Source organism: Pseudoalteromonas sp. AS71 (genome assembly GCF_038900275.1).
In the GTDB taxonomy this organism is placed as follows: Bacteria; Pseudomonadota; Gammaproteobacteria; order Enterobacterales; family Alteromonadaceae; genus Pseudoalteromonas.
Genome location: NZ_JBBMQZ010000003.1, coordinates 115,343 through 216,449 on the forward strand (window position 1 = coordinate 115,343; position 101,107 = coordinate 216,449).

Here is a 101,107-nt window from a genome sequence, read left to right on the forward strand (position 1 = left end):
TTAGATGAAACAGGCATGCCAGTACACATATTAAAACGTGTACGCAGCATTATAAAACGTCCTCATGGCATGGTTTTAGTTACTGGGCCAACAGGCTCGGGTAAAACAACCACACTATACGGTGCATTAAGTGAGTTAAACCAACAAGAAAGTAAAATTATTACAGTAGAGGATCCCGTTGAGTATCGTATTGGCCGTATTAACCAGGTACAAATAAATAATAAAATAGGGCTGAGCTTTGCAAGTATTTTACGGACCGCTCTAAGGCAAGATCCTGACATTATAATGGTTGGCGAAATGCGCGACCAAGAAACGGTAGATATTGGATTAAGAGCCGCTTTAACAGGCCACCTCGTACTATCAACGTTACATACCAATGATGCAATTACCAGTGCTATGCGTTTAATCGACATGGGCGCACCAGCCTATTTAGTTGCAAGTTCACTGCGCGCGATTATTGCTCAGCGATTAGTAAGACGAGTATGTAATGACTGCAGAGTACCGTACTTGCCAGATCGCCAAGAATTAAGTTGGTTAAAATATTTAGGCGAAGAGATTACAGATGCTCAATTTTCTAAAGGGCAAGGTTGCACCGCATGTAATCACAGTGGCTATAAAGGGCGTGTAGGTATTTTTGAGTTACTCGAAATGGATGATGCGATGATGGATGCATTACGGGTTAACGACACACAAGGTTTTGCAAAGGCAGCTAAAAATAGTGCTAACTTTTCACCACTTTCAACAATGGCACTAAATTACGCTAAGCAAGGTATTACCTCTTTAGATGAAGTATTTAAAGTGGCTGAATATATCCCAGAAATAGTAGGGGATATTGATGCAACTATATAACTATAAAGCGAAAGACAGCAAAGGTGTATTGGTCAAAGGCCAATTAGAAGCGAGTAACCAAGCTGGCGTAGCCGATAGTTTAATGAAGCGTCAATTTATACCAATATCAATTTCTTTAGTTGAAACAAAAAATAATATTAAAATTTTTGATAACTTATTTGTCGAAAAAATAACGTTAGACGACATGATTATGTTTTCTAGGCAAATGTATTCGCTATTAAAAGCAGGTATTCCAATTATACGAGCAATGATTGGGCTGGCAGATACAACACAAAATAAAGAATTTAAAAATGTATTGATGGAAGTTACCAGGCAACTTGAGCAAGGCCGTGACTTATCCAGTGCAATGGCGATACATAACGAAGTATTTAGCCGTTTAACCGTGTCAATGGTTATGGTTGGTGAAGGTTCTGGTCGATTAGAGGATGCATTTTACCAACTCGCTATTTATTTTGAAAAAGAGCAAGAAACCCGCAAACGAATAAAAGCAGCAATGCGCTACCCCACTTTTGTTATTTTGGCTCTTGTAGCAGCTATGGTTATTTTAAATATTTTTGTAATACCTACCTTTGCGAGCATGTTTGCCAAGTTTGATGCCGAATTGCCGTTAATGACACAAATACTAATTGGTACTAGTAGTTTTTTTGTTAATTTCTGGTGGTTGTTGTTGATCATGGGTATTAGCGCGGTATTCGCTTGGAAGCGTTATTTAAATACAGATACTGGGCGCTTTAAGTGGGATCAATATAAATTAAAAATTCCCTTTATTGGCGATATTCTAAAACGTACTTTGCTTGCTCGCTACAGCCAAAGTTTAGCTATGGTATTGCGATCTGGTGTTCCCATGACCACTGGATTATCGCTTACTGCGCATGCAGTAGATAATAGTTATATGGAAAAAGCGATTGTTACTATGCGCCAAGATATAGAAAAGGGCGATAGTTTACTTAGAGCGTCAAAAAGCTCTGAACTGTTTTCTCAGCTTGTATTACAGATGGTTGCGGTGGGCGAGGAAACCGGTCGGGTTGATGAGCTATTACAAGAGGCTGCTGATTATTATGAGCGTGAAGTTGATTACGATCTACGTAGTTTAACTGCAAAAATCGAACCTATTTTAACTGTGTTTGTTGCCATTATGGTGCTGATTTTAGCGTTGGGTATTTTTATGCCTATGTGGAACATGATGTCAGCGATTAAAGGTAATTAACCAAGTGATTGCGCCAAAGGCTTACTCAAAAGGTTTCTCATTATTTGAGTTAGTTATTGTTGTTATTTTACTGGCAGTAATTTTGAGCTTTGCTATACCTCAATATATAGGAATTAAAAATCAAGCGCATAATGCGAGCGTAGACGCTATTGCAGGTGCTTTCTCATCGGCCGTTGGCATGGTTAGGGGTCAATGGGAATTAGAAGGAAGACCAAGCAGTAGGTCAAACAAAACATTTGTTAATTATGGAGGTGTAATAGTTGGTATTGATGGAGTGTTAGGTACACCAACAAGCGATGAAACAGAAAAAAAAGATACTCGTGCAGAAGCTATAAATGCTAATAAATGTCGCCAAGTTTTAAATGTAATTTTACAAGACGCACCCAGTAGTACGTTAAGTAATGAAATATCAAGAATAAAAAGTGTAAGTTTTTTAGTTAGGTACAATGCAGAAAGTACGCAATGCGACTACTATTTAACTCATACCATTGATATTAAAAGTATACCTACTAATACGAGTGAAATATCAGGTTTAACAGGTTTTTCATACTTTGCTAAAACAGGCAAAGTAAAAATATTTAAAAATTAAGTAATTAAAAAGAGGCTTACTTATGAAAACGCAATCGTTAAAAAGTTTACCAATGAATAAACAAGCAGGTTTTACACTTGTTGAATTGATCATCGTAATTGTTATTTTAGGCATTTTAGCAGTTACCGCCGCACCTCGTTTTTTAAACTTGCAAGGTGATGCAAATGCTTCAACACTAGAAGGCTTACAGGGCTCTATTCGCAGTGGCATGAATATTGTGAATGGCAAATCTATTATTGCTAGTGATCACAAGAAAGATGAAGCGGAAGTTACTGTAGATACTGGTGCCCCTGTTCCAACTGTATATGGTTATCCAGCAGCTTCACTCATTGCATTCAATGCATTTTTGGATGTAGATTTTGCGGACGGAACTGCTACTGGAGCAACAGTGGATGGTGGTGATTTTAACCTTGTAGAAACTACCGTGACTGATGGTGAACAGGTAATTATCTTTCCTAATAGTTATGTACAAACAGACGATTGTCGAATTGAGTATACAGAAGCTAGTGACGGTGGTTCTGGATCTGTTGTAGTAACTCCACCTACTATTACACTTGTTACTACGGGCTGTTAATTACATAAATGATAAGCAGTAGTAAGCAACGATTGCGTGGCTTCACACTCATTGAGTTAATTATTACTCTAGTGATATTGGGAATACTGTCGGTAACGGCAGTTCCCAAATTTCTGGGCAGTTCAACAGAAGATGCATATTCATATCGAGATCGTACTTTAAATGCATTGAGAACAGTGCAGCTACGTGCAATGCAAAATACAGCGACAACAAGTTGCCATACTCTTTATATTACCCCCACACTTATTGCTCCCCCCACACCCGATACATGTACCGGTGGAGCCGATGCTAATAACACCGATCATTTAGTGGTACAAATAAACACGCAAAGAAGTGATATAGCATTTAGTGCTTTAGATAGTAACGCGAATATATTTACCCAAATTAGTTTTGATCCTTTAGGTAAATCAAATCAAACCTGCACTTCGCAGTGTCGAATAGATGTTGGATTAGCTGGCGTATGCATAAGTGGTGAAGGGCTTATCTATGCGTGCCCTTAAAGTAAAAGGCTTTACTTTAATTGAGCTTATTATTGGCATCGTCATGTTTGCGATTGCATTGAGCATTATTACCGCGCTCATTGCCCCGCAAGCAAAGAAAAGTGCAGAGCCAATTATTGCTTTAAGAGCCTCTGAATTTGGTCAATCATTAATGAACGAAATCCAAAGTAAGTCGTTTGATGAGCACAGTGATAGAAGCGCACCTTTTAGACGTTGCGGCGAAACAACCTTAGGTGCAGAGCCTTGTACCGCAATAGATGATTTAGGCGCGGATGACTTAAGTACAGGCCTAGAAACCCGAACCAGTTATAACGATGTAGATGACTATATTGCACTCTCTAATCAGCCTATCACTAATAGCTTAGGTGAGGTGTTAAGCGAGTACAGTGACTTTAACTTAGTTATTAAAGTTGAATACGATAGCGACTTTAACGAATTGACCATTAACGATGGCACAACCTTTAAGCGTATTACTATTGAAGTAACATCACCCTTAGGGGAAGTTTACGGATTTAGTGCATATAAAGGGAATTACTAATGCAAAGAGCTAAATACCAAAATGCATTTACCCTTATAGAACTATTACTTGTCATGGTTATTATTGGTATTTTAGCCGTAAGTGCATTTTCATTTATTGGTGCTGGGGTCAGTATTTATTCGCAAGGTGTTGAACGCCAAGAAGCAGTAGCCCAGGCCCGATTTTTAATAACGCGACTTAGTAAAGAACTTCGCCATGCTACACCAAATTCGTTAAGGCTTTCTTGCGATAACAGCACTAGCGGAGCGTGCAGTGCTCAGCAGTGCTTAGAATTTACGCCGTTTTTATCAGCGACTCACTATACAAATTACCTACCTACCGTAGCGCCTTTTAATGTTAGCGCTGTTGATTTTGAACTTAATAATTTAACGCAGCCACAAGCTGGAGATTGGGCAACTATTTACCCATTAAGCAGTGCTGATATATACGATGAGAATAATAGTAAGCGCTTGCAAGTATCAGCATTTAATAGTTCAGCGAGCGAAATTGATGAGTGGCAATTTAGCAAAGCATTTGCCCAAGAGTCGCCGAGTAAACGCCTTTATTTACTTTCAGAACCTGTAAGTTTTTGCGTTGAAGGGCAGTATTTATATAGATATACCAATTACGGTTTTACTGTTAATCAACTAGATGCCGTGAGCTTACAAATAAGCAGTGGTGTTAAACGTGATTTATTAGGTATTTACATTGCCAATAATTTAGCTAGCGATTTGTTTTTTACTCTTGATTCACTCTCCCTAAAAAGAAACGCTGTGCTTAATGTGAATGCGCAAATGCAATTTAACGATACTGAAGTAATGAATTTTAACCATGAGGTGCATATTCCTAATGTACCTTAAAAAAAATAATCACGGAAAAGCCTTACCCAGTAAACAAAAAGGGAACTTAATAATTGTTTCTTTGGTAATTATTGTTGCTTTATTAGCACTAGGATTAGCATTAGTTAAAGTGCTTTCTGGTGCATCTCAACAAAATACGATTGAGTACTACGGGGCTCGCGCTTTTATGGCAGCACAAAGTGGTCTAGAAAGTGGTTTAACGCAACTATTTCCAATAAATAGCTCAGTGCAAAGCTGTGCATCAGTTACAACTAATTTAACGTTTCAAACTGCATATTTAGCTAATTGTAACGTGCTGGTGAGTTGCGATGAATATATAGACCTACCCGACAGCAGCACAACAAACGGGCTTGTTAATATTTATTACTTACAAAGTAGTGCAACGTGCGCCGCAATTAATTGCCCTGTAGGAAATGATTGCAGAAAGGATTATTGGGAAACACAAAGAACACTCAGTGTGGAGGCTAAAACTTTACCATGATAAAAAGTGCATTAGTCATTATATTTTTTAGCTGCGTGTTACTTTGTAATCACGCAAATGCAGTGCCTCCAAAAATCGAGGGCCGTTATATAGAGCTGCAAGATACATACACATCGCCTGTTTGGACAAAAGTAAATTTTCAACAGCAATATATAACGCCTCCTGCTGTCTTTATGCTTTCAACAAACCAAGGTGGAAACCCTGCCATAATAAGAATACGTAATATAACCACAACTAGCTTTGAGGCCTTACCGCTTGAACCTTCAGGAGAAGATGGTGGACATATTAGTATGGGGGCGCACTATTTAGCTGTTGAGTATGGTGTGCATCAATTTCCAGACGGCACAATTATGGAAGTGGGCAGTACAGACTTATTGCTCGAATTACAGTATGGCTCTAAGTCTGGCTTTGCTCCACTGACACCTAAAGGCTATAAGTCTTTAACATTTGCTGAACCGTTTACTCAAAGGCCAAACTTTTTCCATTCGTTACAAACACTCAATAGCATAGACAGCAATCCACCTTCTGAGGCATTAATTCCGTTTTTAACAGTTGCAGTAGAAAGTAATTCGCTATCTGCCAGCGGCGTTAATATTGCTTTAGAGGCATCTGAAACAGCACTTGGGCTCATAAAAAACGAAACTGTTGCTTACATGGCAGTGGAGCCAGGAAGTAACCGCACATTTACTGACGATAATGGCGTTGAGGTATCGTGGGAAACTTTTTTCACAGGCTTTGAAATTGACGGTTGGAGCGATGGCTGTAATTACTTTAGTTTTACTAATAACTTTAGTGTGGCCCCTTTGGTGGTTGCAAGTAAAAACTCACGCCAAGAAGATGATGGTGGGTGGCTACGCAGCTGTAACCTAAGAACTGACAGGCTAGGGCTTGTTGTTGACGAAGACCGTGATGGCGATAACGAGCGCCGTCACGTAAACGAGGAAGCATCAATACTCGCCATGACCAGTACCTTTGTATTTAATGGTGATATTTTAGATTGTGATACGTTATTCCCGGGCGCTATTTCTACTTATAACAACGGTGAAGTGCAGCTGGTGCAGGGGGTAGAAATAACCGATGGTAATGCGCAGTTTGTCACCACCACAAATTTAATTTCTACAGCGCTGACGAGCCCTCCTTTATGTAATGGTCAGGCGTGTGTTGCTGGTGGTTATAACTCTTTAGAGCCTAATCAAGCGGCGCAGGTGCCAACGGTTACAAACGATGGTAGTTCAACAGGTCCCGTACCTACATCTTTAGCTGGCGATTATTATTACGATGAGTTGCAGTTAAGTATGCTGGAAACAGAGTACAGAGTAACAGCGCCAACACGTATTTTTTTAAAAGACACAACATCACTTTTATCAACTTCATTTTTGAACATAGGTAAAACAAATATAGTAGTAGAAACTGGCGCGTACTTGGCTATTTATGTGGATGGTGCGGTTGCTATTGCTGCCGATGCAAATATTGCGGGCTATATTGTTGCCACTGGTGAGGTAAGAATAGCGCAAAATGTAACGTACCAGGGCTCAATTACATCGGGTACTCAAATTATTACCGAAGGGAGCTCAAGGTTTGACGCTCTGCCAGTACCAGAAAGCATCCCTGGTTTTTGTGGAATTTATACACCAGAAACCCTAGATCATTATCGTTTAACAATCAGCGATAACAAAGGTCTAACGTGTGAAGCTAAAGAAATGACACTCACAGCGTGTGCAAATGACGCCTGCGATTTATTATTTGCAGAGCCCTCTAGTTTGAATCTTTCTCCAGATAATAGTGGGCAACAAAGCTGGGTTACAGGGGAGAATATTAATTTTACAGGCTCAGCAGTTGTCGAATTTGCTAAACGCACCACAGGCAGTGTTACATTTGGATATAACACTGCGGATCCTTCTGCACCGCTTCGTTGTTATATTGCAGGTAATAATGTTGGATTAAGCGGCTGTAAAGTTACGTTTTCTGATGCAGGGTTTATTTTTAATAACGAAACCGATGGTAATACTACAATTCCTACTCAGTTATCAGCAAAGCCTTCAAATACTGGATTTAATGCAAAAGCGCTATCTATTCAAGCGGTAAAAACAAGTACTACAACAGGTGTATGCGAAGCCGCATTTCCCGCCGGTGGCGATGTAAGCTTAGATTTATCGTACACATGCAGTGCTGGTGCAAGTTGCTCCGATACGGTTTCACTTAGTAATAACAATAATACCTTTGCGGTAGAGCAAGCCTCTAAATCATTCATACTTAACTTTGATAGTGAGTCTAAAGCCCCGATTGTTATAAATTATCCCGATGCAGGAAGGTTGAGTTTAAATGTAAAAACCAACTTAATTTTAGACCCACTAACTAATTTATCAGTAAATCTAACAGGTAGTTCAAATGAATATGTTGTAAAACCATTTGGATTAGCGATGGAAGTTGCAAGTGATGGTTATGCAGCAGATGCCAATGGGAGCTTATTTAGACTAACGGGCGAAGCATTTGATTTAAAAATGAATGCGGTGCAGTGGCAAACAGGGCAAGACACTAACAACGATGGTTTCCCAGACAACTACAGCAATATTACAAATAACACCATTGCTAAGCATTTTATTACAGAGCAACCGCTTGTAGAGCCATTACTTAAAGCGCCTACGCCAGGCACTCAAGGTACGCTTGAAGCGATGATTACATCACCTTTTAGTGACACAGGTAGTTTGAGTGAATCTATATCGCAATATAGTTACGACCAAGTTGGCATAATTGATTTAACCGCAGGCCTTCAAGATGCCGATTATTTTGGTGCCGGAGACGTAAAAGGTGAGCTGTACAACGTTGGTCGTTTTGCACCTTCGCAGTTTCAGGTAGTGGGGGTTCAAGCTGCCGCAAAATGCACGCAATACGGGAGTAATTTAACTTATCTTGATCAACCTTTTGAACTTGGCTTTACAGTACAAGCACAAAATCAAAATGGTGTGCTAATGGCTAATTATAAAGAGGGCTTTGATAAATCGAGTGTAGACGTTAATGCCGAAAATAATGAAGTAGGTAACTATGTACCTTCAACTAATTTTGCTAGCCGCTTAGTAAACCTAGGAAATAACAACTGGGGAGATACAAACGACGGGCAATGGCAAATGAGCCAACTCAACACGACACTTAAAAGATTAGGTGTAGGGCAACCAGATGGACCGTTTGCTATGGTGAGCTTAATGGCAACGCTTTCTGACATAGAAGGGGCAACACTTATTGATGCAAACGATAAACCTAATACACAAACAGCATGCTCGGGTGGTTGTAATAGCGTACGGCTAAATGCATTACCAATAGAGTTTAGATTTGGACGCTTAGTACTTGGTAATAACGTAGGCTCCGATCTCGACCCTTTACTTATTCCTATGCAGGCTCAGTATTACAACGGCAGTGGATTTGTAAATAACGCTGAAGATAATTGTAGTGTATTTGATCATACCCAAATCACTCAAATAGCACCTAGCAGCCCACAATTAACCTATAAATACGGAAATGATGCATCCGGCCAGCTAGAGGCGGGAGTGTATCCGGCAGATAACGGTATTTATGCACAGCCAAATGGTTTGGGTGAATTTACCTTAGAATATAATACTTATGATTGGTTAAAGTGGGATTGGCAGGGCGATGGAACACAGCTTGATCCTCGTACTATTTTACAATTTGGACGCTTTAGAGGAAATGATCGGGTTATTTACTGGCGTGAAACACGCGAATAGTTGTAAACTAATATAATAATTGAACAAAGCTTGTGTTTTGTGCTGCAAGTACATAGCATAAGGCTTTAATTATAAAAAATAATAACGACCAAATAATTGCCGCTTTTTGGGACTGGAATATATGCGAATTACTCCTTTATCTCTGTTAATTTCAGCTAGTTTGTTAGCTAGTAGTGCATTTGCACAAGACACAGCTACAGTGACTGGAATTGACTCAGAGATTAGTGTTAAACAGACAGAATACGATAACTCGACAAGAATACTTGAAAAACATCTTAAAGAAGAAAGTCAGTTACAAAATCAATTAGAGCTACTTCGTTCTCGTTCTACAGAGCTAGATAAAGAAAAAAACCAAGCGCTCGATGCGATGAACGAAATGTACCGTCGTTTAATTGATGATCCCACTATTAATATTAGTGCGGCTCAATCACGCTATCAAAAAGCGGTGATTGATCATAAGCAAAATAAAGATGATATTTCTATGCAGTTGGCGGCAATTGCATCCCACCGTAAAGACATAGAACAGATTCGTGTTGCTAAGCATACGCTTTTAAATACATTAGAAAGTTTAAAAGAGCAGTTAACTACAGCCCGCGTAGAGCGTTTACGTAACGAGTTTACACGTGAAGGTACGCTTGAGGTTAACCACACTATTAACTGTAAGCGAACAGAAACGCTAGCAGCGTGTGAGCAACGCGGTCAGCAAATGGGTCTACAAAAAGCAACTAAACGCTTTGTTGATCAAATTTTTGCAAACTTAACAGAAGAGCGCATTGTTGAGCCAAAACGTAATTTGGCGGGCGCTCAAGTACAAATATTAAGTAGCCATGTAGTTAACAGTGCATTTAGCGGCCAAGGTAATTACAACGTTAACTTAAGCGTAACTATGCGTGGCGAAGTTAATAGCAGCCGTTTATGTAGCTTATTAAGCATAGATAACCGCTATTGTTCTGAGTATGGCACGCCGCTTACGGCTGCTTATCAACCAGCGTATAACAATACATTTACTGATAGTCAGTTAACATTCAGTAATAGCGCGGATAATAGCAACACGGTGTCGGTTTCTCGTTTAAATGAGCAGCCAATACGTGATTATTCAGTTAAACCTGCATCGGTGAAAAAAGATTACCCTTCTATCCTTAATAAGAAGAAGGATCAATCTGTAGAGCTGACTTTACGATCAAACGTATACGACGATGAAGTGTTTATCGATGGTGTAAGCTTTGGCTCAACACGCTTGATTACACGTTTACCGCAGGGCATTCATAACATTGAAATACGTAAACTTGGTTATAAACCTTATCAAGCACGTGTTGATTTGAATAAAGCGCAAACAATTAATGCAAATTTAGTAAAAAAGCCTAAGTCGATTGCTGCACCGACCTATACTCGAGAGCAACCAGAAGTAACAACACGCCAGGTTAGTGAAAACGTTAATGTATTAAATGCAAACGTTGAAACGCCGGTTGTCGTTATTCCTGCAGGCAAATTTAAAATGGGCGATATCAACGGCAATGGTTTAGCTAATGAACGTCCAGTAATTGAAAAAGTAATAGCGAATTCTTTCGCTATGCAAAGTAAAGAAGTAACCGTGGGTGCCTACGAAAAGTTTGTAGCAAATACAGGTTATAAAACTCAAGCGGAAAAAAATAAAGGGTGTGCGTATTATTTAAATGGCGAACCAGTATGGGAAGCAAATTTAAATTGGCGTAATCCTGGTTTTGAGCAAGGTAGTGACTTTCCTGCTGTATGTTTAACTTATAACGATGCAAAAGCTTACGCTGAGTGGTTATCGGGTCAAACAGGACAGCAATTTCGTTTACCTAACGAAGTTGAGTGGGAATACGCAGCACGCGCAGGAACCGAAACAGAATACCCTTGGGGTAACGAAATTGGTAAAAACCTAGCTAACTGTGGTTGGTGTGGTAGTGAATGGTCAAACAGACGTGCATCACCAGTAGGTTCTTTTTCTCCAAATGCATTTGGATTATACGATACCGTAGGCAATGTATGGGAATGGACCGATAAAGAATCAGGTGAGTCTGATGTAGCAGTAAGAGGCGGAGCGTGGAACTTTGCACCAAGCCTTGCTCGTGCATCTACGCGTTTAATTTTAGCGCCTGATTTTAGATCTAACTACATTGGTTTTCGCTTAGTTCGCGAACGATAAAATTCAATTAAGGAAGCTTTGCTTCCTTTTTTCATAAATTCACAAAGGCGCTGCGCTTTATATTGCTCATACAGTTGAGCATGTTAAAGTGAGGCAGCTAATATAAGAACGTATTTCAAAGGTCATCCAGCCTCATGTTTAAAAAACTCCGTGGTATTTTTTCTAACGATCTATCGATCGACTTGGGTACAGCCAATACCCTAATTTATGTAAAAGACGAAGGCATTGTATTAAATGAACCTTCAGTAGTTGCTATCCGCCAAGAACGTGCTGGTGGGCCTAAAAGCGTTGCATCTGTAGGTACAGAAGCAAAGCTTATGTTAGGTCGTACACCGGGTAATATAAAAGCGATTCGTCCAATGAAAGACGGTGTTATAGCCGACTTTTTTGTAACAGAAAAAATGTTACAACACTTTATTAAACAGGTGCACAACAATAACTTTATGCGCCCAAGTCCGCGTGTACTAATTTGTGTACCATGTGGGGCTACTCAAGTAGAAAAACGTGCAATACGTGAATCTGCAATGGGTGCAGGCGCTCGTGAAGTTTACTTAATTGAAGAACCAATGGCAGCGGCTATTGGTGCAGGCTTACCAGTATCAGAAGCAACAGGCTCTATGGTTGTTGATATTGGTGGTGGTACAACTGAAGTTGCTATTATTTCACTTAATGGTGTTGTTTACTCATCATCTGTTCGTATTGGTGGTGATAAATTTGACGAAGCTATTATTAATTATGTACGCCGTAACTTTGGTAGCTTAATTGGTGAAGCGACAGCAGAAAATATTAAGCATCAAATTGGCTCTGCGTTTAAAACTGATGAGCCAATCGAAATTGAAGTACGCGGTCGTAACCTTGCAGAAGGTGTTCCGCGTTCATTTACACTCAACTCACACGAAATCTTAGAAGCTCTACAAGAGCCGTTAATGGGTATTGTGAGTGCAGTAATGGTTGCGCTTGAGCAATCACCACCAGAGCTGGCATCAGATATTTCTGCGCACGGTATGGTACTTACTGGCGGTGGCGCATTGTTAAAAGATTTAGACCGTTTATTAATGGAAGAAACGGGTATTCCGGTTGTTGTTGCCGATGATCCACTTACATGTGTTGCACGTGGTGGTGGTAAGGCACTTGAAATGATCGATGTTCATGGTGGTGACGTTTTTAGTTACGACTAATGAAATTAATGTTTGGACGCACAGTCTCTTTGCAACTGCGACTTTTTGTCGCAGTGCTTTTGAGTATCGTACTCATAGTTGGAGACAGATATACGCAAGGTGGTACCGTTGTTCGTACCAGCCTAAATACTTTAGTTAGCCCACTCATTTATGTTGCTAATTTACCCTACGAACTATTTAGCTTAAGTGCTAAAAGTCTACATACGCGGGATCAACTTCTTACCGAAAACGAAGCGCTGAAAAAAAAGCAAATGCTACAAAGCGAGCAACTTCAGCAGTATCAATTTCTAGCCAGAGAAAACCAAAAACTACGCGCCTTATTAGGCTCATCAGCAAAGCAACCAAATCGTAAAATTATTGCTCAAGTACTTTCTGTACATTCAAATCCATATAGTCATCAGGTTGTTATTAATCGAGGTACTACTGATGGGCTCAGTGAAGGCCAAGCTGTAATTGATGAAATGGGTGTAGTAGGGCAACTTACAAAAGTTGGCTCAACTACTTCACGCGTACTACTAATGACCGACACCACACACGCAACACCTGTACGTATACTTCGAAACGATGTACGAACAGTAGTTGAAGGCATAGGTAAAATTAATGTAGTTAAGCTCTCGCACGTTCCACACAGTTTAGATGTGCGAATTGGCGATGTACTTGTTACATCAGGTTTAGGTGGCACATTTCCTGAAGGATACCCTGTGGCTGTAGTAACCGAAATAAATCGTGATGAAGGCCGCCCGTTTGCACAAGTTTTTGCAGAGCCAATTGCACAGTTAGATCGCATTCGTTTGCTGGTTATTTTATGGCGTAATCAACAGGAGCAAATCAGCGATGATTAACCGTTATTCATTGTTAATTGCGCTAAGCATCTTTTTTGCGTTAATAATGGCACTAATGCCACTGCCATTTTCATTTGAACCATTTAGGCCTGATTGGGTTTTACTTGTACTTATGTATTGGTCATTGGCAGTACCGCATCGTTTAAATATTGGTACTGCATGGGTTGTTGGTTTATTAATAGATTTAGCATCTGGCTCACCACTAGGTGTGAACTCGCTTACATTCTCAGTATGTATATTTATAACCGCAAGTAACTTTCAAAAAATTCGTAACTTTTCGCTTTGGCAACAAAGCTTATTAGTTGGTTTATTTTTAACGCTGTACCATTTAATGCAATTTTGGCTAAATCATTTTTTGTTAGATGTTTACTTTAATCCACAGTATTTATGGCCAGTAGCAACCGGAATGGTTAGCTGGTTTTGGGTTTTTTTACTGCTTCGTAAATATCGCAGACATTTTAGGATCAGGTAATGACTACCTCAATATATTTGGCATCAGCCTCTCCCCGCCGTAAAGAGTTATTAAGCCAATTAGGTGTCGAATTTACACAGTTTAGTGTTGATGCAGATGAAAGCCCAATTCCAAACGAGCAACCTAGAGCTCTTGTTGAGCGTTTAGCGCGCTTAAAAGCACAAAGCGGTGTTGAGCTTGGATATACTGATCGTCCTGTGCTTGGTAGTGATACCGTGGTTGTTATCGACAACGAATCACTGGGTAAACCTCGTGATAAAAACGATTTTACAAACACATTAAAACGCCTGTCAGGTAATACACATCAAGTTCTCACCGCTGTTGCACTTGCGACGCAAAATGATGTAATTAGCTGTGTTGTAAGCACTGATGTTACTTTTAAAGCCTTAACAGATGAAGAAATTAATGCCTACTGGGAGACAGGAGAGCCACAAGATAAAGCCGGTGGCTATGGCATTCAAGGCTTAGGCGGGCGTTTTGTTACCCACATTGCAGGTAGCTATTTTTCCGTTGTAGGCTTACCTTTATATGAGACCGAACAATTATTAAAAACATTCTTAAGAAGGTAACATGAGTACAGAATTACTGATCAATGTCACACCGAGCGAAAGCCGTGTTGCCCTAATAGAAAACGGTGTACTGCAAGAAATACAGCTAGAGCGAATTGGTAATCTAGGTATTGTAGGCAATATTTACCTAGGAAAAATAAGTCGTGTACTTCCGGGTATGCAGGCTGCTTTTGTTGATATCGGCCTTGAAAAAGCGGCGTTTTTGCATGCATCCGATATTGTAAATAGTGCCTCCATTGTTGAAGGTGTAGACGACGTACCAATAAAAAAAGTACAAGATATTAGAGAGTTAGTTCGTCAAGGCCAGTACATTATGGTGCAAGTGGTAAAAGATCCGCTAGGCACTAAAGGCGCAAGACTTACCACTGATATTACCATTCCTTCTCGTTATTTAGTGTTTATGCCAGATGCGACCCACGTAGGGGTTAGTCAGCGTATTGAAACTGAAGAAGAGCGCTCACGCCTTAAAAAAATAGTCGCAGAATATGGCGATGAAAATGGCAGTTTTATTGTTCGCACAGCAGCCGAGGGCGCTAGCGAAGCAGAATTACGACACGATGCCGGTTTTTTAAGAAAACTATGGGAAAAAATTACAGCTCGTCGCAAAAAAACCAGTAAAGCCAGTATTCTACATGAAGACTTAACGCTTGCCTTTAGAACCCTACGTGACTACGTAGGCGAAGATATGGAGCGCATTCGCGTTGACTCTAAACTTACTCATGAAGAGCTAAAGTTATTTACTGAAGAGTTTGTTCCACAACTGTCTCAAGTACTCGAATACTACCCAGGTGAGCGACCTATATTTGATTTGTTTGACGTTGAAAACGAAATTCAAAAAGCACTACATCGTAAAGTTACGCTAAAATCCGGTGGTTATATAATTATTGATCAAACAGAAGCAATGACGACTGTTGATGTTAATACTGGTGCATTTGTAGGACATCGTAACCTAGAAGAAACGATTTTTAATACCAACGTAGAAGCAACCTCTGCAATTGCGCGCCAGCTTAGGCTGCGTAATTTAGGCGGTATTATCATTATCGACTTTATCGATATGGTAAGTGAGGATCATAAGCGCCGAGTATTACATTCACTTGAATCGGCACTCGCAAAAGATCGCACTAAAACGAATATTAATGGGCTTTCAGCGCTTGGGCTTGTTGAAATGACTCGTAAACGTACACGCGAAAGCTTAGAGCATATTTTATGTGATGTATGTCCTGCGTGTTCTGGTCGTGGTTCGCAAAAAACAGTTGAAACGGTTTGCTACGAAATACTACGTGAAATAGTGCGTGTTAACCGAGCATACGCTGCCGATAAGTTTATGGTGTATGCAGCGCCTGCTGTGAGCGAAGCCCTACTAAACGATGAGTATCATAACCTTGCCGAGCTTGAACTATTTATTGGTAAGCAAGTCAATATTCAAACAGAGAGCTTATACAGCCAAGAACAGTTTGATGTGGTAATGATGTAATGAAAGCAAAAGCGGTCTGTTTTTTTTGTTTTAGAAAGTTATGGCAGACCTGCGCCATAATTTTGGTATTACTGGCCGTTATTGTTTCAATTTTAAAATATACCCTCCCGTATGCAAACGAATACAAAGGTAATATAGAAAGCTATTTACACGAAAAGTTTGAAATAAGCTTATCTATCGGTGAGATATCAGCTAGTTGGCAGGGCAGTGGTCCTGCATTAGTATTAGAGAATTTATCGTTTAAAGATAACGAAACCGCGCCAATATCACTCACCATTGCTAAAACCAGCTTAGAGCTAAACTTATGGGAAAGCTTAAAAGCACTGCAACTTAGATCTAATTATTTTGTTATTAATGGGTTTCATACCAGTGTAAATATCACCAACTTATTTAAAACCGCTGACAACGACGAAGTCTCTTTTGAGCAAAAAGAGCTAATAGAAGAACTGTTTTTGGGTAAAACGGGTCATTTTGCAATAGAAAATTCCAGTATTAACTTTGTTCTAGAAGATGGTAAAGAACGTAAGTTACTCCTCAAAAATATTGTTTGGCAAAATGAAGATGAGCAACATCTTGGCAGTGGGAGCTTAGCACTGCCGGGTATTTCGGTTGGTGACTTTGATGCGCGCATTGCACTTACTGGCGATACCCTAGAGCAAGTTGCGGGCGACATTTATGTGCAGGCTAATAAGGTCGATGTATCTAACTGGTTAGCACAATATATAAATACGCAAAAGCAACAACTGCATAGTGATATTAATTTACAAGCCTGGCTAAAACTAGATAAAGGCCTTGTAAGCGATATAAAAATGCAGTGGCTACCAAGCTTTGTGCGTTGGCAGCGAGAAGAGCAAAGCCAACAAGTCAGCCTGAGTGAAGGTGGATTCCATTTATATCCAGAACAAAATAGCTGGCATTTAAAAAGCACCGGTTTAACATTTAATAGTAACGATAAAGCATGGCCAAGTTTAGAGTTTGAAGCTCAACTAGGGTCGCAAAATAAAGTGTGGCTCCATCAAGTTGATTTTGAATTACTGAGTAACCTAGCAGGGCTAAGTAATTTTAATGCACTTGAACCATTTTTAGAGCGCCAACCTAGCGGGCAAATAGATCAAGCTTATTTAAATTTTTCTAATGCACAGCAATGGCAATTATGGTTTGAGGCTGACAATATTGGTTGGCAAGAATTAAGGTCGGTACCTGCAGCACAAGAACTTAGAGTAAATGGTTTACTTACTCAAAGTAATGGTCGAATAAATTTATTTGGTGAAAATGGCACATTAGTTACAGGCGAAAGCTTTAGTAACGACATAAATTATAATCAGTTAAATGTAGAGCTAGATTTAGCTAAGCGAGATGATGGCTGGCATATAAGTAGTGACAATATATGGTTTGATAATGATGAAGTCACTCTTGCTGCAGAATTACAAATTAGTCTAACAGATGATCCTCGATTAGATCTTTACGCTGAAGCGTTCGCCCCAGATGCCAACATTGCAGGTCATTACTTCCCATTAAAAGCAATGAGCCCTGAGCTCGTTAGCTATTTAAATGGTGCAATTAAAGGCGGAGAAGTATCTAAAGCACAAGTCTTATTTGCAGGACCTTTATCTGGTTTTCCATTCACCGATGGCAGCGGTCAGTTTAATGTATTAGCGCAAATAGACAACGCAACCTATGAGTTTGATCCTGATTGGCCTTTGGTCACTAATGCCAATGTACAGCTACGTTTTGAAAATGAGCGTATGGATATATATAGCCAGCAAGGTAAGTTGGTTAATTTAGATATTGGTAATAGTGTACAGGTAAGCATTGCAGATTTAATGAATGCAGATGAACTTATTGTGCAAATTGATAAAAAAGCACAAATGAAAAAGTTACATGACTTTTTCGCAGCGACACCTATTGCCAAACCTCTCGCTGAAATTTTTAAAGTTGTGCAGGGCAAAGGGGAAGCCGATGCCAGTATTGAGCTTTTAGTAGGTTCAAAATTTAAAGGCGGAGCCAGTGTTAGCGGCAAGGTTAATTTAAATGACTTGCCAGTATTTATAGCAACGCCAGGAATTGAGCTTAAAAACTTAACTGGCGAGCTTAATTTTAAAAACGACAATATCACACTTAAAAATGCGACTGCGAAGTGGTTGGGTATGCCTCTCACTATTAATTACAGCAGTAAAAGTGATGTAAAAAATTACCAAGCAAATATAGATATAAACGCCAAAATTGACGCCGATACACTAATAGATAGTGGACAAGGTATATTAAAAAATTATTTAAGCGGGCAAAGTGATGTTGATATTGGCTTAGTACTTAATTTTACCGAGCAAGGCTTTAATTACCGCGCACAGGTAAACTCAGAACTACTTGGCTTAACGAGCAACTTACCCGCACCTTATAGTAAAAATAGCGAACAAGTGTGGGCGCTTGATGCAGTTGTACAAGGTGATGACATTTCTAATCTCATTACAGCAAACGCTAATCAACAGTTTTACTTTAATGCTATTTTAGAAAATGGCAAATCACAGTTTAGCAATGTCCATTTTGTGCTCGGAAAACAAGATTTAGGATTAAACCAAAAAGACTTAAGCGTAAATATAAATCTTGAACAGAGTGAATTAGTACCTTGGTTTGATCTGATTGATCAAATAATTAAAGCGGGTAAAGCAAACCCAGATAAAAAATCAAAAGGGATTATGCCACCGCTCAATGAGGTGGTCGCAAATATAGGTATGCTTGATGCGAGTAACATCATTTTTAATGACTTTGAAATGCGTTTAGCACCATCAAAAGACGATTTATATCTAAAGCTAAATGCTAAAGAACTTAGAGCTGGGGTGTTTATTCCTACATCACAGCCTAGCCAGCCAATACGAATTAATGCCGATTACTTAAGGCTTAATTTTGCACCGCACAATGAACAAGCACTTGAAATAACAGATGTACTTCCCGAGGAAGACTTGAGCTGGCTTACTAAAATACCTGCCATTGAGTTTGAATGTAGTGATTGCAAAATTGACCGCTACCAACTTGATAAAGTGAGTGCGTCATTATTAGGTGATGGCGAGCGCTTATCAATATCAGAGCTTGTGGTCGATAAAGGCGATCATGTGCTGCGCACTAATGGGCAGTGGCAAAATGGCTTAACAACGCTAAGTGGCGAGCTTAAAAGTGATGACATAGGCGCATTGTTTGGTGAGTTTGATATTACCTCTGCAATTAAGGACTCAAAAGCCGATTTAAATTATGATCTTACTTGGCAAGCTGCTCCTTATGATTTTGATGTGAAAACGTTAAGTGGTGAGGTTATTTGGGATTTAGGCGAAGGTCATTTAACTGAAATAAGCGATGGTGGTGCACGCGTATTTTCGTTACTGAGTCTTGATTCATTAGTACGTAAGCTAAAACTTGATTTTAGAGATGTCTTTTCAAAGGGCTTTTTTTATAACAGCATGCAAGGCTCTATGCAGCTAGAAGAAGGTATCGCTTACACTAAAGATACCAAAATGGACGGTGTGCCCGCCGATTTAACTATTAAAGGCTACGCAAATTTAAATACGCTAGATATAGACTATGACCTTGCTGTAGCGCCACAAGTAACCTCGAGCATTCCGGTTATAGTTGCATGGATGGTAAATCCAGTAACAGGGCTTGCTGCCTTAGCAATTGATAAAGTTATTCATTCTGCACGCGTTATCTCAGAGATAAATTTTAAAGTAACGGGTAAAATGAACGATCCTATAGTTCAAGAACTCGACAGAAAAAGTCGTGAAGTTACGTTACCGCAAGCTGCGCAAAATCAGCCACAAGCATCAGTCGATTTAAAGCTTAAAGATGCACAAGTAACAGCAACGCAATGAACAAAACAGCAAACATAAGCACACCCACAATAGTTGCCCTACAAATGTGTTCAGGGCTAAGCCCTGATGACAACTTAGCAAGCTTAAAGCGTGCCCTTAAAACCCTCCCAACAACAAGGCCATTACTTGTTTGTTTGCCTGAGGCTTTTTTAGTGTTTAGTAAAAGTGGTAACGATACGTTACGTGTTGCTAAGCAAGTTGAGCGATACAAACTACAACTTAGTGAATTGTGCCAACACCATAATATTTGGTTAAATGCAGGAACAATGCCTGAGCCATTTAACGAACATAAATATTATGCAGCATCGCACTTATATAATAATCAGGGCGAGCTGGTTGCAACGTATAACAAAATACATTTATTTGATGTAAACGTGGATGATCAAACAGGTAGCTATCGAGAGTCAGATTTTACCCAAGCAGGTAGCGATGTGGTTGTTGTTGATTCTCCCTTTGGTAAAATAGGCTTAACAGTATGTTATGATCTGCGCTTTAGTGGCTTATTTAACGAACTAGTACGCCAAGGCGCCGATATTATTTTAGTACCAAGTGCATTTACAGTCCCTACAGGGCAAGCACACTGGCAGCCGTTATTAACAGCGCGCGCAATAGAAATACAATGTTATGTGGTTGCAGCGGCTCAACACGGTACACATGAAAATGGCCGACAAACATATGGCCACAGTATTATTATTTCACCTTGGGGAAATATCCTGAGTGAACTGCCAACAGGCACCGGTTTTATAAGTTGTAACGCAGACTTAGACCAGTTACAAAAAATTAGACGAGATATGCCCGTGCAGTCTCATCAACGATTTAGAGAGCATTTATTATGAATTCGGTTGAACAGCATTTACTACACGACAGCCAGCTAAATAGAGAAGAGCTCGAAAAAACGCTCGCTTATATACATCAGCATAAAGTGGATTACGCCGATTTATATTTTCAATCTAGCCACCACGAATCATGGGTGCTTGAAGACGGCTTAGTTAAAGAAGGCTCTTATAACGTTGAGCGCGGCGTTGGTGTACGTGCTGTAAGCGGCGAAAAAACAGGTTTTTCTTACTCTGATGCAATAAATCTTGAAGCGCTTAATAAAGCGGCTACAGCGGCTCGTAGCATTGCAGATGCTGGTGAAGATAGAGCGATTAAAGTATTTAGTGATGTTAAAGCTAAAGAGCAGTTTGCACCGCATCAGCCAATCTCGAGTATGAGCGATACCGACAAGGTGAGTTTATTACGCGAACTTGAAAACTATATTCGTGAACTAGCACCCGATGCAGAGCAAGTAATTAGTTCAATGTCAGCGGTATACGAAGAAGTATTAATCGCAGCAAGTGATGGTACGTTTGCCACCGATATTCGCCCGCTTATTCGTTTAAACTGCTCAGTACTGCTTGAAAAAAATGGTCGCCGTGAACGCGGTGGTGCAGGCGGTGGTGCACGTTTAGATTATGGTTACTTTAAAGAACTTGTTGACGGTAAACCGCGTTGGATGGAATTTGCAGAAGAAGCGGTACGCCAAGCTAAAGTAAATCTTGAGGCTATTGATGCACCTGCAGGCACGATGGAAGTTGTACTTGGTAATGGTTGGCCTGGCGTGCTTTTACACGAAGCGGTAGGGCATGGCCTTGAAGGCGACTTTAATCGTAAAGGCGCGTCTGCGTTTAGTGGTAAAGTGGGCCAAAAAGTAGCATCTGAGCTGTGTACTGTGGTTGATGATGGCACAATGGCTGATCGCCGTGGCTCACTTAATGTGGATGATGAAGGCACACCAGCCGCTTACAACGTACTCATCGAAAACGGTATTTTAAAAGGCTATATGCAAGATAAGCTAAACGCGCGTTTAATGGGTGTAAATCCTACCGGTAACGCACGTCGTGAGTCATATGCACATTTACCAATGCCTCGCATGACTAATACTTACATGTTAGGTGGTGAGCACAGCCAAGCTGATATTATCAGTAGCGTTAAAAAAGGTGTATTTGCGCCTAATTTTGGCGGCGGACAAGTTGATATCACGTCAGGTAAGTTCGTATTTAGCGCATCAGAAGCGTATTTAATCGAAAATGGTAAAATTACCCAACCAATTAAAGGCGCAACGCTTATTGGTAATGGCCCAGAAGTAATGCAGCAAATATCGATGGTTGGTAACGACTTAGCACTTGATAAAGGTGTGGGTGTTTGTGGTAAAGATGGTCAAAGCGTACCGGTAGGCGTAGGCCAACCAAGCCTTAAAATTGATCAGTTAACGGTCGGTGGTACAGCTTAAATATTACTCAAGCGCGAAGTAAATTCGCGCTTTTTGTTTTAATGAAGGCGGGGTTTATACTTCTCCTTCATCCTCTTTATTTTTTTCAGCTTCTTTATACCATAACGCAAAAAAGCACTCTGTTAATTTATGCTCTATCTCAAGCGCTTTTTCTGTCGGACAAAACAAGGTGAAGCTTGCTTTAAATTCACCTAAATCGGTTGTACCAAAGTGAATTACCGGCTCTGGACCAGATATTTTTGCATCGAGTTTACGCTCAATCATTGAATTATAACGACTTGCTACTTCTTGAAATTCTTCACAGTACAGTTTAGCTTGTTCAGTGAGTGTGTCGTGAATAGGGTACGGGTTAAAGCTCTCTCGACGAACAATAATAAAATGATGTGTAACAAAGCGTTTTACAAAGTTTAAGTTTTTAATAGAGCTGGTAATCAGCTTATTATTAGGTATGTATATGGTTTTTCTTGAAAATTGATAAGTATGTATATCAATTTCATGCATGGTTGTTTTTATCCAATCAGTTTCAGCTACTTCACCAAAGTAATCACCTACTTGTATCCAATCACCGACTCTAAACGGGCGAGTTGTTACGAGGTAAAAAAAGCCTATTACACACTGAATAAACTCGCGCGTTGCAAGCACAATCGCCACAGCAAAAGCAGCAATAGAAAGTGCAAAGTTTTGAATTTCAGTAGACCACACAAATAGCAGCGATATCATCATTACAAAATTAATAAAGTGCTTAATATTGTGTGCGATGTAGCGAATATCTTTTTCTTTTTTTTCTGCGCGATTTTTAGCGAGCTTATCAACAAGCACTTTTAGTACAAATGCAATTGTGATCATTACAATTGAAAGAAGAAACGGATGTAGCAATATATCTTTAGTCATAATATCCAATTAAACGCGAGTTGATAAAAACAGGCTAAGTATATTGATTTATTAAACCAATTAGCAAATTTAGTGCAAAAAGAGTAACCAATAAAAATCGAGCGACGCTATTGAGTTACTTCATCAGTGCGATGTTTGTGATTTTTAGCCATTCTTTTTCGGCATATGAGTACAAGCTCAATGGCTGAAATAAAGATTAAAGTATAGCCAAGCGTTTCTATACCCTCTTCAACAATGTTTTTTACCGCACGTACGTAGTCATCGCCCATTACTGAATGCCAAAATGCACCTTTGCCCATCATTCGCGAAAATGCGAGTAAAGTAACCATGCCTGATAAGCAAATTCCATAACTAGGAGTGAGGCTATAGGCTTTTAAAGAGTCAAAAATACTTCCTCTCTTTGTTATTAAATAAACAAACACGCCAGCTAAAATTGAATAGACGATACTTTGCCAAGCGCCATCAAAAAAGTATAAGTCGAGGTAGGTATCAAACTCTCTTACAAACATCATTGCCGATAACGCAGCAAGTAATACTGCCGGTATTTTGAGTTGAAAGTTAATTCGCGAAGCGTATAAAAACAAGATACAGCTTAAAAAAGTTAAAACATCTTGCATATGTTCAGTAAGAGTTTCTTCACTGTAAAGTGCATACTGTTTTAATTCAAAGCCTTCTAGTTGAATTAAATAAGCAACACCGGCTAGGCATAATAAATAAATAAAAGATCGCAGTAAAAACATAAATAACCAAGAGAAACTATAAATGCGCGAGATTCTAATTGTAAAAATGCCTTAAAGCCAAAACAAAATTTAAACTTTTAATATTTTTATTGGTCTAAAATTTTTGCTGTTAAAATAATGGCTTAGATATTTATTTAATGTTGAATGGATGTTTTTAATGTGACGTTTTAAGTGGTTTGTTGTGCAAAATATAACAAGCATTAAAAAGCCCTTACTAATTACTTAGCAAGGGCTTTTTATAATTAATAACTTAGAGTTTTGCGTCTAACGCATCGTTACAAATTCTTCCGAGCCAGTCGGGTGAATTGCAACAACTGCATCAAAATCAGCTTTAGTTGCGCCCATTTTCATGGCAACTGCAAAACCTTGAATCATTTCATCAACCGCAAAACCAATCCCATGTAGACCAACTACTTTTTCGTCTGGGCCGGCACATACAAGTTTCATTTTACAAGGCTGGCGATGTTTAGTTACCGCTGTGTACATAGCCGTAAAACCAGATTGATAAATTTTAACGTTTTCTTCGCCATACTGAGAAATAGCTTCTTGCTCAGTTAAACCAATAGTACCAATCGGTGGATGACTAAATACAACCGTAGGAACTAAGCTGTAATCCATTTTTAAATCATCTGGGAGTTCTTTATTAAATAAACGCTCAGATAAAGTACGCCCTGCTTTAACTGCTACCGGTGTAAGTTCAATACCGTTTTCGATTATATCGCCTACCGCGTATACATTTTTAGCTGTGGTATTTTGATACTCATCAACTTTTACAAAACCACTGCTGTTTACTTCTACGCCAGCTGCAGCAACGTTAATAGCATTGGTTGTTGGCTCGCGGCCAATAGCCCAAATAACCTGATCTACGTTATGGCTTTTGCCGTTATCTAAATGAAGCGTTACTGAGCCATCGTCTTCTTTAACTAATTTATGGGGTACAGACTCTGTATGAAGAGTAGGGCCTTCAGCAGCCATAACATCAACAAGCGTATCTACAATGTACGGGTCAAAGTTACGAAGCGGAGAATGCTTACGAACAAATAAATGCGTCTCAGTACCTAAACCATGTAATACACCAGCAAGTTCTACAGCTATATAACCTGCGCCTATTACTGCAACGCGTTTAGGTTGCTCTTTTAATTCAAAAAAGCCATTTGAATCGATACCGTGCTCAGCACCTTCAATATGCGGAATGCTTGGGCGCCCACCTACTGCAATTAATATATGGTCGGCTGTATAGTGCTCGCCGTTTACTTCAACTGTTTTATTATCTACAAATTTAGCAAAGCCTTTAATTACAGTAACGCCATTGCTAGCAAGACCACTGTCATAACCTTTATGAATTCGGCCTATATAGGCTTCGCGGCTTTCTACTAACTTGCTCCAATCAAAGCCTTTAACTTCAACATTAAAGCCGTAATCTGGGGCATATAAATTAATTGCTTCAGCAACCTGAGCACCGTGCCACATTACTTTTTTAGGTACGCAGCCCACGTTTACACACGTGCCGCCCATGTGTTTTGCTTCAATAAGTGCTACTTTAGCGCCACGCATTGCCGCTCTATTTGCAGAGGCAATACCACCACTGCCACCACCGATTGCAATATAATCAAAGTGTTGTGTCATTTTATGTCCTTAGGCGTTGAGTTTTATGCGCATTAGCATAACATTAAGTTTTAAAAATAAAGAGTGTTTAGGTGACCTATGTTTAGTAAAAAAACATTCGAATTTCTTGCTCAGCTTGATCAAAACAATAATAGAGACTGGTTTAACGACCATAAATCACAGTATGAGGAATACGTAAGAGAGCCTGCTTTAGATTTCATTAGGCAAATGCAAGCGCCACTTACTGAGGTTTCGAGCCATTTTGTCGCATCAGATAAAAAAGTGGGCGGTAGTTTAATGAGAATCCATAAGGATGCGCGTTTTAGTAAAGATAAAACCCCATATAAAATTAATGTAGGGATTCAATTTCGCCATTTTATGGGAAAAAACGTACACGCCCCGGGTTTTTATTTTCACTTAGCAAATGACGAATGTTTTATAGGTGCTGGTATTTGGCGACCAGAATCAAAGGCGCTTAACGCAATTAGAACCTGCATAGATGAAAACCCAAATAGCTATAAAAAAGCAATTTATAATGAGCAATTTAAATCTATTTTTGAAATGTCAGGAGAGTCGCTAAAACGCCCACCAAGAGGTTTTGAAAAAGAGCACCCATTAATAAATGAGCTCAAGCGAAAAGACTTTATAGCCATTAGCCCGCTGACTCAAAAGCAAGTATGTAGCAATAATTTAGTTGATACGGTACTAGAGCGTTATAAAGTGGCTGACTCATTAATGGGTTATTTGTGTTTTGCTCTGGAGCAACCCTATTAAAATTACACAACTTAAAAGCAGTTGAGTTGTTTTTTTACTTTTAGACCCAATTTAAAACCTAATGCATTAACGCAAAGAGAGTATTTATGAGCAACCCACTAATTGGCCTTGAAGGCTTACCACCATTTTCAAAAATAAAGCCTGAGTATGTAGTACCCGCACTAAAAGACGGTATTGAGCTTTGTCGTAAAGCCATTGATGACGTGTTAGCTAAAGGTTCGTACACGTGGGATGACTTAGTATTACCCCTTGAAGAAGCTGACGATAAATTATCGCGCATGTTTTCCCCTGTATCGCATTTAAATTCAGTAATGAATAACGACGAATTACGCGAAGCTTACGAGCAATGCTTACCGTTAATATCTGAATATTCAACATTTGTAGGTCAGCATCAAGGTTTATACAACGCGTATAATACGCTTTATAACAGCGACGAATTTAAAACGCTGACTACAGCACAGCAAAAAACAATTACTAATGCGCTGCGTGATTTTAAATTATCGGGTATTGCTTTAGCGCCAGAACAACAAAAACGCTACGGCGAAATAAGCGCACGTTTATCAGAACTTGCCTCAAAATTTGGCAACAATGTAATGGATGCGACTTTAGCGTGGCACAGGCATATTACTGATGAGAGCGACTTAGCTGGCTTGCCAGAATCAGCTCTTGCACTTGCAGCCGATACCGCAAAAAGTAAAGAATTAGATGGCTGGTTATTTACACTCGATTTTCCATCATATTTACCAATAATGGCTTACGCAGATAACCGCGAACTACGCAGGGAAACCTACACTGCGTTTTCTACGCGCGCATCAGATCAAGGCCCTAACGCCGGTGAGTTTGATAACTCAGATATTATGAGAGAGGAGCTTGCGCTTCGTCATGAACTTGCACAGTTACTAGGATTCAACAGCTACGCTGAAAAGTCACTCGCGACTAAAATGGCAGAGTCACCAGAACAAGTATTCTCATTTTTAGAAGACCTAGCAGCTAAATCAAAACCACAAGCAGAGCAAGAAGTGGCCGAGCTAAAGGCGTATGCTGAGCAAAAACACGGTATTTCTGAATTAGAAGCATGGGATTTTGGTTACTATAGCGAAAAGCTTAAGCAAGAAAAGTATGCAATTTCAGACGAAGTACTACGTCCTTACTTCCCTGCAAATAAAGTATTAAGTGGATTATTCGAAACCGTTAATCGCTTATTTGGTATTAGCGTAAAAGAAGTTACTGATTTTGATACTTATCATAAAGATGTACGCTTTTTTGAAATTGTAGATAGTAGCAATACGCTTCGTGGACGCTTTTATCTAGATTTATATGCACGCGACCACAAACGTGGTGGTGCGTGGATGGATGACTGTATGGGTCGTAAAGTACGTGCTAACGGCGAACTACAAACTCCAGTGGCTTATTTAGTGTGTAACTTTAATAAGGCGGTTGGCGATAAACCGGCGCTGTTTACTCATGACGAAGTAACTACTTTATTTCATGAGTTTGGTCATGGTATTCACCACATGCTGACACAAGTTGATGCTGCTCCTGTTGCGGGTATTAATGGTGTTGCATGGGACGCGGTAGAGCTTCCTAGTCAGTTTTTAGAGAACTGGTGTTATGACGAAGAAGCCTTGAGCTTTATTTCAGGTCATTATGAAACGGGTGAGCCGTTACCTAAAGAGTTACTTGATAAGTTACTTGCTGCTAAAAACTATAACTCAGGCGTACAAATGCTACGTCAAATTGAGTTTTCGTTATTCGACTTTAAAATCCATAACGATTACAAAGTGGGTGAGCAATGCCAAATTCAAGCAGTACTAAACGATGTACGTAGCCGCACATCAATCGTTAAACCGCCTGAGTTTAACCGTTTTCAAAATGGTTTTAGTCATATTTTTGCCGGCGGTTATAGTGCAGGTTATTACTCGTATAAATGGGCTGAAGTACTTTCTGCTGATGCGTTTTCTAAATTTGAAGAAGAAGGTATTTTTAGCGCCGAAACAGGGCAAGCCTTTATGCAAAACATTTTAGAAAAAGGCGGTAGCGAAGAGCCAATGGAATTATTTAAAAAGTTTCGTGGTCGTGAGCCAAATGTCGACGCGTTACTACGTCATAGCGGTATTGCTGTTTAAAAATTAATATTTAGCACAAACCAAATTAAAGCGCCTTAATGGCGCTTTTTTATTATTTTAAAATTATTATCTAATAATTTTTAGTAATTTCATCCTACCGTACTATGCTTTTAGCACACCTAATAAAATGGACTAAGGCATGGCAAAGTTGGTATTGGCAATTGATGACGACAAGTATGTTCATCATATAATTGAAGAGTCTTTAGCAGGGTTTTGTAAAATAATTCATGCAAAAGATGGCGATGAAGGATTAAGGCTAACCAATAAATACAACCCAGATATTATTTTACTCGATATTGAAATGCCAGGTATGTCAGGTTATGACGTATGTAAAACAATAAAGCAAAGTCAAAATACTCAAGATATTCCCGTTATGTTTCTCTCATCTAAAATAGAGCTAAGCGATCGGGTAAAAGGTTACAGCGTCGGCGCATCCGATTACATTACAAAACCTTTTAACGCAGAAGAGTTAATAGCGCGAATAAAGGTACTTTACGAATATAGGCAAAAATGCGCAAAACTTAAATTGGATATAGCAAAAGCGAATAAAACAGCTGAAATAGCAATGACAGAGTCGGGCGATATGGGGCGTATAATGCGCTACGTTGGACAAAGTTATCACGCTAATAACTTTCAATCGTTGAGTGAATACTTTTTTACTTTTTTTGCACCTTTAAATTTAGATGTTGTGGTTGTGTTTTGGTATCAAAGCAAAGGTATTTTTTACAGCCAGCAAAGTGGTGTTTGTCCGCTAGAGCAAGAGCTGCTAGAGCAGCATCGACATGCTCAACGATTTGTTGATATTGGTAGCAGTACTATTATTAATTATCCCAAAGTATCCCTTTTGATAAAAAATATGCCTGTTGATAACGATGCTTTGTACGGGCGCTACAAAGATCTTTTCCCGCATATATTAGAAGTGACCAACGAGAAGGTTGTTACCATGGAAAGAAGCGAAAGCAGTTATGAGCAGGCAGCTCAAATAAGTACAGCCCTTCAGGACATTGTTAAGCAGTTAACTACTCAAAATGTAGAGCAAAACAAAAGTACTAAAATATTTATAGAACAGCTACATGAACTTGACTGCGCCATTAAGCTACAACAAACACAAGCAAATCCCGCGGATCTCACCTTATATATATCCCAACTGGATCAAACAATGCAGTTATTTGTATCGGCTAATAGCGATTTAGCCTTTATCAAATATCAGCTTAAACAAGTTGCCGAAAGCCGCAATGAACTTATATCTAATTTACGCACTAAAGCGGAAGCCGCAAAGGTCAATACGAATCATCACAGTGATATAGAGCTATTTTAGTGCTTTAAAGTAAAGCGGTTGATATACTACAGGCGTATTTTATCGTCGGAGTTTATTGTGGTTATTCAGTGTGCTTTTAAAGAGTTACGTCCTTATTTAAATGAATTAGAAACACGCTTTGGTTTAGCCCAATGGGCGCAAAATTGCTGTGGCTTTAGCTTACATTACGACGATAAAGGGTTAAGCCTATTTAAAACCGATGAGCCTAAACTAGGTGCAATTAATGTTGATTTTGTAACCGGTGCTGCTGCCCATCGGCGCAAGTTTGGCGGTGGTAAAGGGCAAGCTATTGCCAAAGCGGTTGGTTTAAATAAAGGTGCAACGCCTGTTGTACTTGATGCTACCGCAGGCCTTGGGCGAGACGGCTTTGTACTTGCCTCGCTAGGGTGCAAAGTTATATTACATGAACGTCATCCGGTTGTTGCAGCCCTTTTATACGATGGGTTAAAGCGAGCCTATAGCGATATTGAAATTGGTGTGTGGATGAAAGAAAACATGAGCCTAATATTTGGCTCAAGCCATACCTTGCTCTCTCAGTGCGAAAGCATGCCCGATGTTGTTTATTTAGATCCCATGTTTCCGCATCGCGAAAAATCAGCATTAGTTAAAAAAGAAATGCGCGTATTTCAAGAGCTAGTTGGTGCAGACAACGACGCAGACGACCTACTTGATTTTGCCTATCCACTTGCCAGTAAGCGTGTCGTTGTAAAACGCCCCGATTATGCGCCATTCTTAAACGAAAAAACCCCAAGTATGCAAATTAAAACCAAAAAGAACCGTTTTGATGTTTATGTAAAGGCGGCAATGGTTTAAACATCAAAACAAATTGGTGGTATATCCCTAGAATTTACCCATGTAAGAATCGTTATATTGGCTTGGATCTTAGGATCTAGCCTTTTGAATCTAGGATCTTATTACATTTTCATGTTAGAATTTGCGCAATTTTTTGGCATAGCAAAGTAGCACAGTAATGATCTTAGACGATATTCGCATTGTTTTAGTTAACACGTCACATTCGGGCAATATTGGTTCGGCGGCTCGCGCCATGAAAACCATGGGTTTATCAAAACTTTATTTAGTTGATCCTGCTTGTGAAATAGACAGCCAAGCAAGTGCTTTAGCTGCAGGCGCAACTGATGTTTTAGGCAATGCAGTTATTGTAGGTACTGTTGAAGAAGCTATCGCTGACTGTACATTAACGATTGGCACAAGTGCGCGCTCTCGTACGCTTTCGTGGCCAATGGTTGAACCACGTGAATGTGGTGAAAAACTCGTTACTGAAGCGGTAAATGGCCCTGTAGCGCTAGTATTTGGTCGTGAAAACAGCGGCTTAACTAACGAAGAATTACAGCTTTGTAATTACCATGTATGTATTCCTGCTAATCCAGAATACAGCTCGCTTAATTTAGCAATGGCCGTACAAACACTTAGCTACGAAACGCGTATGGCATTTTTAAATCAACAACCTAAAAAGGTTGAAGAAGACGATGCTGTTTACCCAAGCTCAAAGCAAACAGAGCTGTTTTATGATCACCTTGAAGATACACTTTTCAAAACAGGTTTTATCATCAAACAACACCCTGGTTTAGTTATGACTAAATTACGCCGTTTGTTTAACCGAGCTCACCCTGAAGATGCCGAAATGAATATTTTACGCGGTATTCTCACCTCAATTAATAAGGCTATCCCTAAGTAACTTAGGTATAGCTATTAGTTATAAAAACCAATAGGTAAATAACTAGCTAATACTTGACTAAAATACTCAGGTAATTACAATAGCTGCAATACTTGACCAAAGAGGTCAAGTATTGAAAATTTGTTTACTCTACAATTTAAAAGTATGAGTTTCTAAATCAAATTTTTATCAAGTGATAATACTTGACTAATTTACTCTGGTAATTAAAATTTGCACTCTTTTGTGCAGGGGGCGTTATGAAGTTAACATCAAAAGGCAGATATGCCGTTACAGCTATGCTGGATGTTGCACTACACACAGGTGTAGGTCCTGTAGCCCTTGCTGATATTTCACAAAGACAAGAAATTTCTTTGTCTTACCTTGAACAATTATTTGCTCGTTTACGTAAAAATGGCCTAGTAAGTTCTGTTCGTGGACCTGGTGGTGGTTATTTACTAGGACGTGAAGCGAGCGTTATCTCTGTTGGCGATATTATTAGCGCCGTAGACGAATCGGTCGATGCAACACGTTGCCAAGGTGCCGATACCGGCTGTCAGAGTGGTATGCGCTGTTTAACACATAATTTGTGGTCAGACTTAAGCGCACGCATAGAAGAATTTTTGAATAATATTACCCTTGCTGAATTGGTGGAAAAATCAGATGTGAAAGAAATAGCATCGCGCCAAGATAACAGTATCAATAATGCAATTAAGCAGTTGGAAAACATTCAAGTAAGCTGTCAACTTTAAGGTTGACCTGCAGCGGAGAGAGAAATGAAGTTACCGATTTATTTAGATTACGCAGCGACCACGCCTGTTGACGAACGTGTTGCTAAAGAAATGATGCAATGCCTGACAATGGACGGTAAGTTTGGTAATCCTGCGTCACGCTCACACCGTTTTGGTTGGCAAGCAGAAGAAGCTGTTGACCAAGCGCGTACAGATATTGCAGATTTAATTAATGCAGACCCACGTGAAATTGTTTTCACATCGGGTGCAACAGAATCAAATAACCTTGCTATTAAAGGTGCAGCACAGTTTTACAAGAAAAAAGGTAAGCACGTTATTACCGCTAAAACTGAGCATAAAGCTGTAATCGACACATGTCGTGAGCTTGAGCGCCAAGGTTTTGAAGTAACTTACATGGACGTTGAAGAAAACGGCCTACTTGATTTACAAAAACTTGCCGACACAATGCGTGACGACACAGTACTTGTAAGCATCATGCACGTTAATAACGAGCTAGGTGTAATTCAAGATATCGCGACTATTGGCGAAATGTGTCGCGAACGTAAAATTATGTTCCACGTAGATGCAGCGCAAAGCGCGGGTAAAGTATTAATTGACGTGCAACAGCTTAAAGTTGATTTTATGTCGTTCTCTGCACATAAAGTGTATGGCCCTAAAGGTGTTGGCGCACTTTACGTTCGTCGTAAACCACGTGCTCGCCTTGAAGCGCAAATGCACGGTGGCGGACATGAACGTGGTATGCGTTCAGGTACACTAGCTACTCACCAATTAGTGGGTATGGGTACTGCGTTTAAAATCGCTAAGCAAGATTTCGAAAAAGATCACGCACACATCAGCGCACTACGTAATCGTTTAATCGACGGCATTATGGCTGATATGGACGAAGTATACTTTAACGGCACACAAGACCAATCAGTACCTGGCATTGTAAACATCAGCTTTAACTTTGTTGAAGGTGAGTCGTTACTTATGGCAGTAAAAGACATTGCAGTATCGTCAGGTTCAGCCTGTACATCTGCAAGCTTAGAGCCTTCTTATGTATTACGTGCACTTGGCCGTAACGACGAATTAGCACATAGCTCAATTCGTTTTAGTATTGGTCGCTTTACTACCGAAGAAGAGATTGATTACACCGTCGAATTAATGAAAAACTCTATCGGTCGCCTACGTGAGATGTCTCCACTTTGGGAGATGCATCAAGAAGGTATTGATTTAGATTCAGTTGAATGGGCTCACCACTAATAGTGTGAGCACATACCCTAGCAGGTAATGAGGATAGAATAATGGCTTATAGTGATAAAGTAATCGACCACGTAGAAAACCCACGTAACGTAGGTACTCTAGATAAGAACGATCCGTCAGTGGCAACGGGTATGGTAGGCGCACCAGCATGTGGTGACGTAATGAAATTGCAAATTAAAGTATCTGCCACTGGCGTTATTGAAGATGCAAAATTCAAAACCTACGGTTGTGGTAGCGCAATTGCTTCATCTTCACTTGTAACAGAGTGGGTTAAAGGCAAAACGCTAGACGAAGCAGCGACAATTAAAAACACTGATATCAGTGCAGAGCTAGAATTACCACCAGTGAAAATTCACTGTTCAATTTTAGCCGAAGATGCAATTCAAGCAGCAATTGCAGACTACAAAAGCAAACAAGCGAAGTAAGAAGAGAAACTCATGGCAGTGACATTGACAGATGCGGCAGCAAACCGCGTACAATCATTTTTAGCAAACCGCGGTAAAGGTTTAGGCCTGCGCGTTGGCATTAAAACGACGGGCTGTTCAGGTCTTGCTTATGTACTTGAGTTTGTTGACGATTTAAACGAAGACGATGAAACTTTTGCGGCTAAAGGTGTCACATTAATTGTTGACGCTAAAAGCTTAGTTTACATCGACGGCACAGAGCTCGACTACACTAAAGAAGGCTTAAATGAAGGGTTTAAATTTAGAAACCCTAACCAAGCAGATGAGTGTGGTTGTGGCGAAAGCTTTACCGTTTAAGATTTAAATATCTTTGTAGTATAAATAAGCCCTGCCAGTTAATGTAGGGCTTTGTTATTTTTGAAATTAATTTCTGAATTTTATTGGTTGAAGTTATGCGCTATTTTGAGTTATTTGCAATACCAGTTGACTACAATATTGATTTAGTAACAGTTAACAAGCACTACTTGGAATTACAACGTACTGTACATCCAGATCGCCACGCGAATGCGAGCAGCCGCGATAAGTTAATGGCTGTGCAAAGCGCCGCCGAAATTAACGATGCGCTACAAATATTAAAGCACCCAGTAAAGCGTGCTGAATATATGTTGAGCGAGCTAGGCGTTGATATTCGTGCAGAGCAGCAAACCTTGCAAGATCCAATGTTTTTAATGCAGCAAATGGAACTTCGCGAAGAGCTTGAAGAGCTAACATCATCAAGCGATCCTGATACTGCGATTGCAAATTTTGAAAAACAAATTAAGCAACTAAACGCGCAGTACAGTGCACAACTTGCCGAGCAACTAGCAAGTAACGATGAGCAGCAATATCAACTTGCCGCAGATAATATTCGTAAACTGAAGTTTGTTTATAAGTTGCGTGACGAACTAGAGCGCATTGAAGACAGTTTATTTGACGATTAATTACTTGCTGCAAAGCGAGCAACACGAGTTTAAAGAGCATTATGGCATTATTGCAAATTGCTGAGCCGGGGCAGAGCGCGGCACCACACGAACATAAACTAGCTATTGGTATTGACCTTGGTACAACCAATTCATTAGTTGCAACAGTACAAAGTGGCGAAGCCCGCACGTTAACTGATGATCTTGGCGCGGCTATGTTACCGTCGGTTGTTCGTTATCAAGCAGGCGGTATTACTGTTGGCGCAGAGGCTGCACAAGCAGCAACGCAAGATCCTGCTAATACACTTATTTCGGTTAAGCGTTTTTTAGGCAAAACTCAGGCTGAAATAGAGCAAAGTTATGGCCAATTACCGTATGAGTTTTGTGAAGACAATGGTGCGCTAGCAATAGAAACTGCGGCTGGCAAAATCAGCCCAATTAAAGCATCAAGCCATATTTTAGCTGCATTAAGATCACGTGCTGAGCAAAGCTTTGGTAATCAAGAAATTTTAGGGGCTGTAATTACAGTGCCTGCGTACTTTGATGACGCGCAGCGCCAAAGTACTAAAGATGCCGCAGAACTTGCTGGTATTAACGTACTACGTTTATTAAATGAGCCAACAGCAGCAGCTGTTGCTTATGGTTTAGATTCTGGCCAAGAGGGTATTATTGCTGTTTACGATTTAGGCGGTGGTACATTTGATATATCAGTACTTAGATTACACCAAGGTGTGTTTGAAGTAATGGCCACTGGTGGCGACTCAAGCTTAGGTGGTGATGACTTTGACTCATTACTAGTTGATTACTTTAAGCAGCAAACGGGTGTGTCAGCGTTGTCACCTTCAGTTTTACGTTTATTCATCAATAAAGCAAAAGCATGTAAAGAGGCACTAAGCCAATACGCCAAAGTAAATGTGGGTCTTGAGTTTGACGATCAAAAATACACAGTAGAAGTAACGCGCGAAACGTTTGACGAAATGGCTATGCCTCTCGTTAAAAAAACGCTGCGTTCGTGTCGTCGTGCTGTAAAAGATGCTGGCATAGAAAACGACGAAGTACTGCAAGTTATTATGGTAGGCGGTTCAACTCGTATGCCACTGGTACGTAGCCAAGTACAAAGCTTTTTTGATAAAGAGCCACTGACTTCAATCGACCCCGATCGTGTTGTTGCATTAGGTGCTGCGCTTCAGGCTGATGTGTTAATTGGCAATAAGCCTGATTCTGATATGTTGTTACTTGATGTATTGCCGTTGTCGCTAGGCCTTGAAACTATGGGCGGTTTGGTTGAAAAAATCATTCCACGCAATACGACGATTCCGGTAGCACGCGCGCAAGAATTTACAACGTTCAAAGACGGCCAAACAGCCATGTCATTACATGTGCTGCAAGGTGAACGTGAGCTTGTTGATGATTGTCGATCGCTTGCTAAGTTTAGCTTAAAAGGTATTCCACCAATGGCGGCAGGCGCTGCGCATATTCGTGTGACCTTTAAGGTAGATGCAGATGGTTTATTAAGTGTATCTGCAATGGAAAAATCTACGGGCGTACAAGCTGAAATTCAAGTTAAGCCTTCGTTTGGTTTATCTGACGACCAAGTAGCTAACATGCTAAAAGAGTCAATGAGTAACGCGAAAGGCGATATGCAAGCGCGTATGCTCAAAGAGCAACAAGTAGAAGCACTGCGTGTAATAGAAGCGCTTAATGCATCACTTGCAGCTGATGGTGCATTGCTTGATGATATGCAACTAGCTAACTTACGCACTGAAATTGCAGAACTGGTAAAAGTGCGCGAAAATGCACAAGAGCCTGGCGAAATTAAAGCAGCTATCGAAAAAGTCGATAATGCGAGTAGCGACTTTGCATCGCGCAGAATGGATGCATCAATTAAAAAAGCCCTTACAGGGCAGTCAGTAGACAACATTTAAGAGAGATTAGAATGCCACAAATTGTTTTTCTTCCACATCCTGAATTATGTCCTGACGGCGCTGCAATCGAAGCACCTACAGGCCAAACAGTACTCGACGCTGCGCTTAAAAATGGTATCAGCATTGCGCATGCTTGTGAAAAGTCTTGTGCATGTACTACGTGTCACTTAGTGATTCGTGAAGGATTTGATTCACTTGAAGAAAGTGATGAGCTAGAAGACGACATGCTAGATAAAGCATGGGGCTTAGAGCCTGAGTCACGCCTTGGTTGCCAAGCAATTATAAGAGATGAAGACCTAGTGGTTGAAATACCTAAGTACAATCTCAATATCGTTAATGAAGAGCACTAGTTTTTAACGATGTATATATTAAAAGCCGCTGTTTGATACAGCGGCTTTTTTGTTTGTATGCGTTCATTTTTGTAAGTGAGGTTTTATATCTCGCTTTATTTTGCATTAAAGCTGCATTAAAACCAAATTACATGAGCGCGAAGTAAATTCGCACCTACAAGTTTGGTGTATGTATTGATGTAGGTGAGGTTTTATACCTCGCTATGTTGCATAAGCGCGAAATAAATTCGCACCTACAAGTTTGGCGTATGTGTTGATGTAGGTGAGGTTTTACACCTCGCTTGTTACTAAATTAACACGTACCTGTAATTTTTATACGTAGCCTTTAGGAGATCTATTTTGAATAATTTAACTTTCTCAGACTCATTTATTAACGGCGAGTTTTATAAAACTGATACGCGCTTTAGCGTTAACGATCCCGCGACCGAAGAAAGTATTGTTGATGTAAGCGATATTGACGAGCAGGGTGTAAATAGCGCAATAACTGCAGCTCAAGGGGCTTTTGTTAAGTTAAAAACTACGAATGCGACCGAGCGAAGCGAAACGTTAATGCGCTGGTATGAGCTAGTTATAAAGCACAAACAAACACTTGCAGAGCTAATGACCAAAGAGCAAGGCAAGCCGCTCAAAGAATCGCTTGGCGAAATTGATTACGGTGCTGGTTTTATCAAATGGTTTGCAGAAGAAGCCAAGCGCAGTTACGGTGATGTAATTCCGCCAACAGATAACTCGCATCGTTTAACTAGTTTTAAGCAGCCTGTAGGTGTTGTAGCGGGTATAACGCCGTGGAACTTCCCTGTTGCTATGGTTACTCGTAAAGTAGCTCCAGCTTACGCTGCGGGCTGTAGTTTTATACTTAAACCTTCTGAACACACGCCACTATGTGCTATTGCACTTGCTTATCTGGCCGATCAAGCTGGTTTTGTTAAAGGTGCATTTAACGTACTCGTATCACAAGATGCTAAAACAGTCGGTAAAATGCTGACTGATTCAGAAGTCGTGCGTAAGTTTACATTTACTGGATCTACCGGTGTAGGTAAGCAGTTACTATCGCAATGCGCCGATACAATTAAACGTACATCAATGGAGCTCGGTGGTAATGCTCCTTTTATTATTTTTGATAATGCAGATTTAGATGAAGCAGTCGAAGGATTAATGGCGGCTAAATTTAGAAATAGTGGGCAGGCATGTGTTGCAGCAAACCGTATTTTTATACAGCGTAATATTCTCGATAAAGTACTTTCAAAAATCACCCCTAAGGTTGCAGCGTTAAAAGTGGCAAATGGTTTTGAAGACGATGTCGATATTGGTCCACTCATTTATCCTAAAGCCAAAGAGAAAGTACAACAGTTAGTACAAGACGCACTCGATAAAGGCGCTACGTTGATTGGCGATAATAGTGACTTAGGTGGCAGCTTTCAAAACCCATTAATAGTAAATAACGTAACTACCGAGATGGATATTTACCACGAAGAAGTATTTGGTCCAGTATTAACGGTTATTCCTTTTGATGAAGAAAGTGAAGTGCTTGCACTTGCTAACGATGTACCATTTGGCCTAGCAGCCTACTTTTACAGTCAAAACATTAAGCAAGTCTACCGAATTAGTGAAGGGCTTGAATTTGGTATGGTAGGTGTAAACGAAGGTGTTATATCAAACCCAGTAGCGCCATTTGGTGGTGTTAAGCAATCAGGTTTAGGCCGCGAAGGCGGGCATCAAGGGCTTGATGAATACCTAGAAGAAAAATACGTGTGTATAAAGATATAGCTGTTTTTTAGAAGCGAATTTAATTGCGTTTTGGTTTATTTCAGAAATATGGCAGAAAGATGAACTTTTTCTTTTACGGTTGCTACATAAAGCGCTTAATGCTACCTTTATGACCATATTTTTTGTTAATAAAACAACACTAAAAAACAAATAAAAAGTAAAAGGATTTCTATAAGTAGAAATAACCCCGTGTGTAAATGCCACCGTAAGGTGGCATTTTTTTGTTTGAATAGTTTTGTTTGCAATAAAGCTTTTTAGATGGAAATGCGCTTTTATAGCTATTAACTTATAGGTGTGTAGCCTGGTAAATTATCAAAATCTATCTCATCTAACTGCTCAGGATTTGCATACTCATTGATGTAATTTTTATAAACTTGTGACTCAATAAAAATAGCAAAAATGTCAGCATCAAGATGGTTTTTAGCAACCATTGACCCCAAAATAAATAAACATTCACTGACCGGTTTTGCTTTTTTGTAAGGCCTGTCTACCGCAGACAGCGCTTCAAAAATATCCGTAATAGCCATTAACCTCGCAGGCACCGACATTTGCTCTTTGGTTAAACCTCTAGGGTAACCAGTACCGTCAAGTTTTTCATGATGACCTAAAGCATATTCAGTAACATTGCTTAAGTGTTTAGGGAACGGCAGGGCATCTAAAATATTTTTAGTTACATCCATATGACGCTTCATTACTTCACGTTCGGCTTCGGTTAACGTGCCTCTTCGTATTGTTAAGTTTTCAACTTCATCAGCTGAGAGCAATGGTGTATTAATATCATTAATAACGAGTTGGTATTTGTTTGCAATGCGTTCAATGTGCTCAAGTTCTGCATCACCTAAAAACTCGCCCCCTACATTAACACGCTGTAATAATGCACGGTCTAATGCCAACTGTTTAAGTTCGGTATCAAGTAGTCGTTCAAATTGTTGAACTTCGATAGGTTTTTGCAGCTTCATCGCACAGATGATTTTTTGCTGATACGCTATTTTTAAATCTCGGCTAATTATTTCAAATTTAGCATCTACATATTTTATTCGATCAAAAATAGTTTCTAGTTTTGTCGACTTTTCCATAATGTGATCGGGAGTCGCGATTTTCCCACAGTCATGTAACCAGCCTGCTATATCAAGTTCATGGCGGTCAGCTTCACTCATCGAAAATGAAGCCAATGGGCCTTTATCTATATCATGGACTGCATCAGCTAACATTAATGTGAGCGCTGGCACTCTTTTACAATGGCCGCCGGTATGAGGTGATTTTTCATCTATTGCCATTGCAATTGTTTCAGCAAAGGTTGAAAAAAGATCTTCCATTCCCTTAATCAGTGTTGAGTTAGTTAATGAAATAGCGCCTAGAGAGGCAAAAGATCGAATTAAAGTGGCGAGTTCTTCACTAAAAGGAATATTTTTATTTTGCTCGTCTTTAACATTTATAAGCTGAATGACACCAATAATATCATCTTCATGATCTTTCAAGGGAATTGTTAGCATGGACTCAGAGCGATAACCCGTGCGTGCATCCATTTTGCGAGCTGCGCTCATATCAAAGGGCAGGGCATCATACACGTCAGGAATATTAATCACTTCGCCAGAGTTCGCGGAGTGAGCAACAATAGCTGTTTCATTTGGTTTGCCATCAATAAAAAGATCTATATTAGGAAAATCAACAGGACCACCTAATGTGCCGCCTAAATAAAGATTCAATGATTTGTTTATTACTGTTTCAAACTTTAGTTGTTTGTTTGAGGTAATAGAGTAAATGCTGCCAGCATCAGAATTTGCTATCGACATTACAACTTGCAGTATTTCATCAAGTAACTTAGACGAGTTTTTTTCGGTTGTTAGTCTAATGCTAATATCGATAAAATGCTGAAGATTTGTTTTATCTATAATGTGCTGTCGCATATGTTTATTACTTTTTAGTATGTTTGAAGGCACCATTCCAATCCTTAGCGAGTGTTTGCAAATCAGTGCCCTTAATACGTTCGATAAAAATACTATAAACGTCAGAGCTAAATACGGTCGTGCTTTGTAGTTCTTTAAATAAGCTAAGTGCTTGTGGCCATTTTTTATTATAAAAAAGAGTTATGGCTTGCTGTGATTTTTCAACTTCATTTAACTGCTCTTCATCGAGCTTATCTATAAAGTTTATAGGCTCAAACAACTGTACCGCCGTTGTTTTTCCGACAACTTGCACTTTATCTATTAAACGAAATGAAATATGAGGGCATTCTTTCATAGTCTCTTCTGTAACAAGAATAGCTACGCCGTAAAATTTGGTCAAGCTTTCTACTCTAGCACCTAAATTAACAGTATCACCAAGAACTGTATAGGCTTTACGGTAAACCGATCCCATATCACCTACATTCATGTCGCCAGTACTTAAGCCTATACCAATTTTTATTGCAGGCTGGCTGCTTTCTGCAAATAACTGATTTATTTGCGTTAACCCGTTTATCATAGCCATTGCGGCTTCAACAGCATGGCGAGCGTGGTTTTCATCTTTTAGTGGGGCGTTCCAAAATGCCATCACCATATCGCCTACGTACTTATCAATAGTTCCGTTATGATCAAATATGATTTTGGTAATAGCTGTAAGGTATTCGTTTAAGTAGTCGCTTAATTGATGAGGTGACATACTTTCGGATAAAGAGGTGAAGCTACGGATGTCGGCAAATAGTACCGTCATATTTTTTCGCTCACTTTTTTGAGATAAACTTTTACCTTGTAATATCATCTGGTCTATACGCTCAGGAGGTACATATTGGTCAAACATCGATTTTATTTTTCGGCTGTGCTTCATCTCAGCGATAGATCCAACAATGATGTAGTAACCCGCTAATATAATGATGAGTAAAAGAGGCATTAATAAAGGTAAACTAATTTTTTGTACTGACCATAAATAAACGTTTGAAAATATAACGACACTTGTGACTATAAGAGACAAAATAATAATAAAACGTGCGCTCTTACCGTGGCTAAAAAACGACAATACGCCACCAGTTAATGCAATGATGAGTAAGCTTGCCCCCAGTGACCAATTAGGTTTAGATGGAAGTAGTTCTGGGTGCATTAATCCTTCAAATATGTTGGCATGTACCTCAACACCAGGGTACTGCAAACCAACCGGTGTTGATCTTAAATCAGCGAGCCCAATTGCCGATGTGCCAATAAACGCTACAGTGCCTTCTAATTCCTCTGAGCCAATTCGCTGGGTCAAAATATCGGTAGCCGAATAATAAGGAAAGCTATGCGCACGGCCTTTGTAAGGAATTAATACTTGCCCATACTCATCAGTTTGAATCCACTTATCTTGAAACTTTATACCTTCGAATAAGGTTATACCATCTAACATATTGGAACTGGTTTCTATGTTTTCAGCAAGGGTATACAGCCGAGCAACTTCAAGTGCTAAAGAAGGGTAGAGCTTATCGCTAACTCGATTTACAAGAGCTGCTTTACGTATAAAACCATCTTCATCGCTATGTGCATTGATAAAACCAGTACCCGTTGTCGCATTTTGCAGCTTAGGAATATTTACAATAGCACCAGGAAACTGGTTTATTTGTGAATTAGTATGATCTGCATTTGCCCATACAACACTGCTTTTAGCTGGCAAGTTTTGATTTGTGAGTTGTTCATCAATTAATAAAAAACCAAGAACAGTATCATTTTTAGATAATGCGCTTGCTAGCTTTGAGTCTGCATCGACTTGTTTAGTAATTTCAGCAAAGGGTATAGTGTACTTTTTTGATAAATTGGGTATTTCGGACATGATTTTTGTAACAGGATTTTCTTCCGGCTCAGAAAAAAATATATCGAATGCAATAACAATAACACCTGCATCGGTAAGCTTTGTAACAAGGTCAGCTACTTTTGAGCGACTCCAAGGAAAGCGTCCTTGTTCTTGCATGCTCTTTTCATCGATATCAATTATTACAACGGTTTCATCAATACGCCTAGGCGCCTCTGAAAGTGTTAGTAAAAGCCGAGAGTCGTATATTATACCTTCTACGCGGTTAACTAACTTTGCGAGCGACCCAGTTGAAAATAGCTCTATTGATGCGATTAATAATGTAATAACAGCGCCAATGAAAAAGTGCTTTGAAGTAATTGGTTTTAAGGAACTAATGAGTAACGCTCCTTGATAGGCTAAAAATCAAAAACTCGTCCTTCTCGACCACATTCAATCGTTACTTGTTTTCCGTAATTTATTTGTAGGTATTTTTCTATAGCTGATAACTGCTCATCGGTTCTTGATGGGTCGTGGCTAATAATAACCACATTTTTAATACTCGCTTTTATAGCCAGCTCAGCAACCTGATCTATAGTGCTATGCCCCCAACCATGTTTAAGAGGCAAGTCTGCATCTATAAATTGAGCATCATGAATCAGTAAATCAGCGCCTTCAATAAAGTTGACCCATTCGCTAATGCTTGTTTTTGCTTTTTCTGGCGGGTTTAGCTCATTGTCGGTAACGTAAGCCACCTTTTTTTCATCCGCTTTAATACAATAAGCAGTACCACCACCTGGGTGATTTAGTGGAGCAGTCGAAACCAAAAAACCATTAAGTGTAAACTGCTTTTGAGACGATAAATCAGTATTAAGCGTAATGTTGGCAGGTAAATCTTGATAACACACCGGAAAGTACGAACCACTCATTTGCTTTAATATGGCATCTTGGCTTTTTTTATCATCAACGTTACCCACAGCAATAGTTATATCGCGATTGGGTTGGTATATAGGTTTAAAAAAAGGAAACCCTTGAATATGATCCCAATGATTATGTGTTAGCAAAATATTGATAGGGCTTTGTGTTTCTAATAAACGTGTACCGAGTTCTACAATACCGGTACCAGAGTCTAAAATAAGATCTTTGCCATTATTTTGTTCAATGTACACACATGAGGTATTTCCCCCAAAAATGTGGGTATTACTTCCAGCTGAAGCCATTGAGCCTCTAACACCGAAAAATTTAACTTTCATAATTTAAGGCTAAGCTCCATCTTCTTCAAAATTGAATTTAGAAATACTAATATTGTTAGAGTTAGTATCATTACAGGTGCTGCTTAGGACAACTTGAGTATCATTTTGCAAGATAATTGAAGTAAATACATGTGTGCTGGCACATTGGCTTGCTTCATAAAATCCGGCACCACTGGCTCCAAACGTATTATCTAAAGTACCGTTAGTTAAAATACGCGCTAACATTCCTTTATCGTTAGCCTTGCCGGCTAAAATAAGTTGATTGCTGCTATTGAGCGCTGCACCATTTAGCTCAGTGTCACCACTGGATGCCAAGGTATATTCACCGACACCATTTACAGCATAGCTAGTATCAAGCGCACCCGTAACAAGCAACCTAATAACATTGGCTTTATTTGGCGAATCAATAAGGTTTGCTATTAAATATAACTTCCCGGTTGTGTCAGTTAAAATCCGCACTATTTTATTGTCGGTATCTGTGGTTTCTTCACCTATATATTTAAAGACCTCAGTACCGTTTGAGCTTAGCTTCAATGCAATTAGCTTTGAAGTGCCACTTAATACTGATTTACCACCAATGAAAATATCTGCATTGTCGGTATGTACGCGGTTATAGTACTCAAAGGCTGAGCCTATGATACTTCCGCCAGTGCCAAAGTTAGGCTCGAGGGTGCCTTCTGGCGTTAACATTATAACGATTGGGCTAGGAGTACCACTTGTTACGATTGATCCAACAGTAATAATGTTACCGCTGTTATCAAGTGCAATATCTGTCAGATTTACCAATTCTGCGCCACTGACAGAGGTTGTGTATACACCGTCTGTTGCAAATGATGTGTCTAAATTACCAGACTGATCAACTTTAGCTACAAAACTCGCTTCACCATTTTCACTATTTTTAGAGCCTGCAATAACTAATTTACCGTCGCTTTGCTCGGTTAAAGCGATGCGTGAGTTACTCAAACCTATGGCAATTTCTTTATGGCCACTTTCGCTAAAGCCAGTATCGATATCACCCGCACTCGTAAAGCGTGTTAATACTAACTTAGTAGTTGAGCCCGATTTAGCAGTTGATGCAAGAATATATTTCCCAGCATCAGGGCCATTACTAAGCTGTAAAACGTGCATTGATTCATCGTTAGTTGCATCTACTGAATTAGTAAAGGTAAAGTAACCATTGGTTTCAAAGTTACTAAATAATGTGGCTTGGTCGTCAATTGCTGCAATAAACGGTTTTGTATTTGAGTCATCGTTAACACCTGCTACCCAAATAGTGTCATTAGAGTCGATAGCTAAAGTATTGGCAAATTGCTTACCACTTATACCATCAATTATATTAATGCCGGAGGTGCCATAGGCGCCATCTAGAGTACCTTCATCATTAATCCGTGCTGAAAATAATTTTTCTGAGGCTGATACGCCTGTAGTCCCCGAAAAACTAATACCATTGTTAATAGGTTCGTGTTTAATACCGGAAATTTTAGCGCCGCCATTACCATTTCCGCCATTACCATCAACATCGTAAATTGCTATACCAGCACTGCCAAAAGTGGTAATTAGTTCCCCATCTTCATTAATAGCTAATACTACGGCTTCTTTTTCACCGCTGGTTCTTGTTACATACCCACCGGCAAAGGCAGTAAATTCAGAATCAACAACTCCGTCTACCGCAAAAAGTTCATCGTCTGTATCATTATCAGATATATCAATTGTTAGTGCAGCGCCACCATTAAAGTTATTGTCATTATCGCCATCAGATTTTAAATAACGAAGTAGAGAGTCTTTTGTTCCCTCTGCATTGGTAACACTCCCTACAACTAAGTAATCAGACTTATCAAAGTTCTTAACGGCAAAGCCTTCATCATCTCGATTAGCGCCGCTAACATCTACAATAGCTGGAGTAGAGTTCTCAAAATCTAGATCTGATTTTTTGTAGTGTATCCATAAACTATCGTTTTGAGTGCCGTCAAAGTGTTTGCCCACAGCCAGTAATTTATCGCCATCAATTTCAAGGTCATTAATAACGGTAGTACTATTAAGCGTTGTACATTGAATATCTGCGCCACTTTCATCGTCGTCGTCATCATCATCGTCATCATCCGAACCAGTACTTAACGTTCCAGCGAGATCCATTTTAAGTATACAAGCTTCATTATGGGTGCCATCAAAACTAGAATAGGCAATGAAAAGATCTGTACCGTCAGAAATAATAGCGGTGGCTTCTTCGTCTTGATCTAAATCGAGTATTTTAGTGCCGGTGTTATTAAAGGCAGTATTCATATCACCATTGTTTGAGTAAGAGACAATAAGAAGGTCTTTATCAGCATTGTTGGTAAAACCAACAAAATAAAGGTTGCCATTAAGCTCTATACTGTCTTTAAATTCGCCAGCAGAAAAAATGTCCGAAAGATCAAGCTCTCCTGTAATTGGGCGGCCAAATGTCAAATCTTCAGTTGGGATAAAAAGCTCAACTTCATCAGTAATATTAACGGTTATGTTAACGTTTGAACTTTCATTAGGGGTGCCATCATCAGTTATAGTGATATTTAAGATATATTGATTAGTTGTTTCAAAATCAAATGGGCTTTCACCTACGGTTGATAAAACACCAGAGCTACTATTAATTTCAAATAAAGCAATGTTACCGCCAGTTAAACTATAAGTTAAAGTCTGGTTCTCAATATCTGACGCGCTAACAGTCCCTATAATGTCACCATCTGTAGCATTTTCATTAATACTAAAAATTTGAACTGACGCTACGGGGGCATCGTTAACGGCTGTTACGGTAATGGCTACTGTGGCTGTATTGGTTCCACCATTATTATCACTAACAGTATAAGTTACTGTGGCAAGTCCATTGATATTGACTTCAGGCGTATATTGAATTTGAACGCCAATTATCGAGACCGAGCCAATATCAGCTGAGGCTGAAGCAATCACCAAGCTATCGCCATCAGAGTCAGTATCATTTGCTAATACGTTTATCAGTATTGGTGCCGCATCTTCAGCCATGGTCGCGGTATCGTCATTGGCAACAGGCGCATCGTTTACTGCAGTTATCGTAATAGTGAGTGTGGCAGTATTGGTCCCACCATTATTATCACTAACAGTATAAGTTATAGTGGCGAGTCCATTTTCATTCGGTGCAGGGGTGTATTGAATTTGATTGCCAACTACTGAGACTGAGCCAATATCAGCTGATGCTGAAGTGATTGCCAGGCTGTCGCCGTCTTCATCTGAGTCATTTGCTAATACGTTTATTAATATTGGCGCTGCATCTTCAGCCATGGTCGCGGTATCACTATTAGCAACAGGTGCGTCGTTCACTGCAGTTATCGTAATAGTAACCGTAGCGGTATTCGTTCCACCATTATTATCACTAACAGTATATGTAACTGTTGCTAAGCCGTTGCTATCGGCTGCAGGTGCGTATTGAATTTGATTGCCAACCACTGAGACTGAGCCAATATCTGCCGAGGCTGCGCTGATTGTGAGGCTATCACCATCCACGTCTGAATCATTTGCTAATACGTTTATTAGTATTGGCGCAGCATCTTCAGCCATGGTAGCCAAGTCTGCGTTTGCAACTGGGGCATCGTTTACGGGAGTAATAGTGATAGTTAATGTTGTTGTACTTGTACCACCGCTACTATCACTTACAGTATAAGTAACTGTTGCTAAACCGTTGCTGTTAGTCTCAGGAGTGTATTGAATTTGATTGCTTATCACTGAGACCGAGCCAGTATCTGCCGAGACAGCGCTGATAGTGAGGCTATCGCCATCCACGTCAGAGTCATTTGCTAATACGTTTATTAGTATTGGGGCAGCATCTTCATCAATTATAGCTGAGTCAGCGTTTGCAATTGGAGTATCATTTATTGGTAGTATAGTAATTGTTAAGTTAGTAGTTGCAGTACCGCCGCTTCCATCACTTATTGTGTAGCTAATAATTGCTGTTCCATTTGTATTAGCAACAGGCGTGTATTGGATTTTATTATCAACAACAGATGCAGAGCCTATATCTGCAGTAGCAGCTGTTATTGCAAGAGTATCGCCATCAATATCGGAGTCGTTAGCTAGTACGTTAACTAATAACGCAGGAGCATCTTCGTTCATCGTTGCTGAATCAGCATTTGCAGTAGGGGCATCATTTACGGGTGTAACTGTAATAGTCACACTTGCTGTTCTATCGTTTATACCTTCATTACCAACACTATAGCCATCAGTAATAGTGTAAGTTAGTACTATCTCACCTGAAAAGTTTGCTGGTGGAGTAAACTGTATTTTTCCGGCAACAATAGTCGCTTCTCCAACAATATTTTGTATGTTAGAAATAGTAATTGTATCGCCATCTGCATCAGTGTCGTTAGCTAGCACATCTAATAGAGATGCAGAGCTGTCTTCATCTAACGTATATTGATCGTCATTGGCTTCTGGAAAAGTATTAACACCGCTTTCACTTAACGTTACTTGAGCTGTTGCGGTTAAGCCTTGCTCATTTGAAATTGAATAAGTAAAGCTATCTACACCAATAAAACCTAAGTCTGGCTGATAGGTGAACGAGCCATCAACTTTTAATGTAAGCTCGCCATTTTGAGTTGTATTAATTGCAGTGGTATTAACTGATAAATCGCCAGCCTCAATATTAAAATCGTTAACTAGTAGGCCATTTTGCGTAGTTACTTCAAATAGTTTATTTTTACTAAATTGATAGGCATCATTTTGTGCGACAGGGTTATCAGGTTCACTGTTTATTATTAAAGTTACTGTCGCTGTAGAAGTCGCTCCTAAAGCGTCAATAGCTTGATATTGAAATTGATCAACACCATTAAAATTTGCATCTGGTACATAACTAAAACTGCCATCAATTGCTAATAATAGTTGGCCATGTGTTGGTGCTACAATAAATGTTTCATCAACTGAAAAACTGTCATTATTTGGGTCAGTATCGTTACTAAGCACACCATTGGCTGCTGTAACCACAAGTGTTTCATCTTCGCTTAAACTATAGCTATCATTTTTTGTTACGGGGGCTACGTTAGTGTTTGAACTTACAATGGTTACATTTGCAATAGCCTGAGCACCTTGTGCATCAACAACTCTATACTGAAAGCTGTCTTCACCTTGCATGTTTTGCTCGCCTTGGTATTCAAAGCTACCATTATCAAAAAGAGTTAATTGTCCTCTTGTCGGTTCGCTAACAGGCGTTGTATCAACAGTTAAGTTATCTAAGTCTATATCGCTATCGTTAATAAGTAAGCCAGGCGATAGGACAACTAAGGCTCCATTGTTTGTAATGTTATAAGTATTATCAAGCGCAATAGGGGCGTCATTAACAGCTAAAATAGTTATCTCTACAACTGCGGTGTCTGTCATACCTAGCTCGTTAGCAACTTGATAGCTAAAGGCATCTTCACCATTAAAGTTTGCAATAGGGATATAAGTAAAATCCCCATTTTCATTTATATTAAGCGTGCCATGCTGCGGTAGAATTAAGGCATCAGCATTTACACGTAAAACGCCACTGTATTGATTCGTATCATTTGTTAATACGTTGCCTTGTAGAGTTTGATCTTCATTTATCTGAAACTGATCGGCATTAGCTTCTGGCGCAAATGCAAGCTCTCCACCCACTGGTGCTATGTTTATTGTATTAGCAAAGCCACTTTCACCACTGCCATCAACACCGGTAATAAGGACTTGATAACTTTTATCTGTCAATGACTCGGTAATGCTTAATGCAGTATCTTGAATACTTAAAAATTGTTGCCCGTTTTCTAACTCATTAATATTAGTAGATGAGACACCCGCTTGAGTTGCAATATAAACATTATAACGATTAAGTTCGGGGTTAGCTTGCCACGAAAGATTAATATTATCTTCGTCTCGCTGAGCTGCAACCCCTTCAATTTGATATGGTTGCCAGTTAAAAGTAATTGCATCAGCAAGGACTTGGTTATCTAAAGTGTCAGTTATCCATATTTCTAGGCGTATCTCTCCTGGAGTTACCCCATAAAGCACAGGACTGAGGCCTATAATTGATTTTTCGTAGTCAAAACCACAATCAGAAGAACACAGTGATATGCTTTTATTTACGCTAGGGAGCACCAAATTAACTTCAACAATGCCATCCGCATCCGAAGCTTCAAGTAAAAAAGAAACATTGCCTTGCACGGTTTCGTTTATTTGTGAAAAAACAATATTAGCGCGCGTATTGGCTATGCTTGATCCAACAACTCCTCTACTTGAAGTGACAGCACCTAAAACTTTTGTATTCTTGGTTTGATTACTTGCTATAACGCCAGCTAAATTTATATAGCTAGTCACCGTTGGCGTTAATACTTCAGCTGTAGGCGATTGTATAGTCTCTTGAGCAGGGCTTTCTTCTGAACCTCCACAAGCACTTAACAAAAACACCATAGAACCAAGCAAAAATATATTCTTTGCTGTCATTTTAAATACTCCATAATAAAAGCTTTGTATCCAATGTGTTTATGGTTTTAATTTAAAAGAACCGCTAGCATTTACATCCGGATTATTTATTTCGTTAAGATTAAAGTTGCCAGTAATGTTGTCTAAGTCATTCAAAAATATTGCCTCAACATCACCTTCGGCTTTATTGTTACCATGGGATGCAAATGTAACGGCTAGGTCAAGTTCGCTTAAATTTATTAAACCGCTGTAAGCCGCATACCAATTTCCGCCGGCGTCATTAAAACTAATTTCGCCATCAGGCACTGTGCCATTATCAAAATCAACAGCCATAGTCATAGCAAAGTCAGTAACAGCACCCACACTCGAATTTACATTAAAGCTTGATGCTTCATAGTTAAATACACCTTGGCGCTGAGCTATTTGATCTACTAAAGACGCGCTGCTAACTGTTTGAAATTGTTGTTCAGAATATACATCCATAGCATCTGTATCTGTTTCAAAGGCATTTACTTCAACTTCAGTTGCAGCTACTTGCTCAGTTTCTTCTTCGTTGTCATCTTTAGGATCGATCGTTACAATATTTTGATCAAACACACGTGCCGCACGCGTCGTTTTTAATACTTCACCAGTGGCTGTAATTTGCGCAAACGAAAATGCTTCGTTATCACCCAAAGAAACTACGCTATTATTTTCTAAAGTTAGATCTATTGCGCCATCCCATACAGCTAAAAATACATTGCCTTCAACGAGCTGAACTTCAAAATGTGTTCCACGTATACCAATAGAGCCCACGGGAGTTTTTACACTATAAGAGCCGCCATTTTTTTTAATTACACCTGAAATAGAGCGTAAACCACCTTTAAGTAACTCAATGGACGCAGAGCCTTGTTGGGTATTAGCATCAAATTCGTAGTTAGCAATATTTAGTTCTGAATTTTCTTTTAAAGCGATTAAACCACCATCCGACATCGAAAACTGCGCTTTACTTTTCTCTCCAGTCGTAATGCGATCTACACCAAAAACGGTATCTCTGCGCTGCAACTGTCGTTGTTGTTCAGAGCTTCCATCAACCGCAAGTACTGAGCCTCGCGCTAAAATAGTTTTACCAGCAGGATCATTTGCTTGCGTATAAAAACTTACACACAGTAAAGTGGTAATTACAGGGAGTAAATATTTCATAAATACCTTAAATTAAAATGAGTAAGAAGCGCTTAAATTGATATCTAAACGGTCATATTCGAATAAAGAAATATTACTGGATTTATCTTGATAGTTTGCAGCCAACTGTATTGCTAAATCACGATTAACTAAATAGCGAACAGTAGTCGAAAGCATAAAGAGGTTATCGGCACGTTCTTGTAAAAATAAAGGGTGATCTTCTTTATAATTAATCCATTGGTATCCAGCAAGAGACAACAACTGCCAATGTTGAGCCAGCTGAGTGTTTGCTTGGTAGTACAAGCTAGTAATATTTCGGCTATTAAATTCGCCTTCAGTAATATCGGCTTTTTCGTTTTTGGCGTTAACGCTTAAACTTTGAAACCATTGATTAGTTGCATAGCTAGCACCTGCATTTAATGTATAAAACGAATTATCGAGCTTTTCATCAAACCTATTATTCAAAACACCAGCAGTCGCAGAGCTAAATAAATTAACTTGTTTATTCAGCTTATAATTAGCACCTGCTGTTAAAGCTGATTCAGTACGATAAAGATCGCCATCAAGCAGTAATGGAGTCGTCGATACTTGTGCAAACCAACTTATGTCATTTTGTTTATATTGATAGGCAGCATTAATGTGCGCGTTTATACGATCGTATTGGCTGAGTTCTGCAAATTTGTACCACCCAGTATTAACACTCAAAGTGATTAAACTTTTTTGATCTATAGGGTGGGAGTACTTTCCTCTATAATTTAGTCGCGCATAGTTGTCTTGCGTACTTTTACTTTCTGGCGATAATAAAAATTCACCAATGTTAGGAATTATAATTGTATCTTCTGCCGTACCCGCATTTACGTTGCCATCAACGCCAAGGGCAAGCTCAATATTTTGCTTATAAGAACGCCTAGCTTCTTGTTTTTTAAGTGTGGTTGTATCAAGTAACGACTGTGCTGAAGATTTTATGTTATTAGGTGTATTAGGTGAGTTAATCAGTATTAAAGCTTGTGTGTCAGCAGCAGGTAAATTATTAACTGTTAAATAAGCGCGCACTAAATACAAACGAGCTTGATACCACCTTGGGTTGTTTTCAACCACACGTTCAAAGGCAAATACAGCTGGTGCCGCATTTCCTGTTTTAAGGGCAGAGATCCCTAGTAAAAAATCGTATACGGGTTCGCCCAGGTACTGGTATTCATTATTACTTTTTTGATAAGCCTGAGTATATTTTTTTTCAGAAACTAATTTTTGAAGTTCAATCAGTAGCTTATTATATTCATCATTGCTTTGAGCCAATGAGTTAAAGCTCATTACAGCTAAACAACTACACAGTAAATCTCTTAAAACCTGTTTAATCATGCTTAATTTTATATCCCAGTAGAAGTTTGATGTTTTGTATAAAAAGAGGTGTATGTACTAGAAATTTAGCACTTTTTGTACTTAAGTACAGCCAATGTAATCACATTGGTTAAATAAATGTTATTTAATTTAGGCTAAATACTTGTTTAATAAATCTTCAAATTAAACTTATTAAAATAGGAGAGGTTGCTGATAAACTGCTTTAGCTTAAAATAGTAATTAATTTTGATAACGAAGATTAGGTATGTTGTATAGGATATAAAAAGATAATTTAGGGGGATTATTGAAATATATATAAAGGTATTACTAGGAGAAAAAGTGGGGCGATTGACGGGGCTTGAACCCGCGACAACCGGAATCACAATCCGGGGCTCTACCAACTGAGCTACAACCGCCACTACACACACCTTGTTTGGTGTGGCGCGCATAATACATAAAATAATAAATGTTGTGAAGCCCAAAAGTGAAATAAATTAAAATAATTTAAACCATGCGAATGTAATCAGCGTTGGGCAATTAATATTTACCCATACCCGGGGGGATATTTGGCACATAATTGCCTGTAAAAAATCGAATACAGTTGCATTTAATAGTATCAATTCATTATTTCATGAGAATAAATTGTAAATTAATGTATAATAATGCCCGAAAACGCTTAATAAAAAACATTTGGAGTAAATATGGATTCAGTACTTAATTGGCTTAACGAAAACTCAGGCCTAATCTTACATTATGGTATTCAAGCTGTTGTTGCGCTTGTTATCTTTTTAATTGGTAGTCGTGTTGCTAAGTTTTGTTCTAACTTAACTGAAAAAGGTTTTGCTAAGAAGAAAGTAGATAAGGCAGTTGGATCTTTTGTTGCTAGCATCGTGTTCACTCTTGTGTTCGCAGTAACCATTTTAATGGCGCTTTCGCAAATTGGCATTGAAACAACTTCGTTCATTGCTATTTTAGGTGCTGCAGGCTTAGCTGTAGGCTTAGCATTACAAGGTTCATTATCTAACTTCGCATCAGGCGTACTTATTATTTTACTTCGCCCGTTTAAATCTGGTGACTTTGTTGAAGCTGGTAATAAAATGGGTACTGTTAAGAAAATCGAGATATTTTCAACTGAGCTTCGTACTCCAGACAATAAAGTAATCATCGTACCAAACTCTCAAATAATGTCTGGTGCTATTACTAACTTCTCGCGAGAGTCTACTCGTCGTATCGATTTAGTTATTGGCGTTGGTTACGATGCTGATTTACGTCATGCAAAAGAAGTATTAAAATCTGTATTAGATGCAGAAACGCGCATACTTAAAGATCCAGCTTACAATGTATCTGTAAATGAGTTAGGTGATTCAAGTGTTAACTTTATTGTTCGCCCTTGGGTTAACGCTGCTGATTATTGGCCTACTTACTGGTCATTAATGGAAAATATTAAAATCGCATTAGATGATGCAGATATTACTATCCCATTTCCACAAATGGATGTTCACTTTCACAAGCAAGACTAATTTTAAATAGTTATTTAATTAAAGTTATCTTTAATTGTTGTAGTGATAAAATAGCTATTAGTTATAAAATTTCATGCAGTATTTACTGCATGAAATTTTTTACATTATTACTTAGCTGTTTAGCTTGCTCTAACAAGTAATGCTTTAATAAAATAGATATACATTTATACAAAGGTTGTTTTTTAATGAAATTAAAGTTTTTATCAGTTTTAGTTGCAGTCTCTGCTGCAACAAATGCATTCGCGGCAGACGTAGATCAAAAAACGTGGGAAGTTACTAGTGAGCTTGGTGCTATTGTCACAAGTGGTAATACAGAAACGACCACACTCAAAGGTGGTATCAAGGTACAGCACAATCTTGAACACTGGAACAACGAATACAAGCTAGATGGTATCTACAAAGAAGATGAAGTTGAAGATGCTAATGGCGACAAAAATAAGCAGCGCACAAATGAAAAGTACTCAATTTCTGCGCAAGGCAATTACAAATTAAATGAAGATCATTCTCATTTATTCATTTATGGTTCACACGTTTCAGATTATTTTGGAGCATATAGAAGTGAGTCGGTAATTTCTGCCGGTTACGGTCTACGTTTATTAAACGAAAAGACAATGTGGTTAAGCGCTGAAGTTGGTCCTGGTTATAAATATTTTGAATACCCAGATGACAGCACTGAAATTGATGATAATGGTAACTCTCTTGCAGGCGAGTTTGAAGGCGAAGTAATTGCCTTAGGTAAGTTAGATTACAACTGGCAAATTTCTGAAAGTGCCCGTTTTACCCAATTAGTTGCTGTGGAGTACGGTGATACAAACACTAAAACTCGTTCAGAAACTGCATTGCTTGCAAAAATAAACGGCTCGCTACAAATGAAAGTAGCTTTTAATGTTACCAACAACTCAGACGTTGCTGATGATAAAGAAAGTACAGATACTGAAACGTCATTCACGTTGGTTTACAGTTTTTAACCAATGTAACTAAGTTAATGACACTAAAGTGACAAAAGGGGCGAAAGTCCCTTTTTTATTTGCTCAAAATTAATGTATTATAGCCACCAATTTTGGTTGTAGACCTAGGGATATACCTACTCGTGAAAGTTTTTACACAATTTATTAGTGCTTTTATTCTACTTTGTAGTTTTAGTACTTTGGCTTTTACGCCAACAGCTTCTCAAATTGAGCAATTTAAAAAGCTGCCAAAAGCTCAGCAAGAAGCCCTAGCAAAACAATACGGTGTTGATGTTTCAACAATCACCGGTACAAACCAATCCAATAATCAAAATAATACAGAGCAACAAAACAGTATTGGCGAGCGCACAGAGCCAGAGAAAGAGCAGCTAACAGATGAAGAACGGTTCAAACCAAAAGCAGACGAATTAAAGCCATATGGTTACGAGCTGTTTGCAGGTGAACCAACTACTTTCATGCCGAGTGAAAATGCTGCAGTACCAGATACCTATATTGTAGGCCCTGGCGATCAGTTAAAAATCAACTTTTATGGCAAAGAAAGTGACAGCTTTGAAGTCATAGTTGACCGTGAAGGGCGTATTAGTATCCCTGATTTGAGCCCTGTAGAAGTTGCAGGTTTAACCTTTGCAGAAATTAAAGAACTAGTTAAAGTAAAAGTAGAGCAAGAGGTTATAGGTGTAAAAGCTTTTGTATCGCTTGGTCAACTTCGTAGCATGCGTATTTTAGTACTAGGTGAGGCCTACAAGCCAGGTAGCTACAGTGTTTCTTCATTAACAACTGTGTCGCATGCATTATTTGTAAGCGGTGGTGTATCAGATATTGCTTCTCTTCGTAACATTCAAGTTAAACGAGCTGGTAACGTAGTTGCAAATTTTGACCTTTACGACTTACTTATTAATGGCGATAGCAGTAATGATATTGTATTGAAATCGGGTGATGCAGTATTTATTCCATCGGTTGGTGCTCAAGTAAGAGTTGAAGGGGCAGTAAAACGCCCAGCTATATTTGAACTTAAAAAAGGCGAGTCGGCCAAGCAGTTATTAGCAATGGCCGGAGGTCTTAAACCAAATGCCTATGCCAAAAGTGCAATTGTAGAGCGCTTTAACTTCGATCGTAAAGAAGTACTCTCGGTAGATTTTTCAAAATCACAAATTAACTATATTCCACAAGATGGCGACCGTATTCGCTTTAATTCAGTTAGCTCTCAATATCAAAATTCGGTTAGTCTAATTGGTGCAGTAGCACGCCCAGGCAATTATCAATGGCACCAAGGTAAGCGTATTTCTGATGTACTTAAATCAGTACGTGGTGACTTACTACCGCAAGCTGATTTAAGCTACGGCCTCGTAATCCGCGAAATAAATATAAACGGCGATATAGAAGCGCATCAGTTCGATGTTGCTCAAGCGATTATTAATAACCCTGAAAACAACTTACAACTTAAAGCTAATGACAAAATAGTTGTATTTAGTCGTTTTGAAGAAAAAGAAGCAGAGCAATCAGCTCTAGCAAATATGGCCCTTAGCCAAGAGCAACAAGAGCAGCAACAAAAAGCAGAGCAATGGCATAAGTTTGAGCAAAAAGAATTCGAAAAATATATTGGGGTTAATCAAGAAGATGAAGAGCTTGTTCTAGAAGACAATAAAATACTAACAATTGCTGAAATTTCTAAACGTAAAGCAAAAGAAGAAGAAGACCAAGAACTCAAACCTGAAGATTACGCATTATTTAGCCGCCATAACTTACTAGCGCCAATTATTGCTAAATTTAAGCAGCAAGCATCAGTGCAGCAAGCTATGCAATTAGTTGAGATTAGCGGAAACGTTACTTTTCCTGGTATTTATCCACTAATGATTGGTGGTGAAGTAAGTGATTTAATAACAGCAGCCGGTGGCCTTTTAGAGTCTGCCTACGTAAAACAAGCTGAAATTACACGTATTGTAGCCAGCGATGGTTCTAAAATAGAACACTTAAGATTTGACCTTGAAAGCGCCATGAAGGGCGATCTTCAAAGTAATATTACGTTACAAAGCAAAGACAGCATAAACGTATTCGCTATTCCAAATTGGCAAGAAAACGTAAAAGTAGAATTAAAAGGCGAGCTTAAATTTCCTGGTACGTACACTATACGCCGAGGTGAAACGCTAACTGAATTACTTGAGCGTGCAGGTGGCTTCTCACAATTTGCAGAGCAAAAAGCAGCTGTATTTACTCGTACGTCAATTAAAGAGCAAGAGGAAAAACAGTTAGCTCGCTTATCTACAGAACTTCGCCGCGACATCGCCTCTAAAAGCTTCCAAAACTCAGTAAGTAGTAACACACTTTCTTATGAAGAAATGAACAAGCTGTTAAACGACCTAGCTAGTGTTGAAGCCGTAGGACGTTTAGTAATTGATTTACCTTTAATTGTAAATAATCAGCAAAACTTGGTACTACAAGATGGCGATACACTTTATGTGCCAAGCAAGCGCGATTCAATCAGCGTAATTGGTGAAGTTAACTACTCAACATCACATCTTTATAAATCAGGTGTTAGTGTTGACGATTACATAGCGCTAAGTGGTGGCCTCAAAGAGCGTGCCGCTGAAGATCGAATTTACATTATTAAAGCCAATGGTTCAGTGAAAATACCAAATACAGGTGGCTGGTTCGCGGCAAATAATGCAGAACAGTTAGAACCAGGGGATACTATTGTAATTCCTATGAATGCAGATCACATGGATAAATTGACACTTTGGAGTACTGCAACACAAATTCTTTATCAACTTGGTGTTGCTGTTGCTGCGATTAGTAGTATTTAATAAAGAAGTAAATATTACTTTGTATTATGCTATTGCGCGAAAATTAAGCCTGGGTTTGGTTTTTGTGTAATAGCTGCTGAATAGAGATATATATGAATAGTAAAGACGCACATACTAAAAACCTATCTGTACCAACTATTGCTGATGATGAAGTAAATTTAAGTGAGCTATTCTTTGTCATTTGGGAAGGTAAATGGGTAGTAATTTTAATAACTGTCTTATTCACAATTGCATCAGTGTTTTATGCTCTAAAGCAACCAAATGTTTATAAATCAGAAGCATTACTTGCTGCTGCAGAGCAAGAGCAAAGTGGTGGCTTAGGTGCTTTAGCAGGTCAATTCGGTGGTTTAGCTAGCTTAGCTGGAGTTAATTTAGGCGGTGGTGGCACTGCTAACAAGACCCAATTAGCGCTTGAGGTTTTAAAGTCTCGCCAATTCACTTTTAACTTTATTAAAAAGCACAATATCTTACCAGACTTAATGGCTGTTAAGTCATGGAATCAAGTAGATAATAGTATTGAATACAACGAAGAGATATATAACGAACAAGAAAAAAAATGGTTAAGGGAAGTAAACGCTCCTTTTAAACCAGAGCCATCAATGCAAGAAGCCTTCAAAAAGTTTAGCCAAATTATTACTGCTGATATGAGCAAAGAAAGCGGAATGATAACTATATCAATTGAGCATGTTTCGCCAGTAATTGCGCAGCGGTGGGTTAATTGGTTAATTCAAGATATAAATACTGTAATGAAGTCTAGAGATGTTGAAGAGGCTAATAAAAGCACTGAATTTTTAACAGAGCAATTACAACAAACAAAAGTTGCAGATATTCGAACTGTTTTATATAAATTAATTGAAGAGCAAACAAAAACTATTATGTTTGCAAATGTACGAGACGAATATGTATTTAAAACAATTGATCCAGCATTAGTACCGGAACAAAAGTTTAAGCCGAAGCGTGCATTAATTTGTATATTAGGTTTTCTTTTTGGAGGGATTTTAAGCGTATTAATAGTGCTCGCTAGATACTTTTTAAAGAAAGCGAATGACTGAAAAGCTCTAACTTAATTTATGAATATGCTGCTCTAAGCATTTTGGTATATCAAAGAATAAAGATACATTTTGTATTCGATACATAAAGTATAAAAATATTTAAGGAATTAATATGTTAAACAAAAAAACAGTGTTAATTACTGGTGGCACTGGGTCATTTGGTAAAAAATTTATAGAAACTATTTTAGCGCGCTACCCAGATGTAAAAAAAATAATCATCTATTCGCGTGACGAATTAAAGCAGTCTGTAATAAAACAAAAATACCCTACATACGATTACCCGCAATTACGTTTTTTTATTGGTGACGTTCGTGATAAAGAGCGTTTAACACAAGCGTGTGAAGGTGTTGATGTAATTATTCACGCAGCAGCTATTAAGCAGGTTGATACCGCTGAATACAATCCAACAGAATGTATTCGTACAAACATAGATGGTGCTGAAAATGTTATTCATGCTGCATTAGCATGTGGTGTCAAAGATGTTGTTGCACTATCGACAGACAAAGCATGTGCACCAATTAACTTATACGGTGCTACTAAACTCGCATCAGATAAATTATTTGCTGCTGCTAACAATATTCGCGGCTCTAAAGATATTAAATTTAGCGTTGTTCGTTATGGTAATGTGATGGGCTCTCGTGGCTCTGTTATTCCTTTCTTTTTAGAAAAACGAAAAGAAGGTATTTTACCAATCACACACAATGAAATGACGCGTTTTAATATATCGCTTCAAGATGGCGTTAATCTAGTTATGTTTGCCTTGGGCAACCACCTAGGTGGTGAGATATTCATCCCTAAAATCCCGTCATACAAAATTTTAGACATCGCAGAAGCCGTAGCACCTGAATGCGAAACGCGTGATGTAGGTATTCGCCCAGGTGAAAAACTACATGAGGAAATGATTACAGATACTGACTCGTTAAATACGATTGATTTGGGTCCTTACTACGCAATTTTACCATCTGTATCGTATACATATACCGAAGAAGAATACCTTGCTCATCACAAAGCTGAAAAAGTACCGTTCGGTTTTAAATACAACTCAGGAACGAATACTGAATGGGAAACAGTAGAGGGTTTGCGTAAACTTATTATTGACCATGTAGATTCATCATTTGAAGTGCAAGGCTAACAAAATGATACCGTATGGAAAGCAAGATATAACTCAAGCAGATATTGATGCAGTGGTTAATGTTCTAAAGTCGGATTTTTTGACGCAAGGGCCACAAGTCCCCGCTTTTGAAAATGCACTTATGAAAGCGACAGGTGCGGATCACGCACTTGCCGTTAATAGTGCAACGTCAGCTTTGCATATTGCTTGTTTGGCGCTTGGGCTAGGGGCAGGTGATACATTATGGACAACACCAGTCACTTTTGTAGCCTCAGCTAATTGTGGTTTGTATTGCGGAGCCTCAGTAGATTTTGTTGATATAGACCCCGCTACTTACAACCTTTGCCCAAAAGCATTGGAGCAAAAATTAGTACATGCTAAAAAAGAAGGTGTTTTGCCTAAAGTTTTAGTTGCAGTGCATTTGTGTGGTCAGCCATGTGACATGAAAGCAATCCATGCGTTATCAATAGAGTATGGCTTTAAAGTCATTGAAGATGCTTCACATGCAATAGGTGGCCGTTATTTAGAACAACCAATTGGCTCATGTGAGTACAGTGATATTACCGTGTTTAGCTTTCACCCTGTTAAAATTGTTACCACTGCAGAAGGTGGTGCGGCATTGACGAATAGCAAAGCACTTGCAGACAAAATGGCACTTTACCGAAGCCATGGAATAACACGTGACGAAGCATTAATGGAAAATGCATCTCATGGTGGTTGGTACTATGAGCAAGTGGATTTAGGTTTCAACTACCGTATGACAGAGCTGCAAGCTGCACTCGGTGTGTCGCAAATGAGCCGCTTAGGTGAGTTTGTTTCTGCACGCCATGAATTAGCAGTGCGTTATTACGATAAGCTAGCTAGTTTACCGATTGTACTGCCTTATCAGTTACCTAATACTTATTCTGGCTTACATTTATATGTTATTCGTTTAAACCTAAATGAAATTAGCAAAACGCACAAAGAAGTGTTTGACGAGCTAAGAGAAAACGGTATTGGTGTAAATCTGCATTATATTCCTGTGCACCTACAGCCTTATTACCAAAAAATGGGCTTTAAACAAGGTGACTTTCCAAATGCAGAGAGTTATTACAGCAATGCTATTTCATTACCGATGTTTCATGGTATGACCCATGAGCAGCAAGACGAAGTTATCAGTACGCTCACACAAATATTAGAAGCCTAATCATGAATATAGCAATCATCCCTGCACGTGGTGGCAGTAAACGCATACAGAGGAAAAATATCAAAGAGTTTCATGGTAAGCCAATGATTGCTTATTCAATTGAAGCGGCTTTAGACAGCAAGTGTTTTGATAAAGTAATTGTCTCTACCGATGATGCTGAAATAGCCGAAGTTGCAATACAATATGGGGCAGAAGTACCTTTTATGCGTCCTGCTAATATTGCGGATGATTATGCAACCACGCTTGATGTAATAAAGCATGCTGTTGAGTATACCGAGTTACAGGAATGGGGCGTTGAAAATGTATGTTGTATATATGCAACCGCTCCTTTTTTAATACCTGAGTTTATTCAGCGCGGATTTATAGAGCTGACATCGAGTAATGTAGATTACGCCTTCAGTGCAACAAGTTTTCCTTTTCCAATTCAAAGAGCTTTAAAGCTTAATGATGCACGCTGTGTCGAAATGTTTCAGCCAGAACATTTAAATACTCGTTCTCAAGATTTAGAAGAGGCCTACCATGATGCAGGGCAGTTTTACTGGGGTACTGCCAAGGCATTTATAGCAAAAAAAGCTATTTTCGGAACAAGGTCGAAGGCTGTTTTGTTACCACGCAAACGAGTACAAGACATAGATACACCTGAAGATTGGGAATTAGCAGAAGCTTTGTTCCGAGCGATTGAATGCTAAAGGTCGTAATTAGGGCTGATGCGTCTTCTTACATAGGCAGCGGACATATCATGCGTTGCTTAGTATTGGCTGATAGTCTAAAACTAGATGGTCACGACGTTTTATTTGCCACCCGCCCGCAAAACGGTGATTTAGTCACATTTATAAAGCAGCGTGGTTTCTCTATTTATGAATTGCAGCAACCTTCAGATTGGTTAGTACCAACTTCGACTGCGGATTATGCCTCGTGGTTGCAAGTCACTGAGTATGATGATGCCCAAGAATGCGCTACCGCATTTGATAGCCCTGATTTAGTCATTACAGACCACTATGGTATTGGTGTACAGTGGCATAAGGTAGTAAAAAAAGCGTATAACTGTAAAGTTATTGTAATTGACGATTTAGTAAGAGAGCACGCTGCAGACTTAATTATAGATCAAACATTGCTTAGAGAGCCAAGCGAATATCATTTATTAAACCCTAAGACCACCGCCTTAACAGGTACGCAATACGCGATTATAAACACTCATTTTTCATCTCGTCATTTGTCGCAGTTGGCAGTAGTAAATACATTAAAAAATAGACCTCGTGTATTACTGTCAATGGGAGGCATAGACGCCCCCAATGCAAGCTTACAAGTACTTAAAGTTTTAAAAGATAGTGTTAACCCGCCTATAACGACTGTATTGCTTAGCACAAGAGCACCTCATTACAAAAGTGTTACAAAGTTTGCTATAGAGCAAAGTGCGTGGTTGACTCACATCGATTTTGTAGATGACATGGCTACTCTCATGTGTGAGCATGATATTGCCATTGGCGCGCCAGGCTCAACGTCATGGGAACGTGCTTGTGTCGGGTTACCGAGTATTGTTATTGCACTTGCTGATAACCAGCAGACTATTTGTAAAAATTTAGAAGTCGTTGGTGCTGCAATTAGCGTTGAGTTAGAGGCGATTAGTAAAAACTTAATCAAGGCGTATGAGCAGTTAATTACTGACTATTCAAAAATGCGAACAATAAACCTGCAGTTATGTGATGGGCAAGGTGTTAAGCGAATAATGAAGCACATTACCCAATTACTTAATGGCTCACTAAGCCTAAGATTAGCGACACAACTTGATGTTGAACAGGTGTACGCTTGGCAATGTGAACCTGAAACACGACGTTATGCACTTAATAAAGACGTTCCGAGTTTAGCTGAGCATCAGGCTTGGATGACTAAAAAGCTAGCAAGTAAAAGTGACTACTTTTATGTGATTGAATTAACCAAAAGCAAAGATGAAAAAGCGGTTTCTGTAGGCGTAGTCAGGTTAGATAAGACAGCCGAAAACACGTATACCATTTCCATCTTTATAGCGCCAGAGCACTTTGGTAAAGGGGTTGCGAAACTCGCTTTAAAACAAGTAGATATATTACATCCTACAAAAATTATACATGCTGTTGTACTAAAAGAAAATACAGCATCACAAGCTTTGTTTAGCCGAGCTGGCTACCAACGAATTAATGAAGAGCAATTTACTCGACAACCTGTGGAGTGAGGGATTTATGAATAAATTTATTACTATCGATAACAGAAAAATTGGCCCTGACTATGCGCCGTATATCATTGCTGAAATGTCAGCGAATCATAACGGTGATATCGAAAATGCCTACAAAATAATGGAAATGGCAAAAGAGTGTGGTGCAGATGCAATGAAGCTGCAGACTTATCGTCCTGATACCATAACAATGAAAAGTGATAATCCTGAATTCTTAATTAAAGGTGGGTTGTGGGACGGTAAAACACTGTATGACTTATATGAAGAAGCACACATGCCGTGGGAATGGCACAAACCTTTATTTGAAAAAGCCAAAGAGTTAGGTATCACTATTTTTAGCTCGCCGTTTGACTTTACTGCCGTTGATTTACTCGAAGAACTTGGTGCGCCTGCTTATAAAATAGCATCGTTTGAAGCTATTGACTTACCATTAATAGAGTACGTTGCTAAAACAGGTAAGCCAATGATTATATCAACCGGCATGGCTAACGAAGAAGAAATTCGTGAAGCAGTAGAAACTGCCAGAAATGCAGGTTGTGAAGAGCTTGTTGTACTGCATTGTGTGAGTGGTTACCCAGCGCCCTCAGGAGATTACAATCTGGCGACTGTTGCAGATATGGCCACACGCTTTGATGTATTAACGGGTCTATCAGATCATACTATCGATAATACGACGGCTATTACATCAGTGGCTTTAGGTGCATGTTTAATAGAAAAGCATGTCACGCTTGATCGAAATGGCGGTGGACCAGATGATAGCTTCTCATTAGAAAAGCCAGAGTTACTACAGTTGTGTAGAGACTCTAAAATAGCATGGGAAGCGGTTGGTAAAGTAAATTACGAGCGAAAAGAGAGTGAAATAGGCAATGCAATATTTAGGCGTTCACTCTATGTGGTAAAGGATATCGCTAAAGGTGAATTATTTACGCATGAAAATGTAAAGAGTATTAGGCCTGGTTATGGACTAGCTCCTAAGCATTTATATGGCGTGATAGGTAAAATATCTAGTTCAAGTATTCCTTCAGGAACTGCTCTTTCGCATGAGCTTGTAAAGTGAAGTATTATTTCTCAGTGTTGTTGAAGTAAAATGAGCATAATAAAAACTTTTAAATTGATGCACACTTGTTTATCTAAGGAAGATGAGTGTGTTTTGGCGTATTTTTTTGGAACCAAACTCGAAAGTTTAGATAGTTATAAAAGGTTGAAGTCCAAACATCCGGGAATAATTCCACAAATATGTTTATATTTTTATACATTATTAAAATTAGTTCGTTTTAGGAAAGAGAACTTAGATAGTGCTCATGAGATATTAGTATTTGCGGGGACTAATAATCAATATAATAGCCTTGACTCAACCTTAAATGGATTAGACAGGTTGAATATTGCATATAATTTAATTACGTCAAAAGTTATTAAAGGGAAAAGTAATGATTTCTCAATTAATATATTTGATTTTTTAATCAGTGTATGTACTTTTGTTATTAAATCCCCAAGACTTTATTTTAAATTAAAAAAAGCAAATAAAAATTTTGAAATAAATTACTTTTTTTCTGCACTTTGTCAGAGTTATACCTTTTTACCTTACTTTATCAGGACGCTAACTAAGCTATCGAGTAAAGGAAATCTAAAGTTAGTCATACTATCTAACGATCATAATAGCGCGAATAGGTGCTTACGCCTTGTATGTGAAATGTTAAATATAAAAACCTTTTATATGCAACACGCGTCTGTTTCGAAGTTATTCCCGCCCCTACAGTACGATTATGCATTGCTTGATGGTGAAATAGCTTATGAAACATATAAAATGTGCGTTGATAATCTACCAGGTGTATCAGTATTTCCTGCTAACGTGTTTTTAAGTGGTCAAAAAAAGTTAATAAACACAAATAAGGATGTAACTGGTGCTTTTGATGTAGGAATAGCTGTCAACATGTTGGATGATTTCGATTACTTAAAAGTATTGATTGAAAGATTAGTTGAGTGCGGAAATAAAATATTAGTAAGAACACACCCATCTCAACCGAGTTCTTTTTTAAAAAAGTTATCGGTTATTATTACTAACACCCAAATTCAGTGGTGCGATCCAACTACAAATAGTTTGAGCTCTTTTTTTAATTCAATAAATTGCTTAGTGTCAGCTAATTCTAGTATTCACCTAGAAGCTGCATTAGCAGGAAAGGCAACCTTATATTATGAATTTTCTTCTGATGCAGATATGTCTGATTATTATGAGTATAAAAAAAACGGCTTAGTATACCCTTTAAATTTAGATAATATTGAACAGTCTATTAAAGAAGGGGTTATTTATTGCTCTTCTAAAAAGCGTAGTCAAGCGGTAAAAAAATATAGCGCAACATATATGACAAAGTGGGAGCATCAAGAGGGAGAGCTTTCTGCTGAGTTAATAAAAAAAATCTTAACCAATGAAAGTTTTAATGATTTGTTCAAACTATCTAAATCAAATTTTTATACACTTTATGACATAAGACAATTATGAGTGGTTTCTTCAAAAGTAGTTCAATCTATGTATTAAGCTCTATAGCAAGTGCCTTAATACCTTTTATATTACTGCCTATTCTAACTCGTTACCTTACACCTGAAGAATACGGCCAAATTGCTATGTTTATCATTTTCACTAGTGCCTTAGCTGCTTTAATAGGTTTAAGTGTAAATGGCGCCGCCAATCGCCGTTTTTTTGATGAAAATATTCTTCCAGCTGAACTTGCGAGGTTCAATGGAAATTGCTTTTTTATATTATTAGCTAGTACGAGTTTATCATTAATCATTTTAGCATTTATCGATAATTTTTTAGCTGCATATTTAGGTATTCCAACGACTTGGGTTTACTTAGGTATATTGAGTGTTTTTTTTAGCTTTATATTAAATATACGCTTAGGACAATGGCAAATTAGAGGCAGAGCAAAGTCGTATGGTGTACTTCAAATCACGAATGCACTCGTTGTTTTATTATTTAGTTTATTGTTTGTTATTTTATTTAAATTAGGTTCAGATGGACGTATTTTCGCAATTGTTATAACAAGTACAATGATTGGCTTTGTATCTTACATAATTCTTCGTAAAGATAAGCTAGTTACATTTGAATATAATATAAATGATATTAAATATGCTTTATCATTTGGTGTGCCACTTATACCGCATGTGCTAGGCGGTTTTTTATTACTCTCTATTGACCGATTAATAATAAATAAAGAGCTAGGTTTGGAGATGACGGGAATTTACATGGTAGCTCTTAGCTTAGGTAATGCTTTAAATATTATTTTCACTAGTATTAACAAAGCTTACTCTCCTTGGTTGTTTAGTCAGCTAAAAGAAAATGATCTTAATAAAAAAATATCGATTGTTAAAAAAACATATATATATTTTGTTTTTTTAATTCTAATGGCGTTACTATCTTTTTTTATTGCTCCGACGATATTGAAACTTATAGTAGGTGAAAAGTTCTACCAAGCTGCTGAAGTATTACCCTTTATCATCGCAGGGCAAATCTTTCTAGGCATGTACTTTATGGTAACGAATTATATCTTTTATATAAAGAAAACCAAATACTTATCATATGTAACTATTTCTTCAGGTGTGATTAATATTGCTTTGTTATTAATTCTAATTCCACACTACGGTATAATTGGTGCGGGATTTGCCTTTTTGATTGCAAATGTCTGGCAGTTTATCTGCACATGGATTGTCAGTGCAAAACTATTTGATATGCCATGGGGGCTAAGAGAGTTAAAATGAAAAGTATATTAAACTTAATGCGCAAATTAAAATGTCGTTTCAGAAAAAAATATTACACCAAAAAAGCGCTTAAACAAATTTCTTATTGTAAAGAACTGCCTAATATCAACTATAAAAGCAGCTTCAATGGAAATACATATTTGGGAAGCAATTGTCATTTTAATGGAATGCAAATTTCGGGTGGGGGCAGGGTTACAATAGGTGATAACTTCCACTCGGGGTCGTCGTGCATGATGATAGCTCAAAACCATAATATTAATGGCGGAGCCCTACCTTATGACAATACTTATATTTTAAAGGATATTGAAATAGGCGATAACGTTTGGCTAGGAAACCGAGTTATTATTTTAGGTGGGGTTAAAATTGGTGAAGGGGCTGTAATACAGGCTGGTAGTGTGGTTGTATCTGATATTCCTGCACTCGCTATTGCAGGCGGACACCCTGCTGTTGTTTTTAGTCATAGAGATTCTGAGCATTACTTTAGGCTTAAAAACGAAGAGAAGTTTAATTAGAGCATTATTTGGCTGAATTATTTAACCATTGCTAATGAGTATTAAGATATTAAGTAGTTTAATAAGCAATACCTTATTATCAAAGGTATATTTAAATTACTAGTCGATTATTCATTATCGTTTTGTAATAAAGCCACGAAATTAATAAAAAGGTATAGATATAGTGTTGGCAGAAATAAGATCATTATGGATCGGTGGATCTTTATCTAGATTAGAGAGAGTGTGTTTAACGTCTTTTTTGCGCGCAGGGCATAAAGTGTACTTGTATACTTATGATGAAGTGCTAAACATACCTGAAGGTGTGGAAGTACTAGACGCTAATTCAATACTCCCTAGAGATAAAATATTCACTTATGGAGCAGTCACTGGCAAGGGAAAGGGAAGTTACGCAGGTTTTGCAAATCACTTTAGATATGAAATGCTTTTAAAGTGTAGCAATACCTATTGGGTTGATATGGACGTTATCTGTTTATCTCCATTTTACATTGAGAACGAGCTCGATTTTGGCTTTGAAAATGATACTTATATAAACAATGCCGTAATTGGAACTCAGGAATCGGGTAACAAGTTATTTTCTAATTTAAGTAACTACTGCAATAATCCATTTCAATTTACAAAATGGGATACTTTTAAGTTCTTAATCAGAAAACTTATAGGAAGGACATGGGGAAGAGGGGATTTCTCATATCTACCGTGGGGAATTACCGGCCCAAAAGCACTTACAGGCTTTGTGAAAAAAGGAAGTTTACTTAATTTTGCTGCACCAATCCAAAAATATTATCCAATTCCATCCGCTGATTGGAAGCATATATTTTTTGCTAGTGACGAGCATATTAACCTGGATGGGGCTCAAGCCGTACATTTATGGAATGAACAATTGAGAAGAGATGGTTTAGATAAAAATTCAGTTTTTGATAAAGACTCTTTATATGAAAGATTGATCTTAGATTTAAAACTCGATGAATAGTGACTTCTTGTAAATGATTTATCTAGTTCTTATTGCTGTTGTTGTTTTGTTTTCATATTCATCTATAGCAAAAAAAGATTATAGTTTTCTAGGGTACTTTTTAGTTCTTGTACTAGCTCTGTTTGCTGGTTTAAGGCATGAGGTTGGTGCGAAGCCTGATTGGGAAGTGTACCATCAGGTGTTTTATGATGCGCCTGAATATCTATCTAACTTATTTAATTACTTTTCAGATAATAGCCGCTTAGAAAAGGGATACTTAACTTATAATTTTATTATTCATTATTTCGTTGAAGACTTTAATTTTTTTCTAGTGGTCACTGCATTATTTACAATTGGATTAACGTACAAAAGTGTATCTATTTATACACCAATGACCATTTTTGCATTACTACTATACATGCGATATGGTTATTTTCAGTTTAATATGATGTTTTTGAGGCAAGGTATTGCTGTAGCAATATTTTTATATTCCATACGGTACATTAAAAGTAGAAATATTTATGGTTACTTTTTATTAAATATAATAGGAATTACATTTCATGTTAGTTTAATTGCTGTATTACCTTTGTACTTTTTTGTACACAAAAAATTTAGTCCCCGCGTATTTTTGTTGATCTTAGCGAGTTCTATATTTTTACAGGCTATCAATATAATTAAATTACTAGCTGACGCCTTGCCAAGTTCGAATATTATTCTTTATGCTTTTAAATCATATGTTTCCTCTGGAGAACCAAAGCCATTTTCTTTCTCATTCATAGAAAAGCCCTTAATGTTCTTTATTTTATTATATTATTACAAAAGGTTAGAAAAAAGGTTTGAATATTACAACTTATTTTTCAACCTGAGTTTTATTGGTCTTATCTTAAGTATTTTGTTTTTACAGTTTGAGGATTTAAGTGATCGATTTGTTATTATTTTCAACATAACGAATATAGTTCTTTTGACTTACTTGATGCGTATATTTAAGGGAGGAGGCAAGCTCGTTTATTTGTTTATAGTATCGTTGATTGTTGTTTTTTTTGTTTACAAAATAACAAATGCAGAACAATACATACCTTATAATATATTGGGTAAAATTTATTTTTAATTACAAGGCTTCCATGTTAACAATAGGCATATCAACTGTCGCTTCTTCTTTGAGTGAGTTGATTATATATATACAGGATAACATTAAAAAAATTGATCCTAGTATTGATTTTTTAATTTGCTCTCAAAGAGAACCAGAGAATGTGGCTATAGTTATCTCTGAAAGAATAAAAGTATTAAAAACAAATGAGTCAGGACTAAGCCGCAGTCGAAACACACTACTTAAAGAAAATAAAAATAAATGGTTATGGATTCAAGATGATGACATAAAAATAGAATTTGAAGCTCTACAGAAACTTTTAGAAACTCTTTCAGAATCAAGAGACGATCTTGTTTTTATTAAAGTAAAATCATTAGAAAATAAAAATGAATTTTATAAAAATTATACTTTTCATGAAACTCATCGATTAACCAATTCGTTAAAAATATCTTCAATTGAAATAGTCGTACGGCGAGAATTTGTAAACGATAAAAATATTAAATTTGATACAAATTTGGGCTTGGGTACAGATCTTCCTTGCGGTGAAGAAAATAAGTTTGTATTAAATTTATTTCAGTCCAATGCAAAGGTAAAATATCTAGATTTAGCTACATGTTTTCATACCACAGAACTTGAAGGTAGAGAGATTGACCATAAAGGACGCTTTTCTGCACGCGGTTATTTATTACGTTTTTACCCGTTTTATATTAGCTTCCCTCTAATGATTAGATGGGCAATATACATTCCTGCTGAGTTGTCTTTTTATAGAAAGATAATACTAATGTTAAGAACTTATTTTAAAAGGTAATTTTAAGCATTATATAGCCATAATAATTTTAACTAAAGATTATTCCCATGTGTAATTAATCACTTATATAATTAAATTTTTGATACCATTAAGTTCTGGCTTTTATCAAATTAATGTCAAACCTATCAGTACAAATCTATAAACAGGATAACTAATGAAAATCCTATATTTACATCAATACTTTGCTACGCCCGAGTCAAATGCTGGAACGCGATCTTATGAGATGGCCAAGCGACTAGTTAAAAGCGGTCATGATGTTACATTTATTACTAGCTCGGCTTATTTTTCAGATAACTACAATCTAAACTATGGTTGGAACCTTATAGATATTGAGGGTATAAAACTACACGTTCTACATTTAGCATATTCAAATAAAGATAGTTTTTTTAAGCGAATTTTAAAATTTATTAGGTTTTCAGTAAGCTCAACAGTTAAATCTTTTTCTATCAAAGCCGATGTGGTTTTTGCCACAAGTACACCCTTAACTATTGCGATACCAGGGGTGATTTACTCTAAGTGCAAAAAAAGGCCTCTAGTATTTGAGGTACGCGATCTTTGGCCTGAATTGCCAGTTGCTGCAGGCGTCATAAAAAATAAATTCATAATTAAATTTGCAACATGGTTAGAAAAATATACCTATAAAAATTCAACTAGATTGATTGGTCTTTCACCAGGCATGTGTGATGGAATAATAAAGCATGGTATTTCGCCTGACAAAGTAACCCTTGCTACAAATAGTTGTGATACGAGTTTGTTTGATGTTAGTAAAGATGTCGGCATTGATTATTTAAAATCTAAGTTAGGTTTTGTTAATGGTAGAAAACTTATTGTATATACGGGTACGTTCGGTCTAATTAATAATGTGAGCTATATTGTGAGCTTGGCAAAAGCTGCGCAGAACTCTAATCCAAATTTATGTTTTGTTGCAATTGGTGACGGGATGGAGAAAGAGAAGATAATAAGCGAAGCAAGGGCGCTAGGTGTTTACAATAAAAACCTATACTTTCTTGACCCAGTACCAAAAACAGAAATAGTTCGTTTATTATCTGCTGCAGACTTATCTTTATCATTATTCGGTCCAGTAAAAGAGATGTGGCATAATTCTGCAAATAAGCTGTTTGATGCATTAGCTTCAAAAACGCCTATCGCTATTAATTACGGTGGTTGGCAAAAAGACTTCATTAAAGAACACAAATGTGGCTTAGTTTTAGAGGCGGATGATTACAAGGCATCTAGTATGCTTATTAGTGACTTCCTTGACAGTAAATCTGATTACGAAACAGCCGTGAATAGCTGTAAAACACTAGCTTATGAACATTTTTCTAGAGACATGATGGCTACAAGAGTCGAAAAAACGCTACAGGATGCTATTAATGATTAAGTATCTTTTTGACTTAACGGTTTCAATAATTGTATTTTTGATTTTACTTCCAGTTATATTACTGGTTGCTGTGCTAATCAGAATAAAATTAGGTTCACCTATTTTATTTACGCAAAACCGCCCTGGTTTACACGGTAAAGTATTTAAAATGATGAAGTTTAGAAGCATGCTCGATGCCAAAGATAAGCACGGTAACTTGCTTCCAGATAACGAAAGAATGACTAAGTTTGGCGCTTTTTTACGCTCAACTAGTTTAGACGAGCTACCTGGTTTGTTTAATGTTATTAAAGGCGATATGAGCTTAGTTGGGCCTCGGCCACTATTAGTGCAATATTTACCGCTGTATAACTCAGAGCAAGCTAAACGCCACAATGTAAGACCTGGTATAACAGGTTGGGCACAAGTTAACGGGCGTAATGCAATTGGCTGGGATGAAAAGTTTAAGTTTGATGTATGGTATGTAGAAAATCAAAGCTTTCTACTCGATATGAAAATATTACTGTTAACTGTAAAAAAAGTTTTTGTAAGAGAAGGCATCAGTGCTGATGGGCACGTAACTATTGAACCTTTTAAAGGCTCTAACAATGACTAAGCCATCTGTAAAAACGTTGGCTATTTTAGGGGCTAGTGGCCACGGTAAAGTAATAGCTGATATTGCAGAGCAACTAGGTTTTAGTATTAGCTTTTATGATGATGCATATCCTGATAAAAAAAGTATAGAGCATTGGCCTGTTATAGGTACATTTTCAGATTTACTCAATGTACCTAGCACCAACATAAATGTTGCTGTTGCTATAGGTCACAATAATACTCGAGAAGAAAAAATAACAACGTTAGCCAAAAATGGCTACACACTACCAGCCCTAATACACCCAAGGGCAATTATAAGTAAATATGCTCAAATAGATTTAGGGTCTGTCATAGCTGCTAATACTGTTATTAACGCTTTTGCAGTAATAGGCCGTGGCTGTATAATTAATACTTCAGCTATAATTGAGCATGATTGTAAAATAGGTGACTTTACCCATATTTGTCCAGGTACAGCATTAGCTGGCGGAGTTTGCGTCGGGCGAAGTAGTTGGGTAGGTATTGGAAGTAAAGTAAAACAACTTATTAATATTGGCGACAATACATTAATTGGTGCAGGTAGTTTAATTGTCAAAGATATACCATCTGGTGTAATTGCTTATGGCTCTCCTTGCACTAAAGTTTCAGATAATAGTTAAGCCTTTTTAAATTTTATAGGAATTGCATGTTAAATACCCCATTTTCCCCATGGCCTAGCTTTACACAAGAAGAAGCTGATGCAGTTAGCCGTGTTATTTTATCTAACAAAGTAAATTATTGGACTGGCACTGAAGGCCGTGAATTTGAAAAAGAATTTGCAACATGGGCTGATAGTGAATATGCCATAGCGTTAGGTAATGGCACATTAGCACTTGATCTTGCTTTAAAAGCATTAAATATAAGCGCTGGTGATGAAGTAATAACTACTCCGCGTACTTTTTTAGCATCTGCTTCAAGTATTGTTACATCTGGTGCGGCCCCTGTATTTGCGGATGTTGATCTAAATAGCCAAGCTATAACCGCCGAATCTATAAAAGCAGTATTAACGCCAAAAACTAAAGCAGTTATTGTTGTTCATTTAGCGGGTATGCCAGCTGAAATGGATGAAATAATGGCGCTCAGTAAAGAACATGGATTTTATGTAATTGAAGACTGTGCACAAGCCCATGGTGCTAAATATAAAGGTCGTTCTGTTGGAAGTATTGGTCACATAGGTGCATGGAGTTTTTGCCAAGATAAAGTAATGACTACTGGTGGCGAAGGCGGAATGGTAACAACTAACTCAAAAGAGCTATGGTCAGCCATGTGGAGCTATAAAGATCATGGTAAAAGCTTTGATGCTATTTATAATAGAGAGCACCCACCAGGTTTTAGATGGCTGCATGAAAGTTTTGGCACAAATTGGCGTATGACCGAAATGCAAGCTGCTATAGGGCGTATTCAGCTAAAGCGTATGGCTAAATGGACCGCAAAACGTCAAGCTTATGGTGCATTACTCGATAATGCCGCAGATAGCTTTGATTGTGTAAGATTAGTTAATGTACCAAAACACATCGAACATGCTCAATATAAACATTACATGTTTATAAAACCCGAATATTTGGCTAATGATTGGAACCGAGATCGTATAGTAAACGAAATTGTGGAACGTGGTGTACCGTGTTTTCAAGGCAGTTGTTCAGAGGTTTATCTTGAAAAAGCATTTGATGATACCCCATGGAGACCTAAAAAACGTTTACCTAATGCCGTACAGTTAGGAGAAACGTCAATTATGTTTTTAGTGCATCCAACTTTGACTGAAAGCGAAATAGGTAAAACAGCTCAAATAATCAACGAAGTGCTTGTTTTAGCTTCTTTAAAATAAAAACATATACCTAACGATAACGTTTACTTACAAAAAATAATCAAATACATAAAGACTATATAAATATTTACATATAGTCTTTAACTATTAAGTGCAATGGTTGTTCATCTTGTAGTAAAATTGTAATCAATAGAATAGTAGTATCACTACTAGCTTCAGGGAAATGTATTGTGCCTTTAAAATTTTTAGTTAATTTGCCTCGTCCTCAAAAAAGAATTATTTCTCTCTTCATCGATAGCGTATTTATAATAGTCGCTTTTTGGCTGGCTTTTTTACTCAGGCTAGACAGTACAGCCGTTTTAAAAAATACACACACGTGGGTACTATTGGCAGCAGTATTACCCTTGAGTTTATTAAGCTTCGTAAAACTTGGGCTTTATAGAGCTGTATTGCGCTATATGAATACTCAGGCTATGTGGGCAATTATTGCGGGTGTTGTTCTTTCGACTGTTTATTTAACTGTATTATCTTTTTTTCTTAGTGCGCCAGTACCAAGAACAGTACCATTTATTTATGCCAGCTTTTGTATTTTATTTGTTGGTGGTGCAAGGCTAACCGTGCGAGCTGTAGTTGGCCAAATAACTATGCGCCGTAAAGAAGGTGTAATTATATATGGAGCAGGTTCTGCTGGTCGTCAATTAGCCACGGCCTTAGCAAATGGCCCAGAATATTCACCAGTCGCCTTTATTGACGACGACCCTAAAAAGCATTTATCGTTAATTCAAGGTATTTGTGTGCACGCACCTTCTCAAATTGCTGAAATAGCAAAGCAAAAGTGCGCAAATAAAATATTATTAGCGCTGCCAAGTACATCTCGAAGCCGTCGAAAAGAAGTACTTAACGCGATAGAGAAATTTAAACTACAAGTAATGACTGTTCCCGGCATGGCCGATATTGTTGCTGGTACAACTAATCTTGATGAAGTCAAAGATGTTGAAATTGATGACCTGTTAGGTCGTGATTCAGTTCAACCTCGACAAGATTTGATGTCGGCAAATATAACTAATAAAGTTGTAATGGTTACAGGTGCTGGCGGTTCTATAGGTTCTGAGCTTTGTAGGCAAATAGTAAAAAATAGTCCGACTAAATTAGTACTATTTGAGCTTTCTGAGTTCGCGCTTTATGCAATTGAAAAGGAGCTGTCAGAATTTTGCGCCAAAAATGACTCAAGGATCGAAATATTACCAATACTCGGCTCTATTCAAAATAAAAAATTAGTTGAGTCAACATTTTCTACTTTTAGCGTTCAAACTGTTTATCACGCAGCTGCCTATAAGCATGTACCATTAGTTGAGCATAATGTAGTTGAAGGCGTACGTAACAATGTTTATGGCACCTACAATGTAGCTACAGCGGCAATTAATACCAAAGTAGAAACATTTGTATTAATTTCTACAGATAAAGCAGTGCGCCCAACAAATATAATGGGTACTACTAAGCGCATGGCTGAGTTAGTACTGCAAGGGCTATCTGAAATCCAAGATACAACACGCTTTACTATGGTTCGATTTGGTAATGTTTTAGGGTCGTCAGGCTCAGTTGTACCCCTGTTTAGAAAACAAATTAAAGCAGGCGGCCCAATAACACTTACCCATCAAGATATAACCCGTTACTTTATGACAATACCAGAAGCTGCTCAGTTGGTTATTCAAGCAGGCGCAATGGGCTTAGGTAGTGACGTGTTTGTACTTGATATGGGAGAGCCTGTTAAAATTAAAGATTTAGCTGTTAAAATGGTTCATTTATCGGGGCTTGAAGTTAAACATGCAAAACGCCCAAATGGCGATATAGAAATAAAGTGCACAGGATTACGCCCGGGTGAAAAACTCTTTGAAGAGCTCCTTATAGGAGACAACGTAATTGGAACAGACCACCCAAGAATCCTAAGTGCACAAGAAGTTAAAATGCCTTGGTCTGAGCTCGATCCATTTTTAGATAAACTTAAAATTGCATGTGACGAGTCTGATCATCAAGAAATACGTAGGTTATTTTTAACAGCACCTACTGCCTTTTCACCCACTGATGGCATTTGTGATTTGAATTGGAAGCAAAAATATAACAATCAAACTAACGTTACAATTTTACCAAACGTAAGTGGCTCTTAAAGCGAATAGATTGCAATAGTTTGATCTCTGTAGGGAATGACGTACCTACGTGGATTTTTATCCTGGTGTATGCGTCCATGTGGGCGCCTTGCTTGCTGGCGCACTAAAAGCGCAGCTTTTACGTATTTATTAAATTGCACGAGCAAGCTTCTCGCCTACGTAGATTTTTACCCTCGGTGTTTGTGACCATGTAGGCGCCTTGCTTGCTGGCGCACTAAAAGCGCAGCTTTACGTGTTAATTAAATTGCGTGAGCAAGCTTCACGCCTACGAGGATTTTTATCCTGGTGTATGCGTCCATGTAGGCGCCTTGCTTGCTGGCGCATTAGAAGCGCAGCTTTTACGTATTTATTAAATTGCACGAGCAAGCTTCACGCCTACGTGTATTTTTATCCTTTGTGTATGTGCCCATGTAGGCGCCTTGCTTGCTGGCGCATTTAAAACCACCGCTTTTACAAGTAAGCACAATTCCAATATGGGTATTTCCTTATGTCGTCCACTAAGCCAGCACGTAAAGGGTTTGCCACTATATACCTCGCTTGACCTATTAAATCTTCATCATTTCTTATTTTGTGGTCATAGTAATTTGATTGCCATATCTTTCCGTGTGTACCGCTATGTTTATTAAGTCTATAAGTGGTAATGTTTTTAAAATTCCTAGCTAGGTTTGAAAGGTCAAGGCTACTATTTAACTGTAAAAGCCAATGTATATGATCAGGCATAATTACGTAGCAGATAATATTCAGTGAATTTTTTCTTGAAAATTTAATGAGTTCACTTGCAATTAACCGCGGCCATAAAAAGTTAGCAAATAATGGCTTACGAAAATCACAACAAATTGTAATAGAGTAATAAGCGTTTACCGAAGTGCAGCGTCCTTTTAAACGTTTATGTGTGTTAGCCATATAATTAATTTCCATTTGAATAAATTAATTTTCGCGAGCAAGCTTCACGCCTACGTGTATTTTTACCCTCGGTGTTTGTGACCATGTAGGCGCCTTGCTTGCTGGGGCACAAAAAGCGCAGCTTTTACGTATTTATCAAATTGCGATAACAAGCTTCTCGCCTACAATTTACCAATCTCAACTTCAACATCATTACTTAACACTTCTTTATACTTTGCTGCTAACGCACCTTTTGCATCTTCATCTCCATGTACAATTTTTATATGGCTTGGCTTTTTATGCATACCCGTTACAAACTTAATTAATCCGTTTTGATCGGCATGGGCGCTGTACCCGCTAATTGTATGTACTTTTGCGTTTATAGTAATGCGAGCATCATTTATAAAAACATACCCATTACGCGGGCCATATTTTTGAATTTCGCGGCCTAAGGTTTTGTTTCCTTGGTAACCTACAAACAATACATCGGTGGTTTTGTCACTTAAAAACCGCTCAAGATAATTAACTATTCGGCCACCAGTGCACATACCGCTTGCTGCTAATATTATGGCTGGTGTTTGCCGCGAACTTAAATAGTTAATAATAGCCATGTGCTCTTTGTGTGAATCAACCGTAGTTAGGTTTTTAAAATCGAGCGGGTGCCTACCGTTTGCAACTTTGCGTTTGGCCTCGCTATCCCATAGGTACTTAAACTTTTTGTATTGCTCAGTAAAATTGGCTGCCATAGGGGAGTCGAGTATTACGTGAATGTCTCGCCACTTAGACTTTTTAGATGAGCTATGTATGAGTTGCTCAAGCTCATATAGCAGCTCTTGTGTGCGGCCAATACTAAAAGCTGGCACTAACACCACGCCATTATCGCTAACAGCGCGTTCAATAATGTTTTTTAGCGTTTGAGTGCGCTCTTTACGGCCTTGATGATTTTTATCCCCGTAGGTTGATTCAATAACGAGGGTATCGGCTTTATAGGGCGCTTTAGGCGAAGGGAGTAGCGGGGTATGCGGTGCGCCTAAATCTCCTGAAAACACAACGCGATGTTTGTTGTTATTGTTATTTGTAATATCAATTTCAACGTAGGCAGAACCTAATATATGGCCTGCACGCTGAAACCGCGCTTTAGCTTTATTGAGCCCTTTGCAAGGTAGTTCAAACCACGTTTTATAATCTACAGCAACTATGCGTTTATTTAATAAGCTTAAGCAGGCAGCTATAATTTTAGGGTCGCGGGTTACACCCACTTTTAAAGCATCTTCAATTACTAACGGTAATAAGCTGGCTGATGCAAGACTTGTAAAAATAGGGCCTTTAAAACCGGCTGCTAATAAATAAGGAATTCGGCCAACATGGTCAATATGGCAATGGGTAGCAATAAGGGCAGTAACATGGGTAATATTAAACTCAATTGAAAGATCGACTTTAGAGTCTTCGCCTTGAAATAACCCGCAATCAATAAGCACACTTGTTTGCTCGTTAACTACCAGCTCGTGGCACGAACCAGTAACGCCGTTAACCGCTCCGTGGTGAAGTATTTGCATTGTGCTTCCTTGTCATCAATTTGTTACATTGAATTTTAAGGTAGAAGTAAAGCCATAATTATTCAAGGTTCTAACGCTTGAGCTAAATTAATAACCTTATCTAGAAGCATGTACCCACCTGTAGGCGCGAATTTACTTCGCGCTCATGTTTTAACACCTAAAAAAACGAGGTATAAAACATCACCTACAAATATGTGCCAACAGGTAGGTGCGAATTTATTTCGCGCTCATGTTTTAACACCTAAAAAAGCGAGGTATAAAACCTCACCTACAAATATGTGCCAACAGGTAGGTGCGAATTTATTTCGCGCTCGTGTTTTAACTCCTAACAACAAGTGAGGTATAAAACCTCACCTACAAATATGCACCAACCTGTAGGTGCGAATTTACTTCGCACTCGTATTTTAACTCCAAAAAAAGTGAGGTATAAACCTCACCTACAAATATGCACCAACTTGTAGGTGCGAATTTACTTCGCGCTCTTATTTATATATTTATTAAAAAAATATTAATTAAAGTTTTTAATAAATTTTCGCGGCTAAACTTTTGTTTAGCCCAATCTAAACATGGCTTTATAGGTACTAAACTAGCGTCAAGGCCTTTACTCCCTTTAAACTCAATAACAATATTTGTTAAAGTGAGTGGCTATTAACCGCTAAGGCTTATTTACATAGGTACTCTATGTTGGCTATAATGCCGCCGTTGTTTAGTTTGGAATTGTATTTTTTGCAATTTAGTTATGTATTAAGGGCTACTATGGAATGTTGGTATTTAGTCGTATGCAAACCTAAGCAAGAAGAGCGAGCTAAAACTAACTTGCAAAATCAAGGGATTGAAGCGTTTTACCCCCAATTAACTACCGAAAGGTTGGTTAAAGGTCGTCGGACCGTCAAACACACCGCTTTATTCCCTAATTATTTATTTGTATGCCTTGAATCAAAAAATGGTAACTTTTCTGCTGTAAAAAACACCCGTGGAATAGGTGGTTTTGTTTCTTATGGGGCAAGTTATCAGTTGGTTTCTAAGCACATAATTGACCATTTAAAAAATGAACGTGCACACACTACTGAATCACAAATACCAAAAACAGGTGATGTAGTAAATGTTAACAACGATTCATTCAGTAATATACAAGCAATATACAAAGAGCCCGATGGCGACTTGCGCAGTATTTTACTAATTAACTTACTTAATCAAAAAATTGAAGTAAGTGTAGATAATAAAGATATTAAGCAATAATAACTAAAAACGTAGCAGCGGCTTTATGCCGCGTGAATTAAAACGTAGCAGCAGCTTCATGCCACGAAAAAATAGTGTTATATCAGTAACTAGGAACTGTAACCTAAGGGCGGAAGCGTGCTCAAAGCCCTTAAAACACCGTGGTTAAATTAACTTGTAGACGCGCAGCTTGCTGGCGTGACGAGCAAAGCTCGTAATAGAACTTCTTCACAAAGAGGTCAAGGGCACTTCGCTTTAGAGAAGTAAACAGCCACAAGTACTTGTTTAAATGGCTTCTCATTTACTCCTCATTCGCTTCTCTTTGTGCAATCATATTTTAAGTGATTTATTCACAAAGAGGTTAAGAGGGCGCTGCGCTTTAGAGAAGTAAACAGCCATTAAGTACTTATTTAAATGTCTTCTCATTTACTCCTCATTCGCTTCTCTTTGTGCAATCATAATTTGAGTGATTTATTCACAAAGAGGTTAAGAGGGCGCTGCGCTTTAGAGAAGTAAACAGCCACAAGTACTTATTTAAATGGCTTCTCATTTACTCCTCATTTGCTTCTCTTTGTGCAATTATCAATAAATGTATTTCAAAAAGAAGTTATGAGCACGCTGCGCTTTTAACGTTGAAGCCCCGTGGCAAAGTTTAACACCGTGGTTACGGTCACTCGTAGACGAGTAGCTTGCTGCCGTGACGAGCAAAGCTCGTAATAGGGTTTATTCATGAAAGGGTTAATAGCGCACTGCGCTTTAGAGAAGTAAGCAGCCTAAAGTACTTGTTTAAATGGCTTCTCATTTACTCATCATTCGCTTCTCTTTGTGCAATTGGTGATGAATGCGTTAAGTGCTTTACTAAAAACGGCTATCAATTAAATTTATTCATAAAGACCTTATGAAAATACTGATATAATTTCAGTGCTAATTAAAAACTTAGTAACAAAGCTTTTACAAAGCAAAGACTATTGCTTCACAATAGTGCACATGCTTTAATTAGTCGGCTAAAATACAAGTGCTCACCAAGGTTGGTGAGTAAGTGCAATATTAAAATAATTTTGGGATTCTACAATGGCGTTAAGCTGTAAATCACTCGCATCAATACTCGCAATACTAAGCATGACCGGCTGTACAATAGTACCAGGCAGTCACTTTGAAGGTATAGACTCAGGCGAGCAAACACAAAACCTCGAACAAGATCTCGAAAAAGTAAACATTCAAATAATTGACTCGCAACTAATAAATAAACAAAATCAAGCGCGTATAGCTGCTAAACCAATTTCAAGCACTGCTGGTTTAAATGTAAGTAACTACGAATACAAACTAGGTGTTGGCGACGTGCTAACAATAGGCGTATGGGATCACCCAGAGCTAACAATACCTGCAGCAGTACAACGTACCGCAGAGTTTGACGGCTTTAGAGTACAGCGAGACGGCACCATTACTTACGCCTACGCACCAAATATACCCGCAGCGGGTAAAACAATAAGCCAAGTACGTAATGAGCTTGTTAAACGCCTAAGTCGAGTAATAGAAGACCCACAAGTAGATGTAAAAGTAGTTGGCTTTAGAAGCCAAAAAACCTACGTTACCGGCGAAGTAAACAAGCCAGGTGTATACCCAGTAACCGAAATACCACTTACCTTAATTGATGCCCTAAACCAAGCCGGCGGTTTAACAGATGCAGCCGATTGGCGCACAGTAACATTTACCCGTGGCGACAAGACAGAAGTTATTAAACTTGATGACTTTTATGCCCATGGCGACATTTCGCAAAACCGTTTGTTACAACATGGCGACATAGTGCATGTAAACCGTAACGATGCACAAAAAATATTTGTATTAGGTGATGTTAAAAAAGCAGGTTCAGTAACGCTTAACCGTTATGGTTTAAACTTGGCCGAAGCGCTAAGCGACTCGGGCGGCTTAAACGAAGCAACAGCCGACGCTAACGGCGTATTTGTACTGCGTAAAAGCAACGTAGAGCAAACCGGTGTTATTGCAAACGTATACCAATTATACGCTAAAAATATAGCGGCAATGGTATTAGCTGAGCAGTTTGAACTACAACCGCGCGATATTGTATATGTAACATCGGCACCGCTTGCCCGTTGGAACCGTGTAATAAGCTTACTGTTACCGTCAATCGCGACTGTAGATAGTGTTGACGATATAACTGCAAACTAAGGGTTTTTTAAAGATGTTTGATTCAGTTTTAGTAGTGTGTGCAGGCAACATTTGCCGCAGCCCAACAGGTGAGTATGTTTTAAAGCAAAAGCTTGAAGGCAAAAATATTAAAGTATCGTCAGCAGGTTTAACCGCGCTTGAAGGCAAACCAGCAGATGCAAAAGCAAAGCAAATAGCACTTGCACATGGTATCAATATGGATACTCACCAAGGGCAACAGCTTACATCAAGCTTAGTTGCGCAAAACAGCGTAATACTCGTAATGGAAGAACGCCATTTAAACGACGTACATGCTCGCTACCCAGAGGCGCGCGGTAAAACGTTTTTACTAGGTAAGTGGATTAATAACGCTGAAATACCAGATCCTTACCGCCAAAGCCAAGAGGCTTTTGAACACGTTTATACATTAATCGACAGCGCGTGTAGCGCTTGGCAAAAGTATTTATAAGGAATGGCTAATTTAATGAATACCCAGCCGAATAACAGCGCTAGTAGCGCGAATAGTAAAAGCACTAATAACACGCAAGAAATTGATTTAATGGCGCTACTAGGCGCATTGCTCGATCGCAAATATTTTATAGTAGCCGTAACTGCGCTGTTTATGTTTGTAGGTGTTATTTATGCTGTATTAAGTACCCCTGTTTACCAAGCAACAGCCATGATACAAGTTGAAGACGGCGGCGCATCAGTCCCTGGTTTTGACGATATGGCAGGTATGTTTGAAAGTACATCAGCTGCAGTAACCGAAATAGAGCTACTAAAGTCGCGCAGTATAATAGGTGAGGCCGTAGACACTTTAAAGCTTGATGTTATAGCAGAGCCTAAACTATTCCCGTTTATTGGTAGTCGCGCTTATCGTAAATTCACCCCAATGGAAGATGGCGATTTAGCTGAGCCTAGCTTTGGTGCTAATAGCTACGCATGGGGCGGTGAGAGCATAAATGTATTTAGATTTGACGTACCACGCTTTGCAATCAATAAAGAATTTACAGTTGTAGCACAAGCTAACAATAGTCTTGCACTTTTAAATGCTGACGGTGAGCAAATATTATCGGGTAAAGTAGGCGAGGAACTTACAAACGGTAAGTTTAACTTAACCATTCGCTCTTTAAATGCACGCGCTGGTACAGAGTTTATAATTACCCGTAAAAATCGCTTAAATACTATTTTAGACCTTCAAACTGCAATTGGAGCAAGCGAAAAAGGTAAAGATTCAGGTATAATTAACTTAAGCTTACAAAGCACTAAACCAAGCTATGCTGAAAAAGTACTGGATAAAGTTGCTGCTATTTATGTACGCCGGAATGTCGAGCGTAATAGTGCTGAGGCGCAAAAGTCGCTGGAATTTTTAGAAGTACAATTACCTGAAATTAAAAAACAGCTTGAATACGCAGAGCAACGCTTTAACGACTATCAAATAAAACGCCAGTCAATAGACATAACGCTTGAGACTCAAGGCGTGCTTGAGCAAGTAGTAAAGCTTGAAACCAAGTTACAAGAGCTAAACCTAAAACGTTTAGAGCTTGGCCGTAAATTTAAAAAAGACCACCCAGCATACCAAGGTATAATTGAGCAAATTCAAGCAGTAGAAAGCCAAAAAAATGAGCTAATTGGCGAGGTAGGTAACCTACCCGAAACCCAACAAGAGTTATTGCGCTTAAAGCGCGATGTTGAAGTAAGCAACCAAATTTATACGTTGCTACTAAGCAAAACCCAAGAGCTTGATATAGTTCGTGCAGGTACTGTAGGTAACGTGCGTATTATTGACTACGCTGAGGTAAATACCAGCAAGCCAGTTAAACCTAAAAAAGCATTAATAGTGGTAATGGCTACTATGCTTGGTGGTATGTTAGCCGTGGCTATTGTGCTTATACAAAAAGCAATCCACAAAGGCGTTGAAGACCCAAGCGAGATTGAAGCACTAGGCCTACCTGTATATGCAAGTGTACCGCACTCAGATTATCAAGATAAACTAAGTGGCTTTGCTGAACGAGCCCGTAAAAATAAAACGAACAAGCCTAAAAGTATACTCGCGCTTGATAATCCAGCCGACCTAGCAATTGAGGCACTACGTAGCTTACGTACGAGCCTGCACTTTGCGATGATGGAAGCTAAAAACAACATTATTGCTATATCGGGCCCAAGCCCGAGTGTAGGTAAATCGTTTATATCGGTAAATTTAGCCTCAGTACTGGCGCAAAGTGGTAAAAAAGTACTTATTATTGACGCTGATATGCGTAAAGGCTACTTACAAACTCAGTTTGCTTTAAAGTGGGACGATGGATTAAGTGATTACCTATCTGGCCGTTTAAACCTAGAGCAAGTTACTAAACCAACCAAAGTTGATGGCTTAAGTGTTATTACGCGCGGACAAATACCGCCAAACCCTTCTGAGCTATTAATGCATAGTAACTTTAGTAAGTTGGTTGAAGAAGTAAGTGCAGCTTACGATATTATAATTATCGACACCCCTCCAATACTTGCAGTAACCGACCCCGCAATTGTAAGTGCACATACAGGTACTACATTACTTGTTGCACGTTTTGGCCAAAATCATGTACGTGAGATAGAGCTAACACGTAATCGTTTTGAACAAAATGGTATAGATGTAAAAGGCGTAGTATTTAACGGTGTTGTTAAAAAAGCGAGTAATGCTTATGGGTATTACGGTTATTATAATTATGAGTATAAGTCTGATAAATAAAACGAATATTTTTCTTTGTAACTGATGATGTCAAATATGACATTAACTGTGTTTTATCTTGCTGTTGTGTATTGATGTCTTGTAGGGCTATTAAAGCTCTCTAAAGTAGAAGATTACTTTTAAAAAATTAGGTGTGATTTGATAAGTGGTATAAAAACATTACTAAAGGGGAATTTTATTTCTAAGGCTATAGTTGTCTTAATGATCCCTATTATAGCAAGGCTATATACTCCTAATGAAATTGGAGTTGCAGCTTTATTTACCTCGTGCTTATTAATAATAAGCCCTCTGTTAAATCTAAGGTATTGCCTTGCTATCCCATTACCAAGAAGAAGAGAAGTTGTAGAACTATTAATCTTGGTGTGCTTGATTTTTACTTTTATAACCTCATTTCTTCTCGCCGTTACTTTTCTTTTATCTAGTAAATCAGTTTTTACTTTATTTGGGGTGGGAGAAATTTATGATTTTAGGTTCCTTCTTGTTATTTCATGTCTAATAGTCTCTGTTTATGAAGTTTTCAATATGTGGATTGTTCGACGTAAAAAGTTTAAAAACTTTTCAAATGTTATTATTAAACAGTCGTTATTTGGCTCTGTAGTGAAAATATGTGGTGGTATAGGGAACGGTCCATTAGGTCTTATTTTCGGGACTATAGTGCAAAATTCATTCGGTTTATATAGCTTTTTAAGCACTTATATAGAAGAAAAGAAAGGTAGTTATAAGCTGAATATTCAGCTTTTATTATTAATAGTAAAATACTACGCCAATTATTTTTATTTTAAATTACCCGCCCATCTTTTATATGCAGTTTCTGCACAAATGCCAATTATATACGCAAGTAAATACTTCGGTATGTCAGACGTAGGTTATTTATCTTTAGCTATATCAATGGTCGCTTTGCCTATCGGTGCTATTAGCCGGTCTATAAATAAAGTTTACTACTCAGAAGTTTCTAGTATAGGGAAAAATAAGTCAGAAGAAATATATAATGTAACAATAAAGTTGGTAAAAAAACTTTTTTTACTAGGTGTTTTGGTGTCTTTTATTACATTTATTTTGTCACCTTGGGTATTTAGTTTTATATTAGGTGAAAGCTGGAATGATTCAGGTGATTATGCAAGAGCCTTATCTATAGGACTCATTTTTCAAATATCTGCTACGACAGTAATAATGGTTTTAAATGTAATTAATTTAAATGCATTTTCTTTTTTTATACATTTAGTTAGATTTTTAGTCATTTCGCTCTCTTTTTATATCTCTTATATTCAATCTTATAGCCTACTTGACTCTATTTACGCCTATTCTGTATCAATTTCATTGTTTTATCTTTTTGTTATCATAAGTATAATTTTAATTTTAAAGAAAAATGTTTTAAAAAATGGGGAAGTTAAATGAAATTTATTAAGTTATTCTTAAACGTTTTTATATTTTTACTAGTTAAGGTAACAGTTAAATTTCAAAGCCATTACTCGAAGGCAATGGCTAAAGAGAAGTTTAAGAAAGTGTCTGTAAAAGACATGGAAAAGCTAAAACTAGAGGGAGATGGCACTATTCATGAACCTGTCAACTTGACTATAGGTACAGATGTATTTTTAGGGAGTAATTTTTTTATCAGAGCCGCAGGAGGTGTAACAATTGGAGATTATACTCATATCTCTAGAAATGTCGTTATACACACCGTAAATCACAACATAAAAGGCGCTCTTCTTCCCTATGACAGAGCAGATATTTTAAACTCCGTGGTAATTGGTAAATATGTATGGATAGGTATGAATGTTTCAATATTACCGGGAGTTACAATTGGTGATGGAGCCGTTATTGGGATGGGAACTGTTGTTTCAAAAGATGTAAATTCAGGTGATGTAGTTGTTGGTTCATCTCATCGTGTTATTGGGAAAAGAGATGAAGCTGAAACTCTTGATAAAGTAGTTAAAGAGCAGTATTTAAAGTTATAATATGAAAGGTTTTGTGATGTCAAAAAATGGTTTAGTAGTGGTCCATGGTTCATATTTTATGAATAATTTTGGAGACACGCTTTTAATAAAGTTGCTCTGTGAGAAAATAGCTCAATACGTGGGAAAGGAGAACGTTAGGCTCGCCTGCTCCGGAAATAAAGAAGAGCAATCAAGCATAGGTTACTCGGTTATAAAAGATAGTGAGATTAGTGAAGTAACAAATGTTTTTTATAGCGGAGGAGGTTACTTTGGTGAGCCGAACGTAGGTTTCATAAGGCGCTGGCGTTGGGCTTTCAGAAACTATAATCGACATTTTGCTTGGAGTAAACCATTTAAAAATGCAAAGTTTCATATAATCGGTGTAGGAATTGGTCCAATTAAGAATCGATTTTACAGATCTTCAGTCAGAAACTTCCTCAGGAAATGTGATGATGTTTTAGTAAGAGATATTGAATCAAAGAGTTATTGTTCGGAATATTTTCCGGAGATTACGAACATTGATTTATGTGTGGATCTTGCGTTGGGAACAAAGAATCTTAATTTTAATAAAAGTAAGATATCTATTCATTTAGATACATCTGATAGTGAAATTATATCTGATGTTCTAGCTTTTTTAAAAAGTCGTAAAGGCTCTGAGAAGTTAAGTTTAATATTTGATAATAATGTCAGCTTCAACGAACGAACTATTGGGAAGTACAAAACTGTTCTCGCCAATTTAGGTTACGAAGATATGGATTATGAGTTCGTACAATATAAAGACTTTGATGAACTAATAGCTCATTTATCTTCGAGTGAATTAGTTATTACGAGTAAGTTACATGTTGGTATTATAACTATCTCTCAACTTGGCAAAGTGATAGCTATTCCAAATCACTCGAAAACAAAAAGGTTATACTCACAACTATCTATTAGCGATTATTGTATAGAAAAAAATGATTTCAATATCGATAAGCTTGAAGAAGCCTACAATAAATTAAATCAATTTAATCCTAATTATAACCTAAGAGATGAGGGGATTTCATTAATCGACAATCGTATTAAAAGTATATTTACAGAGAAGAAGTACAAATAATGAAAGTGGCGCTTATTGTAGATGATTACCCTGCTGTATCTCAGTCTTTCATAAATAGACTAATAAGTGAATTAGCGAAACATGACGATTTACAAGTTGATATATTAACAGTGAATTACTTTGATATAAAAAAGCTAAAAATTCTGTCAATTAATAATTATGAACTACTGAGCAATGGAAGAATAAGAGTTCAATCTTATTCTTCTAGGAATAAGTTTAGCCTAAGTTTTATAATGACTTTTTTTCGTTATGTTAAAGGTTTAATTATCAACAATGAACGCAGTCTTTCAATTTTAGGTTTATTTAATATAAACTTAAAATATCATGTAAAAGCAGCGATGTTACGTGAGTTATTGAAAACTAATCAATACGATATAATACATGCTCAATTTATGACAATTGCTATATATTCAGTTTTAGCAAAGTCGTCGATACCTTGCGGGCAAATTCTAGCTTACGGGCGAGGCTCTGACGTGAGTATTAAATCAGCTTTAAAGCCTTGTGAGGTAAAACTTTTAGAGAACAAATGCTCTGGCGTTAGCAAGTATTTGTTCGTATCTGAAAGCTTAAAGGTTATGGCTATAGGTAAAGGGATATCTTCATCTAAATGTTCAGTAGTACATTCTGGTATAAGTATTGATGAGTTTGAGTTTAATATTCCTAGGGTTATAGATGACAGTTGCACGATTAAAATTTTGCAAGTGGGCAGGTTAGTTGATAAGAAAGGTATTCTTTTATCCATTAAGATTCTTGAAAGGTTTTTAGGAAAAGTAAAATTTATATTTACGGTTGTAGGTGATGGACCTTTAAGAGCTGAAGCTTACAGATTATGTGAGGATAAGAAATTGCTTGAGCATGTTATATTCGTGGGCTCTAAAAGCTCATCAGAATGTATTGAGATTATGAAAGAGCATGACGTTTTACTTGTTCCAAGCTTAACTGGTGTTAATGGCGATTCCGAAGGTATACCTAATGTTGCAAAAGAAGCAATGGCACTTGGTTGTATAGTTGTAGCAAGTGATCACTCCGGTCTAAAAGAACTTGTTCAGCATGAGGTAAGTGGCTATGTATTTAAAGAAAACAATTTAGAAGATTTTTACTTTGCGCTTAATTATGCATTTTCTACAAGTTCTAATTGGGAACGTATAGCCATTAATGCGAGAGAAGTAATAGAAAATAAGTTTTGTGCTGAAAAAATAGGTGAATACCTTCTTGGTAACTACTTAAATGCAAAAAAAAACTCAAAAAGTTAATATGAAGACAATGTTTTTAAGTCAATGTCTTTTATTTTAGCGTACGGCTATACATTCAATATCATTTACTCCAATCATATGGAAGTAATTACCCATCATAAAAATACGGTTCATTATGCAAGTATTAGTTGTCTTTTATGTCTTTCTCGGTGTTTTTGCGGGTTTTAGCTATCTAAAAAAGAATGAAGCATTTTTTGTATCTCCGCTACAAAGAAGTTTTTTATCTTTTTTTTACTTTTTATTTTTTATTATTTTTGTTTCAACTAGGCCAGCAGATCATCCCGGTGATACAGAAGTTTATCTAAGGTTATTTAGAAATCTTACTGATCTAAATTTCCTTGAAATACCTAATGAATATAGGATAGAAAAGGGGTTTATCCTATTAACACATCTCATTGGGAAAATTTCAAATAATGAAACTTTTTTTATGGCTACTATAGCAGCCATACAAGTTTCATTATGGTATATATGCTTCAAAGTTTGGATACATAAAAATTATATACTCATTTCTGTTGTAGTTTTTTGTTCATTATTTACCAGCTATAATTTAGGTGCTAACGTTCTTAGACAGGGTATTGCATTACCTATCTCCTTTATTGCCCTGAAGCTATTATTTGACCGCAAGTTGGTTACTGGAATCATACTAATCTTATTAGCTAGCTTGTTCCATAAAACAGTATTTCTAGTATTGGCTTGTTGGGCATTAAGTTTTGAAAAAGTCCACATTAAGTATTATTTTACCGTATGGGGTTGTATAAGCTTTTTGTCAGTAGTTGGCTTTTTTGAACAAGTTATATCATTCACTTCTGTAGAGTTTTCATCTTATTCCCACCTTGTTAGAGATGGTGCGGTGGAAAGGTATAAAACAGGATTTAGGTTGGACTTCTGGTGTTTAAGCGCCTTGCCTCTTGGTTTATACTTTTTTTTAGAAGAAGAAAAAAAGAAATCCTTTAGCTACCTATTAAAAACATATTTGGCTATTTTTTCAGTTTTTATTATTTTATTCGAAATTCCATATTCTGACAGAGTCGGCCTCTATAGTTGGTCAATGTTACCTATAATAATAGCCCTGTTTATTGGCTCTTATAGACTACAAGCTCTTAACTCAGGCATCTTTACTACGTTTATAATGGTTTTATTTGGTGGAATATTTTTTCAGTTTTACTCAGTTATGGATATAAGCTTTTATTTTAAAGATGTTATCTAAATTTATTTTTTTTGGTGCTTAATCTAATGAAAGAATCTCGTAAGCCGCTAGTGAGCGTAGTTATAACTACATACAATAGGTTAGAACTTTTGGAGAGAGCTATAAATTCAGTTCTTTTGCAAGACTACCCTAGCATAGAGCTAATAATTAGTGATGACTGTTCAGATGTTGATATACCTACTTTAATTAGAAGAAAAAGAAAATCTACATCGATACCAATTTTTTACCGAAGAAATAATTGTAATTCGGGGGCATGTTTCACGCGTAATGAAGGTATTAAAATGGCTTCAGGCTTCTTTATCACTGGTTTAGATGATGATGATGAGTTTGCTTTAGATCGAGTATCTTATTTGGTGAAAAATTATAATAAAGCATATTCTTTCGTTGCTACCAATACAGAAGTGATTACTAAGAAGGGAAATAAAACACACTATTCTGAGAAAAAAGACAAAGTAATAAATCTTTATGATTGTTTATGGGAAAATGTAGTAGGGACTCAAGTATTAACTGAAAAAAGTCGGTTTATCAATAGTGGTGGATTTGATACAGATTTAACTTCAGCACAAGACTGTGATATGTGGGTTAGATTGATAAAGGATTACGGTCCAGCATTACGCCTTAAAAAGGCAAAGTATATTTTACATACTGAGCACGAAGAAGGCAGAATTTCATCATCAACAAATAAGCTAAAAGGATTATCGGATTTTCATAAAAAACATGAAAATCTTATGTCTTTATCTCAGATAAAGTATTCCCGCTTCAAGCTCCTATTATGGTCTAAAAGCATTACTTTTAGTGAAATACTGAAGCTCGATCTTAGTTGTATTTTATTCATCTTAAGAAAAAAGCTTAAGCTTATATAATTAAGTGAGAGTTGTCATTTTGGAGTAATTATGAAGTTTGTAGTAAAAGTTAGCGGTGACGAAATTTCTTTTAGTAGCTTAGAAGATGTTATGAAGTCAGAGTATGGGCGTCTTTTTTCTTTAGTTAATGATAAGTTAATATTAAAAACGCGGTCCTTATCAGAACGCTTTTTTATACATAAGTCGGATGCTATATTGACTATAAGCGACAATCTTAAGAAGGTTGTTGAAGACGTTGAAGCTCGTATTTATCAACCTAGTATAGAGTTTTATAAAAAATATGGTTTTATCATCCCTCCTTTTACACAATATCAAAATGTATTTCTAACAGTCCCTAATTTCGAGTACAAAATCGGAAATACAATAACTTATAATCAAATAACACCAAGCTTTTCACATTCCGGAACAGATTCTTGCAGTATTCTTACAGACTCTTTAACGGCTTTCTTTAAGAGTTTTTTGTCAAATAAATTGACCTTGCTAGTGAGTGGTGGAATCGACTCTTCAGCACTTTTAGGCTTTTTAAGTAAGAGTGGCAAAGTTAAATCTTCTGTGATGTGTAAAATGTCAAGCCTGCCTGATGAAGAAAAGCTCGCGCAAAGTCTTTGTAAAAAGGTAGATGTTCCTTTTAAATTAATAGATCTTGACTTGGATTTAACCGAAAGGGCTGTTGAACTGATTTCAGAAACCGGGGAATTGATATCAGATCCTATTTCAGTAATCTTTCCAGAGGTATTTGATCATCTTGGAGGCGGGGATAAAGTGCTTTATTTAGTTGATGGGCAAGGAGCTGACTCATTACTTAATGGCCTCCCCCTAAACAAAGTATATAACTTATGGAGTAAATTAAAATATATTCGATATTTATTGTTACCTTTAACTATGCTCCCCGTCTACAAAGACAAGTCGACTCCTTTAAAGCGAAAAATTTATCGTATCACTAAGGCTATCAAAAGCATTTCTCAGACCGATTTTAGAAAGTCTATATTAACAGTGATGACAGAATCAGAAGGAGAAGGGGGGGAGCTAGAAGCTTATTTTCTAGAAGATATCAAAGATCTTCACTGTTACTTTGATGATTGGCATACTGTAATTAGGTATATTTATTTATACCGTGTATTACCAGCTCGTGAAATGCAAAAATATCTCCTTGCAGATAAATATAATATTAAGATTGTAGCTCCATTTTTAGATGAACAAGTTATTAAAATACTTTTTCCAATAACCAATGATCAAACGATTCATAAAGGCCTATATAAATTTCCAATTACTAAGATGGCTCAGACTTATTGGCCTGGCTATTTTGAAACATCTAAAACTTCACCTTTTCAAGTTAATTTTAAAATTGGAACTAGTAACTTAAAGCAATATTCAATTGATTTTATAAATAAGAACGTAACCTAATGAAATCCATAGCAATCAGCGCAAATACTAGTTGGTATTTATATAACTTTAGAAGAAATACAATTTTAGAAATAATTGCAGCAGGAAATAAGGTTTTCGCTATTGCGCCGCAGGATGAGTATTCAAAAAAACTTGAAGAGCTAGGCTGTGAATTTATTAATATAAATATTGATAGTGGTGGCACAAACCCTATTAATGATTTGGGCACTTTTTATAATTTTTATAAAATATATAAAAATTATAAAATAGATATTGTTTTAAACTTTACCCCTAAGAATAATATTTACAGTACATTGGCAGCTAGACTCGCTGGCGTTAAATCAATTAATAATATTGCGGGTTTAGGTACTTTATTTATAAGTGAAAGTTTTGCATCAAAAATAGCGAGAGTTTTGTATAAATATAGTCAAAGCAAAGCTGACTTTATTTTTTTTCAAAATGAAGATGACAGAGCATTATTTAAGTCCCATAAAATAGCCCAGAATGTTAAGTCGGATAGACTACCTGGTTCTGGCGCTGATTTATCCCGTTTTATTGTATCTCCAGCTCCCGATGATGGTATTACTCGCTTTTTACTTATTGCCCGCATGCTTTTCGATAAAGGTATAGGGCAATACGTAGAAGCTGCTCGAGCACTTAAAAGAAAATATGGTAATAGTGCTGAGTTTAGGTTATTAGGCTTTTTAGATGTTGATAATCCTTCGGCGGTTTCAAAAGCACAAATGAATGCTTGGGTAGATGAAGGTGTAGTTAATTATTTAGGCACTTCTGACAATGTTGAAGCTGAGATAGCGCAGGTTGATTGCATGGTTTTGCCATCGTATTACCGCGAAGGCGTTCCAAAATCTCTTCTTGAAGCTGGCGCTATGGGTAAACCCATAGTGACAACCGATAATGTAGGTTGCCGTGAAACCGTTGATAATGGCTTTAATGGTTTTATTTGCGAACCAAAAAGCACTAAAAGCTTAACTGATGCTCTAGATAAAATAATAAACATGTCACATTCTGAACGCCTTAAACTTGGTATTAACAGTCGCCATAAAATTGAAAATGAATTTGACGAAAAAATAGTGATAAAAAAATACCTACTTGCTTTAAATAGCCTTTAAAACTTAGCTATTAACTTTAGTAAGTAATTGCCTACCTCTATATCGGAATTCAATATGTTTTTAGATCTCTCGTTTACCTTTTTTATTGCTTTTGCCAGTTTGTTTTTAATGAGAAAAGCAGCTCGAAAAATAGGTTTAGTCGACAAGCCATCTGGCCGTAAAATGCACACAGGCAATATACCTCTTGTTGGGGGGGTGGCTATATGTATTACCATAGTACAATACATATACTCACACCCAGGGATGATTAACCACGCTAATTTGTATATGTGCTGTATTGTGGGTTTAACGGCTGTTGGTGCATTAGACGATAGGTATGACTTAAGTGTAAAAATACGCATGTTGGTACAAACTCTTATATCTATAGCAATGATTTATTTTGCCAAAGCAGAGTTGGTTACACTTGGAGATATATTAGGGTTTGGTGATATTAGCTTGAGCTATGGTTACGTAGGTGGCTTAATTACTATATTAGCTGTTATTGGCTGTATAAATGCCTTTAATATGGTTGATGGTATTGATGGACTATTAGGTGGCCTTTCGGTAGTTACATTTGGTGCAATTGGTATTTTGCTAAGTATAAGTAACGAGCAAAGTTTAAGTTATTTATGCCTCTTACTCGTTGTATGTATGATCCCTTATATAGTTATGAACCTAGGCCTAATAGGTCGTGAGCGTAAAGTATTTATGGGTGATGCCGGCAGTATGATGATTGGATTTACTGTTATTTGGCTATTAATTGGTGCAAGCCAAACCGCAGGGAACCCTATGATACGCCCAGTAACCGCATTGTGGCTTATTGCATTACCTTTAATGGATATGGTTGCAATAATGGTACGCCGTGTTAAACAGGGTAAATCTCCATTTAAGCCCGATCGAGAGCATTTACACCATATATGCCAACGCTTAGGCTGCTCGCCTACACAAACACTTATTTTAATATGTTCAATTGCATCTGTATTTGCTGTTATTGGTATAATTGGCGAGATTTTTGTTATACCAGAATTTTTAATGTTTTATAGTTTTATATTTGTATTTACAGCTTACCTGCTTGTACTAATTAATTACTGTAAAATTATAAACTTTTTTAGGCGTAAGTTAGACCTACCAGAAAAACAATACTCTGCGAGTAAGTAAAACTATTAGAGCGCGAAGTAAATTCGCACCTACAGGTGACATATATCGTAGGTGAGGTTTTATACCTCGCTTTTTATAATGTTAAATTACATAACCGCGCAGTAAATTAGAGAGTATTGATTGGTGTATATTCCAATATTTTCATCTCTTTCTAATTTTTATTATTCTGTAAAAACCTTTAGTAATATCATTTGATATTACATTTTGGCTAAAGTCTTTTAGCTAGAGCCTAATTTATAACTCTGGTAGAATCATTACATTAATTATTAACTAATCTTAAAGGATTAATATGAAAATTGCCGTAGTAGGTACAGGCTATGTAGGCCTTTCTAACGCTATGTTGCTAGCACAACACAATGAAGTGGTCGCATTAGATATAGACGAACACAAAATAGCACTTTTAAATAATAAAAAGTCACCAATTGTTGATACCGAAATTAGTGAATTTTTAACACGTAGTGATTTAAATTTTACAGCCACGACTGATAAAGTAGCCGCATACAAAAATGCCGATTTTGTAATTATTGCTACACCCACTGATTACGATGTAGAAAACAATTACTTTAATACAAGCTCTGTAGAGGCTGTAATTAAAGATGCGATAGCGCATAACCCAAATGCAGTTATGGTTATTAAGTCGACTATACCCGTTGGTTTTACGCAAGGTATTAAAGAGACGTTAGGTGTTAGTAATTTAATATTTTCACCGGAGTTTTTACGTGAAGGTAAAGCGCTACACGATAACCTTTACCCATCGCGTATTGTTGTTGGTGAGCAAAGTGAGCGCGCGAGTGTATTTGCAAGCTTACTTAAGCAAGGCGCTATCAAAGAAGATATTGAAGTACTTTTTACTGACTCAACAGAAGCCGAAGCTATTAAGTTGTTCTCAAACACTTATTTAGCAATGCGTGTAGCTTACTTTAATGAGCTTGATAGCTACGCTGAAGCGCATGGCTTAAACTCTAAGCAAATTATACAGGGCGTTAGCTTAGACCCGCGTATTGGTGATCATTACAATAATCCATCGTTTGGATATGGCGGCTATTGCTTACCAAAAGATACTAAGCAACTACGTGCAAATTATGCAAATGTACCAAACAACATTATTGGTGCGATTGTTGATGCTAACACGACGCGTAAAGACTTTATTGCCGACTCAATAATTAAGCGTAGCCCAAAAGTGGTTGGTGTATATCGTTTAGTAATGAAAACAGGGTCTGATAACTTCAGAGCTTCTGCTATTCAAGGCATTATGAAGCGTATTAAAGCTAAAGGTATTGAGGTAGTAGTTTACGAACCAGTACTAGAAGAAAGCGAATTTTACCACTCTCGCGTAATTAAAGACCTAAATGAATTTAAGCAAATATCTGACGTTGTTGTATCTAACCGTATGGTTGAAGAGCTTAGTGATATTGCAGACAAAGTTTATACACGCGATTTATTTGGTAGTGATTAATAAACAAAGTTTAAAGGCTAAAGGCAAAGGTTAAAGGCTTATAGTTGAAATTAGTGTTTTTTGTGCGTGAGCAAGCTTCACGCCTACGACTCAGCCGTATAATTGCGATGTTATTGTTGTAGGCGCCTTGCTTGCTGGCTCGTTTAGGCTTTTTTCGTGCGTGCGCAAACTTTACGCCTACGACTCAGTCGTATAATTACGATGTTATTGTTGCTGGCGCGTTAGCAAATAAGCATAGCTTTAAAAAGTTAAAGGCATTGAGGTAAAAGTACGGACCTGAATAGAAGAGTCTAGGCAGTTATCAAAAATGATATCTGCCTTAATGAAAACTATTGAAACTTGGGATTAGGCTTTTAGTCTTCAACTTTCAACTTTCAACTTTCAACTTTCAACTTTATCAGCTTAAAGATTAGGAAATTATGAAATATTTAGTAACGGGTGCTGCTGGTTTTATTGGCGCGGCAACATGTCAAAAATTGTTAGCGGCTGGCCATGTAGTAGTCGGTATTGATAACCTTAATGATTATTACGATGTAAATTTAAAACTAGCTCGTTTAGCGCAGTTTGAAAGCCATGAAGCGTTTACATTTATTAAGCTTGATATAAGTGAACGCCCAGCAATGAGCGAGTTATTTAAAACACAGCAGTTTGATAAAGTAATACATTTAGCGGCGCAAGCCGGTGTTAGGTATTCAATAGAAAACCCTGATGCTTATGCAGACTCTAATTTAGTAGGGCACTTAAATGTGCTTGAAGGATGTCGTAATACTAAAGTTAAGCACTTGGTTTATGCTTCATCTAGCTCTGTATATGGCTTAAACGAAAAAACACCGTTTGAAACAACCGACAGTGTTGATCACCCAGTGTCGTTTTATGCTGCAACTAAAAAAGCGAATGAACTAATGGCGCATAGCTATTCTCATTTATATAGCCTACCTACAACAGGCTTACGCTTTTTTACCGTTTATGGCCCATGGGGTCGCCCAGATATGGCACCGTATATTTTTACTAAAAAAATACTTGCCGGCGACACTATTGATATAAATAACAACGGCGATATGTGGCGTGACTTTACTTACATTGATGACATTGTCGAAGGTGTTGTTCGTGCTGCTGATGTTATACCAGTTGCAAATCCAGGTTGGAGAGTTGAAAACGGTTCACCAGCTTCTAGCTCTGCTCCGTATGCGGTTTATAATATTGGCCACGGTAGCCCAATAAACCTAATGAAGTTTATTGAAGCCATTGAGGCTGAGTTAGGTACTGAAGCTAAAAAGAACTTCCGTGAAATGCAAGCCGGCGATGTTTATAAAACTTATGCTGATACTACGGATTTATTTAATGCAACAGGCTATAAAGCGCAAGTTGGTGTTAAGCAAGGCGTTAGTGAGCTTATTAAGTGGTATAAAAGCTTTTATAAATAAAGGTTATAATTTGTAAGTCATTTAAAAACACTGTTTTCATTTGAGACAGTGTTTTTTATTGGCTTTTAATAAAGTTAGGTTAGCTGAGCGCGAAGTAAATTCGCACCTACAAGGTGTTAAAAATTGGCAAATACACCTAACCTAGCAAACGTTTCCCCGTATACATCCTTTCCTTGATACAGCTCAGCTCCCCAACTTTTAGCGCCCATTATTGGTTTGCTTAATTTCCGCGTATAGGCTGTTTGTAACTCATAACTTGTTTTATAACCATCACGTTTATTTTCAAGCATACGAATAGTGGTATTTAAGCTTTCTATTTTACTTAATTGCCAATGCCAATTTACGCTCATAGATTTAGCTGGTGTGTAATCGGTGTAGTCATGCTCATCACCTAGCCAATGGCCAATAACATTACCTGAATTACGGTTGCCATCAAGGTAAAGACGGTTGTTATACCAACCTTTTTGTAAGTTACTATGCTCAAAACGTAGGCTGTGGTTATTAGCAATAAAAGGTAAGTAGAGTCCAAAACTGTAGGCATTATTACGAGATCCACCTAACGTGTCTTCAAGCGCAACCTCGCCATAAAACTCATAAGGAAGTGCGTAAATACTATTGTTGTAGGCAAATGTTATGGATCCTAGTTGATCTCCAAGCTCAAAGTTTTCTCCAAACTCATCGGCATCATCACGACCAACATTGTCTTTGCTGCCAGGGCTAAAAAATCCCTCAGTAAAATCTTTTAAAGTAACGCTTCGCGGACCGCCACCAAACTGCATCAAACGGCTTAAGCCTATTGTTAAATTATCGGTTGCTGCAAAGCTAGTGTGTAAGCCAAATAAATAAGGCTTGCCTGGCTCATACACATTAGCGACTCCTGTTTGTCTTCCTTCTTTTAAAATTCCGCTTTGCTCTGTCATTTTACTAATAAACATATCGTAACGAATTTTAAAGCTGGTTATTGGCTCTACATTACTTAGGGTTATTGAAGGGGTTGTTTTAGCTTGTGTACTTAATAGCATCGCGCTGTCGTTAAAAGGTGAATACCAATGTTCTCGGTAGCCTACATCTAACTGCGCATATTTATTACCAAGGTAAAAAAAGCTTTGTGTAGGTAATATTTCGTCTTCGTTGGCTATGCCTGCAACACTTACACCAAAGTAACGCCCGAAGTTAGCATAAGCACCACCTTCAACAATTAAGTTGGTTTTAGTGGTTTGGCCGCGTTGGTTTGGCAGTGTTTTATCTTTTGTGCCAGCAGCAAGTGTTACTTTGGCAAATGTACCTGCATCGCTTTGAATATAGGGGCTAAGTTGGTACGAAAGTGTTTGATATAACTCTGGATAAGTATGCCTTACTGTTTGCAGCACTCTATAAATATCGTGCGCTTTATAAGGCTTACTCATAATATGTGTATTTTTACTTACGGCTAAAAGTCGTTGTACTTGGTGCTCAAGTTCTGGGGCTTGATTTAAAGGTAAATAAGGTGATACGCCACCTTTAGCAACAGCATTTGCACTGATTGCCATCCCGATAAACAGTGATATTTTTTTGAGCATAATTATTCCGTTAGCAAAATTTGTTTAAGTAAAAACGTTAACGCGAGGTTAGCAATAAACGCCTAAGTAAGGAAGAAAAAAGCGATATATTAGTGGGGATATATAGGAGTAAGCTATCATTCGCAGGTGATAGACTATTCGTTAAATTCGAGCGCATTCTTGCATGTAGTGTTTTGCTATAAAGCAGGCGGTGAACGCATTTAATAAGTTATACCTACAAAAAATAGATTTATAAGTTATTTATTCACAAAGAGGTTAAGAGGGCGCTGCGCTTTAGAGAAGTAAAAATACATAATTACTATTGTTTTAATTGTGTGATTCATAGACATCATTTCACTTTTCGTAGTTGAAGATCACGCTGATAATTCGATAACTGAATGCGTTCATTTTCAGTTTCGTAGTTAGCGTGAACGTCTTCCCAAAGCGGTGTTTTTTCAAGCCGTTCACATACAACATCCATTGGAGTCTTACCTTTGAATGAGCCGTGAGCGCGTTGCCAATTGTAGTAATGCTGCCACTCAGGTAACGTTTCATTTTTGAGTTCGTCCAAATCCAAATTAACGGTCGAATAAAACTCTTCCTTATCAGTTCTTTGTGACCTTTCAACTTTGCCATTTAAGTGAGGAGAGCCTGGCTTATTGGGGCGAAATTTAATGCCATGCTCCATCAATTTGAGCTGTACTTTTTCAGCAAAAAACTCCGTTCCGCGATCAGTTTGAACTCGCTGTATCGGGAATGGCATTTCTTCTATTACCTTATCGATGAAGGTAAGAGTATTGGCTGCCGTTCTACGCTTAAAAACGTCCAACACGCGATATCTAGAGCAATCATCAACAGCAGTATATTGATAAATCCCTGGTGCAATTTTACATGTATCCATCTGAACTCGGTCACCAGGAATAGGTCTTTGGTATCGAATGAAGTCTTTTTTCTTCCGCTGAAAAACTATTGGTTTTACCTCATGTTTGGTCAGCACTTTGTGAATTGAAGCAAGCGATAGCTGAAAATTATGCTCGCGAAGAAGCTCATTTTGAATTCTTCTGGCACCAAGTTTTCTATTTTTTCTGAGTTTAAGAATCCACTCTTCAATTCGATTATTAATTTTAGTGTTTGGGGAGCTGTGCGGGCGTCTAGAAACGTCCTGTAGGCCGTCTAGTCCCTTCTCTTTGTATCGCTTATACCACTTTCGAAGAGTGGGCCTAGAAATTCCACACCGACGACAAACTAGGCCCGCATTATTAGTTTTTTCGTAAAGCTCAATCCACTTTAAACGTTGTTTAATTTCTTTGTTCATAGCGTCATAGTATATTGAAACGATCTCTATGAATCACACAATTACTATTATTTTAATGTCTTCTCATTTACTCCTCTTTTGCTTCTCTTTGTGCAATAAGGTTTTAAGTAATTTATTCACAAAGAGGCTAAGAGGGCGCTGCGCTTTAGAGAAGTAAAAATACATAATTACTATTGTTTTAATGTCTTCTCATTTACTCCTCTTTTACTTCTCTTTGTGCAATAAGGTTTTAAGTAATTTATTCACAAAGAGGTTAAGAAGGCGCTTCGCTTTAGAGAAGTAAAAATACATAATTACTATTATTTTAATGTCTTCTCATTTACTCCTCTTTTGCTTCTCTTTGTGCAATAAGGTTTTAAGTAATTTAT

At 37.8% G+C, this 101,107-nt stretch carries 79 protein-coding genes and 1 tRNA gene (1 of these 80 only partly in view); 66 read left to right on the plus strand and 14 right to left on the minus strand.

Features of this window, described 5'->3' with window-relative positions:
• The 18 genes from WNY98_RS03470 to tldD form a co-directional block, all read left to right on the plus strand.
• Nucleotides 1-849, plus strand: partial view of a GspE/PulE family protein gene (locus WNY98_RS03470; protein ID WP_076925387.1) — the 3' portion only. It extends 879 nt beyond the left edge of the window; only the last 849 of its 1,728 coding nucleotides appear in the window; its start codon lies off the left edge, out of view; the stop codon is at nucleotides 847-849.
• Nucleotides 836-2,056: a type II secretion system F family protein gene (locus WNY98_RS03475; protein ID WP_170072583.1), complete on the plus strand. Its 1,221-nt coding sequence runs from the start codon at nucleotides 836-838 to the stop codon at nucleotides 2,054-2,056. Before WNY98_RS03470 ends, WNY98_RS03475 begins: the two co-directional genes overlap by 14 nt.
• A gap of 4 nt (nucleotides 2,057-2,060) precedes the next feature.
• The gene (locus WNY98_RS03480) at nucleotides 2,061-2,645 is read left to right on the plus strand and encodes a prepilin-type N-terminal cleavage/methylation domain-containing protein (RefSeq protein ID WP_342877129.1); all 585 of its coding nucleotides are present in this window, start codon (nucleotides 2,061-2,063) and stop codon (nucleotides 2,643-2,645) included.
• Nucleotides 2,646-2,667: 22 nt separating this feature from the next.
• A complete protein-coding gene (locus tag WNY98_RS03485; RefSeq protein ID WP_076925390.1) occupies nucleotides 2,668-3,219 on the plus strand; it encodes a prepilin-type N-terminal cleavage/methylation domain-containing protein in 552 nt (183 codons plus the stop codon).
• An 8-nt stretch (nucleotides 3,220-3,227) separates the two neighbouring features.
• Nucleotides 3,228-3,719, plus strand: a complete 492-nt coding sequence (locus WNY98_RS03490; RefSeq protein ID WP_342877130.1) for a type II secretion system protein — start codon at nucleotides 3,228-3,230, stop codon at nucleotides 3,717-3,719.
• A complete protein-coding gene (locus tag WNY98_RS03495) occupies nucleotides 3,706-4,257 on the plus strand; it encodes a type II secretion system protein (RefSeq protein WP_342877131.1) in 552 nt (183 codons plus the stop codon). Before WNY98_RS03490 ends, WNY98_RS03495 begins: the two co-directional genes overlap by 14 nt.
• Nucleotides 4,257-5,096, plus strand: a complete 840-nt coding sequence (locus WNY98_RS03500; RefSeq protein ID WP_170072590.1) for a type II secretion system protein — start codon at nucleotides 4,257-4,259, stop codon at nucleotides 5,094-5,096. Before WNY98_RS03495 ends, WNY98_RS03500 begins: the two co-directional genes overlap by 1 nt.
• A complete protein-coding gene (locus WNY98_RS03505; protein WP_342877132.1) occupies nucleotides 5,086-5,577 on the plus strand; it encodes an agglutinin biogenesis protein MshP in 492 nt (163 codons plus the stop codon). Before WNY98_RS03500 ends, WNY98_RS03505 begins: the two co-directional genes overlap by 11 nt.
• Entirely contained in the window at nucleotides 5,574-9,314 is a 3,741-nt protein-coding gene (locus tag WNY98_RS03510) for an H-type lectin domain-containing protein (protein ID WP_342877133.1), read from the plus strand. Before WNY98_RS03505 ends, WNY98_RS03510 begins: the two co-directional genes overlap by 4 nt.
• 121 nt (nucleotides 9,315-9,435) lie before the next feature.
• Nucleotides 9,436-11,484, plus strand: a complete 2,049-nt coding sequence (locus WNY98_RS03515; RefSeq protein ID WP_342877134.1) for an SUMF1/EgtB/PvdO family nonheme iron enzyme — start codon at nucleotides 9,436-9,438, stop codon at nucleotides 11,482-11,484.
• 134 nt (nucleotides 11,485-11,618) lie between these two features.
• On the plus strand, nucleotides 11,619-12,662 hold the full coding sequence (locus WNY98_RS03520; protein ID WP_007586338.1) for a rod shape-determining protein: 1,044 nt from the start codon (nucleotides 11,619-11,621) through the stop codon (nucleotides 12,660-12,662).
• A complete protein-coding gene (gene mreC / locus WNY98_RS03525; protein WP_171972332.1) occupies nucleotides 12,662-13,504 on the plus strand; it encodes a rod shape-determining protein MreC in 843 nt (280 codons plus the stop codon). Before WNY98_RS03520 ends, mreC begins: the two co-directional genes overlap by 1 nt.
• The gene (gene mreD, locus WNY98_RS03530; protein WP_024598042.1) at nucleotides 13,497-13,976 is read left to right on the plus strand and encodes a rod shape-determining protein MreD; all 480 of its coding nucleotides are present in this window, start codon (nucleotides 13,497-13,499) and stop codon (nucleotides 13,974-13,976) included. The genes mreC and mreD overlap by 8 nt, the downstream gene beginning before the upstream one ends.
• Nucleotides 13,976-14,545, plus strand: coding sequence for a Maf family protein (locus tag WNY98_RS03535; RefSeq protein WP_342877135.1), 570 nt, complete (start codon nucleotides 13,976-13,978; stop codon nucleotides 14,543-14,545). Before mreD ends, WNY98_RS03535 begins: the two co-directional genes overlap by 1 nt.
• Nucleotide 14,546: 1 nt before the next feature.
• Nucleotides 14,547-16,019 carry a ribonuclease G gene (gene rng / locus WNY98_RS03540; protein WP_007586345.1) on the plus strand — a complete coding sequence of 491 codons (1,473 nt, stop codon included), beginning with the start codon at nucleotides 14,547-14,549 and terminating at the stop codon, nucleotides 16,017-16,019.
• Nucleotides 16,019-19,876 carry a YhdP family protein gene (locus tag WNY98_RS03545; protein ID WP_342877136.1) on the plus strand — a complete coding sequence of 1,286 codons (3,858 nt, stop codon included), beginning with the start codon at nucleotides 16,019-16,021 and terminating at the stop codon, nucleotides 19,874-19,876. The genes rng and WNY98_RS03545 overlap by 1 nt, the downstream gene beginning before the upstream one ends.
• A complete protein-coding gene (locus tag WNY98_RS03550; protein ID WP_342877137.1) occupies nucleotides 19,873-20,712 on the plus strand; it encodes a carbon-nitrogen hydrolase family protein in 840 nt (279 codons plus the stop codon). Before WNY98_RS03545 ends, WNY98_RS03550 begins: the two co-directional genes overlap by 4 nt.
• Nucleotides 20,709-22,148 (plus strand): metalloprotease TldD, encoded by a 1,440-nt coding sequence (gene tldD, locus WNY98_RS03555; protein ID WP_024589854.1) that lies wholly within the window; start codon nucleotides 20,709-20,711, stop codon nucleotides 22,146-22,148. Before WNY98_RS03550 ends, tldD begins: the two co-directional genes overlap by 4 nt.
• 54 nt (nucleotides 22,149-22,202) lie before the next feature.
• On the opposite strand, the gene WNY98_RS03560 is transcribed toward tldD, so the two are convergent.
• The 3 genes from WNY98_RS03560 to gorA form a co-directional block, all read right to left on the minus strand.
• A complete protein-coding gene (locus WNY98_RS03560; RefSeq protein ID WP_010553762.1) occupies nucleotides 22,203-23,039 on the minus strand; it encodes a mechanosensitive ion channel family protein in 837 nt (278 codons plus the stop codon).
• A gap of 107 nt (nucleotides 23,040-23,146) precedes the next feature.
• Nucleotides 23,147-23,779 (minus strand): hypothetical protein, encoded by a 633-nt coding sequence (locus tag WNY98_RS03565; RefSeq protein ID WP_342877138.1) that lies wholly within the window; start codon nucleotides 23,777-23,779, stop codon nucleotides 23,147-23,149.
• 264 nt (nucleotides 23,780-24,043) lie between these two features.
• Nucleotides 24,044-25,405, minus strand: coding sequence for a glutathione-disulfide reductase (gene gorA / locus WNY98_RS03570; RefSeq protein WP_342877139.1), 1,362 nt, complete (start codon nucleotides 25,403-25,405; stop codon nucleotides 24,044-24,046).
• Between the two features lie 78 nt (nucleotides 25,406-25,483).
• Between gorA and WNY98_RS03575 the strand changes: the two genes are divergently transcribed.
• The 13 genes from WNY98_RS03575 to WNY98_RS03635 all read left to right on the plus strand — a co-directional run bounded on the left by WNY98_RS03575 (nucleotide 25,484) and on the right by WNY98_RS03635 (nucleotide 38,673).
• Nucleotides 25,484-26,158 (plus strand): DUF2461 domain-containing protein, encoded by a 675-nt coding sequence (locus WNY98_RS03575; RefSeq protein WP_024598036.1) that lies wholly within the window; start codon nucleotides 25,484-25,486, stop codon nucleotides 26,156-26,158.
• Between the two features lie 86 nt (nucleotides 26,159-26,244).
• A complete protein-coding gene (gene prlC, locus WNY98_RS03580) occupies nucleotides 26,245-28,284 on the plus strand; it encodes an oligopeptidase A (RefSeq protein WP_342877140.1) in 2,040 nt (679 codons plus the stop codon).
• 139 nt (nucleotides 28,285-28,423) lie between these two features.
• A complete protein-coding gene (locus tag WNY98_RS03585; protein ID WP_342877141.1) occupies nucleotides 28,424-29,602 on the plus strand; it encodes a response regulator in 1,179 nt (392 codons plus the stop codon).
• 57 nt (nucleotides 29,603-29,659) lie between these two features.
• On the plus strand, nucleotides 29,660-30,415 hold the full coding sequence (locus tag WNY98_RS03590) for a class I SAM-dependent methyltransferase (RefSeq protein ID WP_182694804.1): 756 nt from the start codon (nucleotides 29,660-29,662) through the stop codon (nucleotides 30,413-30,415).
• 157 nt (nucleotides 30,416-30,572) lie between these two features.
• Nucleotides 30,573-31,298, plus strand: a complete 726-nt coding sequence (trmJ, locus tag WNY98_RS03595) for a tRNA (cytosine(32)/uridine(32)-2'-O)-methyltransferase TrmJ (protein ID WP_342877142.1) — start codon at nucleotides 30,573-30,575, stop codon at nucleotides 31,296-31,298.
• A 236-nt stretch (nucleotides 31,299-31,534) separates the two neighbouring features.
• A complete protein-coding gene (gene iscR, locus WNY98_RS03600) occupies nucleotides 31,535-32,026 on the plus strand; it encodes a Fe-S cluster assembly transcriptional regulator IscR (RefSeq protein WP_007586371.1) in 492 nt (163 codons plus the stop codon).
• A 24-nt stretch (nucleotides 32,027-32,050) separates the two neighbouring features.
• Nucleotides 32,051-33,268, plus strand: coding sequence for an IscS subfamily cysteine desulfurase (locus tag WNY98_RS03605; protein WP_002958425.1), 1,218 nt, complete (start codon nucleotides 32,051-32,053; stop codon nucleotides 33,266-33,268).
• A gap of 41 nt (nucleotides 33,269-33,309) precedes the next feature.
• Nucleotides 33,310-33,693: a Fe-S cluster assembly scaffold IscU gene (gene iscU / locus WNY98_RS03610; RefSeq protein ID WP_002958426.1), complete on the plus strand. Its 384-nt coding sequence runs from the start codon at nucleotides 33,310-33,312 to the stop codon at nucleotides 33,691-33,693.
• A 12-nt stretch (nucleotides 33,694-33,705) separates the two neighbouring features.
• Nucleotides 33,706-34,029, plus strand: coding sequence for an iron-sulfur cluster assembly protein IscA (gene iscA / locus WNY98_RS03615; protein WP_007377674.1), 324 nt, complete (start codon nucleotides 33,706-33,708; stop codon nucleotides 34,027-34,029).
• A 95-nt stretch (nucleotides 34,030-34,124) separates the two neighbouring features.
• On the plus strand, nucleotides 34,125-34,652 hold the full coding sequence (gene hscB, locus WNY98_RS03620; protein WP_024598032.1) for a co-chaperone HscB: 528 nt from the start codon (nucleotides 34,125-34,127) through the stop codon (nucleotides 34,650-34,652).
• Between the two features lie 41 nt (nucleotides 34,653-34,693).
• Entirely contained in the window at nucleotides 34,694-36,556 is a 1,863-nt protein-coding gene (gene hscA, locus WNY98_RS03625) for a Fe-S protein assembly chaperone HscA (RefSeq protein WP_197102573.1), read from the plus strand.
• 11 nt (nucleotides 36,557-36,567) lie between these two features.
• Complete coding sequence (gene fdx / locus WNY98_RS03630) at nucleotides 36,568-36,906, plus strand: ISC system 2Fe-2S type ferredoxin (protein ID WP_002958430.1); 339 nt, start codon at nucleotides 36,568-36,570, stop codon at nucleotides 36,904-36,906.
• 339 nt (nucleotides 36,907-37,245) lie between these two features.
• Nucleotides 37,246-38,673, plus strand: a complete 1,428-nt coding sequence (locus tag WNY98_RS03635; protein WP_342877143.1) for an NAD-dependent succinate-semialdehyde dehydrogenase — start codon at nucleotides 37,246-37,248, stop codon at nucleotides 38,671-38,673.
• A gap of 281 nt (nucleotides 38,674-38,954) precedes the next feature.
• Here the strand turns inward: WNY98_RS03635 and WNY98_RS03640 are convergent, their stop codons facing one another.
• The 7 genes from WNY98_RS03640 to WNY98_RS03670 form a co-directional block, all read right to left on the minus strand.
• Nucleotides 38,955-40,616 carry an HD domain-containing phosphohydrolase gene (locus WNY98_RS03640; protein WP_342877144.1) on the minus strand — a complete coding sequence of 554 codons (1,662 nt, stop codon included), beginning with the start codon at nucleotides 40,614-40,616 and terminating at the stop codon, nucleotides 38,955-38,957.
• Nucleotides 40,588-42,807, minus strand: a complete 2,220-nt coding sequence (locus WNY98_RS03645) for an adenylate/guanylate cyclase domain-containing protein (protein WP_342877176.1) — start codon at nucleotides 42,805-42,807, stop codon at nucleotides 40,588-40,590. The genes WNY98_RS03640 and WNY98_RS03645 overlap by 29 nt, the downstream gene beginning before the upstream one ends.
• Nucleotides 42,808-42,827: 20 nt before the next feature.
• Nucleotides 42,828-43,661 (minus strand): MBL fold metallo-hydrolase, encoded by an 834-nt coding sequence (locus WNY98_RS03650; RefSeq protein ID WP_342877145.1) that lies wholly within the window; start codon nucleotides 43,659-43,661, stop codon nucleotides 42,828-42,830.
• Between the two features lie 9 nt (nucleotides 43,662-43,670).
• Nucleotides 43,671-50,114, minus strand: a complete 6,444-nt coding sequence (locus WNY98_RS03655; RefSeq protein WP_342877146.1) for an Ig-like domain-containing protein — start codon at nucleotides 50,112-50,114, stop codon at nucleotides 43,671-43,673.
• A 39-nt stretch (nucleotides 50,115-50,153) separates the two neighbouring features.
• Nucleotides 50,154-51,275: a FecR family protein gene (locus WNY98_RS03660; RefSeq protein ID WP_342877147.1), complete on the minus strand. Its 1,122-nt coding sequence runs from the start codon at nucleotides 51,273-51,275 to the stop codon at nucleotides 50,154-50,156.
• Between the two features lie 12 nt (nucleotides 51,276-51,287).
• Nucleotides 51,288-52,613, minus strand: coding sequence for a hypothetical protein (locus tag WNY98_RS03665; RefSeq protein ID WP_342877148.1), 1,326 nt, complete (start codon nucleotides 52,611-52,613; stop codon nucleotides 51,288-51,290).
• Nucleotides 52,614-52,932: 319 nt separating this feature from the next.
• A tRNA-His gene (locus tag WNY98_RS03670) sits at nucleotides 52,933-53,008 on the minus strand.
• Between the two features lie 285 nt (nucleotides 53,009-53,293).
• Here WNY98_RS03670 and WNY98_RS03675 point away from each other — a divergent pair.
• The 20 genes from WNY98_RS03675 (at nucleotide 53,294) to WNY98_RS03770 (ending at nucleotide 76,459) form a co-directional block, all read left to right on the plus strand.
• On the plus strand, nucleotides 53,294-54,112 hold the full coding sequence (locus WNY98_RS03675) for a mechanosensitive ion channel domain-containing protein (protein ID WP_076923769.1): 819 nt from the start codon (nucleotides 53,294-53,296) through the stop codon (nucleotides 54,110-54,112).
• A 185-nt stretch (nucleotides 54,113-54,297) separates the two neighbouring features.
• On the plus strand, nucleotides 54,298-55,080 hold the full coding sequence (locus WNY98_RS03680; protein WP_342877149.1) for a DUF481 domain-containing protein: 783 nt from the start codon (nucleotides 54,298-54,300) through the stop codon (nucleotides 55,078-55,080).
• A 122-nt stretch (nucleotides 55,081-55,202) separates the two neighbouring features.
• Entirely contained in the window at nucleotides 55,203-57,881 is a 2,679-nt protein-coding gene (locus tag WNY98_RS03685) for an SLBB domain-containing protein (protein WP_342877150.1), read from the plus strand.
• A gap of 92 nt (nucleotides 57,882-57,973) precedes the next feature.
• Nucleotides 57,974-58,933 carry a Wzz/FepE/Etk N-terminal domain-containing protein gene (locus WNY98_RS03690; protein WP_342877151.1) on the plus strand — a complete coding sequence of 320 codons (960 nt, stop codon included), beginning with the start codon at nucleotides 57,974-57,976 and terminating at the stop codon, nucleotides 58,931-58,933.
• Nucleotides 58,934-59,045: 112 nt separating this feature from the next.
• Entirely contained in the window at nucleotides 59,046-60,065 is a 1,020-nt protein-coding gene (pseB, locus tag WNY98_RS03695; RefSeq protein ID WP_342877152.1) for a UDP-N-acetylglucosamine 4,6-dehydratase (inverting), read from the plus strand.
• 4 nt (nucleotides 60,066-60,069) lie between these two features.
• Complete coding sequence (gene pseC, locus WNY98_RS03700) at nucleotides 60,070-61,230, plus strand: UDP-4-amino-4,6-dideoxy-N-acetyl-beta-L-altrosamine transaminase (RefSeq protein WP_342877153.1); 1,161 nt, start codon at nucleotides 60,070-60,072, stop codon at nucleotides 61,228-61,230.
• 2 nt (nucleotides 61,231-61,232) lie between these two features.
• On the plus strand, nucleotides 61,233-61,919 hold the full coding sequence (gene pseF, locus WNY98_RS03705) for a pseudaminic acid cytidylyltransferase (protein WP_342877154.1): 687 nt from the start codon (nucleotides 61,233-61,235) through the stop codon (nucleotides 61,917-61,919).
• Complete coding sequence (gene pseG / locus WNY98_RS03710) at nucleotides 61,913-63,436, plus strand: UDP-2,4-diacetamido-2,4,6-trideoxy-beta-L-altropyranose hydrolase (RefSeq protein WP_342877155.1); 1,524 nt, start codon at nucleotides 61,913-61,915, stop codon at nucleotides 63,434-63,436. Before pseF ends, pseG begins: the two co-directional genes overlap by 7 nt.
• Before the next feature lie 7 nt (nucleotides 63,437-63,443).
• Nucleotides 63,444-64,493, plus strand: coding sequence for a pseudaminic acid synthase (gene pseI, locus WNY98_RS03715; RefSeq protein ID WP_342877156.1), 1,050 nt, complete (start codon nucleotides 63,444-63,446; stop codon nucleotides 64,491-64,493).
• 30 nt (nucleotides 64,494-64,523) lie between these two features.
• A complete protein-coding gene (locus tag WNY98_RS03720; RefSeq protein WP_197183289.1) occupies nucleotides 64,524-65,933 on the plus strand; it encodes a hypothetical protein in 1,410 nt (469 codons plus the stop codon).
• Nucleotides 65,930-67,189, plus strand: a complete 1,260-nt coding sequence (locus tag WNY98_RS03725) for an oligosaccharide flippase family protein (RefSeq protein WP_197183288.1) — start codon at nucleotides 65,930-65,932, stop codon at nucleotides 67,187-67,189. The genes WNY98_RS03720 and WNY98_RS03725 overlap by 4 nt, the downstream gene beginning before the upstream one ends.
• 230 nt (nucleotides 67,190-67,419) lie before the next feature.
• Nucleotides 67,420-67,701: an acyltransferase gene (locus WNY98_RS03730; protein WP_342877157.1), complete on the plus strand. Its 282-nt coding sequence runs from the start codon at nucleotides 67,420-67,422 to the stop codon at nucleotides 67,699-67,701.
• A gap of 163 nt (nucleotides 67,702-67,864) precedes the next feature.
• Nucleotides 67,865-68,668: a hypothetical protein gene (locus tag WNY98_RS03735; protein WP_197183286.1), complete on the plus strand. Its 804-nt coding sequence runs from the start codon at nucleotides 67,865-67,867 to the stop codon at nucleotides 68,666-68,668.
• Between the two features lie 13 nt (nucleotides 68,669-68,681).
• Nucleotides 68,682-69,755, plus strand: a complete 1,074-nt coding sequence (locus WNY98_RS03740; RefSeq protein ID WP_197183285.1) for an EpsG family protein — start codon at nucleotides 68,682-68,684, stop codon at nucleotides 69,753-69,755.
• A gap of 13 nt (nucleotides 69,756-69,768) precedes the next feature.
• Nucleotides 69,769-70,542 carry a glycosyltransferase gene (locus tag WNY98_RS03745; protein WP_197183284.1) on the plus strand — a complete coding sequence of 258 codons (774 nt, stop codon included), beginning with the start codon at nucleotides 69,769-69,771 and terminating at the stop codon, nucleotides 70,540-70,542.
• Between the two features lie 154 nt (nucleotides 70,543-70,696).
• The gene (locus WNY98_RS03750; protein WP_197183283.1) at nucleotides 70,697-71,923 is read left to right on the plus strand and encodes a glycosyltransferase family 4 protein; all 1,227 of its coding nucleotides are present in this window, start codon (nucleotides 70,697-70,699) and stop codon (nucleotides 71,921-71,923) included.
• The gene (locus WNY98_RS03755; protein WP_269435538.1) at nucleotides 71,916-72,515 is read left to right on the plus strand and encodes a sugar transferase; all 600 of its coding nucleotides are present in this window, start codon (nucleotides 71,916-71,918) and stop codon (nucleotides 72,513-72,515) included. Before WNY98_RS03750 ends, WNY98_RS03755 begins: the two co-directional genes overlap by 8 nt.
• Nucleotides 72,508-73,149, plus strand: a complete 642-nt coding sequence (locus WNY98_RS03760; protein ID WP_342877158.1) for an acetyltransferase — start codon at nucleotides 72,508-72,510, stop codon at nucleotides 73,147-73,149. The genes WNY98_RS03755 and WNY98_RS03760 overlap by 8 nt, the downstream gene beginning before the upstream one ends.
• 26 nt (nucleotides 73,150-73,175) lie before the next feature.
• Nucleotides 73,176-74,354 (plus strand): DegT/DnrJ/EryC1/StrS aminotransferase family protein, encoded by a 1,179-nt coding sequence (locus tag WNY98_RS03765; RefSeq protein WP_342877159.1) that lies wholly within the window; start codon nucleotides 73,176-73,178, stop codon nucleotides 74,352-74,354.
• Between the two features lie 170 nt (nucleotides 74,355-74,524).
• Nucleotides 74,525-76,459: a nucleoside-diphosphate sugar epimerase/dehydratase gene (locus WNY98_RS03770; RefSeq protein ID WP_342877160.1), complete on the plus strand. Its 1,935-nt coding sequence runs from the start codon at nucleotides 74,525-74,527 to the stop codon at nucleotides 76,457-76,459.
• A gap of 450 nt (nucleotides 76,460-76,909) precedes the next feature.
• On the opposite strand, the gene WNY98_RS03775 is transcribed toward WNY98_RS03770, so the two are convergent.
• Both WNY98_RS03775 and WNY98_RS03780 read right to left on the minus strand, forming a co-directional pair.
• Nucleotides 76,910-77,377: a transposase gene (locus WNY98_RS03775; RefSeq protein WP_342877161.1), complete on the minus strand. Its 468-nt coding sequence runs from the start codon at nucleotides 77,375-77,377 to the stop codon at nucleotides 76,910-76,912.
• Nucleotides 77,378-77,523: 146 nt separating this feature from the next.
• Complete coding sequence (locus tag WNY98_RS03780) at nucleotides 77,524-78,897, minus strand: MBL fold metallo-hydrolase (RefSeq protein WP_342877162.1); 1,374 nt, start codon at nucleotides 78,895-78,897, stop codon at nucleotides 77,524-77,526.
• Between the two features lie 756 nt (nucleotides 78,898-79,653).
• Between WNY98_RS03780 and rfaH the strand changes: the two genes are divergently transcribed.
• From rfaH to WNY98_RS03855, 15 genes are all read left to right on the plus strand, one after another.
• Nucleotides 79,654-80,136: a transcription/translation regulatory transformer protein RfaH gene (gene rfaH, locus WNY98_RS03785; protein ID WP_182748059.1), complete on the plus strand. Its 483-nt coding sequence runs from the start codon at nucleotides 79,654-79,656 to the stop codon at nucleotides 80,134-80,136.
• A gap of 1,050 nt (nucleotides 80,137-81,186) precedes the next feature.
• On the plus strand, nucleotides 81,187-82,302 hold the full coding sequence (locus WNY98_RS03790) for a polysaccharide export protein (protein ID WP_342877163.1): 1,116 nt from the start codon (nucleotides 81,187-81,189) through the stop codon (nucleotides 82,300-82,302).
• A 13-nt stretch (nucleotides 82,303-82,315) separates the two neighbouring features.
• Entirely contained in the window at nucleotides 82,316-82,750 is a 435-nt protein-coding gene (locus WNY98_RS03795) for a low molecular weight protein-tyrosine-phosphatase (protein WP_182779521.1), read from the plus strand.
• Between the two features lie 15 nt (nucleotides 82,751-82,765).
• Nucleotides 82,766-85,006 carry a polysaccharide biosynthesis tyrosine autokinase gene (locus tag WNY98_RS03800; protein WP_342877164.1) on the plus strand — a complete coding sequence of 747 codons (2,241 nt, stop codon included), beginning with the start codon at nucleotides 82,766-82,768 and terminating at the stop codon, nucleotides 85,004-85,006.
• A gap of 138 nt (nucleotides 85,007-85,144) precedes the next feature.
• On the plus strand, nucleotides 85,145-86,401 hold the full coding sequence (locus tag WNY98_RS03805) for an oligosaccharide flippase family protein (RefSeq protein ID WP_342877165.1): 1,257 nt from the start codon (nucleotides 85,145-85,147) through the stop codon (nucleotides 86,399-86,401).
• Nucleotides 86,398-86,961 (plus strand): acyltransferase, encoded by a 564-nt coding sequence (locus WNY98_RS03810; protein ID WP_342877166.1) that lies wholly within the window; start codon nucleotides 86,398-86,400, stop codon nucleotides 86,959-86,961. Before WNY98_RS03805 ends, WNY98_RS03810 begins: the two co-directional genes overlap by 4 nt.
• Before the next feature lie 58 nt (nucleotides 86,962-87,019).
• Nucleotides 87,020-88,033, plus strand: coding sequence for a polysaccharide pyruvyl transferase family protein (locus WNY98_RS03815; RefSeq protein ID WP_342877167.1), 1,014 nt, complete (start codon nucleotides 87,020-87,022; stop codon nucleotides 88,031-88,033).
• On the plus strand, nucleotides 88,033-89,286 hold the full coding sequence (locus WNY98_RS03820; protein WP_342877168.1) for a glycosyltransferase: 1,254 nt from the start codon (nucleotides 88,033-88,035) through the stop codon (nucleotides 89,284-89,286). The genes WNY98_RS03815 and WNY98_RS03820 overlap by 1 nt, the downstream gene beginning before the upstream one ends.
• Nucleotides 89,287-89,401: 115 nt before the next feature.
• A complete protein-coding gene (locus WNY98_RS03825; protein ID WP_342877169.1) occupies nucleotides 89,402-90,493 on the plus strand; it encodes an EpsG family protein in 1,092 nt (363 codons plus the stop codon).
• 26 nt (nucleotides 90,494-90,519) lie between these two features.
• The gene (locus tag WNY98_RS03830; RefSeq protein WP_342877170.1) at nucleotides 90,520-91,356 is read left to right on the plus strand and encodes a glycosyltransferase; all 837 of its coding nucleotides are present in this window, start codon (nucleotides 90,520-90,522) and stop codon (nucleotides 91,354-91,356) included.
• 30 nt (nucleotides 91,357-91,386) lie between these two features.
• A complete protein-coding gene (locus WNY98_RS03835) occupies nucleotides 91,387-92,760 on the plus strand; it encodes an asparagine synthase-related protein (RefSeq protein ID WP_342877171.1) in 1,374 nt (457 codons plus the stop codon).
• Complete coding sequence (locus WNY98_RS03840; protein ID WP_342877172.1) at nucleotides 92,760-93,869, plus strand: glycosyltransferase family 4 protein; 1,110 nt, start codon at nucleotides 92,760-92,762, stop codon at nucleotides 93,867-93,869. Before WNY98_RS03835 ends, WNY98_RS03840 begins: the two co-directional genes overlap by 1 nt.
• Nucleotides 93,870-93,923: 54 nt before the next feature.
• Nucleotides 93,924-95,006 (plus strand): UDP-N-acetylglucosamine--undecaprenyl-phosphate N-acetylglucosaminephosphotransferase, encoded by a 1,083-nt coding sequence (wecA, locus tag WNY98_RS03845; RefSeq protein WP_182779530.1) that lies wholly within the window; start codon nucleotides 93,924-93,926, stop codon nucleotides 95,004-95,006.
• Between the two features lie 289 nt (nucleotides 95,007-95,295).
• Nucleotides 95,296-96,462, plus strand: coding sequence for a nucleotide sugar dehydrogenase (locus tag WNY98_RS03850; protein WP_342877173.1), 1,167 nt, complete (start codon nucleotides 95,296-95,298; stop codon nucleotides 96,460-96,462).
• A 419-nt stretch (nucleotides 96,463-96,881) separates the two neighbouring features.
• Complete coding sequence (locus WNY98_RS03855; protein WP_182779532.1) at nucleotides 96,882-97,886, plus strand: NAD-dependent epimerase; 1,005 nt, start codon at nucleotides 96,882-96,884, stop codon at nucleotides 97,884-97,886.
• 116 nt (nucleotides 97,887-98,002) lie between these two features.
• Here the strand turns inward: WNY98_RS03855 and WNY98_RS03860 are convergent, their stop codons facing one another.
• On the minus strand, nucleotides 98,003-99,445 hold the full coding sequence (locus WNY98_RS03860) for a capsule assembly Wzi family protein (protein ID WP_182779533.1): 1,443 nt from the start codon (nucleotides 99,443-99,445) through the stop codon (nucleotides 98,003-98,005).
• Nucleotides 99,446-99,773: 328 nt separating this feature from the next.
• A complete protein-coding gene (locus tag WNY98_RS03865; RefSeq protein WP_029770321.1) occupies nucleotides 99,774-100,739 on the minus strand; it encodes an IS481 family transposase in 966 nt (321 codons plus the stop codon).
• Nucleotides 100,740-101,107 lie beyond the last annotated feature (368 nt).

Bases quoted from the DNA above. Each gene is read 5' to 3' on its own strand.
- rng (WP_007586345.1), top strand. From the start codon at position 14,547: ATGAGTACAGAATTACTGATCAATGTCACACCGAGCGAAAGCCGTGTT.
- pseI (WP_342877156.1), top strand. From the start codon at position 63,444: ATGAATAAATTTATTACTATCGATAACAGAAAAATTGGCCCTGACTAT.
- WNY98_RS03585 (WP_342877141.1), top strand. From the start codon at position 28,424: ATGGCAAAGTTGGTATTGGCAATTGATGACGACAAGTATGTTCATCAT.
- WNY98_RS03810 (WP_342877166.1), top strand. From the start codon at position 86,398: ATGAAATTTATTAAGTTATTCTTAAACGTTTTTATATTTTTACTAGTT.
- WNY98_RS03675 (WP_076923769.1), top strand. From the start codon at position 53,294: ATGGATTCAGTACTTAATTGGCTTAACGAAAACTCAGGCCTAATCTTA.
- WNY98_RS03660 (WP_342877147.1), bottom strand. From the start codon at position 51,275: ATGAAATATTTACTCCCTGTAATTACCACTTTACTGTGTGTAAGTTTT.
- trmJ (WP_342877142.1), top strand. From the start codon at position 30,573: ATGATCTTAGACGATATTCGCATTGTTTTAGTTAACACGTCACATTCG.
- pseG (WP_342877155.1), top strand. From the start codon at position 61,913: ATGCTAAAGGTCGTAATTAGGGCTGATGCGTCTTCTTACATAGGCAGC.
- WNY98_RS03775 (WP_342877161.1), bottom strand. From the start codon at position 77,377: ATGGAAATTAATTATATGGCTAACACACATAAACGTTTAAAAGGACGC.
- WNY98_RS03490 (WP_342877130.1), top strand. From the start codon at position 3,228: ATGATAAGCAGTAGTAAGCAACGATTGCGTGGCTTCACACTCATTGAG.
- WNY98_RS03755 (WP_269435538.1), top strand. From the start codon at position 71,916: ATGATTAAGTATCTTTTTGACTTAACGGTTTCAATAATTGTATTTTTG.
- WNY98_RS03800 (WP_342877164.1), top strand. From the start codon at position 82,766: ATGAATACCCAGCCGAATAACAGCGCTAGTAGCGCGAATAGTAAAAGC.
- tldD (WP_024589854.1), top strand. From the start codon at position 20,709: ATGAATTCGGTTGAACAGCATTTACTACACGACAGCCAGCTAAATAGA.
- hscB (WP_024598032.1), top strand. From the start codon at position 34,125: ATGCGCTATTTTGAGTTATTTGCAATACCAGTTGACTACAATATTGAT.
- WNY98_RS03500 (WP_170072590.1), top strand. From the start codon at position 4,257: ATGCAAAGAGCTAAATACCAAAATGCATTTACCCTTATAGAACTATTA.
- fdx (WP_002958430.1), top strand. From the start codon at position 36,568: ATGCCACAAATTGTTTTTCTTCCACATCCTGAATTATGTCCTGACGGC.
- iscU (WP_002958426.1), top strand. From the start codon at position 33,310: ATGGCTTATAGTGATAAAGTAATCGACCACGTAGAAAACCCACGTAAC.
- WNY98_RS03725 (WP_197183288.1), top strand. From the start codon at position 65,930: ATGAGTGGTTTCTTCAAAAGTAGTTCAATCTATGTATTAAGCTCTATA.
- WNY98_RS03550 (WP_342877137.1), top strand. From the start codon at position 19,873: ATGAACAAAACAGCAAACATAAGCACACCCACAATAGTTGCCCTACAA.
- WNY98_RS03545 (WP_342877136.1), top strand. From the start codon at position 16,019: ATGAAAGCAAAAGCGGTCTGTTTTTTTTGTTTTAGAAAGTTATGGCAG.
- WNY98_RS03850 (WP_342877173.1), top strand. From the start codon at position 95,296: ATGAAAATTGCCGTAGTAGGTACAGGCTATGTAGGCCTTTCTAACGCT.
- WNY98_RS03820 (WP_342877168.1), top strand. From the start codon at position 88,033: ATGAAAGTGGCGCTTATTGTAGATGATTACCCTGCTGTATCTCAGTCT.
- WNY98_RS03565 (WP_342877138.1), bottom strand. From the start codon at position 23,779: ATGTTTTTACTGCGATCTTTTATTTATTTATTATGCCTAGCCGGTGTT.
- mreC (WP_171972332.1), top strand. From the start codon at position 12,662: ATGAAATTAATGTTTGGACGCACAGTCTCTTTGCAACTGCGACTTTTT.
- WNY98_RS03650 (WP_342877145.1), bottom strand. From the start codon at position 43,661: ATGAAAGTTAAATTTTTCGGTGTTAGAGGCTCAATGGCTTCAGCTGGA.
- mreD (WP_024598042.1), top strand. From the start codon at position 13,497: ATGATTAACCGTTATTCATTGTTAATTGCGCTAAGCATCTTTTTTGCG.
- WNY98_RS03760 (WP_342877158.1), top strand. From the start codon at position 72,508: ATGACTAAGCCATCTGTAAAAACGTTGGCTATTTTAGGGGCTAGTGGC.
- WNY98_RS03835 (WP_342877171.1), top strand. From the start codon at position 91,387: ATGAAGTTTGTAGTAAAAGTTAGCGGTGACGAAATTTCTTTTAGTAGC.
- WNY98_RS03640 (WP_342877144.1), bottom strand. From the start codon at position 40,616: ATGGTGCCTTCAAACATACTAAAAAGTAATAAACATATGCGACAGCAC.
- WNY98_RS03485 (WP_076925390.1), top strand. From the start codon at position 2,668: ATGAAAACGCAATCGTTAAAAAGTTTACCAATGAATAAACAAGCAGGT.
- WNY98_RS03520 (WP_007586338.1), top strand. From the start codon at position 11,619: ATGTTTAAAAAACTCCGTGGTATTTTTTCTAACGATCTATCGATCGAC.
- hscA (WP_197102573.1), top strand. From the start codon at position 34,694: ATGGCATTATTGCAAATTGCTGAGCCGGGGCAGAGCGCGGCACCACAC.
- WNY98_RS03605 (WP_002958425.1), top strand. From the start codon at position 32,051: ATGAAGTTACCGATTTATTTAGATTACGCAGCGACCACGCCTGTTGAC.
- WNY98_RS03855 (WP_182779532.1), top strand. From the start codon at position 96,882: ATGAAATATTTAGTAACGGGTGCTGCTGGTTTTATTGGCGCGGCAACA.
- WNY98_RS03495 (WP_342877131.1), top strand. From the start codon at position 3,706: ATGCGTGCCCTTAAAGTAAAAGGCTTTACTTTAATTGAGCTTATTATT.
- WNY98_RS03745 (WP_197183284.1), top strand. From the start codon at position 69,769: ATGTTAACAATAGGCATATCAACTGTCGCTTCTTCTTTGAGTGAGTTG.
- pseC (WP_342877153.1), top strand. From the start codon at position 60,070: ATGATACCGTATGGAAAGCAAGATATAACTCAAGCAGATATTGATGCA.
- iscA (WP_007377674.1), top strand. From the start codon at position 33,706: ATGGCAGTGACATTGACAGATGCGGCAGCAAACCGCGTACAATCATTT.
- WNY98_RS03860 (WP_182779533.1), bottom strand. From the start codon at position 99,445: ATGCTCAAAAAAATATCACTGTTTATCGGGATGGCAATCAGTGCAAAT.
- WNY98_RS03865 (WP_029770321.1), bottom strand. From the start codon at position 100,739: ATGAACAAAGAAATTAAACAACGTTTAAAGTGGATTGAGCTTTACGAA.
- WNY98_RS03795 (WP_182779521.1), top strand. From the start codon at position 82,316: ATGTTTGATTCAGTTTTAGTAGTGTGTGCAGGCAACATTTGCCGCAGC.
- WNY98_RS03825 (WP_342877169.1), top strand. From the start codon at position 89,402: ATGCAAGTATTAGTTGTCTTTTATGTCTTTCTCGGTGTTTTTGCGGGT.
- WNY98_RS03515 (WP_342877134.1), top strand. From the start codon at position 9,436: ATGCGAATTACTCCTTTATCTCTGTTAATTTCAGCTAGTTTGTTAGCT.
- WNY98_RS03740 (WP_197183285.1), top strand. From the start codon at position 68,682: ATGATTTATCTAGTTCTTATTGCTGTTGTTGTTTTGTTTTCATATTCA.
- WNY98_RS03560 (WP_010553762.1), bottom strand. From the start codon at position 23,039: ATGACTAAAGATATATTGCTACATCCGTTTCTTCTTTCAATTGTAATG.
- WNY98_RS03790 (WP_342877163.1), top strand. From the start codon at position 81,187: ATGGCGTTAAGCTGTAAATCACTCGCATCAATACTCGCAATACTAAGC.
- WNY98_RS03690 (WP_342877151.1), top strand. From the start codon at position 57,974: ATGAATAGTAAAGACGCACATACTAAAAACCTATCTGTACCAACTATT.
- iscR (WP_007586371.1), top strand. From the start codon at position 31,535: ATGAAGTTAACATCAAAAGGCAGATATGCCGTTACAGCTATGCTGGAT.
- WNY98_RS03720 (WP_197183289.1), top strand. From the start codon at position 64,524: ATGAGCATAATAAAAACTTTTAAATTGATGCACACTTGTTTATCTAAG.
- WNY98_RS03475 (WP_170072583.1), top strand. From the start codon at position 836: ATGCAACTATATAACTATAAAGCGAAAGACAGCAAAGGTGTATTGGTC.
- WNY98_RS03535 (WP_342877135.1), top strand. From the start codon at position 13,976: ATGACTACCTCAATATATTTGGCATCAGCCTCTCCCCGCCGTAAAGAG.
- WNY98_RS03840 (WP_342877172.1), top strand. From the start codon at position 92,760: ATGAAATCCATAGCAATCAGCGCAAATACTAGTTGGTATTTATATAAC.
- WNY98_RS03765 (WP_342877159.1), top strand. From the start codon at position 73,176: ATGTTAAATACCCCATTTTCCCCATGGCCTAGCTTTACACAAGAAGAA.
- rfaH (WP_182748059.1), top strand. From the start codon at position 79,654: ATGGAATGTTGGTATTTAGTCGTATGCAAACCTAAGCAAGAAGAGCGA.
- wecA (WP_182779530.1), top strand. From the start codon at position 93,924: ATGTTTTTAGATCTCTCGTTTACCTTTTTTATTGCTTTTGCCAGTTTG.
- WNY98_RS03665 (WP_342877148.1), bottom strand. From the start codon at position 52,613: ATGATTAAACAGGTTTTAAGAGATTTACTGTGTAGTTGTTTAGCTGTA.
- WNY98_RS03680 (WP_342877149.1), top strand. From the start codon at position 54,298: ATGAAATTAAAGTTTTTATCAGTTTTAGTTGCAGTCTCTGCTGCAACA.
- gorA (WP_342877139.1), bottom strand. From the start codon at position 25,405: ATGACACAACACTTTGATTATATTGCAATCGGTGGTGGCAGTGGTGGT.
- WNY98_RS03655 (WP_342877146.1), bottom strand. From the start codon at position 50,114: ATGACAGCAAAGAATATATTTTTGCTTGGTTCTATGGTGTTTTTGTTA.
- WNY98_RS03730 (WP_342877157.1), top strand. From the start codon at position 67,420: ATGATGATAGCTCAAAACCATAATATTAATGGCGGAGCCCTACCTTAT.
- WNY98_RS03750 (WP_197183283.1), top strand. From the start codon at position 70,697: ATGAAAATCCTATATTTACATCAATACTTTGCTACGCCCGAGTCAAAT.
- WNY98_RS03830 (WP_342877170.1), top strand. From the start codon at position 90,520: ATGAAAGAATCTCGTAAGCCGCTAGTGAGCGTAGTTATAACTACATAC.
- WNY98_RS03815 (WP_342877167.1), top strand. From the start codon at position 87,020: ATGAATAATTTTGGAGACACGCTTTTAATAAAGTTGCTCTGTGAGAAA.
- WNY98_RS03780 (WP_342877162.1), bottom strand. From the start codon at position 78,897: ATGCAAATACTTCACCACGGAGCGGTTAACGGCGTTACTGGTTCGTGC.
- pseB (WP_342877152.1), top strand. From the start codon at position 59,046: ATGTTAAACAAAAAAACAGTGTTAATTACTGGTGGCACTGGGTCATTT.
- pseF (WP_342877154.1), top strand. From the start codon at position 61,233: ATGAATATAGCAATCATCCCTGCACGTGGTGGCAGTAAACGCATACAG.
- WNY98_RS03510 (WP_342877133.1), top strand. From the start codon at position 5,574: ATGATAAAAAGTGCATTAGTCATTATATTTTTTAGCTGCGTGTTACTT.
- WNY98_RS03575 (WP_024598036.1), top strand. From the start codon at position 25,484: ATGTTTAGTAAAAAAACATTCGAATTTCTTGCTCAGCTTGATCAAAAC.
- WNY98_RS03505 (WP_342877132.1), top strand. From the start codon at position 5,086: ATGTACCTTAAAAAAAATAATCACGGAAAAGCCTTACCCAGTAAACAA.
- prlC (WP_342877140.1), top strand. From the start codon at position 26,245: ATGAGCAACCCACTAATTGGCCTTGAAGGCTTACCACCATTTTCAAAA.